Consider the following 92211-nt stretch of genomic DNA (forward strand, 5'->3'; position numbering starts at 1 on the left):
CGCGGTTCGCTCGCGTTAGACGCACCCCATGCGCTTCCCCGGTGAGAACTCCGTGTGCTCGGCGCAGCATTGGTGCTGATGGTGACTATGCATCGCCTGCATTCTGCGAATGTGCGCCCCTGGCCAGGCCGCATCGGTGTTGACGTTGTCGCGTGAGCGATGCGATGCGATGCCACCGCTAGCGTGGCATCGCGCACCGTATCGGCGCTCTAGTGCGCGTGGAAGCGAATGCCTCGATCGATCGCGCATTGATACGCCAGCAATGGCCCGCGTTGCTGCAGGCTCGGCAGGTCGTACATGTAGGTGGTCAGCCGCACGCGGTTGTCCGCGCCAACCTGATAGCGCTGGAACTGCTGGAAAGGCCTGCCATCGCTGCTGGCGGCAATGAACTGCGTATCGGAAAACGCCAGCGTCCCATCGGCGGTCAACCGGTACGCACCGATGCGCACACCGCCGCGGCTCTGGCTGGATGCGGTCCCCGGCTCGGCCGTGCAGCGTGAAAGATCCACCGACACCGCAACCGCGCGCCCCGCTTCCAGCGCATCGATCAAGCTGGCCTGGCTGCTCAACGATTCGGTGGCGAACGCAGGCAGCGCCGCGCTGCATAGCGCGGCGACAACGAGTGAAAAGCCTGGATGTGACGGCATGCGGGTTTCCTCGACAAGTCAGTGGCGGGATATGTGAATTGCAGCATTCGCGAGTTGAAACAGTTGCAACCACTGCAGGCTGCAGTGCACGCGATGGCGCTGCTGCAGCCCGCAGTCGTCACGGTGCAATGCACTCAATCGGCGTGGAAGCGGATGCCTTGATTGATCGTGCATTGATACGCCAGCACCGGCCCGCGTTGCTGCAGTCCCGGCAGGTCGTACATGTAGGTGGTGAAACGCACGCTGCCATCCGGGCGCAGCTGATAACGCATGAACTGCTGGATCGGCTTGCCATCGTTGGCCACGGTGAAATGCGAGCCGGAGAACGCGGCGGTGCCGTCCTCGGTGATGCGGTACGCGTCGATATGGCGGCCGCCACGGGTCTGCGTGACCGGCGTGCCTTGTTCGGGTGTGCAGCGGCCAAGGTCGGTGGTCAGGCTGACGTCGTAACCGGATTCCAGGGCTGCAAGCACTTCAGCGCGGGTATTGAGCGATTCGCTGGCCCAGGCGGGCAGCGTGCAAGCGCACAGCGTGGCGAGCAAGGCAGCGGGAGCAAGACGGGGCATGGCAAACTCCAGGCGGACGAGGGAATGAAGCGGTCTGGACTGTAGTCAGCCCAGGCCGATCAACATGACCTAGTCCTGTCTGCACCGGTGCAGTGCGCAACGCATCACGCTGCATGATTGCGCTGCTTGGCGAAGTCGAGGCGAGATTGCGGGATGCGGGCTATGCCTGCGCGCGCAGAGGCTGCTGATGGGCGATCGAACATGCTTGTTGCTAACGGCAGACGTTGGGAGCATCACGCAAGGAGCTTACTTCTGCACAGCACAGTGAGTAGCTCGCACCAACCAAACTCGGGTTCCCGATGGAAGGCGCGACAAGGTCCCTCTCCCGTCGGCAGAGGAATTGGGATGACGGCAAGAAGCGCAGCTGTTCGCCTCGTCCAGCTGCACGAGGCTGCGCGCGTCCCCTCATCCGGCGCTGACGCGCCACCTTGTCCCGATGGGAGAAGGATTCAGAGCCGCTCTCCCGTCGGGAAAGGAATCAGGGTGAGGGTAATGCCACCTACAAGCGCGCATTTACCTCCCTCGGCAGTGGCTCCGGCTCTGGCTGTAACGCCGGCATCGCGCCCAACAACAAGCGCTCGGCCAATGCACGCGTGGCCACGCGCAACTCCGGCACCGCGGTGATTTCCCAATAGCGCCCACGCAATAACGGACCCACGCAATACAGCCCCTGCACGATCTGCCCCGCGCCATCGCGCACGCGCAGTTGCGCATCGGTGTCCACCCCCAGGCCCAGCGGATCGGCGCGCAACAGGCCGGCTTCGCGCATACCGGCAATCAGTGGGTCGCTGGTACGGTCGATATCGGTGTCCAGACCGGTAGCGCGGATCACCGCATCGAAGCGTTGCGTCTGCGCATCGGCAGCCGCACGCGGACGGATCACCGCCTCCACGCCATCGGGTACCCAGCGCGCACGCAGCAGCCGCGCCGCGACGATCTGCAATTGGCCGGAAGCCTGCAACTGCTGCAAGTGCTCGGCCGCTCCCGGCGCGACGCGATGCCGCGCCACTTCCCAATAGGGGCGAAGATGCCGCAGGAAGCGTGCACGCTGCGCCAGCGCCAGCCGCTGCCACAGCGGCTGCAGATGCGGGCGCAGTGCATCCACCACGCGACGCCAATCGTCCACCACCGCGCTGAGCTGTCGTACACCGCGCAGCAGCCCGCGCAGATCCGCATCCTTGAGCGCGCGCTGCAGATGCGGCGGCAATTCCAGCGGCGCGCCGGGCTGACGCAGATGCGCCTGCGGGGCCAATCCACGGCGCGAAATCGCCAGCATGCGGCCGCGGTGCCCGCGTGCGTGCAGGGTCAACGCCACATCCACCATGGTCAACCCCGTGCCCACGATCAGCACGTCATCGTCCGGCCCCAGCCGCGACAATGCATCGCCCTGCCACGGCCAGCCGATGTACCGCGCATGCACGCTCAGACGCGGGCCGATACCGGCCAGCGCCTGCGGCTGCAGCGCACCGACCGCCAGCACCACGCGGTCGCTATGGAAGGCGTCGCCGTTTGCAAGAAACACACGAAAACCGCGACGCGCGCGCTCCACCGCCACCGCTTCCTGCGACAACCGCATCACCGATGCCTGCGCACCGCTGACGGCCGCGTCCAGCTCGCTGCGGAGATAGTCGCCGTAGGCAAGGCGCGGCAGGAATTCCAGCCGCCCGCTCTCGCCCAGATGCAGGGTATCGGCGAAGGCCCCGGGTGCCTGCGCGTCGATGCCCAGATCCTTGGCACGCACGTTGAGCAGATGTTCCGGTCGCGCCGCGCCATAGGCGATCCCGCTGCCGAAGGTCTCGGTGACGCCGACCAGGGTGATGCGCACCTGCGCGTCGGCCGTCTGCGCCAGTGCACGGACCAGCGCGGTGCCGCAGAAGCCGGCGCCGATGACGGTGATATGGGTTTCCATGTGCAACTCCCCACTGAATGACCCGCACGTTGTGCCCGCAGCGCGGCGTGGTTGTGTAAACAAACTGTTAGCGGCGAGCGGCCGGAAAGGCATGAGCTCATCGCCAGCAGTGATGAGGCTTGTAGCGCAGGCCACGCGTGTTGCAGATGGCAGTGAGATGACAGCGGCCGCCACTGCAATCGGCGCTGCCGATGCGGGCTGCAGACGATGGGTTTGGCCTGCGCTGCGCAGTGCCCGGGGTAGCCGGCGAGGCCGCAGTTTTCTGCGTGGCGGTGCAGCTGCACGGAAGAGTGTCGGGTGCTGTTGCTGTTGCTGTTGCTGTTGCTGTTGCTGTTGCTGTTGCTGTTGCTGTTGCTGGTGGATTTTGGAGTGATCTCGATTCTGTGCTGGCGCTGGTAATGCACCGGCGCCATTCTTGTTGGGTGCTTGGGTCAACAAGAAGCCAAGCACCTTGTGGTGTCGGGCGCATGACCCTCCAACGACGTGGACAGCGCCTTGCAGTCTGCTGAGTGCCTGACCCACTGAAGCCTCGCGTGTCCGAATATCCGATGACAGGCACACGCGTCGACCATGTCGCTACCCAGCTGTTTGATAATTGGGGTTTTACGAACTGAGGAACGCCATGTCTCTTTCTGCACACCGTGCGCAACGCGTGTTGATCGCCGGTGGTAGCCGCGGCATCGGCCTGGCGATCGCCGAGGCGTTCGTGCGCAGCGGCGCCCAGGTGTCGATCTGCGCGCGCAACGCAGATGGCTTGGCGCAGGCGGCTAAGACCTTGGCAGCCCACGGCGCGCCGGTGCATACCCTGCCCTGCGATCTCGCCGACGCTGCACAGATCCAGACGTACGTGCAGACAGCGGCGCAGGCGCTGGGTGGCCTGGACGTGGTGATCAACAACGCATCCGGCTACGGGCACGGCAACGACGACGCCAGCTGGCAGGCGGGGCTGGAGGTCGACCTGATGGCGGCAGTGCGCTGCAATCGCGCCGCACTGCCGTATCTGCGCAGCAGCGATGCAGCGGTGATCCTCAACATCAGCTCGATCAACGCCCAGCGCCCGACACCGCGGGCCATCGCCTATTCCACCGCAAAGGCGGCGCTCAATTACTACACCACCACGCTCGCCGCCGAACTTGCGCGCGAACGCATCCGCGTCAATGCGATCGCACCGGGTTCCATCGAATTCCCCGAAGGCTTATGGGCACGCCGCCGCGATGAAGAGCCGGAACTGTATGCACGCATTCGCGACAGCATCCCATTCGGCGGATTCGGGCAGGTGCAGCACATTGCCGATGCCGCGTTGTTTCTGGCATCGCCACAAGCGTGCTGGATCACCGGGCAGGTGCTGGCGGTTGATGGCGGCCAGGCGTTGGGCGTGTAGGCCGGGCTGCGCCGGCAAAGATGCCGCTGCCCGTACACCCGTAGGAGCGTGCCTGCGCGCGACGAGGCTCTACCGGTAACGCCTCGTCGCGCTCGGGCGCGCTCCTACGAACGGCAGGCACCTGCGCTCCATGCGACGCACAGTGGCAACCTGCAGCTACGGTCGGTGGATCGCAGACAGGCTCTGGGCGTGTAGGCCGGGCTGCGCCGGCGAAGATGCCGCTGCCCGTACACCTGTAGGAGCGTGCCTGCGCGCGACGAGGCTCTACCGGTAACGCCTCGTCGCGCTCGGGCGCGCTCCTACGAACGGCAGGCACCTGCGCTCTATGCGACGCACAGTGGCAACCTGCAGCTACGGACGGTGGATCGCAGTCAGGCGTTGGGCGTGTAGGCCGGGCTGCGCCGGCGAAGGCGCCGCTGCCCGTACACCTGTGGGAGCGCGCTGGCGCGCGATGAGGCTGTCTCGGTAACGCCTCATCGCGCGCCAGCGCGCTCCTACCAAACAGCGGACAACCAACTCTCCATCCGACTGCCTCGCAACGACGCCGCGTCAGCCGACCAACTCCGCCGCCTCGACGCTATGCTCCCCACGCGCCGGCGCCAGCGCGGCGCCCACCATCGCCGCGGCGATGCATTCGGCCGGGTTGATGCGATAGCGGCGTGGCAGCAGCGGGCCAAGCGCGCCCAGCACCAGGCTGCCGATATGCTCGCCGGTGCGGCGTTCTTCGCGCTCGCCGCCGATCAGCCCGGGCCGCACGAAGGTCAGCGAGGGAAAGCCGATAGTGCGCAGATCGCGCTCCAGTTCGCCCTTGACGCGGTTGTAGAAAATCCGCGAGTGCGCATCGGCGCCGGCCGCCGAATTCAACACGAATACCGAGGTGCCTTGCGCGCAGGCAGCACGCGCCAGCGCCAGGGGGTAATCGTGATCGATGCGGTAGAACGCCTCGCGCGAGCCGGCCTGCTTCATGGTGCTGCCCAGCGCGCAGATGGCCGCCTCCATGCGCGGTGCGGTCCAATGCTCCAGGCGCTCGAAGTCGATCACCTGGTTACGCAACTTGGGGTGGATCTGCGTCAGTGGCCGACGCGTCAACGCCACCACGCCCGTGCAGCGCGCATCGGCGAGCAGCAGCTGCAAGACCTGTTTACCGACCAGACCGGTCGCCCCTGCCAACAACACATCCATCAGTGCGCTCCTGCCATCAGCGTGCGCCCTCGGAGACGATGCGCGCACTGCTGGCGATGCGGTCGCGCTCCACCGCGAGCAAGGTCAACGAGTGCGCCGGCGCCTTCCATTCGCTGCCGCCGGCAACCACGCGGCCGCCATGACGTGCGGTATCGACCAGCACGCGCCAGTGTTCGTCGTGCATGGCCGGCAGCGTGAACGACACAGTGGTGGATGCCGCATTGATCAGCATCAGCAAGGTAACGTTGGCGGCAATCTCGCGCAGGCCGGTGGTTGGCGAGCGCCCATCCAGGCGCAGCATCAATGCGCGCGCTTCCGGGTCGTGCCAGCCGGCCTCGTCCATCTCGGTGCCGTTGGGCGCCAGCCAGGTGAGATCCTTCAGGCCCAGTGCTTCGTCGAACTTGCCGTCGAAGAAACGTGCGCGATGCAGCAACGGATAACGCTGACGGATGCGGATCAAGCGACGCACGAACGCGGCCTGGTCGGCCGCCGCTGCCTTGGTCGCTGCGGTCCAGTCGATCCAGGTCAGCTCGTTGTCCTGGCAATACGCGTTATTGTTGCCGTTCTGGCTGTGGCCGAACTCATCGCCGGCCAGCAGCATCGGCGTGCCTTGCGACAGCAACAAGGTGGCGAGCAGGTTGCGCATCTGCTGACGACGCAGCTGCTTGATCGCCGGGTCGTTGGTCTCGCCCTCGACACCGTAATTGGCCGAGATGTTGTGGTCGCTGCCGTCCCTGCCCTCCTCGCCATTGGCCAGGTTGTGCTTGCCCTCGTAACTGACCAGATCGCGCAGGGTGAAACCATCGTGCGCAGTGACGAAGTTGACCGAGGCAGTGGGGCGGCGGCCGCTATGGTTGAACAGGTCGGCCGAGCCGGTCAGGCGCGTGGCCAGCTCGGCCAGCTGCCCGCCATCGCCACGCCAGAACGCGCGCACGTTGTCGCGGAACTTGTCGTTCCATTCCACCCAGCCCGGCGGGAAATTGCCGACCTGGTAGCCGCCCGGGCCGATATCCCAGGGCTCGGAAATCAGCTTGGTCTGGCTCAGCACCGGGTCCTGGCGCACCGCATCGAGAAAGCTGCCCGACGGATCGAAGCCGTAACGCTCGCGCCCGAGGATGGTAGCCAGGTCGAAGCGGAAACCATCGACATGCATTTCCTGCACCCAGTAACGCAACGAATCCATCACCATGCGCAGCGCGCCGACGTTGGTCAGATCGAAGGTGTTCCCGGTGCCGGTGTCGTTGATGTAGAAGCGGCGATCGTCGGCCAGGCGGTAGTAGCTGGCGTTGTCGATGCCCTTGAACGACAGCGTCGGCCCCAGTTCGTTGCCTTCGGCGGTGTGGTTGTAGACTACGTCCAGCAGCACTTCCAGGCCGGCGTGATGCAGCCGCGCCACCATCTGCTTGAACTCGGCCACGGTGCGCGTGGACATGTAGCGGCCCTGCGGCGCAAAGAACCCGAGCGTGTTGTAGCCCCAGTAATTGCGCAGGCCTTTTTCCAGCAGGTACTGGTCGTCGACGAATGCGTGGACGGGCAGCAGTTCCACCGCAGTGACGCCGAGCGAGCTGATATGGTCGATCAGTTCATCGGTCTTCAATGCGGAAAAGGTGCCGCGTTCTTCCGGCGGCACCGCCGGGTGCAGCATGCTCAGCCCACGCACGTGCGCCTCGTAGATCACCGTGCGATTCCACGGCGTCTGCGGTGGGCGGTCCTGGCCCCAGGTGAAGGCCGGATCGATCACTGCGGACTTGGGCATGAACGCAGCACTGTCGCGGCGATCGAAGCTCAGGTCCTTGTCGCGATGACCGATGGTGTAGCCGAACAGGTGCGGCGCCCATTTGAGTTCGCCGACGATCTGCTTGGCATACGGGTCCAGCAGCAGCTTGTTGTGGTTGAAGCGATGCCCGGCCTCGGGCGCGTATGGACCATGCACGCGGTAGCCGTACAACTGGCCGGGTCGCGCATCGGGCAGATAACCGTGCCAGACCTCGTCGGTGTACTCGGGCAGGGCAAGGCGTTCCTGCTCGCGGCCACGCTCGTCGAACAGGCACAATTCCACGCGCGTGGCGTTGCGCGAATACAGCGCAAAATTCACGCCCAGACCATCCCAGGTGGCGCCGAGCGGGTTGGGACGGCCTTCGCGGATGCGCGAGCGCTGAGTGAACTTGCGAGTGGCCATCGGTGACTCCTTAGAACGGTGAACTCAAGACAGTGCGCGGTGTGCGGCTGCGCCGGGCTGTGCACGCCTGCATGGGCGCACGGCACGGCCCATGCAAGGTGGCAGAGACGGTGTTACTGGCGCGCAGTGATCGGCGTGGCCGCGTGCTCGGCGGCCTGCTCGGCCGCGCGTTCTTCGGCATCCACCAGCCGCTCGGCCATGGCCCAGTGGCGGTCCGCATGCCCGTCCGGGCGGCCTTCGGCCTCCCAGATCTCCTGTGCCAACTGGCGAAGCCGCGCTTGCCGTTCCGTGTCATTCATTGCGTACATTTGCCTCGGGTCGTTTATGGGGTCAACAACACTGCCACCGGCGCACGTGCAAAGACCGTGGACATCGCCACGCGGCCGCGCTGCGGCTGCAGCGTGCTGCCGTCGAGCACATTACGGTATGTGGCTTCCGGCAATGCCAACGACGCCTGACCCCAGCTGGCCGGCGGCACCAGCAACGGTAGGTCGCCGTCGCTGTGGATGCCTGCGCCCAGCCGGGTGACGGCCACCACCAACGACTGGCTGCGGTACTGACGACGGAATGCCAGCACCTGCGCATCGCCACCGGCCGCAATGCTCAAGGGTTGGTAATCGCCCTTCGCAAACAGCGCCGGATGTTCGCCGCGCAGCTGCAGCAGCACGGCGGTCAGACGCGCCTTGACTGCGCCATCGCGCCAGCTGCGCAGCAAGGTAGTGAAGTCGCGTGCCTGCTCCAGCCAGCGCTGACGCTGCGCATAATCGACCGGGCGGCGGTTGTCCGGGTCCACCAGCGACAGGTCCCAGCCCTCGGTGCCCTGATACAGGTCGGGCACGCCGGGCACGGTCAGGCGCAAGGTGGTCTGCACCAGCGAATTGCGCGCACCAGCCGCCGCGATATGGTTGCTGGCACGTAGCAGCGCGCGGCGTAGCGGCAACCCGGCGCGGCTGGTCAGCACCTGCTCCACGGTAGCCTGCACGGCCTGTTCGTACTCGGCAGAGCCGTCGGTCCAGCTGGTATGCAACTTGGCTTCGCGCACCGCCTTGAGCAGCCACTGCGCCACGCGCTCGGCATAGGCAGCAAGCGGCTCCGCCTGGTCGGCGCCCAGCCCGATGGGCCAGGCCGCTACCAGCGTCTGCCACAGCATGTGCTGGTCGCCACCGGCCAGCGCCGGCGATTCCAGCGTCTCGGCCAGGGCGTCGAACTGGGTGCTCTGCTCGGCCCACCACTTCGGCTGCTCGGACAGCACCGCCAGCCGCATGCGCAGGTCTTCGCCACGCTTGTGATCGTGGGTGGCAGTGGCCAGCAGCGCGCGCGGGTAGTGCCTGGCGCGTTCTTGATTCTGCGCGTGGAATTCGGCGGCCTCGTTGGCGAAGTGGATCGGGTGGCTGCCGACCTCGTTGCGCGACAACAGCACGCCATGCCGGTAGAACGCGGTGTCTTCCACGGCCTTGGCGTTGAGCGGTGCCGACAGCTGCTCCACCCGACGACGCAGGATGCGGCGCAAGGCGATCTGCGCGCGGTCGGCGCCGGCATCGTCCAGCAACCAGCGCTCGATGGCGTCCACAGCCGCCACGATTGCCTCGGGCATGCCTTCGCGGGCACGCGCGGCAGTGGCGCGCAGGCGCTCCGCCTCGCTGCCGGTGATGCCCTGGGTGCCGGCATAGGTGCGATACACCGGGAACCAGCGCAGCAGCACACACAGGCCGCGTGCCAGCATCTGCGGGCTGAACTCGCGCGTGGGCGGGTCCAGGTGCGCCAATGCCGACAACGCGCCCACCGCGCGATTGAATTCGGTCTGCAGCGGGCCGCGCAGGATTTCGTCGCGGGCCACGCGTTCTTCCTGCGCAAAGTCGTCGCTGCGTCCGCTCACGCGTTGCCAGGCACGCGCCAGCGGCTTGAAACCGGCCGCGTCGTGCAGCACGCCGCCGACCTGGTCCATGAAGTCGTAACCGGTGGTGCCATCGCAGGGCCAGTCCGCCGGCAGGTGCTCGCCGGGGGCCAGGATCTTTTCCAGATACAGGCCCAGCGTGCCGGGCTTGAGCCCACGCGTGCGCCCGGCCGCATCCAGCCGGCTGCGCAGCTTGCGCACATAACCGGTGGGGTCGGTGAGCCCGTCCACATGATCGATGCGCAGGCCGTCCAGATGCCCTTCGGCCACCAACCGCAGCGGCAGCGCATGCACCGCGTCGAACACCGCCGGCAACTCCACCCGCAACGCCACCAGCGAGGTGATGTCGAAGAAGCGGCGGTAATTGAGCATGTCGTTGCCCACGCGCCACCAGTTCAACCGGTACGGTTGGCGTTCGATCAACTTGTGCAGGCGGCCATCGCCACGCTTGGCGCCGTCGTTGTAGTCGCGCAGCCATTGCGCCCGTGCAGATGCTTCCGGGATCTCCAGCGTCTGCGGGCGGATGGGATAGCGTTGGTCGTAATGCGCCAGTGCCGCGCTGCCGTCGTCTTCGATCACCAGGGTGATCAGGCCTTCGGCCAGCGCGGTGGCGTACGGGCGGTCCAGCACGGCCAGCCACAACTTTCCATCGCGGCCAGGCGCGCGCCAGTCGATGTCGAACCAGTCGGCATGCCTGGCGCTGCGGCCGTGGCGCAACACGTCCCACCACCAGGCGTTTTGCGCGTGGGTGGCCATGTGATTGGGCACGATGTCGGCGATCAGGCCCATGCCGTGTTCGCGCGCGGCCTGCGACAGGGCGACGAGCGCGTCTTCGCCGCCGAGCTCGGGATTGACCACGGTCGGGTCGATATTGTCGTAGCCGTGCGTGGAGCCCGGCACCGCGGTACCGATCGGCGACAGGTAGAGATGGCTGATGCCAAGGCCGGCGTAGTACGGCACCTGCGCGAGCGCATCGTGCAGGGTGAAGCCGGCATGCAGCTGCAGGCGGGCGGTGGCGCGAAGCTCGATCATGGCTGTGGTTCCGAAACGGCCGCGACGCGACGCGCCTCGGCAAAGCCCTGCAGCGCCGTGGTCAGGCGCGCATGCGGCAAGGGATCGGGCAGGCGTCGACGCCAGTTGGGATGGACTTCGACGGTGCCCGGCAGATTGGGTTGTTCGTCCAGCGCCAGTGCGTCTTCTACTGGCAGCAGGGCCAGCGGCGAGACGCTGCTGGCAGTGAAGCGCAGCGCACCCAGCAGCGGGTCGTCCGCCGCGCTGAGTCCGGTGTGTTCGACCGCCGCGTCCAGCCGCGCGACGTCCTGGGTGCGGGCCGTGGCATCGTCCTTGGCCTGCGCGGGCTGGATCAGCTCCAGCCTGCGTCGCCAGTCGATATCGCGGCCTTCGCGCCAGCCGGTCAGTGTGGGCAGGTCGTGCGTGGTGGTGGTGGCCACCGCATCCGGCCGCCATAACGCCGGCGACACGAAGGCGCCGTCGTCGTCGCGGGTGAACATCAGCACATCGATGCCCATCACCCCGCGCCGCGAGAGTTCTTCGCGGATGCCCGGCGGCACCACGCCCAGATCCTCGCCAATGACAATGGCGCGGTGACGCCACGATTCCAGCGCCAGCAGATTGAGCAGGTCGTGCAACGGATACGCCAGATAGGCGCCTTCGTTGGAGCTGGCGCCGTCGGGCACCACCCACAGCCGTAGCAGGCCAAGAATGTGATCGATGCGGATCCCGCCGCGATCGCGCAGCACCGCGCGCAGCAGTGCGATGTACGGCGCAAACCCGCTACGCCGCAATGCGGTGGGCGAATACGCACCGATGCCCCAATGCTGACCGTCGGCATTGAAGGCATCCGGTGGCGCGCCCAGCACCAGGCCACGCAGCACGGTGTCTGCAGCCGCTGCGGCTTCGGCGCCATTGGGATCGAAGCCGACCGCCAGATCGGCGATCAACCCGATCTTCATGCCGCGCTCGTGCGCTTCGCGCTGCGCATCGGACCAGCTGCGCGCCGCCAGCCATTGGGTGAACACATGCAGCTGCGGATCGTTGTCGCCGAAATCCTTGGCGGCGAACCGTGCGAAGCCGTCCAGCGCCGCGCCGCCTTCCGTGCGGAAGGCGAGCAGGTCGGCATGGTCCGGCGCCACGCGCGTATGCAGATGGCGCAACAGTTCCCACTTGGCCTGCGCCGAGGCTGGCCAATCGATCAATGCGTTGGTGTGCAGCGTATCGAACCGCTGGCGCAGGCCTGCCACTTCGTCGATGGCCTCCAGCGCCAGCTCGCCCAGCACGCGGACCGGTGCGGCATGCAGGGGATCGAAAAAGCGTCGGTCGCTGGGCGAGTACGGGCTGTAACCGCCGGTGACCGGTCGCGAGGCGTGCACCGGGCTCAACGCCAGCGCATCGGCGCCGGCCAGCGCTGCGTGCCGCAGCCATTCCACAGCGCCGGCAGCATCGCCGATACCGCCGTCATCGAGGCTGCAGGCCGAATACACCTGCAACGCCATGCCCCAGGCACGCGGCGACGGCTGCGCGCAGGCGTCGGCCACGCTGAAGCAGCGTTGCGGCGCAACCGCTACCTGCTGGGTCAGCGCACCGATCTGCAGCGTCCAGTAGCCATAGCGCTGTGGTGCCAGCAACTGCCCCTGCGCATCCGCACTCGCCGGTTCGCTGGCGCCGCTGTCATCGGTCCAGCGGCCACTGGCATTGGCGGCAACGCGCAACGGCAGCGGCTCGCCCACCTGCACGGTGAGCAGCGCTGCCGGTTCGGCTGCCTGCGCCTGGCAGCGCCGCAGGCTGTCTTCGCGTTGTGCGGCAGTGGCCGACGGAAATTGCAGGGCGGTCAGCACTGCCTGCACCGACTGCTCGGACACCTGCCGCGGCTGGTCGCTGGCATCCACCCAATCCACCATCACCCCGGCTGCCGCGGCCAGGGTGTGCAGGGTGTTGGTGCTCATGTGCGGTCCTCGTGCCAGGCGATGAAACCGTCGACCGGCAACTGCTGCGCGGAGGCATCGACGTTTTCGGCAAATGCCACCCGCCCGCGCAGTGGCGGCAGCGGAACGGCCGCGCTGCCGACGTTGAAGGCGATATGCCACAGGCCATCCGGCAGTTCCCAGGTGGCGGTGAGTGCGCCCTCGGCCAGCACGCTGGCGCGTACCGCGCGCGCCTCGGCAAGGCCGGGCACCAGCCACTGCCGACGCACGCCCAGCAGCGCGGTGAACCACGCTGCCCACTGCGCGCCGTCGCCGTGCGCGGCATCGTCAATCGGCGAGCGCGAAGCGGCGAAGGTGGCGTGGCTGTTGGGGTCGGGAATGGTGGCGCGCTGCGCTTCGTCGGCGAATGCGGCGAAATGCGCGAACTCGCGACGCCGCCCTTCGCGCACCGCGTCATCCAGCGGCGGACCGAAGTCGGTGAAGAACAGGAACGGCTGCTTCGCGCCCCATGGCTCGCCCATGAAGAACAGCGGGATCATCGGCGTCAACGCGGTCAACGCCAGCGCTGCGCGCAGGCGTTGCGGCGAGACCAGCACGGTCAGCCGCTCGCCACGCGCGCGGTTGCCGATCTGGTCGTGGTTCTGCGCAAACACCACGAACTTGTGCGGCGGCAGCGCCCCGCTCGGCTCGCCGCGCACATGCCCACGCGGATCAGGCTCGCCCTGATACGCAAAGCCTTCGCCGAGCACGCGCGCTAGGTGCTCGGTGGGCTTGTCGGCGAAGGCGGCGTAATAGCCTTCGGCTTCGCCGGTCAACAGCACATGCAGTGCATTGTGGAAATCGTCGTCCCACTGCGCGGTATAGCCGCGCTGCAGCTGCGAGGCCTGGTTGGCCTCGTTTTCCAGCACCAGATGCACGTGGCGGCCGGCCGGCAGGCTGGCCTGCACGGTCTGCCGCAAGGTATCCAGGAAGGCGTTCGGGGTGATCGCATGCACCGCATCCAGGCGCAGGCCGTCGAAGCCGTATTCGTGCAGCCACATCAACGCATTGTCGAGAAAGTAACGCTGCACCTGCGGCTTGCGGAAATCGATCGCCGCGCCCCAGGGCGTGGGCTTGTCCTCGTTGAAGAACGGGGCCGCATAGCTGTGCAGATAATTGCCGTCCGGGCCGAAGTGGTTGTAGACCACATCCAGCAACACCATCAGGCCGTAGCCGTGCGCGGCATCGATCAATGCCTTCAGTTCGTCCGGGGTGCCATAGGCGTCGGCCGGCGCATACGGCAGCACGCCGTCGTAGCCCCAGTTATGCGCACCGGGAAACGCGCTCAACGGCATCAGTTCGATCGCGGTGATGCCCATTGCCGCCAGCTGCGGCAATTGCGCCTGCACGCCGGCATAGCCGCCGCAGGTGCCCACGTGCAGTTCGTAGATCACCGCCTCGTCCCATGGACGGCCCTGCCACTGCGTGTTGCTCCAGCGATAGCTGTCGGTGGGCTGCACCGCGCTGGGGCCGTGCACGCCATCGGGCTGCCAGCGCGAGGCCGGGTCGGGTACCGGCTCGCCGCCATCCACGCTGTAGCGATAACGCGCGGTGGCCGCGCAGGCCAGGGTGGCGGCGAAGAACCCGTCCTGCCCGGCCTGCAGCGCGCTGCGCGTGCCGTCGTCGAAGACCACCTCCACGCGCGTTGCGTCCGGTGCCCAGAGCGCGAAGCGCACCTGTCCCTCACCCGCTGGCCAGGCGCCCCAGGCCGGGATGATGTCGTTGCGCTGCTTCATTGTTATTTCTCCGCTTGCAGGTAGATCGTGGCCAGCGGCGGCAGGGTCAGGCGCAGACGCTGCGCATGCCCATGCATGCCCGTCGGCTCGGTCGCAAGGCGACCGCTGTTGCCGAGGTTGCTGCCGCCGTAGTGGGCACTGTCGGTGTTGAGGATTTCGCGCCAGCTGCCGGCACGCGGCACGCCAACGCGGTAGTCGTGGTGCGGTTGCGGGGTGAGGTTGCTCACCGCCAGCAAGGGTGCGCCGCCCTCGGGGTCGTGGCGGATGAACGCCAGTACGCTGTTGCGCGCATCATCGGCCACGCTCCAGTCGAAGCCCTCGGCGCGATGCGTGCCGCGGTAGAGCGCCGGCACGCGGCGCAAGGTGGCATTGAGATCGCCAACCAATTGCTGCACGCCGCGATGGGGTGCGCCGTCGAGCAGATGCCAGTCCAGCGACTGATCGTGATTCCAGTCGGCCCACTGGCCGAACTCGGCCCCCATGAACACCAGCTTGTCTCCCGGATGCGCCCACATCAGCGCCAGGTACGCGCGCAGGTTGGCAAAGCGCCGCCAGTCGTCGCCGGGCATCTGCCCAAGCAGGCCGCCGGTGCCATGCACCACCTCGTCGTGCGAGAGCGGCAACACAAAACGCTCGGAGAACGCATACACCAGGCCGAAGGTGAGCTGGCTGTGGTGCTGCGCACGCTCGGCCGGATCGCGCTGCATGTAGCTCAGCGTGTCGTGCATCCAGCCCATGTTCCATTTATGGGTGAAGCCCAGGCCGCCCTCGCTGATCGGCGCGGTCACGCCCGGCCAGGCGGTGGACTCTTCGGCGATGGTCAGCACACCGGGAAAGCGCGTGGCGATCTCGCTATTGAGCTGGCGCAGGAAGGCGACGGCCTCCAGGTTCTCGCGGCCGCCGTGCGCGTTGGGGACCCACTCGCCTTCGGCGCGGCCGTAGTCGCGATACAGCATCGAGGCCACCGCATCCACGCGCAGGCCGTCGAGGTGGTAATGGTCGATCCACTCCAGCGCGCTGCCCTGCAGGAACGCCGTCACTTCGGGCCGGCCGTAGTTGTAGATCAGCGTATTCCAGTCTCGGTGCATGCCTTCGCGGGGGTCGGCATGCTCGTACAGCGCGGCACCGTCGAACTGCGCCAGGCCATGTGCGTCGCTTGGGAAGTGCGCGCTGACCCAGTCCAGGATCACGCCGATGCCGGCGCGGTGGCAGGCATCGACGAATTGCGCAAAGCCATCCGGGCTGCCATGGCGCGCGGTGGGCGCGTACAGGCCCAGCGGCTGGTAGCCCCACGACCCGCCGAACGGATGTTCGGTGATCGGCAGCAACTCGATATGGGTGAAGCCCAGCCGCTGGACGTACGGGATCAGCTCACGGGCCAGGCCGGCCCAGTCCAGCGGCTGGTCGTTCCCGTCGCGACGCCACGAGGCGGCATGAACTTCGTAGATGGACAGCGGCGCCGACGGCGCCTGCACCGAACGCCGCCTGGCCATCCATTCGGCATCGGTCCACGCAAACGCGGCGCCACCGGGCACCACCGAGGCGGTGGCCGGCGGCAGCTCGCTCTGCCGCGCAACCGGGTCGGCCTTGAGCAGCACACGGCCGTCGGCGGCAGTGATGGCGTACTTGTAGCGGGCGCCGGCTTCCACACGCGGCAGGAACAATTCCCAGGTGCCGCCGATGCGTTGCCGCATCGGATGCCGCCGCACGTCCCAGCCATTGAAATCACCGACCACCGCAACGCGCTGCGCATGCGGCGCCCAGACCGCAAAGCGCACGCCCGGCACATCGGCGCAGCGCAGATGCTGCGCGCCCAATGCGCTGCGCAATGCCTGTCCGTCGCCAGCGGCGATCTGCAGCAGCAACGATTCGTCCAGCGTCGGGGTAAACGCGTACGGGTCTTCGATCTCCTGCACCAGGTCCGGCCAGACGATGCGCAGCCGGTACGGCCCATCGACTGCCAGCTCGCCTTCGAACACGCCTTCGAACACGCCATCGACCGCGCCGACCTGCATGCGCGCCAGCAACTTGCCGCGCGGGTCGATCAGGCCCATCGCCTCGGCACCGGGCGCCAGGACCCGAACGCGGCGGCGGCCATCGGCCTGCAGGTGCGGGCCCAGCACCGCGAATGCGTCGGTAGGCGCTGCATCGGCCAGCGCCTGCAAGGCAGGCGCGCTGTCAGAGACTTCTTCCGTGATCACACCTTCGCCTTCCGTTCCCTGCCCTTGCACGCCCAACCGTTCGCTCATGACACCGCCGCAAGCGCAGGTGCGGTTGCGGCGGTGTGCTCATAAAGGGACAGATATTTCTTGCCGGCCACATCCCAGCCGCTGGGGCGCAGCATGGCCGCGCGGCGCATGGCAGACAGCAGGCTGGGCAGGCGGAAGGTACGGAACGCGCGTTCCAGGCAGCGGCGCAAGGCCTCCACACTGGCATGCTGGAACAGGAAGCCGGTGACGCCGTCGTCCACGGTGTCGATCAGCCCGCCGGTGGCATGCGCGATCGGCAGGCAGCCAAAGCGCTGTGCATACATCTGGCTCAGGCCGCATGGCTCGAAGCGCGAGGGCATCAGCAGGAAGTCGGCACCGGCGAACATGCGCCGCGCCAGGCCTTCCTCAAAACCGATGAAGGCACCGACCTGGCCGGGGTACCGACGGGTCAGCTCGGCCACCTGTTGTTCGATCTCCGGCTCGCCGCCGCCAATCACCGCGATCTGGCCACCGGCCGCCACGATCTGCGGGGCAACCTCGCAGATCAGGTCCAGGCCCTTCTGATGCACCAGCCGCGATACCACCGCAAACAGCGGGCCGGTGCTCTCGCGCAGCCCGAAGGCCTTGCGCACCTGCGCGGCGTTGGCCTGACGGCCCTGCCACTGATTCACGCTGAAGTGCGTATCCAGATATTCGTCGGTACGTGGGTCCCAGCTGGCGTCGATGCCGTTGACGATGCCGGTCAGCGCGCCCTTGGCAGCGCGGCCGGCCAGCAGCCGGTCCAGCCCGCAGCCCTGCGCCGGGCCGGTGATCTGCTTGGCATAGCTGACGCTGACCGTGTTGACGTGGTCGGCATTGACGATGCCACCGCGCAGGAACGACATCTGCCCGTAGAACTCCAGTTCGGCCACGCGCTCGGCCGGGATGCCCAGCGCGGACGCCATCGAATACGGCACCAGGCCCTGGTAGGCCAGGTTATGGATGGTGAGCAGGCACGGCGTGGTGCCGCCGGACCAGCGCACATACGCCGCCGCCAGCGCGCACGGCCAGTCGTTGAGATGCAGCAGGCGCGGCTTCCAGCCCAGGCCGGCATGGCCGGCGGCGATCTGCGCGGCGGCATGCGACAGGGTGGCGAAGCGGATCGCATTGTCTTCGAACTCCGAACCGCTGGTGCTCACATACGGCGAGCCATCGCGTTCGAACAGTTCTTTGGACAGCAGGATGTAGATCGGCAGCCCATCCGACTGCACGATGCGGCCGATGTCGCAGGCCGGCAGCGCGGCATGCGCCAGCACACGGCCCACGATCTCCACCTTGCCGGCGCGCTCGAGCACGGCACGGTAGCCGGGGATCAATACACGCACGTCGTAGCGATGGCGCAGCGCGCGCGGCAGGGCTGCCGCGACATCGCCCAGACCGCCCGCCTTGATGAAGTCGGCCATCTCTGAGACCACGAACAAGGCGCCGCGCGTATCGGCCAGCGATACTGGCAGACGCTCATGATGGGGAATGAACCGCCCGCGCGCGTCGCGCGGCCGCCCGCTCTTCTTCAGCGTGGGGATCAATGCGCTGCGATCTAGGCGTGCAGTGCTGGCGTGAAGCGGCATCGTGGCAACCATCTAAACGTCCGTCGTAAAGTGGGTGGAGACGGAAAACGGCGAAGCGAAAACCATCGTCTGCCGATGTGGCCAGACGACCTGCTACGAATGAGGAGCGGGGGCGACGCGCGTACTCCACGTCGTCCTTGGAGATGAATCTACACCCCGTACAAATAAAATATGCGTGAACATGTGCTGACTTTTCTGCGACAGCCACATTCCTTTACGCACAGTTGCGCAGGTCCGCCGGCATAAGCGATGCATTGCAGTGCGATGACATCCCCGCATCGGTGCATGGATGCCTTGATGCACCGAATGCGGGAGAGCGCGGCAGCGTTCGTCGTCATCTGCGTAACTTGTTCATCCGAGCGTTCGGTGGATGCCACGCAGCGTGATGGCGCCAACGGATGCATGCTGTGCGTTGCGCCATACGGTGCGGCACGCTCAAGCGACCCGCATGCGCGCCGATAACCAGCGATAGCGTCGACCTTTCGAGACCTGGCATGGCTGACCAGCCTGAACTTCCAAGCCGCCCGCGTGGCGGGCTGCGCCGTCTGTTGCCCTGGGGCGGCGCGGACACCGCGCGCCCGGTCGCTGCGCTGCCCAGCGTGCGCGGCAGCGCCCAGGCCGCGCCGGGGCTGGCGGCACATCAGTTGGTTCCCGCCAAGACCAAATCGGGCGCGCACGACCCGGCGGCCGCCACCGCGCTGCTCATCCGCCTGTTTTCGCATGCTGCGCATCCAGAAGCGCTGCTGCTGGCGTTCGCCGAAGGCATCGCCAGCCTGCACGGCGAGCTCGGCGACATGGGCGTGCGCCTGGGCGCGGCCTATGCGGCCGGCGACTGGCATGGCTACGGCCGTACGCTGCGCCAGTTGATCGACAAATACATCCGCACCATCGATATCGGCGACTCGCTGGCCGAAGGCCGCACCGAAGCCGAACAGCTGCGCGACCTGCTGCGGCATGCGCTGGGCAATGCCCTGGCCACTCTGTTGCAACGCAGCCCCGAGCTGGCCGAAGAAGCCCAGACCCTGGCCTCGGCCCTGCGCCATTGGCGCCCCGGCCATGAGCTGATCACGCTGGAGCAGCGACTGCGCGAGCTGAGCCATCAGATCGGCCTGCGTGCCGACGATGCCAGCGAACAACAGAACCTGTTGCTCGGCTTGTTCGACCTATTACTGGAGAACGTCGGCGAACTCCTCGACGATCGCAGCTGGCTGCAGGGCCAGATCTCGGTCGTGCGGCAATTGTTGGCCGGGCCGCTGGACGTGGAATCGATCGAGCAGGCGCGCGGTACCCTGCGCGAGGTGATCTACAAGCAGGGCCTGCTCAAGCAGGGCATCGCCGATTCCAAGACCGCCATGCGCGAGATGATGGTGTCCTTCGTCGACCGGCTCGACGGCATGGCCACCAGCACTGGCGAGTACCACGACCGCGTTGCCGGCTATTCGCAGGCGATCGGCGACGCTCGCAGCATTCCCGATCTCAATCGCCTGCTGCAGGACGTGCTGCAGGACACCGCCGGGGTGCAGGCGCAGGCGCTGGCTGCGCGCGACGAGTTGCTTGCAGCACGCCGTCAGGTCGAGGACGCCGAACAACGCATCGCCTCGCTCGAACAGGAACTCAACGCAGTGGCCGGACTGGTGCGCGAAGACCAGCTGACCGGCGCGCTCAACCGGCGCGGCTTCGAAGAACTGTTCCAGCGCGAAGCGGTCCGCACCCAACGCAGCGGCCAGCCGTTGTGCGTGGCGATGCTGGACCTGGACGATTTCCGCCGCCTCAACGAAGCCCACGGCCATGCCGGCGGCGACGCCGCGCTGCGCCATACCGTCGACGTCGCCAAGGCAGTGCTGCGCACGACCGATGCCATCGCCCGTTTCGGCGGCGAGGAATTCGTGTTGCTGCTACCGGACTCGACCATTTTCGAGGCCAGCGCGGCGGTCATCCGCTTGCAGCGCGCCCTGGCGCAGCGCTCCCTGCTGCACGAGGACGTGCGGATCTTCATCAGTTTCAGTGCCGGCGTCGCGCTGCGACGCCCCGACGAAACCCAGGACGAGCTGGTCCGCCGCGCCGATCGCGCCATGTACGACGCCAAGGCTGCGGGGAAGAATCGGGTGATCAGCGCCGAGTAGCCGCAGACCGCGGGCGATTGTCTTGCGTGGCAGCGCGCGGATGGGTTGAGAGCATTCGGGTCTTCGGCCCTGCAGTGCCACGCGTCGCCGCAATCGGACAAAACCCTGCCGATGTGAGCCACCGCCGCGATCGGTTCACCGCAAGCCGCCGCCAAGCCAGGCCATGCAGTGCCATGGTTCGCCGCTAAAGATCAGCCTTGATCGCAGGCGATAGACCGCGCGCGATCGGATCGCTTGATGCAGCCCTCCCTTCAATCGCTGCCGGCTGCACATGCCAGCCAATGGCACGTCTTGCTCCACTGGGCGAATGGGTGGCTCACTGTTTCAGGCTTTGCGCACGCCACCGTCGAAGCCAAACTGGCGTGGCCGGAACGGAATCGGGGGATCGCGATCGCCGCACCTCAAAGCCGACTGCGCCAACCCGGTCTTACGCCCATCATCACCGTAGGGCCAACACACGCACCGCTGGCGCTATCGCCTGCCAGCACTGCAGCGAGCCGTCAGTGCGCGGCCTTGTTCCCGCGCAGCTTCTGGAACAGCATCACCGCGCCCAGCACGACCGCACCGGCAACCACGCCGACCACCATGTTGCCCAGCGCTTCGACCAGCCAGCCCATGCCGCCAGCGGACTTGGCCAGGTCCACCACCACGTGATGCAGCATGGGGATGTTGTGCACCAGGATGCCGCCGCCGACCAGGAACATCGCCAGCGTGCCGGCCACCGACAGGAACTTCATCAACCACGGCGCCGCCACCAGGATGCCGCGGCCCAGCGCGGCCAGCGAGGCGCCTTTCTTGGTCAGGTACAGGCCCAGGTCGTCCAGCTTCACGATGGCCGCCACCAGGCCGTACACGCCGATGGTCATCGCCAGGGCGATCGCCACCAGCACCGCCACCTGCTGCCCGAACGACACGCCCGCCACCACGCCCAGCGACAGCACGATGATCTCGGCCGACAGGATGAAGTCGGTGCGGATCGCGCCCTTGACCTTGTCCTTCTCCAGCGCCACCACGTCCACGCTCTCGTCGGCCAGCGCGCGGGTGCGTTCGGCATGCCGCTGCGCGTCTTCGTCTTCGCTGTGCAGGAATTTGTGCGCCAGCTTCTCCACGCCTTCGAAACACAGGTAGGCGCCGCCGATCATCATCAACGGCATCACCAGCGGAATGTTGTAGCCGCGCCCGTGCAGCCAGGCCTCCAGCGCGCTGATCGCCAGGGCTGCCGGCACCAGGATCACCTTGTTGACCAACGAGCCCTTGGCCACCGCCCAGACCACAGGCAGCTCGCGGTCGGCGGTCACGCCGGTCACCTGCTGCGCGTTGAGCGCCAGATCGTCGCCCAGGACGCCTGCGGTCTTCTTGGCCGCGACCTTGGTCAGGATGGAAACGTCGTCCAGCAAGGTGGCGATGTCGTCGAGCAGGGTGAACAGGCTGGCGCCGGCCATGCGGAGGTCCTTCGTGGTGGTCGTGCGTGGGTGAATGTGAATTCTCGCCGATCCCGCGCCCGGATGGGGTGATGGCGCGCCATTGCGCGGTCGTTGCATGCCGTTGCCGGGCGATTGCCGGTGTTGCCTTCCCCTGGACAGACACGCGCCAACGCAGCACCGGCAGCGTCCGCAACTGCGGCGGCGGGACCTGGGTTCACCGGCTGACGACCCGGCGCTGGCCACACTCGCTGCTCGCATGACGCACCGGAGATGGCCTTGAGTCCGAATGACCCGCACCGCACACCGGCCCCGGCGACGCACGTGGCCGACCATGCCGTGGTGGGCGGCATGAGCCGGCGGACGCAGATCCTGCGCCTGTTGCTGCGGTACCGCGGGTCGGGTGTGTTTGCCGGCATGAACCTGGATCCGGCCGCCATCAACGAGTACGAGGTGCCTGCCGAAGGCACGCCGGACCAGTTCGTCTCCGACCTGGAATCGCTTGGCCCCACCTTCGTCAAACTCGGCCAGATGCTGTCCACGCGCCCGGACATCGTGCCGCCGGAGTTCGCCACCTCGCTGGAGCGCATGCAGGAAAACACCAGCTCGGTCCCGGTGGAGCGCATCCGCCAGATCATCGAGGAAGAACTCGGCGTGTCGGTCAACAAGGCCTTCTCGCACTTCGACCCGGTGCCGCTGGGCTGCGCCTCGCTGGCGCAGGTGCACCGCGCCGCATTGCGCGACGGCACGCCAGTGGCGATCAAGGTGCAAAAGCCCGAGGTCGCCGCGCAAGTGCGCTCGGATCTGGACGTGCTCAAGAGTTTTGCCACCGCCGCCGACCGCCTCACCGGCATCGGCCGCCGCGTGCGCTTTGCCGACTGGCTGGGCGAATTCGGCAAGACCTTGCGCGCCGAACTCAATTACGAAGACGAGGCCGAAACGCTGGTGCGCTTCGGCAAGCATCTCAAACCGTTTCCGTTGTTATGGGTGCCGCAACCGATCTGGGACCTGAGCAGCCGCAAGGTGCTGACCATGCAGCTGGCCGAAGGCGTGCGCGTGGACAAGATCTCCGGCCTGCGCCGCACCGAGCAGCCGATGGACAACCTGGCGGCGGAGCTGGTCAAGGGCTATCTGGATCAGATGTTCGTGCATGGCGAAATCCATGCCGACCCGCATCCGGGCAATCTGCGCGTATTGCAGGACGGACGGCTGGCCATCTTCGACCTGGGCATGGTCGCCCATGTGCCACCGCGCCTGCGCGAACGCCTGCTCAAGCTGTTGTTTGCCGCCGTCGACGGACGTGGCGAAGAAGTCGCCGAAGAGACCATCGCGCTCAGTACGCGGCTGGAGGATTACGACGAAGACCGTTACCAGCGCGAAACCGGGCAGATGATCGCCCGCTACGCGGCGCACGACACCACCTCCGAAGGCCGCGTGGTGCTGGATCTTGTACGTATCGCCACGGCCAATGGCCTGCGCACGCCGCCGGAGCTGAGCCTGCTCGGCAAGACCTTGTTGAACCTGGAAGGCGTGTGCCGCGCACTGTCGCCCCATCTGGACACACGTCGCATCGTTGAGCGCCACCTGCAGCATGTGATGCGGGCGCGACTGAAGAAGTCACTGTCGGCCGCCAACCTGGCCAGCGAAGCGATGGAACTGCAGCATCTGGTGCGGGAAGGGCCGCGCCGGATGTCGGAGATCCTGTCGCTGGCGGCGGAAAACCGCCTGCAGATGCGCGTCACCGGGCTGGAAGAATCGCATCTGATGGAAAGCCTGCAGAAGATCGCCAACCGCGTGGCGGCCGGCATCGTGACTGCGGCACTGATCATGGCCTCGGCACAGATGATGCGCATCGAAACCGGCCTGAAACTATGGGGCTATCCGGCCATTGCGATGGTGCTTTTCCTGCTCGGCGTCTTCCTCGGCCTGGGCATCGTGCTCAGTGCATTGCTGTTCGACCGCCGCGTGCGTGCACGCGAAGAACGCGGGCATCGATAGCGCCACACACAGCCCTCACCCCCGCGTAGGAGCGCACCCGGGCGCGACATGGCTTGCCAAGGCAGCCCCGTCAAGCTGCCAAAGCGAATCGGGCGGTAAGGGGTTATCGCGATGTCGCCTTTATGCGAGAAGCGCGCCAAGTCCGAAATGCAGACACCGCAACTCTGTAGCGAGCGCCACAGCGACCAGATGTTCGACAGCGCGTCCAATCCGCCACGCTGCGACGACGGCTTAACGCGAACAAACATTTCAGTCAGCTTCAGCGCGGCATAGTCCGTCATCCGGGTGTCACATTGGGTGTGGCGCACAGGACATGGCGAGCAAGGCGTCCGGTACGCGCTCGCATCATTCCCCCACGGACGCTGCGCATGCATTGGATGTTGTTGTTTTCGTTGTTGCTCTTGCTGTGGCTGTTGGTCGCCTCGCCGCGACTGGCATGGCTCAAGGCCGGCCTGCTCTCGCTGTTTTTGCTGCTGCTCAGCGCCTGGGGCTTGATCGACCGGCTCAGCGGCGACGGCATCAATGCGGCCACGTTGTACCACCTGCGCGCAGACATGGACGGTGCCGGCGTCAGCGATTTTTCCGGCTATATCGCCGTGTTCATCGGCATGCTGCTGCTCTCGTTAAGCCCGCTCATCCTGGTCAGGGTGCGCCGTTTCCGGCGCCCACGCGGCGGCGGTGTGGTGTTCGGATCGTTTTTGGCGATGCTGTTGGTCAGCATTGCGGTGAGCCCGCTGTATCGCGACGGCAAGCGGCTGTACTACCAGCTGCGTCCGGTCGATTACGCCACCGTCGTGCCGGAATACCAGGTACCGCAGCAACCGCTGCAAAAGCGCAAGAACATCGTCTGGATCTACGGCGAAAGCCTGGAACGCACTTACTTCGACGAGTCGGTCTTTCCGGGCCTGATGCCCAACCTGCGCGCGCTGGCCACCGAGGCGGTGGACGTACGCAACCTCACCTCCACCGAAGGCAGCGGATGGACCATTGCCGGCATGGTCGCCTCGATGTGCGGCGTACCGCTGACCACCGCGCCCGGCGATGAAAACAGCATGGATCGCATGGGCATGTTCCTGCCCGAAGCGCGCTGCCTGGGCGACTACCTCAAGGACCAGGGCTACCGCAACCACTACGTGGGCGGTGCCGATGCCAGCTTTGCCGGCAAGGGCCGCTTCCTGTCCAGCCATGGCTTCGATGTGGTGCACGACGTCAGCTACTTCCGCGACAAGGGCGTGGCGCCGAAACACTTTTCCGCCTGGGGCGTGCACGACGATGTACTGCTGGACGATGCCTGGGACAGCTTCCAGACGCTGTCGCGCGCCGGCCAGCCGTTCATGCTCACGACGCTGACCATGGACACCCACCACCCGGCCGGCCATCTGCCGCTGGCGTGCAAGGGCCAGCACTACGACAGCGCGCTGGGCGACATCGGGCTGCTGCATGCGATCAAGTGCAGCGACCGGCTGATCGGCGAGCTGGTCACCCGCATTCGCAACAGCCGCTACGGCAAGAACACCATCATCGTGATCGCCTCCGATCACCTGGCCATGCCCAACGATCTCAGCGACGTGCTGGCCAAGCAGAAGCGCGAAAACCTGCTGCTGTTCCTCGGCAAGGACATCGCTCCGCAACAGCTGGTCACACGCGCCGGCAGCACGCTGGATTCGGGTGCAACACTTCTGCAACTGCTTGAGCCGGGCATGCGCACGCTGGGCTTCGGCCGCTCGCTGCTGGCCAGCGATGCGCCTCCCAGCGCCAGCGTGGCGGCCAGTCGCGACAGCGGCAAGGACTATCCGCGCTACCTCGCTTTCGCGCGCACGCTATGGACCGGGCAAGGCACGCGCCTGCTGCGCGTCAACGGCAATGGCGATGTGGTGCTGGGCGTGCAGCAGGTGCGTCCGCCGGTACTGCTCGAATACGACGAAGACACCAACCTGAAGACGGTGTATCTGGAAAACACTTCGCGTCAGTTCGACCGCACCCATACCGAAGGCACGCTCGCCTACGTCGACCGCTGCACGGCGTTCGAAGACGGCTCGGCCGATGGCGACTGGTGCGCGCTGGTGGTCGATCGCCAGCAAAGCATGAAGCTCTACCGCGACCAGGACCTGACCCGCGGCATTGCCGTCGATGCGCCCCTGGATGCCACACCGCAGGGCCCGCGCCCGCGCGTGCGCCAGCCGATCATGCTCACCCAGGCATCGCGCAAGACCGCTGCCGGCCGCTACATGCTCGAGCTCTACGCAAAGCGTCGCCCCACCCGCGCGTTCTGGGTGGAAGCGGTGTCATCCGAGCGCAAGGTGGTGCTGGCCCAGCAATGGGTGGTGCCAGATGCCGCCGGACGTATCCGCATGCCGGTGGGTCTGGAGCATGCGGTGGAAGATCTGGAGATCCGCGCCTGGCTGGACTACACCGAAGACGTCAGCGTGGACGATCTGGCCCTGGTGAAACAGACCCAGGTCGCGGATCGCTCCTGAGTCGGGCCGTCGCCCTGGTCCGAGGCCAGGCGATGTGGATGTGGATGTGGATGTGGAAGAGGCAGAAGTAGAAGCAGAAGCAAGGGAAGGCAAGAGCGAGGCTGGAGCTGGAAGCCAAAGCATGGGATCTGCGGCCTGGCTGCAGGGCCCTTGCCCGCTCACCATCGCGGGACACGCCGCAAGTACGTCCCTGTAGGCTCTTACGCGGCATCCATGCCGCGTAAGGTCCCGCGACGGTGAGCGGGCAAGGACCTGTCGAGATGGTCTGTATGCATTTTTTATACAGCAGCCAGCACAGGGTCCTCACCGATTGCGGGACCGTGTGGCATGGATGTCGCCACCTAGCCCCCAGGGATGGGTTCACGGCGTGTCCCGCAAGCGGTGAGGGCACCGCGCCTCGACCAACCAGGCTGTTTGACTATCCGGGAACACCGCTGCGATTCGGAATCTCGGTTGTCTGCACCAGTTGGACGATGCCCACTGCAGCGCCTGCCCGCACGGTGCATGCACGCACCGGCTCAATCTTCCGATGCAGGCGTTCCATCGCCCTGGTCACGCGCCACCGCTGCACCTGCACGGCTGAAGCGGATTTCCTGCGGCGATTGCAGCGCAATTCCCACCGTTTCCATCCGCTGCAACAACGCGAAGAACAGCTCGCTACGCACCCCGTACGAATCGCGCGGGCTGCGCACATAGGCGAACGAATTGAAGTTGACGTGCCCGCCGGCCAGCGAATCGATGAACACCGCGGGCGCCGGCTCGGCCAGCACCTTGGTGTGCTCGGCAAACAGTTCCAGCAGCATGTCGCGCACCTTCGCCACGTCGGTTTCCAGCGGCACCGAGAACTGCAGCTGCACCCGCCCCATCGGGTTGGACAGCGTCATGTTGCGCACGCTCTTGGTGATCAGTTCCGAATTGGGCACGATCAAGGTGGAGCGATCGCCTACCTGGATCTCGGTGGCACGCACGCTGATCTTGCGCACATCGCCTTCCTGGTCGCCAATCCGCACCCAGTCGCCGATCTTCACCGGCCGCTCGGCCAGCAGGATCAACCCCGACACGAAGTTTTGCGTGATCGCCTGCAGACCGAAACCGATACCCACCGACAACGCACTCAACACCAGCGCAAGCCGCTTCAAGTCCAGACCCAGCGCGGTCAGCCCCCACACCACCACCACCAACCAGCCCAGATAGCGCGCCACCGTGCTGATCGAGTTGCGCGCGCCGGCATCGAGCTCGGTCCTGGGCAGATAGGTGTTGAGCAGCCACTGCTGCACCACGTGCACCACTCCCAGGCCCACGACGAATACCAGCAACGCGCGCACGACCGCGGCCGGTGTGATGGTGAGCTCCTTGCCGATTTCGATGCCGTGCGAGACGTTCTCGGCCCAGCCGGTGACCGCCGAGAGATTGGCGCCATACGGCGTGATCAGCGCCGCGATTCCCAGCAGGATCAACACGACACGGAGGACGGCAGACAGCAGCAGACCCAGCTGTACCAGACGTCCGCTGCCCATGCCCGAGGCATGCGCCAACGCACGATTGAAGCGCCCTTCCGGATTGAACACCCAGGTCAGCAGGTCGTCGGCAAACACAACCAGCAAACCGAGCAGGCTGCAGATCAGCGTGATCCAGATGATCTGGCGCGCGATGAACAGCGATAGATTGAGATAGCCGAACAACGCCGCCAGCAGCGACACGATCACCGCCACATGCCCCAGCAGGCGGATCAGCACGATGACCCCGCCGCCACGCGAGACCACCGGTGGCGGCTCGCTGCTATCGTCGCTGGCGGCCCCGGCGCTGGCCGCGCGCGCGCGCAACGACAGGCTCAGTCCGGCCAGTGCCGACAGGATCAGGCCGGCGTACAACAGCGCGGCCACTGCGTCGGTCGCGGTGGCTGCGGCGGCACTGGTACGCGCCACCTCGTTGAGCTTCATCGCCATGCCGCTGAACCAGCTCACCGCGGCGGTGGCCAGGCAATGCACGCGCAGCCGGTCGACGGTGGCGTCGTCCAGCGGGAACAACCGCCAGGTGGGTTGGTGCTTCATCAACAGACTGGCACTGAGCGAGCCGACGAAGGCCGCGATGAAGCTGATGAAGACGAGCGTATCCAGCAACTCGTCCAGATCGGCCGGCACCTGAGCTATGGCACGCAGGCTTTCGGCCAGCACCCAGGCCGCCATGCCCAGACTGAGCGTGCCGACCAGCAGGAACCACAGCGCCAGGCCGGAACGTCGCAACCGCCCGCCCGGCGCACGCGACGCGGCATAACGCCGCCCCAGATGACGCAGAAACATGCGTAACGGGAAGGCCAGCAGCAGCGCGATCGCCACGCCAGTCACCAGGCCGCCAACGCCATTGGCAGCGGTGCCGGCACGCACCGCCTGGACCGCATCGTCGTACAAGCCGCGCAGACGGGTACGATCGTCCGGCCATTGCTGCGCGATCTGCGACCACAGTGCCGGCGACAGCGGTGAGGCAACGCGCGTGGACAGCTGCACACTGAACAGCTGCGCGCGTTTTTGTTCCAGGCGATCTGCAAGTTCGCCTGCTTCGGATGCCAGCAGGTTGGCGCGCTTGAGTTCCGCATCCAGCTTGTTCTTTTCGCTGGTCAGCGCCTTTCGCTGATTTTTCAGATCCGGCGGATCTGTCTTTTGCTCCACGCCCAACCCGTCAAGCCGAACGCTGAGTTGTTTGAGCTGCGGATCCAGCTGACGCGCCAGGTCCTGTGCCTGCCGCTGCGCCACCGTCACCTGGTCGGTCAACGCACGCAGCAGGTCGGTATCGGCCTTTTCCAGCCCGGCCTCGCCCTGATCCAGCACCTTCTGCGCGTCGTCCAGCTGTCTCTGCGCGGTCTCCAGCAGGGAGTCATCGTCCTGGGCGAGCAGCGTGCCTGCACAGGCCAGCCACAGGACGCTGCACAGCAGCACCTGCAATAACACGCTCGAACGGGCGGACGGCACAGAACGAAATCGGGACACAGGCAGGCATCGGACAGGCGCAGGACCGCGCGGTGTCGGCATCTTAAGCCACCGCCCCCGCCCTGCTGCCCGCTGCTATGACGGCGATTCATGCGAACGCAAGCGCAGCATCCGCGAGTGCGGCCACCAGCCAACCAGTGCATGAACATGCGACGCCTTGTCACCTTGCGGCAACACCGGGCTGACGCAGAATCGAGTCACCGCTACGGCAGACGCAGCGGATGACCGCGAAGGAGAACTCCATGCAGATTCAGATCCAGACCGACAAGCACGTGCCGCATGACCCGTCCGTCGTGCAGCATGTCGAGAAGACCTGCACCGCCCAGCTGGCGCATTTCGCCAACGACATCACCCGCGTCGAAGTGCATTTGCGCGACGAGAACGGCCAACGCGGCGGCGCAGCGGATCGAACCTGCAGTATCGAAGCGCATGTCGCCGGCCTGCCGCCGATCGCCGCCACCAACAGCGCCGAAACCACCGCCTCCGCCGTCACCGGCGCCGCCCGCAAGCTGCGCACCGCCATCGAGCACGCACGTGGCAAGCAGCACGCGAGAGCGACCGCGCCGGCACCGGACGGCATCTGATCGCTCAAGGGCAGGGCGTGCGCGCCCTGCCCTTGAGCGAGTCCATCGCCGGAGCGAGTTAGGCGCACCATATTCTGAAACGCATGCCGTGGGAGCAATTGACCACAGGCTGGAGAGCAGTCCGCAAGGGACGCGTCGCAGGGTCACTGGCGCACCAGGTGCAAGCCACAGCGCTCATACACGAGGACATCCGGCCACCCTGGCTCTGCGACGTCAACGTTCGGTTCCAAAGCAGTGCAGCAGCGCTGCCAGCGCAGGACATCGCAGCCTTCGACACCAACGCGGGCGACATGCAACCCCAGCGGCTGGACAGAGCCGCTCAAACACCTGCAGCCCTGGCCCAGAAACGACTTCGGCCCGCTGCAGCGGAATGCCACTGCAGCGGGCCGAACGATGCGATCTGGTGCGCCCGGAGGGATTCGAACCCCCGACCAATGGCTTCGGAAGCCACTACTCTATCCGGCTGAGCTACGAGCGCCTGGCCGCGCATTATGCCAGAACCCGCGCCACCCGCGTGATGCCTTCGGCCGCTGGCATCCGCAGACCCGCTGGCGGGCGGTGCCCAACCTGCCCCGCAGACTCCCCCATGCGCAGCCCGCGCTAACCGGAGCAGCCGACACCGACGCAGCCACCAACCCCCACACGAACGGCTTCGCCGCAGTCCCGAGCACGGACGCCTGTCCGCGCCTATGGACCGACGTTCTTGCAGCCGGCACTTGCTGGCCGCACCCAGATGGCCGCATCCAGGGCGCGCTGCTACCCTTTGCAGCATGAGCAAGCATGGTTTCGAACAGGCACCGGCAGCGCCCGCGCTGACATGGTCCGAGCGGCTGGGGCAATACTGGAAGCTGGTCCGCGGCGATCGTCCGATCGGCAGCCTGCTGCTGCTCTGGCCCACCTGGTGGGCGCTGTGGCTGGCTGCGGGCGGCATGCCGCCGGTATGGACGTTGTTCGTATTCACCGCCGGGGTCTGGCTGACCCGCTCGGCCGGCTGCGTGATCAACGACTACGCCGACCGCTGGCTGGACCCGCACGTGGAGCGCACCAAGTCGCGCCCGCTCGCCACCGGCGCGGTGTCCGGGCGCGAAGCGCTGTGGGTGTTCGTGGTGCTGATGCTGGTGGCGTTCGGGTTGGTGCTCAGCCTCAACTGGCTGACCGTGGCGCTGAGCGTGCCCGGCGTCTTCCTGGCCGCGAGCTACCCCTATTTGAAGCGCCACACCCATCTGCCGCAGGTCTATCTGGGCATGGCGTTCGGCTGGGGCATCCCGATGGGTTTTGCCGCCATACAAGGCAGCGTGCCGTTGCTGGGCTGGCTGTTGTACGCGGCCAATATCCTCTGGGCGACCGCGTACGACACCTGGTACGCCATGGTCGACCGCGACGACGACCTCCGCATGGGCAGCAAGTCCACCGCCATCCTGTTCGGCAGGTTCGATCTGATCGCACAAGGCGTGCTGTATGCATCGATGTTCGCGGCCTTGGTGCTGGTTGGCTTGCGCGCCGGTCTCACTGTCGCTTACTGGGCCGGGCTGGGCATCGCAGCGCTGCTGGTGGCCTACGAATTCCGCATCGCCCGCCACCGCGAACGCGGCCCCTGCTTCCGCGCCTTCCTGCATAACAATTGGGTGGGTCTGGCGATCTTTGTCGGTATCGCGGTGGCGGTGCGTTAGAAAGCGGGATTCGGGATTCGGGATTCGCAAAGGCTGTGCGGCAGGCTTTCCGGGCAGGCGATTTCTTTGCAGAATCGCGCTGATGGACCACGCACCGACCTGTCCAGATAGGGCCCGGAGCGCTGAGGCCCCCTCCGCAGGCGACAAGCCCCTCTCCTGCAGGAGAAGGGTTGGGGTGAAGGTACGGACCGATGCAACAAGACCGCACCCGCCCTATCGAACGCGCACCGCTCCCAGCCGCACCATCACGGCACCCGCGCGCACACCCAGGCATCGACCCGCTGCACCCCCGCGCGCCGCAAGGCCTGCGCTGCCGCGTGCAGCGTGGCGCCGGTGGTCATCACGTCGTCCACCAGCGCCACATGTGCGGGCAGGGCGCCGCGTGCGATGAAGGCGTCGCGCAGATTGCGTTGACGCTCGACGGCATCCAGCTCCGATTGCGGCGCCGTCGCACGCACGCGGCGCAGCAACGGCAGGCACGGCAGCCGCAGCGCGCGGCCCAGCGGTTTGGCCAGCTCAAGCGCCTGGTCGTAACCGCGCTGGCGCAGCCGCTGCCGGTGCAGGCTCACCGGCACCAGGGCCTGCGGCCGCGGCAGGTGTGCGCAGCGCCTGGCCATCAGTTCGCTGAGCAGGCGTCCTGCTGCCAGGTCCTGATGGAACTTGAAGCGGCGCAGCAGCCCGTCCACCGGCCAGCGATACGTAAAGCACGCATGCACGCGCTGCAATGGCGGGGGCTGCTGCAGGCATTGCCCGCACAGCGCCACCCCATCGGAGGCGAACAGCTGGGTGGCACAGCACAGACAGGCGTGGCCGTGCTCCGGCAGTGCGGCCCGGCACGAGGGGCACAGGTCGCAATCGGACATGCCCGCTTCCGCGCAGACCAGGCACAGGCTTGGCAACAGCAGCCGCAACACCCGTTGCGGCCACCTGTAAACCGAGCCTACTTCTTCAAAGTTGACAGCCTCTTCCATGCTCACCAGACTGCCTGGCTTCCAAGCCGCTGACTGTCAGGAAACTCCGATGTCTGTTGTCGTACGCCATGACTGGGATCGCAAAGAGCTGCAGGCGTTGTTCGATCTGCCGTTCCCCGAGTTGCTGCATCACGCGGCCAGCGTGCACCGCGCGCACTTCGATCCGGCCGAAGTGCAGGTCTCCACGCTGCTGTCGGTCAAGACCGGTGGTTGCCCGGAGGACTGCGCTTACTGCCCGCAGGCGCAGCGCTACGACACCGGCGTGACCGCGCAGAAGCTGATGGAGACCGAAGAGGTCGTCGCCAAGGCGCGACAGGCCAAGGCCGCCGGCGCCTCGCGCTTCTGCATGGGCGCGGCCTGGCGCTCGCCCAAGGAACGCGACATCCCCAAGGTGGCTGCGATGATCCGCGAGGTCAAAGCCATGGGCCTGGAGACCTGCGCCACGCTCGGCATGCTCGACGCCGGCCAGGCACGCGCGCTCAAGGACGCCGGGCTGGACTACTACAACCACAATCTGGACACCGCGCCGGATTACTACGATTCCATCATCCATACCCGCCAGTACCAGGATCGGCTGAACACCCTGGAGCACGTGCGCGATGTGGGCCTGAAGACCTGCTGCGGCGGCATCGTGGGCATGGGCGAGACCCGCGAGCACCGCATCGGCCTGCTGCTGGCGCTGGCCACCTTGCCTGCGCATCCGGACTCGGTGCCGATCAACCAGCTGGTGCAGGTTGCCGGCACCCCGCTGCACGGCACCCAGCAACTGGACCCGTTCGAGTTCGTGCGCATGATCGCCGTGGCCCGCATCACCATGCCCAAGTCGATGGTGCGCCTGTCTGCCGGCCGCGAAGCGATGAGCGACGAGCTGCAGGCGCTGTGCTTCCTGGCTGGCGCCAATTCGATCTTCTACGGCGAAAAACTGCTCACCACCGGCAACCCGGACACCGAGCGCGACCAGGCCCTGTTCCAGCGCCTGGGCCTGAGCCCGATGCAGATCACCGTCGACGCCGCCGACCACGACCACCCCGGCACGGTGCATGCGGACATCACCTGCGGCGCGGCGTGCGAACACGCGGCCTGACGACAGCGCATCCCGATCCAGGATGAGCCTGCACGGCGCCTGGCCGTTCTCACTGCAGAAGGGCCAGGCGCAGATCCAAACCGGCGCAGGCTCACCGGCAAGCCAACCCGCCCCACCGGCCGTCGGTGCCGGCTGGGCGATGTGACCGCGGCACGCTACGCTAGCGGCCCTTCTTTCGTTGTCGAACTCCCTCATGGCTCGCCCCGATCTGCACGAACGGATTTCGTCGCTGCGCAAGTTGCGCGTCGCTCAGGAACGGGTGCGGGTGCGGCGCCAGGTCGGCCGCCGCGATGGCGTGCGGCTGGAGATCGACGGCCGCTGGCTGACCGGTTTCTGCTCCAACGACTACCTGGGCCTGTCGCAACAGTTCGAAGTGGTCGCTGCCCTGCAGGACGCCGCCGCGCGCGATGGCGCCGGCGCGACCGCCTCGCATCTGATCTGCGGCCATCACACCGCACACGAAACGCTCGAGCGCGACATCGCCGAGTGGCTGGGCTACCCGGCGGCGCTGCTGTTCGGGAGCGGCTTCATCGCCAATCTCGCCGTGCAGCAGGCCTTGCTCAGCGAAGAGGACGATGTCTGCGTGCAGGACCGGCTCAATCACGCCAGCCTGCTCGACGCCACGCGCCTGGCCGGCTGTCGGCTGCGGCGGTATCCGCACCTGGACGTGGAAGGTGCCATGCGCCAGCTCAAGGGTGCCCCCGAGGGGGCGGCGATGCTGGCCAGCGACGGCGTTTTCAGCATGGATGGCGATGTGGCGCCGCTGCGCGCGCTGAGCCTGGTGGCACGCATGCAGGAAGCGATGTTCTATGTCGACGATGCGCACGGCGTGGGCGTCCTGGGCCCGCAAGGGCGCGGCTGCGTGGCCGACGCCGGCCTGGGCGTTGCCGAAGTGCCGCTGCAATTGGTGACCCTGGGCAAGGCGCTCGGCGGCTACGGCGCGGTCGTGGTCGGCGAAGAGGCGCTGATCCGCCATCTGGCCGAAACCGCGCGCCCGTACATCTACACCACCGCCCTGCCACCGGCGCAGGTCGCCGCCACCCTGGCCGCGGTGCGGCTGGCGCGTCGCGACGATTGGCGGCGTGCGCGCCTGGTCGAACTGATCGGCACCTTCCGCGATGGCGCGCGTCGGCATGGGTTCGAATTGATGGCCTCCGACACGCCGATCCAGCCGCTGCTGTGCGGCGAGGAAGCCACGGTGATGGCGATGTCGGCCGCACTCGAACAGGCCGGTTTCATGGTCGGCGCGATCCGCCCACCCACCGTGCCCGAAGGCAAGGCGCGCCTGCGGGTGACCTTGTCGGCGCTGCACACACCGCAGCAGGTGCAGGCCTTGATCGAGGCAATCGTGCAGGCGCGCGATGTGGTCAGCCGGCAACCGCTGCGCGCTTCCGCTTGACGCGTAGCCGGGCAGTGCGCTCGTGCGCAACGCCGGACCGGCGCGGCCAGCGCCCAGACACTGGATGGCTCACGCAGACGGTTCGATGCGCGCGCATTTGCACGCACGTGTGCCGACTGCATGCAGACGTGCGTTGCCGCCGTTGATCGCACGGCACATCACCGCACCACCCGTCATGCGCGAACAATCACAGGCACCTGCACTGCCGATCAAGCCACTGCGGCCTCGCTTCCACCCGAGTGCAAGCAACCGGAATGTCGGCAGCTCCGCACCGATGCCGCAGCATCCACACCGGCAAACACTGCCCACGCACCCGCTGACATGGCAATGACCGCGCCCGAGACGCCAATCGCCTCACCGGCGCAACGCCGCGTCTGGGAGGCGTTGTCGCTGCTGTATCTGGACAGCGCGTGCGATGGCGAACACGCGCGCATTGCCCGGATCCTGGCGGCCTCGCCGTTTACGTTGCCGCAACTGCGCACGATGCTGCTGCACGAGGTGCACCCGGCGCTGATCGGCAACCTGCGCAGCGTGGCCGGTGTGTGGGAGGGCTTCGATCCCCGATGGCTGGCCGATACGATCGCCACGCAGCGCGCGCGGCGCTGGCGCTGGCCGGATCGTTGGTGCTGGCGCAGGTATGCGCGACAGCAATGGGCGGTGCTGGCGCCTGCGATCGCTGCAGAGCGCGCAGGTTCTGCACGCTGAGCGCGCGCCAATCGGCGACAATCCGTGCATGCATATCGATGTCATCGGCCATGGGCCCGCGCTGGTTCTGCTGCACGGTTGGGCGTTGCACGGCGGCGTGTTCGCACCGCTGGTGGAGCGGCTGTCCTCGCATTATCAATTGCACCTGGTCGACTTGCCCGGGCACGGCTTCAGTCGCGACGACACCACGCCGTTGGCCTTGCCGTATGTGGTGGCCGCGATTGCCGCGGCCACGCCGCCGGCGGTGTGGGTCGGCTGGTCGCTGGGTGGGCTGTTTGCGCTGCATGCCGCCGCCACTCAGCCGCAGGTGCGCGGGCTGGCGATGATCGCGGCAACGCCGCGCTTCGTGCGCGGCGCCGATTGGGCGGATGCGGTCGAGCGCGAGGTGTTCGTGCAGTTCGGCCAAGACCTGGCGCGCGATTACCGCGGCACCCTGGAGCGTTTTCTGGCCTTGGATACCCTGGGCTCGGCGCATGCGCGCGCCGAACTGCGCAGCCTGCGCGAAACGCTCAGCGCACGCGGCGCGCCGGCGGCCGATGCCCTGCAACAGGGCCTGGGCCTGCTCGAACGCACCGACCTGCGCCGCGCGTTGCCGCAGCTGGCGCGTCCCAGTCTATGGATTGGAGGGCAACGCGACCGGCTGGTGCCTGCCGCCGCCATGCATGCTGCGGCCGCGCTCGCGCCACATGCGCGGGCGCTCACCATCGCCGGCGGCGGCCACGCGCCGTTTCTCGGCCACGCCGATCAGGTGGCCGAGGCGCTGCAACGCTTCGTTGCGTCCGTGCCGTGAGCAGATCGCCGATCATGCGACCTCGCTGATCGAGGACGCATCGCATGGATCTTGGAATCGCCGGGCGCTGGGCACTGGTCTGCGCCGCCAGCAAGGGCTTGGGCCTGGGCTGCGCCCGCGCCCTGGCACATGAAGGCGTCAACGTAGTGATCGCTGCGCGTGGTCGCGCCGCCCTGGACCAGGCCGCCGACAGCCTGCGCGCACTGCGCGGCGCCGGAGAGGTGCGCAGTGTCGTGGCCGATATCGCCACGCCGGAAGGACGCGCCGCCGCGCTCGCGACCTGCCCGCAGGTCGACATCCTGATCAATAACGCAGGCGGCCCGCCGCCGGGCGATTTCCGGCAGTGGGAGCGCGAGGACTGGCTGCGCGCGCTGGACGCCAACATGCTGGCGCCGATCGAGCTGATCCGCGCCACCGTCGATGCCATGCGCGTGCGCCGCTTCGGCCGCATCGTCAATATCACCTCCAGCGCGGTAAAGGCGCCGATCGACATCCTCGGCCTGTCCAATGGCGCGCGCGCCGGCCTGACCGGTTTCGTTGCCGGGCTGGCGCGCAGCACGGTGGCCGACAACGTCACCATCAACAACCTGCTGCCCGGCCAGTTCGCCACCGACCGCCTGCGCGGCAACTTCGCTGCCATCGCGCAACAGCAAGGCAGCACTGCCGCGGAGGTCGCCGAGCGCAAGCAGGCAGCCATTCCGGCAGCACGCTTCGGCGAGCCGGACGAATTCGGCGCGGCCTGCGCGTTCCTGTGCAGCGCGCAGGCCGGCTATATCACCGGGCAAAACCTGTTGATCGATGGCGGCAGTTATCCGGGCACGTTCTAGCGCACCTGCCGATCGCACGCATCGATTCCCTCCGCCTCGCCCACCGGCGACAATAGCCTGGCAATGAACAGCACTTTCGACCCCCGCCACGTCCGCCGCGCCTTCGCGCGGGCCGCCACTAGTTATGCCGCCGCCGCCGCGTTGCAGCGCGAGGTGGAAACGCGCCTGCTCGAATCGCTCGACTACCTGGGCGAGCAGGTACCCAAGGTGGTACTGGATGTGGGTGCCGGCCCCGGTCATGCCAGCGGTGCGATCAAGAAGCGCTGGCCCAAGGCCCAGGTGATCGCCCTCGACCAGGCCATGCCGATGCTGCGTCAGGCGCGCAAGGCCGCAGGCTGGTGGAAGCCGTTCGCGCAGGTCTGCGCCGATGCGCGCGCGCTGCCGGTGGCTGACGGCAGCGTGGATGTGATCTTCAGCAATCTGTGCCTGCAGTGGGTGGAAGACCTGCCGGCAGTGTTCGCCGGGTTCCGGCGCGCGCTACGGCCGGGCGGGCTGCTGCTGTGCTCGACCTTCGGCCCGGAAACCCTGATCGAGTTGCGCGACGCCTTCGCCCAGGCCGATACCGCACCGCACGTCAGCCGCTTCCCGCCGATCGCGCAGTTCGGCGATGCGCTGCTGATGTCCGGTTTCCGCGACCCGGTGCTGGACCGCGACCTGTTCACGCTCACCTATAACGACCTGCCGGCCTTGATGCGCGAATTGCGTGCGATGGGCGCCACCAATGCGCTCAGCAACCGCCGCGCCACGCTGACCGGACGCGGCCGCTTTGCCGCTGCCAGCGCTGCCTACGAACCGCTGCGGCGTCCTGACGGCAGCCTGCCCAGCTCCTGGGAAGTGATCTACGCGCACGCCTGGGCGCCGGCACCCGGCGCGCCCATTCGCGAGCAGGGACACGATGTCGCCAGCGTCCCGGTAGCCTCGATCCCGATCCGCCGCCGCATCGACTAGCGGCGGTGCAGATCGCCGGCAGCAACGCAGCCGTTGCCGGCGAGACACACAGTTTTGCGACGACACCAATGCTGACCTGTCAGGCTCGGTCGCGACACCCGGTAGAATTCAGCAGTCAATGGCCGCATGTTCCTGTTGCGGCTTGCCTTTTCGACGCCTGAACCGGCGTGGTTAGCAAAATGCAGCACGCAGCCGTCAGGTGGCTGCAGACGGCGCGCAGGAATCTGCATGTACGCGTGGTACATGCCGGTTCCGAGTACCGGCAGCGCCCCCGCCCGGCTGCTGCACTGACGTTTTGATAGCCGCTCTTAGGTTTGCGGCCCCCGTCCCCCAATCGGCCTTCCCAATGTTGAAGTGGCTCATCATCGCGCTGTTCATCGCATCGGCGCTGTACATCCATTACCGCGGTCGCGTGCGCCACCGGCTCAGCCGGCAGTTGCTCGACCATTCCACCTTCATGGCGCCGATCAACGCGCTGATGTATCTGTGTTCGCGCGTGCCGACCACACCGTTCATCGATCCGGGCAAGGAATTCCCCGAACTGGCCCCGCTACGTGCCAACTGGCCGGTGATCCGCGATGAAGCGGTGGCGCTGCAGCAGATGCAGAAGATCCGCGCCGCCGACGGCTATACCGATATCGGCTTCAACTCGTTTTTCCGCCGCGGCTGGAAGCGCTTCTATCTGAAGTGGTACGGCACCGCGCACCCGTCTGCGGCCGAGCTGTGCCCGCAGACCACCGCGTTGCTGAAGTCCATCCCCACGGTGAAGGCGGCGATGTTTGCCGAACTGCCGCCGGGTAGCGAACTGCGTCCACACCGCGACCCCTTCGCCGGGTCCATGCGCCTGCACCTGGGCCTGGCCACGCCGAACGACGACCGCTGCTTCATCGACGTCGACGGCCAGCGGCATAGCTGGCGCGACGGCGAGTGGACCATGTTCGACGAGACCTATATCCACCACGCGCGCAACGACACCGACCAGGACCGCATCATCCTGTTCTGCGATATCGAACGCCCGATGCGCTGGCGCTGGGCGGCGGCGCTGAATCGCTTCGTCGGCCGCAGCCTGCTTTCTGCCGGCGCCTCGCCCAATCAGGAGGGCGACAAGACCGGTGGCATCAACCGCGTGTTCCGGTATTTCTACGCGGCGCGCCTGAAGGCCAAGGCGCTGAAGGAGCGCAACAACCCGCTGTACCAGGTGCTCAAGTGGAGCATCTTCGTGCTGGTGGTGGTCGGCATCGTGCTGCTGTAACGCCCGACCAAGCGCGTAGGAGCGCACCCGGGCGCGACCAGGCATGCCGGTGACGCCTCATCGCGCGCAAGCGCGCTCCTACGCACGTCTGGCCGTGCATGGCGATTGACTAGCGCAGGCCAATGCACCGTATGCGGTAACACCGGACCACCCGTGTAGGAGCGCACCCGGGCGCGACCAGGCATGCCGATGAGGCCTCATCGCGCGCAAGCGCGCTCCTACGCAGGCCTGGCCGTGCACGGCGATTGACCAGCGCAGGCCAATGCACCGTATGCGGTAACACCGGCCCCTCCGTGTAGGAGCGCACCCGGGCGCGACCAGGCAGCCGGTGAGGCCTCATCGCGCGCAAGCGCGCTCCTACGCTGGTCTGGCCCGTGCCCGTCGATGCACTCAGCGCGACACCTGCGCGATCCATTCCTGCAGGTTGTAGTAGTTGGTGACGCGGGTGATGGCGCCGTCGTGCACATCGAAGAACGCACCGCCCGGCAGCACATAGGTCTGCCCGTTGGCTTCCGGCAGCCCTTCGTCGGTGGTGTGGTAGACCCCGTGCACCACGTACTCGGCACCTACGCGCGTGCCGTCGTCGTTGGCGGTGATCACGATGTCGCGCAGCTGCTCGCGGTAGCTGTCGTTCATGCGTTGCAGAAAGGCCGCGAAGTCCGCGCGGCCGATCTCGCGTGCCCCTTGATTGAGATCGTGCGCCACATCGTCGGCCAGGAACGCCAGCATGGCATCCCAATCGCCGCGGTTGAAGGCATCGTAATAGGCCTGGACCAGGCCGATGGCGCGTTGCCGATTGCTCTCGCTCATGCTCGAACCTGCCGCTGGGAAAGCCGCATCATAGAGCGGGTTTGGCGCGCGCGCTGGGATGCGGTCAGCGTCCGCTCCATCGCTCGCGCCTCCCATCCTCGATGGCCGCGCCGTTGTGCAGCGCACATGACCGAACCGCTGCGGCCAGCGCCCGACCTGTCGGTGCGATATGCCTGAGCACTCCCACCTGCCACCTGCCGGGCAGTGCCAGCTCGATGCCACCGGATGAAACGCGGCAGCGTCAGGCCCCCTGCACCACCAGATCGCGGTGGAAGAAGTAGACCTCCTGCAGCAGGAAGCGCCAGCTGGTGTGGAAGCTGCGAAAGCGCGTACTCGGCGTGGACGAGGCCAGCGCATCCACTCCCAGTTCCTGGCATAGCCGCAGCGCGCGCGCCATGTGCAACGGGTCGCTGACGATGATTGCCCGGTGCATGCCGTGTCGCTCCATCAGCGCCCGCGCCTGCAGCAGGTTCTGGCGGGTGGTGCGTGAGCTGGTCTCGATCACGATCGCTTCCGGCGGCACGCCATGACGCAGCGCGTAGCGCCGTGCCACCTGCGACTCGGCAAAGCGCGCGCCATTGCCGAAGCCGCCAGTGAACAACAGCCGTGGCGCATAACCTTGCCCATACAGATCCAGCGCATGCCGGATCCGTTCTTCGAAGACCGGCGACGGGCGCGCATCGTAGGCGGCCGCGCCCAGCACGATGATCACGTCCGCCGGCGCCGCCTGATCGCGATCGCCCACCCAGACGATCCAACCGGCCACCGCCACCAGCCAGATCAGCGCCAGCATGCATAACCGCCAGCCCCAGCCCCACAGGCCGAGCCCGCGCGCACGCCTGCTCACGCGGCGGCCCACGGCAGCGCGTCCAGATCGACGTTGCCGCCGGACAGGATCAGCCCGACCCTGCGCCCGGCAAACCGCGCCGGCTCGGCCAGCACCGCCGCCAGCGTGATGGCCGAAGACGGCTCCACCACCTGCTTGAGCACCTGCCAGATCAGCCGCATCGCCTGTATCACGGCCGCGTCGTCCACCGTGATCACCTGCGCGTCGCTGGCCTGCAGCAACGCAAAGTTCGGCGCCCCGAGGGTGCCGCGCAGACCGTCGCAGACCGTGTCGGGCACGAAGTCGACCAGGCGTTGCCCGGCCGCCAGCGAGCGCGCGGTGTCGGCCGCTCCGCTGGGCTCGGCCAGCACCAGCGCGCAGCCCGGCGCAGACCGCAGCGCCAACGCCGCACCGGCCGCCAGGCCGCCTCCCCCGACCGGTGCCAGCAGCACATCCAGCCCGCCGCTTTGATGCAGCAACTCCAACGTGGCCGTGCCCTGGCCGGCGATCACGGCCGGATCGGTGTACGGATGCACCAGGGTCGCGCCACTGGTGGCCTGGACCTGGGCACACATCTGCTCGCGTGCCGCGATGGTCGGCGCACACCGCCATAGCGTGGCGCCATGCCGGGAGATATTGGCCAGCTTGGCGGCGACGGCACCTTCGGGCACCACCACATGACAGCCGATCCCACGCGTGCGGGCGGCCAGCGCCAACGCCGCGCCATGGTTACCGGAAGAATGGGTGACTACGCCGCGCGGCGCCAGATCGTCGGGCAGCGACCACACCGCATTGCAGGCGCCACGAAACTTGAATGCACCGCTGCGCTGCAGGTGCTCGGCCTTGAAGAACAGCTGCGCACCGCAGAATGCATCCAGGTGGTGCGAGGTCAGCAACGGTGTCGTCGCGCAGTGCGGCGCGATGCGCGCGGCAGCCTGCAGGACATCTGAATGGGCAAGAGGGACCGTCTCGATCATGCCTGCAAGATTAACGTATCGCTCCACTCTTCACGGCTCGCACGCACACCGCCTGCGCATGCTGGACCGATGAAAAAGCGCCACATTGCGGCACAGTTAAGGACCGATTCAACGCAACGGTTCGAAAGTGGGATCATGGTTGCAGGAGGGCACCATCCATGAAATTCCGTCTGATCTTCGCCGCCGGGCTACTGGCCCTGAGCGGCTGCGCAACCTACGACTACACCGGAGGTGGATCGGGTGGCTATTACCGTGGCGCGCCCGCCGTGCAGTATCGCTATCCACCGGGGTACTCGCCCTACTCCTACGGCGGCCCCTACGGCGCCCCCTATGGTGCCGGTGCGATCGGGCTATACGACTACCCGGTGTATCCGGTGTATCGCGGCGGTGGCTACTACTATCGACCGTACGATCGCCGCCCGCAGTACCGCCCGCAGCGCCCGAACGGCTCGTTCAACCATGGCCCGCGGCCGAGCGGACCGCGGCCGCAGCGCCCGAATTCGCCACCGGCGACTGGCGCGCCGCCCGCACGGCCGCCGGCACGGATCGGTGCACCGCCGCGCGTGATTCGCGAAATCCAGCGCCAGACCGCGCCACGCAACCCCCGCCAGCAAATTCCGTGACAAGCTGACTGCGACGCGCCCCACAAATGCCAACATTGGGGGCTTGCGTTCAGCCAGCACTTGGTTGCAAGCTAGGTGCTCTGTGTGACCTGCCGCGTCATGTTCTGACACAGCCCGCCTCACTGACCGACTTATGTCGATGTCCGACAGGGAAATCTGGATCCCCCCTGTTCCGGCCCTGTCGGATATCGGCGCCTTCAATGCATAAAGCCCCGGCATGCCGGGGCTTTATGTTTTTGTCGCACCAGAGGCGGTGTCGCTTCAGGGCCGTGCGGGTCTTACGCTTCGGCGCGGTCCAGAAATCGTGCCGGCGGTGCCGGGTTGCAGAAAAAAATAAGGGTCGGCAGTCCCCCGACTACCGACCCTTACGCTACCCCGTCGCACGCGCGGCTGGCCCCTGTTCCAATTCCAGCCTTTGCGCCCATGTCGCAATGCCACGACGGGTGCAGTAGGGATATCCGCACGAAACATGCCAACTTGAGGGTCACTATTCAATAATGTGACTCACATCACATATTTCGCGATTTAGTGACCACGCGAGCGCTTCAGCCGATACTTCCGCAGCCGCTTCCTTCTCTTTGCTGATCAGTCCAGACCCATGTCCGACCCTTTCTATCGCTTCGACGTCGTCGTGATCGGCGGCGGCCATGCCGGCACCGAGGCCGCGCTGGCGTCCGCGCGCGCCGGTGCCCGCACCTTGCTGCTGACCCACAACATCGAGACCGTGGGCGCGATGAGCTGCAATCCGGCCATTGGCGGAATCGGCAAGGGGCACCTGGTCAAGGAAATCGATGCGCTGGGAGGCGCCATGGCGCGCGCGGCGGATCTGGCCGGCATCCAGTGGCGCACGCTCAATGCGTCCAAGGGCCCGGCAGTACGCGCCACCCGCTGCCAGGCCGACCGCAACCTCTATCGCAACGCCATCCGTCGCATCGTCGAGACCCATCCCAACCTGACCGTGTTCCAGGCGGCGGTGGACGATCTAATCATCCACCACGGCGCAAGCGAGGCCGACAGCGTGCGCGGGGTCATCACCCAGACCGGGCTGCGCTTTGAGGCACCGGCAGTGGTGCTGACCGCCGGCACCTTCCTGGCCGGCAAGATCCATGTCGGCGAGACCCAGTACGCCGCCGGGCGCATGGGCGACCCGCCGGCCACCACGCTGGCGGCGCGCCTGCGCGAGCGGCCGTTCGCGGTCGACCGGCTCAAGACCGGTACCCCGCCGCGCATCGACGGGCGCACGCTCGACTACAGCGTCATGCAGGAACAGCCGGGCGACGACCCGCTGCCGGTGATGTCGTTCATGGGCCAGGTTGGCGATCACCCGCGCCAGGTCAGCTGCTGGATCACTCACACCACCGAGCAGACCCACGACATTATCCGCGGTGCGCTGCATCGCTCGCCGCTGTATTCGGGGCAGATCGAAGGCATCGGCCCGCGCTACTGCCCGTCGATCGAGGACAAGGTGGTGCGTTTTGCCGACAAGACCAGCCACCAGATCTTTGTCGAACCTGAAGGCCTGGAAGTGACCGAGATCTATCCCAACGGCATTTCCACCTCGCTGCCATTCGATGTGCAGCTGGCGCTGGTGCGCTCGATCCACGGCTTTGCGCAGGCGCATATCACCCGCCCCGGCTACGCGATCGAATACGACTTCTTCGACCCGCGCGGGCTCAAGGCCTCGCTGGAAACCAAGGCGGTGGGCGGGCTGTTCTTCGCCGGGCAGATCAACGGCACCACCGGTTACGAAGAGGCCGCCGCACAAGGCCTGCTGGCCGGCCTCAATGCCGCCCGTCATGTGCAGGGCCTGCCGGCCTGGTCGCCGCGCCGCGACGAAGCCTACCTGGGCGTGCTGGTGGACGATCTGATCACCCACGGCACCACCGAGCCGTATCGCATGTTCACCAGCCGCGCCGAATACCGCCTGCAGCTGCGCGAGGACAATGCCGATGCGCGCCTGACCGGCGTCGGCCGCGCGATGGGGCTGGTCGACGATGCGCGTTGGGCGCGGTATTCGGCCAAGCAGGAAGCGGTGCAGCGCGAAAGCGCGCGCCTGTCGGCGCTGTGGGCGACGCCGGGCAATGCGCTGGGCCGCGAAGTGGCGCAGACGCTAGGCGTGTCGCTCAGCCGCGAAACCAATGTGCTGGACCTGATCAAGCGCCCCGAACTCAACTACGCCACGCTGATGCGCGTGCCGACCCTGGGGCCGGGCGTGGACGATACGCAGGTGGCCGAACAGGTGGAAATCAGCGTCAAGTACGCCGGTTACCTGGATCGCCAGCGCGACGATATCGCGCGCCAGCAACGCCAGGAAACGACGCCGATTCCGGAAGGATTCGACTATGCCGGCGTGCGCGGCCTGTCGATCGAAGTGCAGCAAAAACTCGAACGCGTGCGTCCGCAGCACATCGGCCAGGCGCAACGCATCCCGGGCATGACGCCGGCAGCGATTTCGCTGCTGCTGGTCCATCTGGAGCGCGCGCGCCGCAGCCAGGTGGCGTAGCCGCCATGCGCCCGGACGCCTCTGCGCGCGCTGGCTATCATGGGGCACGTCATCCGCAAGGACAGCTACAACATGGACATCCACCCCATCGCAGAGGACAAGCACGAGGCCGTGCTGTCGGCCCTGCGCGACATCGAACGGCAGCACGACGTGCGCATCCTGCTGGCATGCGAATCGGGAAGCCGCGGCTGGGGATTCTCCTCGCCCGACAGCGATTACGACGCACGGTTTGTCTACGTCCATCGTCGCGATTGGTATCTGACGGTCAACGAGAACACCGGCCCCAACGAGCCGCAGCGCGACGTGATCGAACTGCCGATCTCCGACGATCTGGATGTCAGCGGCTGGGACCTGCGCAAGGCCTTGCGGTTGGTCTCCAAGTCCAATCCGACGCTGCTGGAATGGCTGCATTCGCCGGTGGTCTATCGGCAGGATGCGGTGGCCGTCGCGCAGTTGCGCGCGATCTCGACGCAGTTCTATTCGCCGCTTGGCACCTGGTGGCATTACTTCAACATGGCCAAGAGCAACTACCGCGGCTACCTGCGCGGCGAGCGGATTCGCACCAAAAAGTATCTGTATGTGTTGCGCCCGATCCTGGCCTGCCAATGGATCGAGCGCAGGCAGGACATGCCGCCGATGGCGTTCGAAGTATTGCTGGAAGAATTGTTGCCCACCGGTGAGCTGCGTCACGAGGTGGATCGTTTGCTGGCGCTCAAGCGCGTCTCCACCGAAGTGGAAGATGGGCCTCGGATTGCGCCAATCAGCGATTTTCTGGAGGCAGAACTCGACCGCATGGGCACGTCGCAGCCACACCTGCCTGCCGGCAGCGGGCGTTCGGATGCCCTGGACACCTTGTTTCGGCAAATGCTTTCCAACGAGGCTGCATTGCCCTGATCCATTGCTGCGGGCTGTCGGCCTGGTGAATCGATCGCCAGCCGCTGCAGCGCTGTCGGCGTTGGCGTATCGCGCTGGTCGAGCGGAAGGCAAATAAAGACACGCCACCTCGCCCGCTATCTGCGCGCGCCGCCCTCGAATGCACTGAAACGATGGAATATCCCGATTAGCGAAGCGGCAGGCAAACAGAGGCGCTGTAGGTGGACCAGACGGTCGATGGGAGCACAAGAGATGTTGCTATGATTTGCCAACGACGACACATTCGACTAAATGAACGCATTTGGCACGCTACGGACCGCAACGTTTCGCATCGCCGGCCCTGTTCTGCTTTTACTGCTGGGAAGTCTCTCCACGGCCCATGCCGCTACTGAAGAAGATGGCCGGTATTGGTTGAGTATCTACGCCCAGGGCAAGCTGCCGGTGGAAAACCTTTACTGGAGCATGGATATTCATCCGCGCTGGCGCGAGGAAGGCGAGCAGTTCGATCAATTGATCCTGCGCCCTGCGGTGTTTTACCGGCTCAATCCCAAGGCCAGCGTCTGGATGGGCTATGACACCATCATCAGCCACCCGGCAGGCCAGCCGTCCAACCGCGAGAATCGCTGGTGGGGACAGTTTCAATATCAGTTCGATCCGATCGCCGAGATCAGCATCACCAGCCGTACCCGCCTGGAACAGCGTCACCGCGAAGACTTCAGCGATGAAGGCTACCGCGTGCGGCAAATGATTCGCGCCGTGCGCCCGAGTGGGTTCAACCCGAAGTTGTCGTGGGTGGCGTTCAACGAGCTGTTCGTCAATCTCGATCAGACCACGTGGGGCGCGCGCCGCGGCATCGATCAGAACCGCGTCTTTGTCGGCATCAACTGGAAATTCAACGCCATCTCCAATGTGGACGTCGGTTATCTCAACCAGTTCGTCAATACGCGTGCGGTGGATCGGGAAAACCACGTCTTGATGACGACGTTCCGCTTCAATTTCTAGACGCCGCGGTAGCGCCCCGGCACCGGGTGCCGGATCGCGCGGGCGTTTGTTCGAGTGGATCGCAGTGGCGCGATTGCATCGGCGTCGCGCACCAACGCGGCCTGCACGCCATGAGGCTGAGCGCATCGTCGATATGGGCGACACGCACGATCACACCGGCAGCAACCGCTGTCGCAGCACGTCGGCAAACATGTCCACGGTCGTGTCGGCTGCCTGGATGATGCTGCCCATGTGGATGAAGCCGTGCACCATGCCGGGGAAGGTGTGCACGCTGACCTCGACGCCGGCTGCGCGCAGGCGCTCGGCGTAGCGCAGGCCTTCGTCGTGCAGGATGTCGCGCTCGGCCAGCACGATCAGGGCCGGCGCAACGCCGCTCAGATCCGGCGCCAGCAGCGGCGAGACGCGCCAATCCAGGGTGATGGCCGGGTCCTTGATGAAATGCTGGTTGAAGAACTGTGTGGCCTGCCGGGTAAGCGGCGGGATGTCGGCATTGGTGGTGCGGGACGGATGCTCGCCACTGTCCTGGCGCGTGTCCGTCAGCGGGTACAGCAATAGCTGACAGCGCAGCGCAATGCCGGCATCGCGTGCGGCGATTGCAGCGGCAGCCGCCATCGCACCGCCGATGCTGTCGCCGGCCACCGCCAGGCGCTGCGGGTCTGCCCCAACCTGCTCGGGATGCGCGGCCAGCCACTGCAGCGTGCCGATGACATCCTCCACCCCGGCAGGTGCGGGATGCTCCGGAGCGAGCCGGTAATCGACGGCCAGCACCTGGCAACCGGCGCGTGCGGCCAGCTGCCGGCAGACATCGTCATGCGAATCCAGATCGCCCACCACACCACCGCCACCGTGCACGAACAGCAAGGTGGGCGCGGGGCCATCGCTCAAGCCCTGGGGGCGATAGAGCCGCAACGGTACGCTGCCGGCAGCGGTGTCGGCATGTACGGCACGCAGCTGCGCCATCTCCAGCACCGGGAAGCCGAGTTGGGCCCCCATACCACGCATCATTGCGCGCGCCTCTGCCAGCGGCAGCGTTTCCATCGGCGGCTGGGCGGCCTGCTGAAGCACGGTGAACAAGCGAACGACATCGGGATCGAACATGGCGGTCTCGCTGGTAGTGAACGACTGCCGAGTCTGCCTGATACTTATTTTTAATAACAATTAATCTGAATAATGATTCGGCAAGGTGACGACCGATAACTTGAGCGCGCCGGTGTTGGCTTGATACATAAGCGCTTGGGCCTGCACGCGTGAGATGTCGCGCAGACGCGAGCACGCAGTGGCGCTGCCGATTGCTGCATTGCATCGCGCGCATGCGCAACTGCCCGTCGGGTGCGCAGACCTGCACACGCAGGCAGTGCGGGATGAATCGGCAACTTGCCCTTCGTTGACGGCAACTTCCGAAGGTACCCGGATCCCACGTTGCTGCGTTCGCGCCGTTACGCAAACGACGTCTTCGCGGCTGGACCGATGCAGCGTGCGCCGCGTCAACGCCTCCCGTTGCACTGGCAGCGTGCGGTCATGAAGCACGCAACGATCAATCGTCGTCTTCGGCGGCGGCTTCGCGCCCTTGCTGGCGAATGAGGTTTTCCTGCCGCGCGTCTTCGATCGAGGCGCGGATGGCGCGCACGTCGGCGCGCTTGGTATCGAACTTGAAACGGCCGGTGAGCGCGCTGTCCGGGCGCAACTCGCCCTTTTCGTAGAGCGCCCACATCTCTTCGCCGTAGTGGGTGTCCAGCAGGTCCGGGGCGAAGCGGCCCAGGCAATCACGCAGGTTGTGCACATCGCGCAGCAGCATGTCGCGCGCGGCATTGTTGCCGGCGGCGCTGACCACCTGCGGGAAATCGATCACCACCGGGCCCTCGGGCGAGACCAGCACGTTGTATTCGGACAGATCGCCGTGCACCAGGCCGAGCGAAAGCATCTTGACCACGTCGCCGATCAGGCTGCTGTGGAATGCGCGTGCCTGCTCCGGCTCAAGCTCCACTTCGCCCAGACGCGGTGCGCTATGGCCGGCTTCGTCGGTGACCAGATCCATCAGCAGCACGCCATGAAAATAACCGCGCGGCTTGGGCACGTGCACGCCGGCATCCACCAGCTGGTAGAGCGCGTCGGCTTCGGTGTTCTTCCATGCGGTCTCGGCTTCGCGGCGACCGAACTTGGTGGCCTTGCCCATTGCGCGCGCCTGGCGGCTGCCGCGCACCTTGCGGCCCTCCTGATATTGCACGCGCGCCTGGAAGCTGCGTTGCGCCATGTCCTTGTAGACCTTGGCACACAGGATGTCCTCGCCGGCGCTGACCACGTAGACGGAGGCTTCCTTGCCGCTCTTCAGTGGTCGCAGCACTTCGTCGATGACACCGTCGTCGATCAGCGGCTGCAGGCCCTTGGGGGTTTTCATGGACGAGGGGGACCGATCCGAAACAAGTCAGCGGCGATTATGCGGCAAGCAGGATGAAGTGCTTACATGCGATGCACACAGTGCGACCGGAGGCAGGCATTGGCGCGAGCGCTTACCATGCGGGGACCTGCCTGACGCGCGATCCGATGCCCGAGCCCACCGCCAGCCGCCGCAAACGTCCTGCCGCCGTCGCCGCGCCCGGGAGCGAGCGCGGCCTGCCGTACGAATTGATGCAGCAGATTGCCGCCGCCCAGGGCGACCCGGACTTCATGACCTCGCTGGGGCGCGGCCTGGTGGTGCTGAGCGTGTTCGCCCAGCACCCGCGCGAGGTGACGATGTCGCAGATCAGCCTGGAAACCGGCATCTCCCGCGCAGCGGTGCGGCGGGTGCTGCACACGCTGGCCAAGCTGGGCTATGTCGGCGAGCAGGGCCGTGGCTATGTGCTGTTGCCGCGCGTACTGGGGATTGGCGGCGCGTATGCGGCGTCTTCGGCGATGACCGCGGCCGCGCAGCCGGTGCTGGACGGGCTGCGCGACCAACTGCACGAATCCTGCTCGCTGGGCGTGCTGGATGGCGACGACCTGCTGTACGTGGCGCGCGCGGAGACGGTGCGGATCATGTCGATCGGGCTGCGCCCGGGCACGCGGCTGCCGGCGTATTGCACGTCGATGGGCCGGGTATTGCTGGCCGCCCTGCCCGCCGACACCTTGCAGGCCTATCTGGAGCGCACCACGTTGCGCCCGCGTACCGACCGCACGGTGACCCAGGCGTCGGCGCTGCTGGAGATCCTGGCGCGTGCGCGCCGCGAAGGCATGTGCCTGACCGACCAGGAGCTGGAAATCGGCCTGCGCTCGATCGCGGTGCCGGTGCGCAACCTGCGTGGCGAGGTGATTGCCGCGCTCAACATCGGCGCGCAGGCCGGGCGCGTCAGCCTGCAGACCATGCAGACACAACTGCTGGACCCGTTGAAGCTGGCGGCGCAGCGCCTGGGAGCGTTGCTGAGCTGACGCGGGCGGCGCGTCCTAGGTGATGGAGCAGCGCGATTCTGGGTGAAGGCCAAGATCCTGCCGCAGCGCATGGCGATGCCGCACACCAACGCGAGCTACCTTACGCGCAGCTGCAGCGCATTGTTTGGCATGCAGCCAGCAGCGTTGGTCGCGTACGCCGGCAGCCTCCTGCGACACCCGCATCGCCCCGCCTGCGGGCTCAACGCGGCCGACGCAGGAAGCCCACCACCGTCTCCACCCAGGCGGCGTGTGTGTCCTCGACATGCGCCACATGATCGGCGCGCGGCAATGTGACCCAACTGCGATCTTCGCTACCCAGGCGTGCGAACAGGTGCGCGTTGTCCGCCTGCGTGGCGATCGGATCGTCGACACCCCGCAGCAGCAGCACCGGCAGCGTCGTGACCCGTTCGGGCTGGAACGCGAACTGCTCCATCGCGCGCCAGTCCGTGCGCACCGGGTCGGCGGCCACCGCCTGCGCCTGGTAAGCGTCGCGCACGCGCGTGGGTGCGGCGTTGGCAGTGATGAAATCCTCGCCGGCGGCCGCGCTGGTGGTGCGTGCGCGCAACGGCTGGGCCGGGGTTGGCGCGTCGGTGGGCGGCGCATCGACATCGTCGGGGAAGCCATACAGCACCAGTGCGGACAGCGCCTGCGGCTGTTGCTGGCCCACCAGCAGCGCCACCCGCGCACCGTTGGAATAGCCGATCAAGGCCGGTGGCGGCAGATCTGGATGTTGCCGGGCGACCCAGGCCAGCACCTGCTCGACGTCGCGCACTGCGCGGGCGGGCGTATTCCACCCGCTGGGATCGCGCGCACTGCCGCCGTAGCCGCGCAGGTCCACCGCGTAGGCGGCAAGCCCGGCCCGTGCGAAGGCGGCCAGTACCGAGCGCGTGTCGCCCGCTTCGCCGGGCACCTGCAGGTCGAAGTTGGGCAGCGAACTCCAGGTGCGGCCATGCACCAGCAGCACCGTGCCACGCGGCTTGGCCGGCGCGCGCGACCACACCGCCAGGGTCTGGCCATCGTCGGCGCGTACCTGCGCCAGCCGGGTGCCCGGCCCGGGCTGCGGTTGCGCACCGGCGGTCAGTGAGAGCAACACCAGCAGGAGCAGGCAGGCGGGTCGGAATGTCATGCGGCATCTCGTCATGGGCGCGGCGGACTGGGCAGGCTGCGTGGCTGGGCAGGCAGACGCGAAAGCGACATGAGCGACCGCATCAGGGCTCGGCAGCCTGTTCTTCCAGAATCGGTTTGGCCAGCGCAAAGGCGTGGTTGGCCGCCGGGACGCCGCAATAGATCGCCGCTTGCAGCAGCACTTCCTTGATCTGCTCGGGGGTGATGCCGTTGTTGCGGGCGGCGCGCACATGCAGCTTGAATTCTTCGTCGTGGCCCAGCGCGACCATCATCGACAAGGTGATCAACGAGCGGGTATGCGCAGGCAGGCCGTCGCGGGTCCAGATGGTGCCCCAGGCATACCGGGTGATCAGGTCCTGGAACTCGGTGGTGAACTCGGTGCGCGCGGCCAGCGAGCGCTCGACATGCGCCTCGCCCAGCACCCGGCGGCGTTCGCGCAGGCCGGCTTGATAGCGTTCGTCTTCGTGCATGGGATGTCCTTGTAATGCGGAAAAGATCAGTCGGCTTGCAGGAAGCCCAGTACCGCGTCATTGAACGCGGCCGGCGATTCCAGATTGCAGATATGGCGGCCCGGCACCTGGGCGTAATGCCCATCGGGCGCCGCGTAGGCGATCTCGCGCAGGTTCGGCGGCGGGCACACCGGGTCGTCGTCGCCGGCCAGGGCCAGCAGCGGCAGGTTCAGCCCATCCAGCGCACCGCGGAAATCCGCCTCGGCCACCGCCTGGCAGCAGGCGATGTACCCGGCCGGCGAGGTGGAGACGAAGGCGGCGGCGATCATGTCCAGGCGCTGCGCGTGGCTGATGGCAAATGCCGGTGTAAACCAGCGCTGCAATGTGGCATCGATCAGCATCGGCAGGCCTTCGCTCCGCACCTGCTCGATGCGGGTTTCCCAGGTGGCGGTGCTGCCGATCTTTTGCGCGGTGGCACAGACCACCAGCCGGCGCAGCCGCTGCGCGGCATGCAGCCCGAGCCACTGCCCGGTCAGCCCGCCGATCGACAACCCGCAGAAATTGCTGCGCTCGATCTGCAAGGCATCCCATAACCCCAGCACGTCCTGTCCCAGATCGGCCACGCTGTACGGGCCGGGCGGCGAGTCCGAATAGCCATGGCCGCGGCGGTCGTAGCGCAGGATGCGGTAATGCGGGGCGAAGGCCTCGATCTGCACGTCCCACATATGCAGGTCGGTGCCGAGCGAATTGCAGAAGGTCAGCCAGGGCCGCCCGTCGGTGCCGTCCACACGGTAATGCAGGCGATGCGTGGGCAATTGCAGATAGGCCATCGAAGCACCGTCAACGGGGAGAAGAGGCCAGTACGCGATCGATCCAGACCGAGGACATGCCGCGCCAGCTGTCGCTATCGAACACCGCCTGCAGTTGCGCGTGCGTGAGTACCGCGCTCGCCTGGGCGTCCTCGGCCAGCACCTCACGCAGATGCCGCTGCTGCGCCTGCGCACGCGCCACCGCCTGTTCGACCAGCGCGTGCGCCTGCGGCTTGCCAAGCTGCGGGGCCAGTGCGAACACCGCCGCCTCGGCGTAGAGCACGCCGCCATGGCTATCCAGGTGGTGGCGCATCCGCGCGCGGTCCAGTTCCAGCTCGGCCAGGCAGGCCTGCATCTGCGCCAGGCTGCCGGCGGTCAGGCAGACGATCTGCGGCAAGGTGTCCCATTCGGCATGCCATTGCCCGGCGGCGCGCTCGTGCGGCTGGGCCATCGTGCTGAACAAGGTGGCGATCAGCCCGGGCACGCGGGTGGCCGCGGCCACTGCCGCCACGCTGGCCACCGGATTGCGCTTGTGCGGCATCGCCGACGAGCCGCCCTTGCCGACTGCCGCAGGCTCGAACGCCTCACCGACCTCCGATTGCATCAGCAGCACCACATCGCCGCCGATCTTGCCCAGCGTACCGGCGAGCAGGCCGAACGCGCAGCCGACCTCGACGATGCGGTCGCGCGCGGTGTGCCAGGGCAACGCAGGCAGCGGCAGCGCCAAGCTGGTGGCCAGCGCCTGGGCCACGTCCAGACCGCGCTCCTGCAAGGACGCCAAGGTGCCGGCCGCGCCGCCGAACTGCAACGCCAGCGCGTCGTGCCGCAACCCGTGCAGGCGCCGATGCGCACGTTGCAAGGCGTCCAGCCAGCCGGCCACCTTGAGCCCGAAGGTCACCGGCACGGCTTGCTGCAGCAAGGTGCGCCCGGGCAGACCGGTGTCGCGCTCGCGTGCGGCCAACGCGGCCAAGGTGTCGCACAGTTGCTGCAGGCGCGGCAGCAGCAGATCGAGCGCGGCGCGCAGTTGCAACACGCTGCCGGTATCGATGACGTCCTGGCTGGTGGCGCCCCAATGCACCCAGCGCGCGGCTGCGGCATCGTGCACGGCGACGCGCGCGGTCAGCGCCTTGACCAGTGCAATGGCGGGGTTGCCAGCGAGCGCGGTGGCCTGCGCCAGGGCGGCCATGTCGTAGTGCTGCACCTCGCAGGCCGCTGCAATCGCTACGGCAGCCTCGGCAGGAATGACACCGCACTGCGCCTGCGCGCGGGCAAGCGCGGATTCGAAGTGCAACATGGCCTGCACACGCGCCGCATCGTCAAACACTGCGTCGCACGCAGGCTCGCCAAACAAGGATCCCAACAGCAAAGACGTCGCACTCATGCATCGCATCTCTTGGCGTACCGGCAGCATGGCACCGAAGCACGGGGGTGCCAACTAGACGTTAGGGCAATGCGCGCGGCGCAATGCGGCCTGACAGGGCGATGGCTGGCGAAGGTGACAGCATGCACGCCGGGTTGCATCCGCGCCCTGGGCACCGCGGTGCGCGCTCGCAGCCTGTCATCGCGTGCCGTACGCAGCGTACCGGCGCGACCAGCTGCCGGTCGGACTCCTCGCGCAGGGACACCGGCGGCTGCGTGCAGCGCTGCAGACGATCTGCAAATCAATACCGGAAGAACACGGTTTCCCTCTCGCCTTGCATGTGGATATCCCAGCTATAGGCGTTATTGCCCGCCGGCTGGGCCAGCAGGGTGGTGCGGCGCTCGGCCGGCACCAGCGCCAGTATCGGGTCGCTGTCCAGTTGCGGGTCATCGGCGAAGTACAACCGCGTCGATGCGCCGCGCAACAGCCCGCGCATGAACACCAGCACGCTCAGGTGTGCTGCCTGCGGACTGCCCTGCGGCCCGGCGACGACACCCGGCTTGACCGTGCTGAAGCAAAAGCGCCCCTGCGCATCGGTGGGCACCCGGCCCCAGCCATCGAAGCTGGCGTCGTGCGCCTGGTGGCGGGCATCGGCGGCATGCGCGTAGATGCCGGCGGCATCGGCCTGCCACAGCTCCAGCACCGCGTCGGCCACCGGCACGCCGGCACCATCGAAGACGCAGCCGCTGATCTGCACGTGCGTGCCGGCCGCCTGCGCCGGTGCGAGCCGGTCGCGATACAGCGGTTCCAGGCCAAGCCGGTAATACGGGCCGACGGTTTGCGAAGGGGTTGCGTGCAGGCTCATCGATTCACTCCCAGACCGTTTGCTTGCGACCACGCAGCACGATGTCGAAGCGATAGGCCAGCGCATATTCGCTGATGGCGTTTTCCCAGTCGAAGCTGGACACCATGCGCTCGCGCGCCAGGGCATCGTCGACGCAGTTGTAGATCGGGTCGTGCGCCAGCAGCGGGTCGCCGGGGAAATACATCTGGGTGATCAACCGTTGCCCGATGCCATCGCCATGCAACGAAAAATGGATGTGCGCCGGCCGCCAGGCGTTGTAGTGATTGCGCCACGGATACGCACCCGGCTTGATGGTCTTGAAGACGTAGCGGCCATGCGCATCGGTGAGCACCTGGCCGGTGCCGCGGAAGTTGGGGTCCAGCGGTGCGTCGTGACGATCGCCGGCGTGCTGGTAACGGCCGGCGGCATTGCATTGCCACACTTCCACCACGCTGTTGCGCACGGGCCTGCCGTTTTCGTCGAGCACGCGGCCGGAGACGATGATGCGCTCGCCCAGTGGCTCGCCACCGAACCCTGCGGTGAGATCGGCTGCATGCTCGCCCAGGGTGAGCCGATCCAGGCGCGGGCCGGTGACTTCCGACAGCGTGACCGGGATGTCGATCGGCGCGCGCGTAGGGCCGCGCAAGGTGGTGGAGGCGTACGCCGGATGCAGATAGGCCGGCTGTGTGCCGGGCCGGGTACGGCGGTAGCCGAGCAGCGGGTCTGCAAGTGACCGATCAACGGGGGCATCGCGCATCGTGAAATCTCCCTGCGCCGCACTGCGGCATGGTCAAGCAATGTAGGTGTGCGATAGCGGCGCAGTGGTTGCAGCGGGCAGGCTCACAGACGTTCGATCGCCAGTGCCACGCCCTGCCCCACGCCGACGCACATGCTGGCCAGCCCGAGCCGGCCGTTGTTGGCTTCCAGTTGCCGCAACAAGGTGAGCGCCAGCCGCGCACCGCTCATGCCCAGCGGATGGCCCAGCGCAATGGCGCCGCCGTTGGCGTTGACGTGCGCTGCATCGTCGGGCAAGCCGAATGCGCGCAGGCACGCCAACGCCTGCGCGGCGAAGGCTTCGTTGAGTTCGATCGCATCGAACTGTTCGATGCGCAGGTTCAGACGCGCCAACAGACGCTGCGTGGCCGGCACCGGGCCCATGCCCATGTAAGCCGGCTCGACACCTGCCGACGCGAACCCCAGCACCCGTGCGCGGGGCGTCAGCCGATGCGTCTGCACGGCCTGCGCTGACGCCAGCAACAACGCGGCAGCTCCGTCGTTGATACCGGACGCATTGCCGGCAGTCACGCTGCCGGGTTGGCGGAACACCGGCTTGAGTTTGGCCAGCATCTCGGCGGTGGTGTTCGGGCGCGGGGCTTCGTCGTATTCGACGGTGACGGCATCGCCGCCCTTGCGTGCAGCCACCGGCACCGAGGTGATTTCCGCATCGAAGAACCCGGCAGCCTGGGCGGCGGCGACGCGCTGCTGGCTGCGCAGTGCGAAGGCGTCCTGATCCTCGCGCGCGATGGCATGGCGCTGCGCGACGTTTTCGGCGGTTTCGCCCATCAACTCGGTGCCATAGGCCGCCTGCAGGCGCGGGTTGATGAAGCGCCAGCCCATGGTGGTGTCTTCCAGCTGCTGGGTTCGCGCGAAGGCGCCCTCGGCCTTGCCCATCACCCAGGGCGCGCGCGACATCGATTCGACACCGCCGGCAAGCGCCAACCCCAGCTCGCCGGCGCGGATGCCGCGTGCCACCGTGCCGATCGCATCCAGCCCCGACCCGCACAGACGGTTGAGGGTGCTGCCCGGCACCGAACTCGGCAGCCCGGCCAGCAACACGCTCATGCGCGCGACATTACGGTTGTCTTCGCCGGCCTGGTTGGCACAGCCCAGATACACGTCGTCGATGCCGGCCGGGTCCAGCTGCGGATGACGGGCCAGCAACGCGGCGATCGGCACTGCGCCCAGGTCGTCGGCACGCACGCTGGACAGCGCGCCGCCATAGCGGCCGATCGGCGTGCGGATGCCATCGATCAGATAGACCTCGCTCATGCCTCGGCTCCGGCGGCCTGCTTGCCATGCGCTGCATCGGTGCGTGCCTGCAGCGCGCGCAGCGCCTGCAATTCCGCAGTGCTGGGTGGGGTGGTCTGCGCAAGATCGGCGGCGAAGCGGATCGGCCAGCCGGTCGCCGCGCTCACCTGTTCGCGACTGATACCCGGGTGCAGCGAGGTGACGGTGAGTTCGCGGGTGAGCGCATCGGGCTCCATCACGCACAGATCGGTGACCACCACGGTAGGACCGGCGCCAGGCAGGCCGGCACGCTGCCGCGCATCGCCACCGTCCAGATGCCCGACCGTGGTGACGAAGTCCAGCACCGGCACGAAGCTGCGTCGGGACTGCCGCATGATGATGAACACCTGCTTGGCGCTGGCCGCGATTTCCGGCGCGCCACCGGCACCGGGCAAGCGCGTCTTCGGCGCTGCGTAGTCGCCGATCACGGTGGTATTGAGGTTGGCGTGGCGATCGATCTGCGCCGCCCCCAGGAAGCCGACATCCACCCGACCGCCCTGCAGCCAGTAACGGAAGATCTCCGGCGTGGAGACCACGGTGTCGGCGGTTTCGGCCAGCTCGCCGTCGCCGATCGATAACGGCAGCACGTCCGGGCGCGCGCCGATCGGTCCGGATTCGTAGATCAGGGTGACATCCGGCGCATGCGTGAGCCGGGCAAGGTTGGCGGCCGTGGATGGCAGGCCGATGCCGACGAAACACACCGCGTCATCGGGCAGGCGGCGCGCGGCGGCCACGGTCATCATTTCGTTGGTGCTGTACTCGCTCATGCGGCCACCTGCAGCAGAGATTGCGCATAGACGCGCTGGAACGCTGCGAAATCGTCGGTGTCGAGAATATGCGTCTGGATCCACGCCTGGAACCGCGCACGGTCGCGCGCGATCGCGTCCCAGCCCAGATAGAAGCGGTTGTCGCGGGCGTAGTAGCCATGCGCGTACGACGGCGCGGCACCGCCAGGCACGTGGCACACCGCATCGACCACCCAGCGCGGCAGGATGCAGGCATTGGGTGGTGCGTCGAGCGAGTCTACGATGTGTTCCACCGTCACGATCACCTTGCGCGCGGCCAGTGCCGCCTCCTTCTGCACGCCAAGAATGCCCCACAGCAACACGTTGCCGCGGCGGTCGGCCTGCTGCGCGTGGATCACGGTGACATCGGGATTCACCGCCGGCGTGGTGGCCAGCGTCTGGCCGGTGTAGGGGCATTGCAGGAACTTGATGCTGTCGTTGACGCGCGGCAGGTCCGAGCCGACATATCCGCGCAACACCGCAAACGGTAGCCCGGAGGCGCCGGCGACATAGGCGTTGGCCATGTCGGCGTGGCTGTGTTCGCGGATCTGCAGCGGCTGCGGCCAGGCATGTTCGACCGCATCGCGCAGCCGGTGCAGCGAGCCGACCCCCGGATTGCCGCCCCACGAAAACCGCAACGCCGACGCGCAACCGGCACCGATCAGCTGGTCGTAGATCAGGTCCGGAGTCATGCGCACCAGGCGCAGATTGCGTTTGCGCTGGCGGATCACCTCATGGCCGGCCGCATGCGGGATCAGATGGGTGAAGCCTTCCATCGCCACGCAATCGCCATCGGCAATCAGGTGGGACACCGCATCTGACAGAGCGACGATTTCGGCCATGGGCAAGACACCGCTGCGAATGTGCAGCCACGGTAGGGCCGGCCCAATAGCCCGGTCAATACGATTATCGGCGATTGAATTCGATAATCGCACAATTTCCGTTGCGCAGTCATGCTCCGGCATTGTCTCCGGTGTATACATAACTTCGCCTGCAAGCAGACGCCAGCGCTGGCATGCGCGTCAACTGGTTGCAGGCCGGCGCAGTGCGTCGATGCGTCCCCCAGGTTGTATACAAAACCCCAGGAGTCACGGTCATGTCCCAGTCCAAGCCGCTGTTTCCCCTCAACGCGTGGTATGCCGTCGCCTGGGACCACGAAATCAAGCACGCCCTGACCCCGCGCAAGGTCTGCAACCTCGAAGTGGTGGTCTACCGCACCACCGCCGGTGCGGTGGTCGCGCTGGAAGACGCCTGCTGGCACCGGCTGGTGCCGCTGTCGATGGGCAAGCTGCGCGGCGATGACGTGGTCTGCGGGTATCACGGCCTGGTCTACAACACCCAGGGCCGCTGCGTGCACATGCCCTCGCAGGAAACCATCAATCCCTCGGCCTGCGTGCGCAGTTTTCCGGTGGCCGAGAAGCACCGCTACGTGTGGATCTGGCCGGGCGACCCGGCCAAGGCCGATACCGCGTTGATCCCCGACCTGCATTGGGCGCACGACCCGGCCTGGGCCGGCGATGGCCGCACCATCTACGCCAAGTGCGACTACCGGCTGGTGCTGGACAACCTGATGGACCTGACCCACGAGACCTTCGTGCATGGCTCGAGCATCGGCCAGGACGAGATCGCCGAGGCGCCCTTCGATGTGGTGCATGGCGACCGCTCGGTGGTGGTGTCGCGCTGGATGCGCAATATCGACGCGCCGCCGTTCTGGGCCAGCCAGATCGCGCGACATCTGGATTACCACGGCAAGGTCGACCGCTGGCAGATCATCCGCTTCGAAGCGCCCGGCACCATCGCCATCGATGTCGGTGTGGCCATCGCCGGCACCGGCGCACCGGAGGGCGACCGCAGCCAGGGCGTCAACGGCTACGTACTCAACACGATTACGCCGGAGACCGATACCACCTGCCATTATTTCTGGGCGTTCATGCGCAACTACGCGTTGCACGACCAATCCCTGACCACGCTCACCCGCGCCGGCGTCACCGGTGTGTTCGGCGAGGACGAGGCGGTACTGGAGGCGCAACAGCGCGCCATCGACGCGCATCCGGATCACACCTTCTACAACCTCAACGTCGATGCCGGCGGCATGTGGGCGCGGCGGGTGATCGACCGCCTGATCGCGCACGAACAGCGCGCGCAGGATCTGTCGCTGCGCATGGTGGGCTGAGCGCAGCGCACAGGAGACCACCATGCCACCGACCACACCGTTCCACAGCAGCGCGGCACAGACCACGCGCGCGCTGCTCTCGCTGCGCGAACTGATCCTCGACGGCACCCTGCCCGCCGGTGCGCGACTGTCCGAAGTGGCGGTGGTGCAGCGGCTGGGCATGTCGCGCACGCCGGTACGCGCCGCATTGCAGCGCCTGTGCGAAGAAGGACTGGCCAGTGCGCTGCCGGGCGGCGGCTACGCGGTGCAGGCCTTCAGCGAGCACGACGTATACGACGCCATCGAACTGCGCGGCACGCTCGAAGGCCTGGCCGCCCGCATGGCCGCCGAGCGCGGGGCCACCGCCGCGCAGTTGGCGCAGGCGCACCAGCTGCTGGAGACGCTCGATGCCATCGTCGGCGCGCCGCAGGATGCCATCGACTTCGCCGCCTATGTCCAGGCCAACGCGCTGTTCCATGCCCTGCTGGTGGCGATGGCCGGCAGCGACGTGCTCGGCCGCGAGCTCACCCGCGTGCTGCAGCTGCCATTCGCTTCGCCCAACAGCCTGGTCATGGCCCAGACCAGCGCTGCCGACGCGCAGGTGATCCTGACCGTCGCGCAGGACCAGCATCGCGAAGTGATTGCCGCCATCGCACAGCGTCAGGGCAGCCGCGCCGAAGCGCTGGTGCGCGAGCACGCCCGTCTGGCCCACCGCAATCTGCGCCACCTCCTGCAAACCCCCACGGCGATCGCCAAGGTGCGCGGTGGCGCCCTGCTTGGCCGCGCCCACGCATCCACCGCCGGTCTTGAACGGCACGCTCTTGTGCCTGGAGTTCCTCATGCGTAAAGACACCCAATGGCATCGCGCCCATGTCGTCAGCATCGCCGATGCCTGCGCAGGCGTGCGCGAAATCGTGCTCGACCCAGGCACTGCAGCGCGTGCCTTCGAGGTGGGCAGCCACCTGGATTTTCGCCTGCAGTTGAACGGCCGCAGCGATGTGCGCTCTTACTCGCTGGTGGGAGAGCCGCGTGCGGATGGCTACTACCAGATCGCAGTACGGCAGATGCCGGACAGCCGTGGCGGCTCGCTGCATATGTGGACGCTGCAGCCGGGCGACGTGGTGGAAATGTCGCCTCCGAGCAACAACTTTGCGCTGGACGAGAGCGGCGAGGAAATCCTGTTGATCGCCGGTGGTATCGGCATCACGCCGATCCTGGGCATGGCACAGCGGCTGGCGCAGCGGCACCAGGCATTCCGCCTGCTGTATGTCGGGCGCTCGCGCAGCGCGATGGCCTACGTCGACCAGTTGGAGGCGCTGCTCGGCGCGCGCCTGCAGCTGCATTGCGACGACACCGACGGCCCGCCCGATCTTGCCGCCGAACTGGCACGGCTCTCGCCCAACGCCGAGGTCTATGTGTGCGGGCCGCTGGGCATGCTGGAGGCGGTACGCCAGCACTGGCATGCCGCCGGGCGTCCGCGCGCGCGGCTGCATTTCGAAACCTTCGGCAATAGCGGGCGGATGCCGGCGCAGGCGTTCGTGGTCAAGCTGCCTGCGCTCGGCCTGGAAGTACCGGTGGCCGAAAACGAATCGATGCTCGATGCGCTGGCCGACGCCGGGGTCGAATTGATCGCCGAATGCCGTCGTGGCGAGTGCGGCTTGTGCGCGGTGGAGGTGCTCGACAGCGCCGCCGACATCGATCATCGCGATGTCTTTTTCAGCGACGAACAACGCCGCGAGAATCGCAAGCTGTGCGCCTGCGTGTCGCGTGCGGTGGGCGGCAGCATCAGCATCGACACCGGCTACCGCGGCGAGCTGGGCTGAGCGCTGCCGTCATGCGCACCGCGCCGGCCGTTGCGCTGGCGCGGTGCTGCTGAGCGCAACATGCGCTCTGCGGCGGCGTGAATCGCCCCGCACGCCGGACGGACACTCGCCAGAGACTGCCGTGCTTGCATCCTCACGCGCATGCGCGATCATCTGCGCATGGAGTCAACTCACTACAGGACTGTCCCGGCGCCGGCATTGAACCCGCGCCAGGAACAATTGGTGGCGCTGGTGCGGCAGCAGGGCTTTGCCGATGTCGAAGGCCTGGCCACGCGCTTTGAGGTCACCCCGCAAACCATTCGGCGCGATCTGACCTTGCTGTGCGATGCCGGCGTGCTGCGCCGCTATCACGGCGGCGTCAGCATGCCTTCGAGCGTGGAAAACCTGGCCTACACCGCGCGCAAGGCGCTGCAGGCACGCGAGAAACAGCACATCGCCACACACGTCGCGCGCTTCATTCCCGACGATGCCTCGCTGTTCATCAATCTCGGCACCACCAACGAGGAGGTCGCGCGCGCGTTGCTGCAGCATCGCGGCCTGCGCGTGATCACCAACAACCTCAACGTGGCGGTGATGCTGAGCGCCAACCCCAGTTTCGAGGTGATCGTGGCCGGCGGCGTGGTGCGCGGGCGCGATCAGGGCGTGACCGGCGAGGCCACCGTGGAACTGATCCGCCAGTTCAAGGTGGACTTCGGGGTGATCGGCATTTCCGGCATCGACCTGGACGGCACCCTGCTGGATTTCGACTACCAGGAAGTGCGCGTGGCCCAGGCCATCATCGAGCACTCGCGGCAGGTGGTGCTGGCCGCCGACTACAGCAAGTTCGGCCGCAACGCCATGGTGCGGCTGGGGGCGATCGCCCAGGTGCACGACTGGTTCACCGACCGACCGCCGCCGCAGGAACTGGCCAAGGTGCTGGCCGAGGCCGGCACCCGGGTGCACCTGGCAGATGCCGACAGCGGCAACTGAGATTGTTCGTTTAAGTGCGTTTGTGACCCGCGGACTTCGGCTCAACGCCAATTTTCGATTTGCTCAATGAATTGATTTCCACCAATCTATTGCCTTTATCGTTTAACTCACCTTGATTTACAGGCAATCCATTTCTTCACGCCCCGAAAAGGTTTGATGTTCGAATATGTTCGAACATGACAACTTAGGTTCGCTCGTAGCGCACCTGGACGGAGGCACCGATGGGCGAGACGTACGATCTTCTGGTGGTAGGCGGCGGCATCAACGGGGTCGGCATCGCCCGCGATGCGGCCGGACGTGGCCTGTCGGTGTGCCTGTGCGAGCAGGACGATCTGGCTGCGCATACCAGCAGCGCCAGTACCAAGCTGATCCATGGCGGCCTGCGCTATCTGGAGCAGTACGAGTTCGCGCTGGTCGGCAAGGCGCTGGCCGAGCGCGAAGTGCTGCTGCGGCTGGCCCCGCACATCATCTGGCCATTGCGCTTTCTGTTGCCGCATCAGCCGCATCTGCGTCCGGCGTGGATGATCCGCGCCGGCCTGTTTCTGTACGACCATCTGGGTGGCAGCAAGCGCAGCCTGCCGCGCTCGCGGCGCCTGTCGCTGCGCACTCACCCGGTCGGGCAGCCGTTGCAGGAATCGCTGCGCACCGGCTTCGTGTACTCCGACGCCTGGGTGCAGGACGCACGGTTGGTGGTGCTCAATGCGATGGACGCGGCAAAGCGCGGCGCCCAGATCCACACCCGAACGCGCTGCGTGGGTGCCTGGCGCGATGCCGGGTTCTGGTACGCCGAGCTCGAGGACCGCGATGGTCGTCGCCGCACCGTGCAGGCGCACGCACTGGCCAATGCCGCCGGGCCGTGGGCGGTGTCGTTCCTGGACAAGGTGGCCGCGGTGCCGCATCAGCACGCGCTACGCCTGGTCAAGGGCAGCCACATCGTGGTGCCCAAGCTGTTCGATCACGATCACGCCTACATCTTCCAGCAACCGGACCGGCGCATCGTGTTCGCCATTCCGTACGAGCACGACTTCACCTTGATCGGCACCACCGACGTCGACTACGAGGCCGACCCCGCCGCTCCCCGGATCGATGCGGCCGAGATCCAGTACCTGTGCGATGCGGTGAACCTGTATTTCCAGCAACAGATCAGCCCTGCCGATGTGGTGTGGAACTACAGTGGCGTGCGCCCGCTGCTGGACGATGCCGAAGACAATGCCGCCGAGGTGACGCGCGACTATCAACTGGAAGTCATCACCGACGGCGCGCCGTTGCTCAATGTGTTCGGCGGCAAGTTGACTACCTACCGCAAGCTCGCCGAAGAGGCCGTCGACCGGCTCACGCATGCGCTGGGCGCACGCAAGCCGGCATGGACCGCGCGCGGCGATGCGCTGCCGGGTGGTGAACAGCGCGATATCGCCAGCCTGCTTGAGCGCGTGCGCAACGCGCGCCCCTGGCTGCCTGCCGCCACCGCGCAGCGGCTGGTGCGCAATTACGGCACCTGCGCGGAACCGCTGCTGGGCGATGCGCAGGATGTGGCCGGCCTGGGCGAGCACTTCGGTGCAGACCTGTACCAGGCCGAGGTGGACTACCTGCGTCACCACGAATGGGCGCAGACCGCCGACGATATCCTGTGGCGTCGCAGCAAACTCGGGCTGCGGATCGATGCGGAGGGACGTCAGCGGCTGGAAGCGTACCTGCAGACGCAGGCGCTCCAATCCGCCGAGCTCGCGACCGTTTGAACACACCGCGTTGCCGGCGAGGACGGGTCGTCCGGCAACGTATCCTGGCGCACTGCCTGCATCACCCCGTGGAGGGCACCCCCGATGAGCACGACCCACTCCCCCTGCGCGCCGACGCGCGTGTTGCAATCGCCTGCGCGTTGCGATGATCCTCTCGCGAGCATGCGCGCATGAACCGCCAACTCGTAGGTGAGTTGATTTCCGAAGCGGTCGCGATGTTCATCATCATCGCGCTGGGCGACTCGGTCGCGGCGATGTACATCCTCTATGACCCCAGTCCCTATCAGAACGCCTATTGGGGCGTGTGTATCGCCTGGGGCCTGGCAGTGACGCTGGCGATCTATGTCACCGGCTCGGTGTCGGGCACGCATGCCAATCCGGCGGTGACGCTGGCGCTGGCGCTGTTCCGCGATTTCTCGTGGAAAAAGGTGGTGCCGTACTGGATCGCCCAGGTCATCGGCGCCTTCCTGGGCGCGGCCATCGTCTATCAGTTGTACGGGCCGGTGATCGACCATTTCAACCAGGTGCAGCAGCTGACGCGCGAAGCCGGCGGCGCGGCCGGTGTGTTCTTCACCGCACCTGGCCTGGCGGTCACGCCGATGCATGCGCTGGTCGACCAGATCATCATCACCGCGTTCCTGATCTTCGGCATCTTCGCCATCACCGAACAATTCAACGAAGCCGCGCCGACCGCCAACTCCGGCGCGCTGATGATCGGTCTGCTGGTGGCGACGCTGGGCGCGTCGATGGGTTATCTGGAAGCCTGGGCGATGAATCCGGCGCGCGATTTCGGCCCGCGCCTGTTCGCCTACTTCGCCGGCTGGGGCGAGGCAGCACTACCGGCCAAGGACAACTACTGGTGGATCCCGATCGTCGGACCGTTGATCGGCGGCCCGATCGGCGCGCTCGCCTACCAGTGGCTGATCCTGCCCTTCCTGCCGGCACGCGTGCGCCATCTGCAGGCCGGCAAGCCACCGCTCGATCCGCGCTGATCGCACTGCTGCACGACTGACAGCACGGCGCCGCTGCCGGACAGGCCCTGGATGTATCGGCCTTTCGAGCAGCGGCGTGCATTGCCCACTTTCTCGCCGCGCGCCAGCGCCGGCATTGTTCGAGGAATCTCCGATGGAAAAGCAATACGTCCTTGCGATCGATCAAGGCACCACCAGCTCGCGCGCGATGCTGTTCGATCGCAACGGCAAGGTGGCCGGCGTGGCGCAGCGCGAGTTCGGCCAGATCTTTCCGCAGCCGGGCTGGGTGGAACACAACCCGCGCGAGATCATGACCAGCGTCTACACCACGATCACCGAGCTGCTCAACAATGCGCAGATCGATGCGCGCTCGATCGCCGGCATCGGCATCACCAACCAGCGCGAGACCGCGGTGGTGTGGGACAAGGCCACCGGCCAGCCGATCTACAACGCCATCGTGTGGCAATCGCGGCAGACCAAGGACATCTGTACGCAACTCAAGGACGCCGGGCACGAGCAGATGGTGCGCGACAAGACCGGCCTGCTGATCGATGCGTATTTTTCCGGCACCAAGGTCAAATGGATCCTCGATCACGTCGACGGCGCACGCGAGCGCGCGCGCAACGGCGAACTGGCCTTCGGCACCATCGACAGCTGGCTGATCTGGAATCTCACCGGCGGCAAGGTGCACGTCACCGACTACACCAATGCCTCGCGCACCTTGATGTACAACATCCACACGCTGGAATGGGATGCCGAGCTGCTGGCCATGCTCGACGTGCCGAAGGAGATGCTGCCGGAGGTACGCTCGTCCAGCGAAATCTACGGCATGACCCAGACCCAGTATTTCTACGGCGAGCAGGTGCCGATCGCGGGCATCGCCGGCGACCAGCAGGCGGCGTTGTTCGGCCAGGCCTGCTTCGAACCGGGCATGGCCAAGAACACCTACGGCACCGGTTGCTTTGCGCTGATGAATACCGGCGACAAGGCGGTCGCGTCCAAGGCCGGCTTGTTGACCACGATTGCCTGGGGCATCGACGGCAAGGTCGAATATGCGCTGGAAGGCTCGATCTTCGTCGCAGGGTCGGTGGTGCAATGGCTGCGCGACGGCCTGCGCATGCTCGGCAAGGCCAGCGACTCACAGGCCTATGCCGAACGCGCCGGCGACAACGACGGGGTCTATCTGGTGCCGGCCTTCGTCGGCCTGGGTGCGCCGTACTGGCGCAGCGATATCCGCGGCGCGGTGTTCGGGCTGACCCGCGGCACCACCAAGGAACATTTCGTGCGCGCGGCGGTGGAATCGATGGCGTACCAGACCCGCGACGTGTTGACCGCGATGCAGGCCGATTCGGGTATCGAACTGAAGGAACTGCGCGCCGACGGCGGCGCAATCGCCAACGATTTCATGGCGCAGTTCCAGAGCGACATGCTCAACGTGCCGGTGCTGCGCCCGGAAGTGGCCGAAACCACTGCGCTCGGCGCGGCCTATCTGGCCGGCTTGGCAACCGGGTTCTGGAGCAGCCGCGAAGAGATCGCCAAGCAGTGGGCGGTGGATCGCCGCTTCGAGCCGACCATGGCCGAGGACAAGCGCGAACAACTGTATGCCGGCTGGCAGCAGGCGGTGGAAGCGACGATGGGCTTCCGGATCAGCTGAGCGCTTCCATCGAAACGACTGCGCCCACCATCGGGTGGGCGCAACGCTGGGGGAGCTAGTCGCATGGGACACGCATTGCAGGGCTGCAGGCTGCAGCCCTGCAATGCCGCAGCGATTACTGGCCGCCGGTATTTGCGCGACCGGCGATGGTGTCCGGGTCCCAATGTTCCTTGATCAGACCCTTTTCGATGCGGAACATATCGAACCACGTGGTGGTATAGGTCTTGCCGGGGTTACGCGGGTCCGGCAGCGTGCGCACCGACACCAGCGTGACCAGATCGCCATCGGCGGTGATGGCGACCAACGGCAACTGCACGCGCGGCTGCACCGGGGTCGGCTTCACGAAGGCAGTCAGGAATGCAATGAACGCATCGCGCCCATTGGCGACATTCGGGTTGTGCTGGATGTAGTTCTTGTCCATGTACATCGGTGCGTACTGCACCTGCCCGGCTTCGAACACGATGCGCCAGAAGTCGTAGACCAGCCGCTTGTTGGCGGTTTCGTACCAATTGGAACCGAGCAGCAACTTCTGGTGATTGGTGTTTTCAGTGACGGCGGTCTGCGCGAACGCCGCCATCGGTGCGACCAGCATGATCAGCAACAAGGCGCGGGAAACAATCTTTTTCATGGGGATCTCCTAGGAGGAAACGGGCCATGCGCTCACGGGGGAGTTGGCGCACGGCGCGATTGGGGCAATGACGCGTCCATGCACAGACAGCAACCGCCACGCGTCCACGCCACCCTACCGAGCACATCCGCTGTCGCGCTAGCCTACGCGAAGTGCACCAGGGCACTTCGCAACTGCCTGGTAATAAAAAAATCACCTTTAAACAGGCTGTCTCAGCGCACGGCCACCTCGGCCAGCGGCAGTCCCGCATAGTTTTCAGCGATGGTCGCGCGGCCGGCCTCGCTGCCGAGCAGATACTCCAGCTCGGCCTGGCGGATGCGCGCAGTGAAGGCATCTTCGTCGTCGAAGGTATGCAGCAGCGTAGTCATCCACCACGAAAATCGCTCGGCCTTCCACACCCGCTGCAGCGCCAGGGACGAGTACTGCCGCAACACATCGGCATCGCCGGAGGCCTTCCAGCGTGCGAACAGCTGCGAAAGCAGGCCGACATCGGCCAACGCCAGGTTCAGCCCCTTGGCGCCGGTGGGCGGCACAATATGCGCCGCATCGCCGGCCAGAAACAGGCGACCGTACTGCATCGGCTCGGCGACGAAGCTGCGCAGCGGCGCGATGCTCTTTTCGATCGATGGGCCGGTGACCAATTGTTCGGCCAACGCATCCGGCAAGCGTGCGCGCAACGCATCCCAGAACGCCGCATCGCTCCAGGCCTCCACACGGGCGTCTGCGGGTACCTGCACGTAATAGCGCGTACGCGTGGGCGAGCGCATCGAGCACAAGGCAAAGCCACGCCTGTGACGCGCATAGATCAGCTCATCGTGCACAGGCGGCGTATCGGCCAGCACACCCAGCCAGCCGAACGGATAGACGCGTTCGAACAGGCGCATCCGCTCGGCCGGGATGCTGGCGCGGCTGACCCCATGAAAGCCGTCGCAGCCGACGATGTAGTCGCAGGCAACGCGCATGCGGCCACCGTCATGCGTGAATTCCACGCTGGGTGCGGCGCTTTCCAGCGCGTGCAGGGTGACCTCGCCTGCGCCGTAGTAGGTCGGCGCGCCACTGCGCTGGCGCGCCTGCATCAGATCGGCCGTGACCTCGGTCTGGCCGTAGACCGTGACCCCACGGCCGCAACCGCGCAGCAGATCGATGCGCTCACGCTGGCCATCGAGCGACAGTTCGAAGCCATGATGCGGCAGGCCCTCACGCTGCAGGCGTTCGCCCACACCGGCACGTTGCAGCAACTCCACACTGCCCTGCTCCAACACCCCGGCGCGGATGCGCCCCAACACGTGTTGCGGTGTCTGCCGCTCGACGATGAGCGTGTCGATGCCGGCACGCAGCAACAGTTCGCCCAGCAGCAGGCCCGATGGCCCGGCGCCGATGATTGCAATTTGCGTCCGCATGGGGCGCTCCTGCCTTCAATGATCAGGCCTGCAGTGTCGGTAGCCAAACGCGACCATTGAAGGGATGATTGCGCGCAGTGCTTGGACTTTTCGACGATGCCTACACGCACACGCAATGCTGCTGCGATCGCTGCGGTTCCCGCCTTCGGCCTGTACGGCGAGCGGCACGCCGACGCGCCGGAATTACTGCATTGGGAATCGATTGCCGCGCGCAGCCGGCTGCACGACTGGCACATCACCCCGCACCGGCATGAAGATCTGGCGCAGCTGCTGTATGTGCAGCGCGGGCCGGCGACGCTGCAACTGGATGGACGCACCCAGCGTCTGCGTGGCGCCAACCTCGTGTGGCTGCCGCCGCTGTGCGTGCACGGGTTTGCGTTCGACCCGCGGGTACGCGGGCACATCATCACCTTGTGCATGCCTCTGGTACGCAGCGCGTTGAGTGCTGCGCCGCTGCTGCAATCCGGCCTGTCGATGCCGGCCATATTTCCGGTCAAATCATCGCAACGCCTGCTCGACGTATTGTTCGGCAGCATCGCCGACGACCATGCGCATCAGCGCGTCGGGCACGAGGCCGCACTGCAGGCCGCAGCGACGCAGCTGGTGATCTGGACAGCGCGCGCCGCACTGCAAGGCCTGCAAGACGCGGCCGTGGCCAACGCGCAAGCCGATCCGGCGCTGCGTCATCTGCGCGCGTATCAAACCCTGATCGACCGGCACTATCGCGCGCATTGGCCGATTTCCCGCTACGCCGACCAGCTGGGGCTGACGCCGGGACATCTCAATGCGGTGTGCCGGCGGCTTGCCGATGCCTCGGCCCTGGAACTGCTACAGCGCCGCATCATGCTCGAAGCACGGCGCAACCTGCGCTATACCAGTTTGAGCGTTCAGCAGATTGCCGCAGCACTTGGATTTTTCGATGCTGCGTATTTCAGCCGTTACTTCGCGCGGCATGCAGGCTGCTCGCCGACGCATTTCCGCACCGGCGAGTGAGTGGATCCAGCGCTGCTGGAACGCCGGAACAACGCGCCAAGCCACGGCGACGATCTGGACGCGGACACTGCGACGCGATCCCGCCATGCCTGCAGCCGGTGCCAGGGCCAATCCATCGACCTAGGCACCTGCCATCAGAACGGGTACTGCGGCACCTCGCTCTTGATCGTCAACCATTGCCAGTGCGTGTACTGCTCCCAATCGGCAGGACCACCGACGCTGGTGCCGTTGCCGGATGCGCCGGTGCCGCCGAACGGGTTGATCACTTCATCGGCCACGGTCTGGTCGTTGATGTGCAGCAAGCCGGTATGCAGGCGCTCGCCGAGCGCCAGCGCCCGCGACACCGAGGTCGACATGATGCCGGCAGCCAACCCATATTCGCCGTGGTTGGCCATTTGCGCGGCCTCTTCATCGGTGTCGAACACGGTGATGTTGATCACCGGCCCGAACACTTCCTCATCGAACACACGCATGCCCGGACGCACGTTGGACAACACGGTCGCTGCGTAGAACAACCCTTCGTTGGTTGCCCCGGCTTCCACCACCGCGCCGGCGGCGACGCTGTCGGTGACGATGTCGATCACGCGTTGCAGCTGGCGCTGATCGATGATCGGCCCCAATGCCACGGTGCCGCTGACCGGGTCGCCCACCGGCAGATGCCGTGCTTTTTCCGCAAGACGCTTGGTCAGCGCGTCGGCCACGCTGCGCTGTACCAGCACCCGTCCGGTGGCCATGCAGATCTGTCCCTGGTGCATGTACGCGCCGAAGGCAATCGCCGACGCGGCGCGGTCCAGGTCCGCATCGTCGAGCACGATCACCGCATTGTTGCCGCCCAGCTCCAGTGACACTTTTTTCAGGTGTCGCCCGGCAATTTCGCCGATGCGGCGGCCGGCCGCAGTCGAGCCGGTGAAAGCGATCATGGGTACATCAGGCGCTTCCACCAGCGCCTGGCCAATTTGCGCATCGCCGTGCAGCACGTGCAGCAACCCCTTGGGCAGGCCGGCTTCTTCCAGCACCTGCGCAATGATCACGCCACCGGTGTAGGGCGTGCGCGGATCCGGCTTGAGGATCACCGCATTGCCCATCGCCAATGCCGGCGCCACCGAACGCAGCGACAGGATCAACGGAAAGTTGAACGGCGATATCACCGCCACCACGCCCAGCGGCAGATGGCGGGCCAGGCTGAGCTGGCCGGCGCCGGTCGGCAGCACCTGCCCCATCGCCTGCAACGGCAGGCCGGCAGCCTGCTGGTAGAACACCACCGCTTCATCGACCTCACGCTGCGCCTTGGGCAGGATGCCGCCGGTTTCGCGTGCGATCAGCAATGCGGCTTCGGCACTGCGTGCCTGCATCGCCTGCGCGGCGCGGTGAAAGACCGCCGCGCGTTCGCGCGGCGCGGTGGCGGCCCAGGCGCGCTGCGCCTGTTTGGCCTGTGCAATGGCGGCGGCAACATCGGCCAGATCGGCCTTGCTCACCTCGTGCAACAACCCGCCGGTGGCCGGCTCATGGATCGGCAACGCGCCGCCGTGGCCCGGCACCCAGTCGCCATTGAAGATGCAGCCGTGCCACGCGGGTGTCGCATTCGCAGCAACCGCTGCGCTGGGAAGAGCATTCATGGTCTAGCCTCCTGCTGAAAATTGTGGGGAACTACAGCGTGGTCGATGCCAGGCCGCCGTCGACCGGCAGGGTGATGCCGTTGATCCAGCGCGCCGCATCCGATGCAAGAAACACGATTGCCTCGGCCACTTCGTCGGCATACGCAGGGCGCGTCATGCGCTTGGCGTCTTCCTTGACGCGCTCCTCGCCCAGCATGGCGGCGAAATCGCCGAGGATCGGGGTAAAGACCGGCCCGGGTGAGACGTTGTTGACGCGCACGCCGCGCTCGGCAAACCACGGCCGCGATTTCAGCAAGGTCCACACGATCAAGGCTTCCTTGAAGTATTGATAGCAGGTGTCGTGCGCCACCGGATGCGCGGCCAGCCAGGCCGTGCCGGCGTCGAAACTCTCGGCGGCGGCCAGTTGCTTGTGCAGGTCCAGCCGCTGCGGCCAGTCGGCGCCCAGGATCGAGGCGACATTGATGATGCCGCCGCCGGAAGCGATGCGCGGCAACAGCGCCTGGCTCAGATGACGCAGCCCCAGGTAATTGACGCGTGCCACCACATCCAGCGGTGCGGTACCCGGCACGCCGGCCACATTGGCCAACGCATCGATCTGCTCCGGCAGCGCGCGCACCAGCGCATCGATGGAGGCCGGATCGCCCAGGTCGGCCTGGTGGAAGCCATGCAGGGTCATCTGCACCGGCGTGCGATCCACACCGATCACCGTGGCGCCGTGGAACCGCGCAAGCCGTGCGACCTCTGCGCCGATACCCGACGCCACACCGGTTACCACGATCGTCTTGTTCTGCAAATTCATTGCCACCCTCCGTAGGAGCCAGCTGCGCCGGCACTAGAACACATGGACGTACTGCAGGTTGACGTTGTTGCCGGAAGCCGCGTTCCTGACCTCCACCGGCAGATAAAGATTGGCGAACAGTATGTTGTTGGCATCGAATCGCCATACGCCACCCGGGCCTGCGTAGAACACGCGCTGCCGGCTGTCGGGCACGCGCTGGCCATTGGTGCGGTTATCGCGAAATTGGGTGAGGTAATAGGCGTTGATGCCCAGTCGCACGTCCGGCACCACTTCCCAGGAGGTGGCGAAATTGATCCAGCCGGCATCGCCGGCCTGGCCGTTGCGGAAGTCGAACCCGTCGGGCAGGTTTGGCCGGCGCTCGCTGCGAAAGTTGTAGACGTAGTTCAGGCGTGCGCTGATTTCCCAGTTGGGTGTGGGCAGCACCGTGAACGCATAATTGGGGATCAGCGACCAATAGCCCGCGCCCTGGTTGAGATCGCGATCGCGGTCGAACTTGCCGATCGGTGCCACCGCGTCGAACTCGAACCGCTGCGAAAAGACCGGCCGCCCATCGCGCATCACCGGCAACATCTGCAGATACGGGCCGAAGGTCAGATCGCCCACCCCGGCGCCGTTGTCGCGCAAGGTGGCGATGCTGTTGCGACCGAACGAGGCATCCAGGTTGATCACTGGCAGCAGCGTGTTGATCCCCACCGCGCCACCGAACAATTGATAGGGCGTGACGTAAGCGACCTGGGTCAACAGCAGCGTCGAGTCGATGCGTGGGTTGTCGAACACCGGTACATCGTCGCCACGCGCGTCCTTCACCGAATCCAACGAGGTCTGTCGCAGGTAGGTGACCACCGCCCAGCCGGGTGTGGTGCGGGTGAAGCCATCCAGAAAACTCGTCCCGCCGGTGTTGAGGCCGTTGGTCAACGCCATGCTCTGTGGCACGCCCTGCGCAAGCGCCGCCGCGTTCGCAAGCAGCCCCACGATGCCGAGCGCCGCACGCACCCGCCACCCTGCCCCCCGTACAGCTACGCCACGCACCACCGATGATCGAATCACTGCGCACATCTCCAGCGTTGGAAGGAAACAGCGGGGCGTGCCACCTGGCACGCGATCAGGCAGGGGCGATCCCCGCGCTGCGTACGGCACGTGCCATCAAGACATTGCTGAGATCACGCTGCGCGGCAGAGCGCCGCCACAGGGGGCTTACGGCGTATCGAGCCGATCCAGGCGATCGAGCGCGCGCAGCAGCGGCGCCTCGCTGGTGCCGAGCACCGCACTGAGCTGCTGTTCCATGCGCAGCACCTCGGCTTCGGCATCGGTCAGCAGGGTGACGCCGGCCGGGGTCAACGACAGATGCTGCATGCGCCGGTCCTGACGCCCGCGCACCTGCCGCAGCAGACGGCGCTTGACCAGCCGCGCCACCACGATGGCCAAGTTCGGTGGCGAGACATGCAGCACGTCGCCGATCTGGCGCTGGTTGATGCCCGGGTTGCCATCCACCAGCATCAACAAGGAAAAATCGACCGGCTTCAGATCGAAGGCGGCAACGCATTCCTGAAACATCCGCCGCACCAGCAGCTCGGTGCGGGTGATGCGGTAGCCCAGCAGTCGCAGCAGACGCGCCTGGTCCACTGCGGTGATGGCATCGGGCAACGGTGCGGCAGTGGCAGTAGCGGGCATGACGGTTCTCGCGACAAAGGCGGCGGGCGGAGCGGTACGCGCCATGCGCCCGATCCGCAACGCCGATCCCCGGCGTGCAACGCATTGTAGACGCGGCCAGGCCTGGCGATGTGGATACGCAGGCTGTCGACACACGCCGGGACCAGGCGCGTGCGCATGTCGACACCGCGCCGTCGTTGCACGCCCGCGCCCGACAGCGATACAGCGCTGCGGTGTGCGGGGGGCGGCGGTGATCCAGGCACGAGGTGGACATGAGATCCGGTCGGCAAGTGATTGCGTTTCGTAATAGTTATAGATCATAACTACATTGCCAAGCTGCAGCGCAGCATGGTCGCGTTCGCTAGCGGGCGGGTGCCGGTCGGGTGTGGGGGCAAGTGCAGGGCGCAGCCAAGCCAGCTGCGGTGGCTGCCGTGGGGTAGGTGCCGCAGCGTTGTGTCGAGGTCATGGCTGCCCGCGCTGCCCATGCAGCGCACGGCAAGGCCGCCCTGCGCGGCGCGCTTACGGCAGCCAGAGTTTCTCGAGATCGCGGAAGCCCCAGTCGGTCGGGCTTTCCATCTGCGCGATACGGTCCTGGCAATCGGGCCGCGACAGGTCGATGTCCTGCACCAGCACGTGACTGCGCAGCTTGGCCGAATAGAACACGCGCACCTTGGGCTTGAGCAGCGCGTCCGGGGTCTGTTCGATCACCACGGCCAGCTTCTGCGATTCCAGCCGCACCAGCGAGCCGACCGGATAGATGCCCAGCCGGCGCACGAACGCCTGAAAGATCGCCGGGTCGAAGTGCCCCTTCCAGGAGGCCATCTGCTTGAGCGATTCGGCCGGGTCCCAGCCGCGTTTGTAGGGGCGGTCGGAACTGATGGCGTCGTACACATCGCACACCGCGCCCATCCGCGACATCAGCGAGATCTCTTGCCCGACCAGGCGGTTGGGGTACCCGCTGCCGTCCATCTTTTCGTGATGATGCAGCGCGATTTCCAGCACCACCGCATTCTGCACGCCGCCGGCCACCAGCAGGCGATGCCCATCCAGCGGATGCTGGCGCATCACCTCCATTTCTTCATTGGTGAGCCGGCCGGGCTTGTTGAGAATCTCCAGCGGCGTCACCGCCTTGCCCATGTCGTGCAGCAGGCCGCCCATCGCCGCTTCCACCACCTGCGCCTCGGGCAGGCCGAGTTGCCGCGCCAGTCCGCTCATCAGCCCGGCCACGGCCATCGAATGCAGGTAGGTGTAGTCATCGGCGGTCTTGAGCCGCGCCACGCTGATCAAGGCCTGCGGATGACGCAGCACCGAATCGTTGATGGCTTCCACCAACGGCATGGCGGCCTCGGTGTCGACAGTGCGCCCCAATCGCACGTCGCGAAACATCTCCTCCACCGTGTCGCGGCCGTCTTCGAAAATACGCCGCGCCCGCACCACTTCGGCTTCGATACCGACCTGCGCGGTGACGCTGTTGGTGCGCGCACTGCGCGCGGTGGGAGCCGGCTCCGGTGGTTCCGGTTCCGGCCCCGGCGTGGAGGGCGGCAGCGATGGCGCACCGTCCGCCTGCTGCTCGCCGACCGCCGCGCCCGTGTCCACATCCAGGCCGCGGGCGGTGTCGATCACCAGCTGCTCGATCCGGCTGCCATGGATCTTGTCCACGTCGTCGGAATCGACCAGGAACGATGTCTTCCAGAACGGATGGTGCACCCACGCACCCAGCAGCTTGTAGACATACATGCCGGGACGGAGTTGGTCGGAGTCGATGGTTCTGAGCATGCCGGCGCTGGTCTGCACGATGTCCACGGAAGAGTCCGCCAAGGGCTTGGCGGTCTCCGGAGTTATCGGCACCGGTGGCGATTTCTTTGGTCTGCGGGCGCAACCGTAGCTGCCTCCCCGGCCGGCATCGGGCACCGCCAGCCAAGCCGTTCAGTGCTCCGGCAGGCGCATCGCCACGACCGCAGCAGCGGCGAACAACAGTGGTACGCCGCAGGCCAGATACAACATGGCCGGCGACCAACCGGCATCCAGCAGCACCCCGGCGCACAGCGGCGAGACGATGGCGCCAAGGCGCCCGATCCCGATCGACCAGCCCATGCCCGTGGAGCGCACGGCTGCGGTAAAGACCACCGGCGCCACCGCATACAGCCCACCCATGGCCGCCGTCAGGGCTGCGCCGGTCAGCAATGCGATGGCAAATGCCCAGCTCAGCACGGTGCTGCTCAAACCGAATGCGGCCATCCCGACCGCCACCAGCACCAGTGCGCCGGCCGTGAGCCGCGACAGGCGCCCACGCAGGGCAAGCCAACTGAACAGCGTGCCGCCGACAATGCCGCCCAGATTCAACAGCACCCCGCCGGTGACGCCCTGCGCAGCCGACAGGCCGGCGGTGACCAGCAGCTTGGGGGTCCAGCTGAGCACAAAATAGAACCCGAACATCAGCAGGAAAAACGCCAGCGCGATCAGCAGCGATTGCCGCCGCAGCGCCCCCACGAACAAGGCCGCATACCCCTGCGCCTGTCCGCCCGCTTGCGCCGGTGGCAACGGCAACTGCGGCTGCGGCGGCATCCCCATGCGGGCCAGCACCGCATTGAAGCGCGCATGCGCATGGGGAGGCCGTCGGGCGATCAGGAATTCCAGCGATTCGGGCAAGAAGGCGAGCACCAGCGGCACGCAGAGCAGCGAACCGAGCGCACCGAGCCAGAACACCGATGGCCAGGACCAGTGTTGCAACAGCAGCGCTGCGATCGCTCCGCCGATCGTCGCCCCGACCGGGTAGCCGGTGGCCTGCAACACCGTCGCCGTGCTGCGCCAGCGTGAGGTGGAATATTCGGCCGCGGTCACCGCCACGCAGGCCAGCATCCCGCCGATCCCGACCCCGGTGAACGCCCGCAGCGCGCCCAGCTGCCACGCATTGCCTGCCGATGCGGATGCGCCCATGCCGACGGTCAGGATGGCCAGACACACCAGGATCAGCGCACGGCGACCGATGCGGTCTGCCAACGGCGCCAGCAACAGCGACCCCACTGCCATGCCGACCAGCCCGGCACTGAACAGCGCCCCCAGCAGCTTGCCCGACAACTGCCAGTCGGCCGACACATGCGGGGCGGTGAACGCCATCGCCATCACGTCGAAACCGTCGAGCATCGTCAGCAGCACGCACACTGCCACGGCCCTCCATTGGAACGGCGTCATGCGCTCCAGGACGAAGTGTACGGACGTTGAGGTGCTTTGCAGCATTGGCGTGGCCTGTGAGCGTGCTGATCTGGTGCAGCGTTGGCGCTCGTGCATTCCCGCTGCGGCAGGGGACGCCGCGCAGGCGCAAGCGTGAAGACCTGTGCGTGCGCGGCAGACACGAGCGATACGCCGCAATGGCATGCACGCTAGGCCGATTGCCGGTACCGTTCAAGACCGATTACCGCAGTGTTGTGCGCTTATCGGATGCAGGCCCAATGGCCTTCGCTTGCGCAGCGCTGCGTTCGGACGAGGTGTCTGCGTTGTCTGATGCGCCTCCAGACATGGCGCGCACTTGGCGATCAGATCGGGCGGCTGCATCGCTCGTAGCTGCGTCGTTACTTTCCGGCTGTTTCGAAATCGTCCTCAACGCGCGTGCGATGCGTGCCCGGGGCGTCGCGCCAACTCGCGCAAGGCGCCATCCCGGCAGCCAGCATCGCGGCAACGCTCTATGCGGCTCCGGACGGCTGAGGAAACGTGGCTGACAGTCGCCGGGCGGGTGTGGACTGAGCGCTCAGAAGCGGGATACGAGTGGTGCATGCCGATTCCGGATAGCGGGCGCGCCCGCCCGTTGGTCGCGCAGCAGTACTGCTGGCCGCTCCCGGTCGCGCATGCATCGTGGGCAGCTGCGGAGCCGCCTCTTTCGTCTGATCGTCTGATCGCCGGATCTGCGGCATGCGCATGCAACAGCATTGCGTGTGACTTCAAATCGCGTCACTCACCCGCTGCGATAACCACAGCATCACCCAGCACGCATCGATACGCACCGCCCTCTGCACCCACGACGCACATCTGCGTCATCTGCATCCAAGGCGCAGCACCGCCGCTGCCACAGCGACACGCACCGCACAGGTATCATCCACCGGTGTCCGCAGTTGGCGGCACGCTGACTTGCCGGAGAGTGCCGTGCCCCCGATTCGCCCGTTCCTGGACCACATCCCACAGCTGGGCGCGCGCGTCTACGTCGACCCGGCCTGCACCATCATCGGCAAGGTCAGCCTGGGCGACGATGTATCGGTATGGCCGGGCACGGTGATCCGTGGCGACGTCAATCATGTGCAGATCGGCGCGCGCACCAATGTGCAGGACGGCACCATCATCCACGTCAGCCACCACAGCCCGTTCAACAAGGCCGGCTATCCGACCGTGATCGGCGCCGATGTCACCGTGGGCCACGGCACCATCCTGCATGCCTGCACCATCGAAGACCTGTGCCTGATCGGCATGGGCGCCTGCGTGCTGGATGGGGCCACCATCAAACGCTACGGATTTGTCGGTGCCGGTGCGGTGGTGGGCCCGGGCAAGGTGGTTGGCGAGGCGGAATTATGGCTCGGCAATCCGGCCCGGCTGGCGCGTACGCTCAGCGACAAGGAAATCGAAAGCCTGCATTACTCCGCACAGCATTACGTGCGGCTCAAGGATCAGTATCTGGGCGGCACCGGCGGCGCCTGATCGTGGCGTGGGCAGGCGCCGTCAAGGCTGGGTCGCTTGCTCCAACGCAGCGAGCACGCGCAAGGCCTGCTCGCGCGAGTTACCGCACATTTCCATGGACGGCCGCAGGCTGCCGCAGACCGCAGGGCGCTGCGGCGACCCGAACAACCGGCAGCCCAACTGCGCGTCCAGCTGCACGCACGCCACCCCGGCCGGCTTGCCGTTGGGCATGCCGGGAATTGGCGAGCTGATCGAGGGCGCGATGCAGCAGGCGGCACAGCCGGCGCGGCACGACATGGCAGCGGTCATGTGCGCAGTTTAGAGCGGCCAGTAGCGCGTAGCGAGCGACCGTCCGGTGGATCTGGCCGAGGCACGCGAGGGCCGCAGTCCGCGTGATCGACAACGTCGCCGCGGGGCGGGCGCACCCGCCTGACGGTGAGCACAGTCGTTGCGGTGGCTGCTCCCGCACCGGCATGCCGGTGCGCAGCCTGGAAAGCGAGGGTGTCGCTGCGCATCGATGAACCGCTCGGCTGGCCGCATGCCTGCGTGGCCGCGCGCGCGCATCGCGTCCGTGCCCGCCTGGCGCTACGCTCCTGCCTGGCAGCTGCGTGCTACCGTGACCGATCACCAGAACCCGCCGTGACGGTTGCAGCAGCAACAGTCGCGACGCGCTCTAATTGCCAGCCACCGCTCGCTGATCAGTCGTCGACATCGCCATGCCCGAATACCGTTCCAAGACCTCCACCCACGGCCGCAACATGGCTGGCGCGCGCGCACTCTGGCGCGCCACCGGCATGCGCGATGGCGACTTCCACAAACCCATCATCGCCATCGCCAATTCCTTCACCCAGTTCGTGCCCGGGCATGTGCACCTGAAGGATCTCGGCCAGCTGGTCGCGCGCGAGATCGAACGCGTCGGCGGCGTGGCCAAGGAGTTCGACACCATCGCCGTGGACGACGGCATCGCGATGGGTCACGACGGCATGCTGTATTCGCTGCCCAGCCGCGAGATCATCGCCGACTCGGTCGAGTACATGGTCAATGCGCATTGCGCCGACGCGCTGGTATGCATTTCAAATTGCGACAAGATCACCCCGGGCATGTTGATGGCCGCGCTGCGGCTCAATATCCCCACCGTGTTCGTCTCCGGCGGGCCGATGGAAGCCGGCAAGACCAAGTTGGCCGAGCATAAACTCGACCTGATTGACGCGATGGTGATCGCCGCTGACGACAGCGCCTCCGACGAAAAGGTGGCCGAGTTCGAACGCAGTGCCTGCCCCACCTGCGGCTCGTGCTCGGGCATGTTCACCGCCAACTCGATGAACTGCCTGACCGAAGCGCTGGGCCTGTCGCTGCCGGGCAACGGCACCGTGGTGGCAACGCACGCCGACCGCGAACAGCTGTTCCTGCGCGCCGGACGCGTGGCGGTGGAGCTGTGCCATCGCTGGTATGGCGGCGAAGACCCTACCGCCCTGCCACGCGGCATCGCCACCTTCGAAGCCTTCGAAAACGCGATGACCCTGGACATCGCGATGGGTGGCTCGACCAACACCATCCTGCATCTGCTTGCAGCGGCGCAGGAAGGCGAGGTGCCGTTCGGCATGCGCGACATCGACCGCCTGTCCAAGCGCGTGCCGCAGCTGTGCAAGGTCGCCCCGAACACGCCGAAGTACCACATCGAAGACGTGCACCGCGCCGGCGGCATCATGGCCATCCTCGGCGAGCTGGCGCGTGGTGGGCTGCTGCATACCAACGCGGCAACCGTGCACGCACGCACACTGGCCGACGCCATCGCGCAGTGGGACGTCACCCAGACCGACACTGAAACCGTGCACACGTTCTACAAGGCCGGCCCGGCCGGCATCCCCACGCAGATCGCCTTCAGCCAAGCCACACGTTGGGACACCTTGGACACCGACCGCAGCGAAGGCTGCATCCGCGATGTCGCGCACGCGTTCTCGCAGGAAGGCGGCCTGGCCGTGCTGTACGGCAATATCGCCCGCGACGGTTGCGTGGTGAAGACCGCGGGCGTGGACGAATCCATCCACGTCTTCGAAGGCAATGTGCGTGTCTTTGAGAGCCAGGATTCGGCGGTCAAGGGCATCCTTGCCGACGAAGTGAAAGCCGGCGACATCGTGGTCATCCGCTACGAAGGCCCCAAGGGCGGCCCCGGCATGCAGGAAATGCTCTACCCCACCAGCTATCTCAAGTCCAAGGGCCTGGGCAAGCAATGCGCCCTGCTCACCGACGGCCGCTTCTCCGGCGGCACCTCGGGCCTGTCGATCGGCCACGCCTCGCCGGAAGCCGCCGCAGGCGGCGCGATCGGCCTGGTGCGCGACGGCGACAAGATCCTGATCGATATCCCTCACCGCTCGATCAACCTGCTGGTGTCCGACGAAGAGCTTGCCAGTCGTCGCACCGAGCAGGACGCCAAGGGCTGGAAGCCGGTGGAGGTGCGCCCGCGCAAGGTCACCACGGCGTTGAAGGCGTATGCGTTGCTGGCGACCAGTGCGGATAAGGGTGCGGTGCGCGATAAGGCGATGCTGGACGGCTGAAGCATTGCCATGAAGACCGGAGATTTTTAGCGGTGTTCATCGTCTCCGGGCATCGGACTGTAGGAGGCACTTCAGTCCCGACGCTGGCCGCAAATACCACAGCGGGTTGGTTTTTCTTGCCCGCAGCGTCAACCACCGCCGAGGCCCAGCCCATCCAGCGGGCTGTGCACCGCCGATGCACCGCGCCCGAGCACATGCGTGTAGATCTGCGTGGTTGCTACATCCTTGTGGCCCAACAGCTCCTGCACGGTACGGATATCGTGGCCAGCCTCCAGCGGGTGCGTGGCGAACGAATGCCGCAAGGTGTGGCAGGTCGCCGGCTTGTCGATCCCCGCACGGCGCCGTGCCGCCTGCACCGCACGCTGCAGGATCTCCTCCGACACGTGATGCCGACCAACTCGGCCACTGCGCGGATCCACCGATCGACGCGCGGCGGGGAACAGATGCTGCCAGCCGGGCTCGACATCGGCATTGGGATACTTGCGCGCCAGCGCATGCGGCAGGAACACCCGTCCTGCTCCCTCGGCGAGATCAGCGGCGTGCAGCAGCAGCGCCCGCTCGTGCTGCTGCATTAATGTCCCTCGCAGGCTGTGCGGCAGCGGCACCCGCCGATCCTTGCCGCCTTTGCCGTCGCGCACCACGATCTCGCAACGCACCATGTCCACATCCTTGATCCGCAACCGCAGGCACTCCAGCAACCGCATTCCGCTGCCGTACAGCAGCCCCGCCATCAGCCGACACGACCCCTCCAGCATCGTCAGCAAGCGCGCCACCTCCTCGGTCGAGAGCACCACCGGAATACGCCGCGGCCGCTTGGCGCGCACCAGATTTTCCATCCAGGGCAACTCCACGCCCAGGACCTCGCGATACAGGAACAGCAGTGCTGCCAGCGCCTGATTCTGCGTGCCGGCCGACACCTGGCCCCGCGTCGCCAGTTCGGTGAGAAACGCCTCGACCTCTGCCTGCCCCATCTGTACTGGATGCCGTTTGCCGTTGGCCAGAATGAAGCGTCGGATCCAGCCCACATACGCCTGCTCGGTACGCAGGCTGTAGTGGCGAAGCCGCAGCCGACCACGGACCTGATCCAACAGCTTGGGGGTCAGACGCCTAGTTACGCCTGCATCGTCACGGGTGTAACTCATACGCCTGCTCAAACGTCGGATAACGCAACCAGCATCGACGTAAAGACGGCCGGTTGCCATCCGGCAAGTCATTGTTACGGAATAGGAATTCCCCCTTCCCAGACCTCCGGCCTTAGTCGATACTTGGCGCAACACCGCTTTTAGGCGGTCCAATATTAGTTAGCGCTCAAAGCAATGTCCCTGGCACTCATAAACAAACTGTTGGGGCGCCCTGCGGCAAACGCCAGCACTGCCGCATCTGACGACTACAAAGAACGCATCAAGGCGTTCGAGAGCGTCCTTAGTGACTGCCTCAATGTCTCTCGCAACTGCGCCGGCATCCCAGCACCAACGGGTGCCCACTTCTATGCCAGCGTTCTGTTCACAACGCTGTGCGCTCGCGGCGTCAGTTTAGCGATCTTGGCTCCAGGCACGTCATGGTCAAAGAAGGTCACTGACCACTGGGACTACGACTCACTAGCTGTACTTGTCAGATCCCTGCTCGAGGTAAGGCTCGCGTTCTTCTACTTGTGCATCGAGCAATCCACTCAAGATGAGTGGGAGTGTCGCTGGAACATCTTCAATCTCCATGACTGCACGGCAAGGATTCACATGTTTGAGGAGATGGATCCAACCTCAACCGACATTCCGGGGTTTCAGACGCAGGCCGCTGAGCTTAGAGAACGACTCAATAGCAATGCATTCTTCTTGGCTCTCCGTGCGTCAGACCAGCGCAAACTCCTTCATGGCAAGAGTGCATATCTCGCGCCGCTGGAGACAATTGCTGCCGCAGCTGGCGTGGAAGTTCAGCAGTTTCGTTGGCTATACAAGTTCCTTTCCAGCCATGTACATGGCCTTCCCTTGTCGTTCTACCGCACCGGCCAGTTCGACGAGCGTGGCCGCGGGGTGCATTGCGAGGTTGAGGATAACTACAGTTGCTTGTGCGTTTCCTTCGCTCTTACGCTACTGGTGTCCGCGCGAGACGAAATGGAGGCACTGTTTGTTCCCCACGTTGAGCGCTAACAATTCATTCAAGCCGAAGCCGCTTCGCGGCTCGGCTTAATTCAGGCGTTAGGCCTCGGTGGAAAGCTCAATGCTTACCTACGCAGACGGATCACCAATCCAGGTCGGAGACTCGGTTCTGCTGGAGCACGGCCAGACACCGGGGACCGTTGAGCTTGTCGTCCTCACGCCCGCCGAGATGGAGGCTATTGGCGTTGAGGAGCCCGGCGTCATGCTCTTGTCGCCGCCATTTGGCCGCGTCTACCTGCCAAAATGGTCCTTGCAAAATGAGCCTCTGCAGTTTGTTTCTCATGGGCCGTCGGCCTAACAATTCATTCAAGCCGAAGCCGCTTCGCGGCTCGGCTTAATTCAGGCGTTAGGCCCGTGACCAGCTCCTTCCATTGCTCAACATGCGGCATCGTCATTGCTAGCGATCTAGCGCCGCTGCCCATAGGCGTTTCCCTCAACCAGAAGGACGGCGAGGATCTATTCTCCCCCGGCTACTTTGTGGTCTCGGACGGGGAGTTTGAGCCCGAGTGCCCTGGTGACTTTCTGGTCAATTTCAGAGATCTTCAGCACACTCAGCATCACCAGGATGGCTCCAGGCTCAATGGCTGCTGCGGCCTCGATGGTTTAGATGGTTTCAACTTGCTGTGCTCCAACGGCCATGAGATCGGCACAGAGCGCAGTGATTGCTGGCTCCCTCATCATGCCGTCTTGGCTTGCGGAGAGATCAGGCGAGCCTAACAATTCATTCAAGCCGAACCCGCTTCGCGGGTCGGCTTAATTCAGGCGTTAGGCCTAGCTGGAGAGGTTATGGCATCCAAAGTCCTTCTTACCGTCCTTGCGGTCGCCTGCCTTTTCCTCAGTTACCGTGTGCTTCGTCTTGAGACTGAGGTGCATCAGCTCCAACGCAACGCGGCAATTGCGGTGCTCTCTGCCGAGATCGCGAACAAGAAGATCGGCGCTATTGCACCGTACTTCCGAGAAGACAAGGACGCCTTCGCCAGCGCCTGGATTGATGATTCAAACATGCCAGGCGCAGTCTTTCCCGATTCTGTGCTAGTCCCACTCAAGAATGAGCTTGCTCGCAAACGGTCGGACCCGTCATCGCAACAACTCAAGGCTGAGACCTTCCGATAGGCTAGGCCTAACAATTCATTCAAGCCGAACCTGCTTCGCGGGTCGGCTTAATTCAGGCGTTAGGCGGTGGTGGAGCAAATGCGTTGGTGGTTGCCGCTTCGGTAAGGTCGCTGGCGTGCATGCGCTCGGCTCCGGGTATCAGTCATCACCGTTGTAGACTTCGGTAAGTTCGGTGCTTCGCGCTCGTACGTTTTTGCCGCGCTGTGCTCGTTGTACTTGGCTTCGGTGGCATCACGCACCGCTGCATCGCTGGGCAAGCTCCATCTCGCAAGCTGTGGCACACTTGGTCCAGGCGGCAGTGCTGGGGAGCATGGTTGCACCATCCAACCTTCGCGGCCACTCACTGCCTAACAACTCATTCAAGCCGAAGTTGCTTCGCAACTCGGCTTAATTCAGGCGTTAGAGCCCTTTGGAAACTTGGCAGCCCGTTACAGTCGTTGAGCTTGAGGCGCTGGTGGCAGATCAGTTCCCTAGCTGCTCGCCTACCCAGCAAGCTGCATTCGCCCCATATCGCGTGCCGTTTTATTCAGTCCCTTTCCAGCGCAGCCGTGCCTTGGGCCAGGTCCTTGTCGTTGCGGAGTTGCCATCTGGCCTGCTCTACTACGAGGATGTTGAGGAGGGATTTGAGGTTGGGGTGCTAGATGCTGACGGCATCCTGCAGGACCATGGCTGCAACCAGTTGGAGTTGACTCATGCGCTGTCGCGGGCAGGGCTCTAACAATTCATTCAAGCCGAACCCGCTTCGCGGGTCGGCTTAATTCGGGCGTTAGGCCGCACAGGTACACTCTCGCTCTCGCACAGGAATCACTGCATGGCAGGGCCCGCTCGCGCTGGACTCTTCATTTACGCAAAAAACCTCGCCAACTTGGCCGGCTTCTACGAGAAGCTTCTTGGGCTGGCTCGCGTCCGCTCCACCGATGAGCTCGTAATCCTGAGCTCTCCGGAGCTCCAGATCATCGTTCATGCCATGCCTGCCCTCGTCGCGCGCGAGACAAGTATCACTTCGCCGCCGGCCATTCGGGACAACGCTGCCTCTAAGTTCTTCTACACCGTCCCCAGCCTGCCGGATGCGCAGGCCGTAGCAAACTCGCTTGGTGGCCAGGTGCTTCCCGAGCAATGGCGCGGGCTGGGCTTCATCGTCCGCAACGCCGTGGATCCAGAGGGCAACATTTTCCAGTTGCGCGAAGGTGCGCCCTAACAATTCGTCCAAGCCGACGCCGCTTGGCGCCGCGGCTTAACTCAGGTGTTAGGCGGCACTGAACCTATGCGCACATTCGTAATTTTCCTCACTATCGCGGTCTGCGCTTTCGTTATTCCGCTCGGCTTCCGATTCTCTCCAAACAAGCTCTATCTACTGCTCTCCCTGTGCGCGTCGCTCGCCGTCTGGCTTCCTTTTCACCGGTACCTAGTCGGCCATTGGAGCGTACATCCGAGGGTAACGCGCGCCGCCAAGATCAACGCTTCCAATGTAGTCGTGCAGGCCACAATCATGTCGGCAGCAGTTTTCTTCCTTTCGTGTTTCGTTTTCGGCATCTTCTTCACCATGGCGGTAGGCAACACAACTCTTCAGGTCGGCCGAGTCATATCATCGTGGCCGTCAAAACGCTGCACCAACCTGAAAGTCAAGACGGAAACCGCTGGCTACGTGAGTCTTTGTACTAGATCTCCACTCGGCGTAGGCTCAGCCATCGCGGTCCGTGTTCGTACGTCCGCTCTGGGGCATTACGTCGAGTAGCGTCCTAACAATTCGTCCAAGCCGACGCCGCTTCGCGGCGCGGCTTAACTCAGGCGTTAGGCGCCACAACAAACATGGCCGATCTTTGGGGTTCAATTGCAGGAAGTGAGTGGCACAACACGCCGTGTGTTGTCGGCCGTCCGGCTACGGAGGCCGACGTCGCTGCTGGCTCCGCAGTCTTCTGCGTACCGGGTGATTCCGCCGCCGCCCCAATGGCCCTGCCTTGCTGTGCAATCCAGTCACTTGAAGATGGCTCCGAGCAACCTGTGGTCACTGTCCAAGCAGAGCTTGCGCCTCACGGCACCATCTTGCGAGTGCGACCGCTGTCCGGCGGTAACGGCATTTGCAGGGCTACGGAGGTCAGGTTGCTTCCTGCCGGGTTTGTGCCGTAGGTTGGCGCCTAACAATTCATTCAAGCCGAACCCGCTTGGCGGGTCGGCTTAATTCAGGCGCTAGGCGTGCCATGAGTCATTCGGACCACCCGAGCATATCAATCGCTGCGAACGTCAAGCGGAGATCCCACCGGAACGAGGCAATTTCCTTTCTGGTAGTGCACGCACTGATGTGCGAAGACGGCGGCTTCGTCTATCTACTTATCAGATATATAGACTTTGACTCGGAGCAAATCGATGGTGACCACCTACATTTTTCCCTAGACGAGGCGCTTGTAAATGCAGAGCACGAATTTGGTGTGCAAAGTAGCGATTGGTTCGCGCTCACTGCCTTGCAAGCTGAACGAGTTTATCGAAGCATCGGTAGCTAGCACGCCTGACAGTTCGTTCAAGCCGAACCCGCTTCATTGCTTCATTGCTTTGTTCGAATGTATCGGAGGCATCGCATCGTCCGATCAGGGCCGGCTCGTTGCGGGTCGGCTTAACTCAAGCGCTAGGCAGCAGACCAGGCAATGCCGCATTTCAAAGTCACGCTCTCCGGCCGGGGAATCGACTTACTATTTGATGGCACGCCAGTCGTTGGGTTCTTCACCACCAGACTTGTTCGCGCTGCAGACCTTTTGGCGGCGGAGAGGCAGGCCAAGAATGATGTTCTGTCGGAGTGGCAGCCTGGCAGCAACTATGCCGCCACCAATCGTGGCTCCGTACTGGCTCTTACAGTTGAGGAGTCTTTCCCAGTCGGCTTTCTGGCCAGCACGTTCGGGCGTAAGCCCTCTGGCTATACCTTCTATAGCCATGAGGACTAGACTGCTAGCTAACAATTCATTCAAGCTGAACCCGCTTCGCGGGTCGGCTTAATTCAAGCGTTAGCACGCTTAGGAGCCGCTATGGGTAGTCGCAAGTCTCCTTCCGCAGCTTCCGTCGCCGATTACATCGCAGGCCTTGCTTCGCCGCTGCGGGAGGACGTCGAAACTTTGCGCTTCGCGATCCTGGCGTCAGTCGACGGCATCGGGGAAGAGATTAAGTGGAATGCCCCGAGCTTCTATACCGGCGAGCACTTCGCGACCATGCGCCTGAACGGCAAGGTTCCGCTTCAGCTCATCCTGCACCTCGGCGTCAAGAAGACCTCTATCGCACGCAACTCGATTGAGGATCCCGAAAGTCTGTTGCAATGGCTGGGGCCGGACCGCGCTTGCATCAGTTTCCCGGGACCCGGCTCGGTTGCAACGCGGGTTGCCCAGGTGCAGCACATCGTCCGCCAGTGGGCGCAACATGTGCCGGCCTAGATCGCGGACTACCAATTGGTCCAAGCCGACACCGCTTCGCGGCGCGGCTTAACTCAGGCGTTAGGCCGCGCACGCATGAAACAACCACTTCTCCACCGTGTGCTAGAAGGCGACGAAGAGGCCATCGCTCTGTTCGGCGGCGCGGAGAACTGTGCCGTTATTGACTGGCGAGATGGGCCTGCCGAGATTGTTGCTGCCATCGCTGCCTTCCTCCCGGATGGATACCTCACCATAGGGTCCGTAACCACTTCAAGTTGCGAGCTGCTTGTGCGAGACAAGTCGCCAGTTACTGCTCCACTTTCATCAAAAGCGATACAAGAAAATCTTCTGTTCAGCATCAATCACGCGATACAACCCGAGTACGAGGCGCGGCAATTTCCTCCGCTTGATGGAGACAGCTACTCGATCTTCGTTGCGTCGAGGTCCGTCTGGTCCGACATCGAGCGGGGTAACCCAGAGGCCACAGAGGAACTCTTTCTCAGTACGCGTCGCCTCGCAGCGTACTGGGGTAAGAGCTACTTCGCCCGCATGCTCAGCAAGCGGTGAGGGCGTGGCCTGATAATTCATTCAAGCTGACGCCGCTTCGCGGCGCGGCCTAAGTAAGGCGTTAGGCTGTACGATGCATCATCGAGTACTTAAAGACTGTGCCATTCTGATCGGATACAGCCCCGAAGGGCAGTGTGTCTACTCGGCTCAAATGCCGTTGAGTGACTACTGGGACGGTGAGCATGTCTGGGATTCCGACACTGGCGTTCAAGACTTGCGCTTGGAGCGAGTTCGTGGCTACTTGTTCGACGAGACTGGATTCAGGAATTTGAGAGCATCTTTGATCTTGACACCGGCATCTATAGATCCGGCTGGCTAAAGCACTCTGACGGGACGTATCAAGAGGATGCGGCCTAACAATTCATTCAATCCGAAGCCGTTTCCCGGATCGGCTTAACCCAGGTGTTAGGCTGGAGAAGAACATGCGTCGCATCCTGCTAACCGTTCTTGCTCTTCTACCAGCTATTGCCCTGGCAGGGTTTCCATTTGAAGCCACGCTAGAAGAGATTGCAACGAGTGCGGACCACGTGCTGGTCGGCCGCGTGACGGGAGTAGACATGATTAGCGGCTCCGGTAGGCAAGTCCGTGACCCGGAGGCGCGAACTGGCCCCGGACTCAATAATCAGATCAGGCTGCGCATCGCTGTCACGAGATTATTGCCACAAATGCCTCGAAGGTCCCGCCGGTACTCTACGTGCCACTGGCTTCCCACCTCCATTACAGCCTTGGCCAAATCCAGGCTGCCCATGCCCAAGAGTCCGAGCAACGACTGATCCTTCTGAAGGGACAAGATTTTCAAGGCATCAAACCGGGGGTCTTTATGCGACCGCTCCAGGACAGGGAAGAGGTGCTTCGCCTACGCGATTCCCGGGCACCTCAGCTCCCACCTAACAATTCGTCCAAGCCGACGCCGCTTCGCGGCGCGGCTTAACTCAGGCGTTAGGTGGTGGTGGAGCAAATGCGTTGGTGGTTGCTGCTTCGGTAAGTTCGCTGGCGTGCATGCGGTCGGCTCCGGGCAGCAGCCATCACCGTTATGGGCGGGGCGAATTCGGTGCTTCGCCCTTGTCCGTCATTCCCGCGCTGCGCTCATTGCACTTGGCTTCGGTGGCATCACGGGCCGCTGCAGCACTGGGCAAGCTGTATCCCACAACCTGTGGCACACTTGGTCCGGGCGACAGTGCTGGGGAGCATGGTTGCACCATCTAGCCTTCGCGACCACTCACTGCCTAACAACTCATTCAAACCTAAGTTGCTTCGCAACTCGGCTAACTCAGGCGTTAGGCCTCGTCAAGTCTCACGGGAAATTCGGATGAAGATCCAACATGCTGTAGCAGCTGGGCTAGTCGTCACCATCATGTCCGGATGCGCGACGGTGACATACGGAGACAAGGGCGCCGAAGCTACGTTGCGTGAACTGCAGCCTGTTCCCGGGAGAGTTAGCCTGTACGTATGTCGAGAGAAAGCCGCGTTTGTCGGAGCAGGCAACCGCACAACTGCAATCGTTGACAATAAGCCGATCGGAACCTTGAAGCCAAACAACTTCGCACATGTCTTTGTAGAACCTGGCCCTCATAGCGTCTACATCGAGCACAACCCTGGCGGGAAAAGTGGCGTGCTAAATCTGGACACCCGCGCCGATGAAGTCCCAATCTTCTGGGTAGGAATGACGGGCCACGGCTGGGGCGTACTCACCGTGGATCAGTTCAAGAGCAGGAGCGAAGCGGAGTCTTGTGTCAGGCAAGCCCAATACGCCATTCCGACAAAGTAGCCTTGCGCCGCGATTCCTAACAATTCACTCAAGCCGACGCCGCTTCGCGGCGCGGCTTAATTCAGGCGTTACGCCGCAAAGAGGACTCACTTGCAAGCTCTCAAATTCTTCGCTCTATCGTGTTTGGTGGTGATCGTGTTTGATGGGGTCGCATCTGTCGCGTCTCTAGCACTTGGCTTTCCTTATACTTACGCAGCGTTCGGATCCGCTGTTTTCTACATCGCATTTGCATTCTTCGCTGCTCGTAAGTTTGGGTTCTTGGCTGCAGTTTTATTCGGTTTCGCAATGGGCATCACTGATGCAACGCTTGGCTGGGCCGTTTCTTGGGCCATTGGTCCAGGCCGCCTTGCCGCAGGCACTCTTACCCTGTCGGCCTGGCTCTACACTGCAACGTTCGTCGTAGTCTTGGGCGCAATTTACGGGCTTGTTGGCGGCGGCATCGGTGCGCTCACGGGGCGGCGGCGTGCGGCCTAACAATTCATTCAGGCCGAACCCGCTTTGCGGGTCGGCTTGATTCAGGCGTTAGGCCAAGATTAGACATCCTCGTGAGACTTCTATCCATGCTCAACCGCGCCCGTCTGCTGTGCACACTGTTACTCGCTAGTGGGGCGTCCTTGGCCAAGCCCAGCACTGAGCTTCCTGGGGCACTGCGCTTGGCGGAAGCCTATGTCTCAGAACATAAGATTCCAAATACGGAGCGTTACCTTGCTAGCATCTCCTGGCATGAGTAACCCGGCCATCCAGGGAAGAGTTGCTGGTCGGTCATGTGGCTACCAGACGAGCCAGCGTTTGATGCTCAATTGGTCGTGTGGGTTTGCAAAAATGGCAGGATCAGCCACCAATCTGGCGGCTGAGGCTAACAATTCATTCAATTCAATGCTGCTTCGTGCTGCGACTTTATTCGGGCGCTAGCACTCAGGAGACAGAATGTCGCGCTTTAAGAAAAGCAGCTTGATGGTTTTCGTAATACTCCTGTTCGTAATCATTAGCGGATACATTTCGGCCAAGGCCGCTCAGCCGCATATCGAGCAGCAAATGCGCGCCTATGTTTTCACGCATAGGATTTCCGGCTTCGATCTCCATGGGCCTATTCCAATCGGTGAGGTAACAGTGTACTCGGAGGTCCATTTTCCGTTTCTGGTAGTTGCATCTTATGCTGTTCCACGGGACCTGCACGTCAGCTACTTTCGGACGCGCTACTTGGCTCATCCATGGGGCTTCTACAAACTATCAGAAGACGAGATCCATCTTGTTTAGCTGAACTAGTGACAATTCATTCAATTCAAACGCGCTTCCCAGGTTCGCTCAGTTCAGGTGCTAGCTATCATGAAAGGCATCATCGCCATTGTTCTGGCGTTATCACCCGCCGTCGCTCAAGCTGCTTCATCTAGCAGCTCCTGCCGTGCATGGACTCAGGAGATCATCGCCGAAAAGGCGGACGCTTGCGCAGACTTGTGTCCGCAAGCCAAGACGTTTGACCACTATGACTACCGCCAAGGGATCACGGCTGCTTTCCAGACAAAACGGGGACTGGCTGAGCTACCCCCGATTTCTCGGACAGGTTAATTAGGGAACAACAACCATCTTTTCGAACTCGGCCGGCGAGCGGTAGCCCAGCGCACTGTGCAAC

The 92211-nt window shown here is 65.6% G+C and carries 77 protein-coding genes, 1 tRNA gene and 1 other RNA gene; 38 read left to right on the forward strand and 41 right to left on the reverse strand.

Features of this window, described 5'->3' with window-relative positions; genetic code table 11:
• Positions 1-209: 209 nt before the first annotated feature.
• The 3 genes from FHY18_RS13185 to FHY18_RS13195 all read right to left on the reverse strand — a co-directional run bounded on the left by FHY18_RS13185 (position 210) and on the right by FHY18_RS13195 (position 3122).
• On the reverse strand, positions 210-647 hold the full coding sequence (locus FHY18_RS13185; protein ID WP_259155860.1) for a VirK family protein: 438 nt from the start codon (positions 645-647) through the stop codon (positions 210-212).
• Positions 648-781: 134 nt separating this feature from the next.
• Positions 782-1213: a VirK family protein gene (locus FHY18_RS13190; RefSeq protein WP_167708303.1), complete on the reverse strand. Its 432-nt coding sequence runs from the start codon at positions 1211-1213 to the stop codon at positions 782-784.
• Positions 1214-1712: 499 nt separating this feature from the next.
• Entirely contained in the window at positions 1713-3122 is a 1410-nt protein-coding gene (locus FHY18_RS13195; RefSeq protein WP_259155863.1) for an FAD/NAD(P)-binding protein, read from the reverse strand.
• Positions 3123-3744: 622 nt separating this feature from the next.
• On the opposite strand from FHY18_RS13195, the gene FHY18_RS13200 reads away from it, so the two are divergent.
• Positions 3745-4503, forward strand: a complete 759-nt coding sequence (locus tag FHY18_RS13200) for an SDR family NAD(P)-dependent oxidoreductase (RefSeq protein WP_259155868.1) — start codon at positions 3745-3747, stop codon at positions 4501-4503.
• Positions 4504-5052: 549 nt separating this feature from the next.
• Here FHY18_RS13200 and FHY18_RS13205 read toward each other — a convergent pair.
• The 8 genes from FHY18_RS13205 to glgA all read right to left on the reverse strand — a co-directional run bounded on the left by FHY18_RS13205 (position 5053) and on the right by glgA (position 18304).
• On the reverse strand, positions 5053-5685 hold the full coding sequence (locus FHY18_RS13205; protein WP_259155869.1) for an NAD-dependent epimerase/dehydratase family protein: 633 nt from the start codon (positions 5683-5685) through the stop codon (positions 5053-5055).
• Positions 5686-5701: 16 nt separating this feature from the next.
• A complete protein-coding gene (gene glgX, locus FHY18_RS13210; protein WP_259155870.1) occupies positions 5702-7864 on the reverse strand; it encodes a glycogen debranching protein GlgX in 2163 nt (720 codons plus the stop codon).
• A 113-nt stretch (positions 7865-7977) separates the two neighbouring features.
• A complete protein-coding gene (locus tag FHY18_RS13215) occupies positions 7978-8163 on the reverse strand; it encodes a DUF2934 domain-containing protein (RefSeq protein WP_039424237.1) in 186 nt (61 codons plus the stop codon).
• A gap of 23 nt (positions 8164-8186) precedes the next feature.
• The gene (gene treY / locus FHY18_RS13220; RefSeq protein WP_259155873.1) at positions 8187-10790 is read right to left on the reverse strand and encodes a malto-oligosyltrehalose synthase; all 2604 of its coding nucleotides are present in this window, start codon (positions 10788-10790) and stop codon (positions 8187-8189) included.
• A complete protein-coding gene (locus FHY18_RS13225; RefSeq protein WP_259155874.1) occupies positions 10787-12721 on the reverse strand; it encodes a 4-alpha-glucanotransferase in 1935 nt (644 codons plus the stop codon). The genes treY and FHY18_RS13225 overlap by 4 nt, the downstream gene beginning before the upstream one ends.
• A complete protein-coding gene (gene treZ / locus FHY18_RS13230; RefSeq protein WP_259155875.1) occupies positions 12718-14475 on the reverse strand; it encodes a malto-oligosyltrehalose trehalohydrolase in 1758 nt (585 codons plus the stop codon). The genes FHY18_RS13225 and treZ overlap by 4 nt, the downstream gene beginning before the upstream one ends.
• 2 nt (positions 14476-14477) lie before the next feature.
• Positions 14478-16724 carry a 1,4-alpha-glucan branching enzyme gene (locus FHY18_RS13235; protein ID WP_259155876.1) on the reverse strand — a complete coding sequence of 749 codons (2247 nt, stop codon included), beginning with the start codon at positions 16722-16724 and terminating at the stop codon, positions 14478-14480.
• Positions 16721-18304, reverse strand: a complete 1584-nt coding sequence (glgA, locus tag FHY18_RS13240; protein ID WP_259155877.1) for a glycogen synthase GlgA — start codon at positions 18302-18304, stop codon at positions 16721-16723. Before glgA ends, FHY18_RS13235 begins: the two co-directional genes overlap by 4 nt.
• Before the next feature lie 482 nt (positions 18305-18786).
• Between glgA and FHY18_RS13245 the strand changes: the two genes are divergently transcribed.
• On the forward strand, positions 18787-20415 hold the full coding sequence (locus tag FHY18_RS13245) for a GGDEF domain-containing protein (protein WP_259155878.1): 1629 nt from the start codon (positions 18787-18789) through the stop codon (positions 20413-20415).
• Between the two features lie 500 nt (positions 20416-20915).
• On the opposite strand, the gene FHY18_RS13250 is transcribed toward FHY18_RS13245, so the two are convergent.
• Positions 20916-21857 carry a DUF808 domain-containing protein gene (locus FHY18_RS13250; protein WP_259155880.1) on the reverse strand — a complete coding sequence of 314 codons (942 nt, stop codon included), beginning with the start codon at positions 21855-21857 and terminating at the stop codon, positions 20916-20918.
• A 252-nt stretch (positions 21858-22109) separates the two neighbouring features.
• Between FHY18_RS13250 and FHY18_RS13255 the strand changes: the two genes are divergently transcribed.
• Complete coding sequence (locus FHY18_RS13255; protein ID WP_259155881.1) at positions 22110-23834, forward strand: AarF/UbiB family protein; 1725 nt, start codon at positions 22110-22112, stop codon at positions 23832-23834.
• Positions 23835-24202: 368 nt separating this feature from the next.
• Positions 24203-26311: a phosphoglycerol transferase I gene (locus FHY18_RS13260; protein ID WP_259155882.1), complete on the forward strand. Its 2109-nt coding sequence runs from the start codon at positions 24203-24205 to the stop codon at positions 26309-26311.
• A 518-nt stretch (positions 26312-26829) separates the two neighbouring features.
• On the opposite strand, the gene FHY18_RS13265 is transcribed toward FHY18_RS13260, so the two are convergent.
• On the reverse strand, positions 26830-29337 hold the full coding sequence (locus FHY18_RS13265) for a DUF3772 domain-containing protein (protein ID WP_259155883.1): 2508 nt from the start codon (positions 29335-29337) through the stop codon (positions 26830-26832).
• Positions 29338-29537: 200 nt separating this feature from the next.
• On the opposite strand from FHY18_RS13265, the gene FHY18_RS13270 reads away from it, so the two are divergent.
• On the forward strand, positions 29538-29879 hold the full coding sequence (locus FHY18_RS13270; RefSeq protein ID WP_259155887.1) for an HPF/RaiA family ribosome-associated protein: 342 nt from the start codon (positions 29538-29540) through the stop codon (positions 29877-29879).
• 401 nt (positions 29880-30280) lie between these two features.
• Here FHY18_RS13270 and FHY18_RS13275 read toward each other — a convergent pair.
• Positions 30281-30357, reverse strand: a tRNA-Arg gene (locus tag FHY18_RS13275).
• 292 nt (positions 30358-30649) lie between these two features.
• On the opposite strand from FHY18_RS13275, the gene ubiA reads away from it, so the two are divergent.
• Positions 30650-31549, forward strand: coding sequence for a 4-hydroxybenzoate octaprenyltransferase (ubiA, locus tag FHY18_RS13280; RefSeq protein WP_259155888.1), 900 nt, complete (start codon positions 30650-30652; stop codon positions 31547-31549).
• A 245-nt stretch (positions 31550-31794) separates the two neighbouring features.
• Here the strand turns inward: ubiA and FHY18_RS13285 are convergent, their stop codons facing one another.
• Positions 31795-32520: a ComF family protein gene (locus tag FHY18_RS13285; protein WP_259155889.1), complete on the reverse strand. Its 726-nt coding sequence runs from the start codon at positions 32518-32520 to the stop codon at positions 31795-31797.
• A gap of 49 nt (positions 32521-32569) precedes the next feature.
• On the opposite strand from FHY18_RS13285, the gene bioB reads away from it, so the two are divergent.
• From bioB to bioC, 6 genes are all read left to right on the forward strand, one after another.
• Positions 32570-33604: a biotin synthase BioB gene (gene bioB / locus FHY18_RS13290; protein ID WP_259155891.1), complete on the forward strand. Its 1035-nt coding sequence runs from the start codon at positions 32570-32572 to the stop codon at positions 33602-33604.
• A gap of 193 nt (positions 33605-33797) precedes the next feature.
• Positions 33798-35003 (forward strand): 8-amino-7-oxononanoate synthase, encoded by a 1206-nt coding sequence (bioF, locus tag FHY18_RS13295; RefSeq protein WP_259155892.1) that lies wholly within the window; start codon positions 33798-33800, stop codon positions 35001-35003.
• 321 nt (positions 35004-35324) lie between these two features.
• A complete protein-coding gene (locus tag FHY18_RS13300; protein ID WP_259155893.1) occupies positions 35325-35708 on the forward strand; it encodes a hypothetical protein in 384 nt (127 codons plus the stop codon).
• 28 nt (positions 35709-35736) lie between these two features.
• The gene (bioH, locus tag FHY18_RS13305) at positions 35737-36498 is read left to right on the forward strand and encodes a pimeloyl-ACP methyl ester esterase BioH (protein WP_259155895.1); all 762 of its coding nucleotides are present in this window, start codon (positions 35737-35739) and stop codon (positions 36496-36498) included.
• Positions 36499-36542: 44 nt separating this feature from the next.
• A complete protein-coding gene (locus tag FHY18_RS13310; protein WP_259155897.1) occupies positions 36543-37325 on the forward strand; it encodes an SDR family oxidoreductase in 783 nt (260 codons plus the stop codon).
• Positions 37326-37388: 63 nt separating this feature from the next.
• Positions 37389-38273, forward strand: a complete 885-nt coding sequence (gene bioC / locus FHY18_RS13315; protein WP_259155898.1) for a malonyl-ACP O-methyltransferase BioC — start codon at positions 37389-37391, stop codon at positions 38271-38273.
• Between the two features lie 169 nt (positions 38274-38442).
• Here the strand turns inward: bioC and FHY18_RS13320 are convergent.
• Positions 38443-38518: non-coding RNA, sX9 sRNA (locus FHY18_RS13320), on the reverse strand.
• Between the two features lie 101 nt (positions 38519-38619).
• Here FHY18_RS13320 and lpxO point away from each other — a divergent pair.
• Positions 38620-39525 carry a lipid A hydroxylase LpxO gene (lpxO, locus tag FHY18_RS13325; RefSeq protein WP_259155899.1) on the forward strand — a complete coding sequence of 302 codons (906 nt, stop codon included), beginning with the start codon at positions 38620-38622 and terminating at the stop codon, positions 39523-39525.
• Positions 39526-39915: 390 nt separating this feature from the next.
• On the opposite strand, the gene FHY18_RS13330 is transcribed toward lpxO, so the two are convergent.
• The 3 genes from FHY18_RS13330 to FHY18_RS13340 all read right to left on the reverse strand — a co-directional run bounded on the left by FHY18_RS13330 (position 39916) and on the right by FHY18_RS13340 (position 42138).
• On the reverse strand, positions 39916-40335 hold the full coding sequence (locus FHY18_RS13330; protein WP_259155900.1) for a nuclear transport factor 2 family protein: 420 nt from the start codon (positions 40333-40335) through the stop codon (positions 39916-39918).
• A gap of 241 nt (positions 40336-40576) precedes the next feature.
• Positions 40577-41194 (reverse strand): YdcF family protein, encoded by a 618-nt coding sequence (locus FHY18_RS13335; protein WP_259155901.1) that lies wholly within the window; start codon positions 41192-41194, stop codon positions 40577-40579.
• A complete protein-coding gene (locus FHY18_RS13340; RefSeq protein WP_259155902.1) occupies positions 41179-42138 on the reverse strand; it encodes a pyridoxal-phosphate dependent enzyme in 960 nt (319 codons plus the stop codon). The genes FHY18_RS13335 and FHY18_RS13340 overlap by 16 nt, the downstream gene beginning before the upstream one ends.
• Before the next feature lie 158 nt (positions 42139-42296).
• Between FHY18_RS13340 and FHY18_RS13345 the strand changes: the two genes are divergently transcribed.
• The 4 genes from FHY18_RS13345 to FHY18_RS13360 all read left to right on the forward strand — a co-directional run bounded on the left by FHY18_RS13345 (position 42297) and on the right by FHY18_RS13360 (position 47139).
• Positions 42297-42761: a hypothetical protein gene (locus tag FHY18_RS13345; RefSeq protein WP_259155903.1), complete on the forward strand. Its 465-nt coding sequence runs from the start codon at positions 42297-42299 to the stop codon at positions 42759-42761.
• Between the two features lie 598 nt (positions 42762-43359).
• Positions 43360-45264, forward strand: a complete 1905-nt coding sequence (gene mnmG, locus FHY18_RS13350; RefSeq protein WP_259155904.1) for a tRNA uridine-5-carboxymethylaminomethyl(34) synthesis enzyme MnmG — start codon at positions 43360-43362, stop codon at positions 45262-45264.
• A gap of 39 nt (positions 45265-45303) precedes the next feature.
• Positions 45304-46158: a nucleotidyltransferase domain-containing protein gene (locus FHY18_RS13355; protein WP_259155905.1), complete on the forward strand. Its 855-nt coding sequence runs from the start codon at positions 45304-45306 to the stop codon at positions 46156-46158.
• A 270-nt stretch (positions 46159-46428) separates the two neighbouring features.
• The gene (locus FHY18_RS13360; protein WP_259155906.1) at positions 46429-47139 is read left to right on the forward strand and encodes a DUF2490 domain-containing protein; all 711 of its coding nucleotides are present in this window, start codon (positions 46429-46431) and stop codon (positions 47137-47139) included.
• Between the two features lie 150 nt (positions 47140-47289).
• Here FHY18_RS13360 and FHY18_RS13365 read toward each other — a convergent pair whose 3' ends face one another.
• Both FHY18_RS13365 and FHY18_RS13370 read right to left on the reverse strand, forming a co-directional pair.
• A complete protein-coding gene (locus tag FHY18_RS13365; RefSeq protein WP_259155907.1) occupies positions 47290-48237 on the reverse strand; it encodes an alpha/beta hydrolase in 948 nt (315 codons plus the stop codon).
• Positions 48238-48673: 436 nt separating this feature from the next.
• Complete coding sequence (locus tag FHY18_RS13370) at positions 48674-49534, reverse strand: PA4780 family RIO1-like protein kinase (RefSeq protein ID WP_046964796.1); 861 nt, start codon at positions 49532-49534, stop codon at positions 48674-48676.
• A 146-nt stretch (positions 49535-49680) separates the two neighbouring features.
• Between FHY18_RS13370 and FHY18_RS13375 the strand changes: the two genes are divergently transcribed.
• The gene (locus FHY18_RS13375) at positions 49681-50541 is read left to right on the forward strand and encodes an IclR family transcriptional regulator C-terminal domain-containing protein (RefSeq protein ID WP_259155908.1); all 861 of its coding nucleotides are present in this window, start codon (positions 49681-49683) and stop codon (positions 50539-50541) included.
• Between the two features lie 199 nt (positions 50542-50740).
• Here the strand turns inward: FHY18_RS13375 and FHY18_RS13380 are convergent, their stop codons facing one another.
• The 9 genes from FHY18_RS13380 to FHY18_RS13420 all read right to left on the reverse strand — a co-directional run bounded on the left by FHY18_RS13380 (position 50741) and on the right by FHY18_RS13420 (position 58822).
• The gene (locus FHY18_RS13380; protein ID WP_259155910.1) at positions 50741-51667 is read right to left on the reverse strand and encodes a lysophospholipase; all 927 of its coding nucleotides are present in this window, start codon (positions 51665-51667) and stop codon (positions 50741-50743) included.
• Between the two features lie 82 nt (positions 51668-51749).
• Positions 51750-52136 carry a 4-carboxymuconolactone decarboxylase gene (gene pcaC / locus FHY18_RS13385; RefSeq protein ID WP_259155912.1) on the reverse strand — a complete coding sequence of 129 codons (387 nt, stop codon included), beginning with the start codon at positions 52134-52136 and terminating at the stop codon, positions 51750-51752.
• Positions 52137-52162: 26 nt separating this feature from the next.
• Positions 52163-52945 carry a 3-oxoadipate enol-lactonase gene (pcaD, locus tag FHY18_RS13390; protein ID WP_259155914.1) on the reverse strand — a complete coding sequence of 261 codons (783 nt, stop codon included), beginning with the start codon at positions 52943-52945 and terminating at the stop codon, positions 52163-52165.
• Positions 52946-52955: 10 nt separating this feature from the next.
• A complete protein-coding gene (locus FHY18_RS13395) occupies positions 52956-54305 on the reverse strand; it encodes a 3-carboxy-cis,cis-muconate cycloisomerase (RefSeq protein ID WP_259155915.1) in 1350 nt (449 codons plus the stop codon).
• Positions 54306-54585: 280 nt separating this feature from the next.
• Entirely contained in the window at positions 54586-55149 is a 564-nt protein-coding gene (gene pcaG / locus FHY18_RS13400; protein WP_259155916.1) for a protocatechuate 3,4-dioxygenase subunit alpha, read from the reverse strand.
• A gap of 4 nt (positions 55150-55153) precedes the next feature.
• Positions 55154-55885: a protocatechuate 3,4-dioxygenase subunit beta gene (pcaH, locus tag FHY18_RS13405; protein ID WP_259155917.1), complete on the reverse strand. Its 732-nt coding sequence runs from the start codon at positions 55883-55885 to the stop codon at positions 55154-55156.
• An 83-nt stretch (positions 55886-55968) separates the two neighbouring features.
• Positions 55969-57177 (reverse strand): 3-oxoadipyl-CoA thiolase, encoded by a 1209-nt coding sequence (pcaF, locus tag FHY18_RS13410; protein ID WP_259155918.1) that lies wholly within the window; start codon positions 57175-57177, stop codon positions 55969-55971.
• Positions 57174-57962, reverse strand: coding sequence for a CoA-transferase subunit beta (locus FHY18_RS13415; RefSeq protein WP_259155919.1), 789 nt, complete (start codon positions 57960-57962; stop codon positions 57174-57176). The genes pcaF and FHY18_RS13415 overlap by 4 nt, the downstream gene beginning before the upstream one ends.
• Positions 57959-58822 (reverse strand): CoA-transferase, encoded by an 864-nt coding sequence (locus tag FHY18_RS13420; RefSeq protein WP_259155920.1) that lies wholly within the window; start codon positions 58820-58822, stop codon positions 57959-57961. The genes FHY18_RS13415 and FHY18_RS13420 overlap by 4 nt, the downstream gene beginning before the upstream one ends.
• A gap of 254 nt (positions 58823-59076) precedes the next feature.
• On the opposite strand from FHY18_RS13420, the gene FHY18_RS13425 reads away from it, so the two are divergent.
• From FHY18_RS13425 to glpK, 7 genes are all read left to right on the forward strand, one after another.
• A complete protein-coding gene (locus FHY18_RS13425; protein WP_259155921.1) occupies positions 59077-60153 on the forward strand; it encodes an aromatic ring-hydroxylating dioxygenase subunit alpha in 1077 nt (358 codons plus the stop codon).
• Positions 60154-60175: 22 nt separating this feature from the next.
• Entirely contained in the window at positions 60176-60979 is an 804-nt protein-coding gene (locus tag FHY18_RS13430) for a GntR family transcriptional regulator (RefSeq protein ID WP_259155922.1), read from the forward strand.
• The gene (locus tag FHY18_RS13435) at positions 60972-61955 is read left to right on the forward strand and encodes a PDR/VanB family oxidoreductase (RefSeq protein ID WP_259155923.1); all 984 of its coding nucleotides are present in this window, start codon (positions 60972-60974) and stop codon (positions 61953-61955) included. Before FHY18_RS13430 ends, FHY18_RS13435 begins: the two co-directional genes overlap by 8 nt.
• A 141-nt stretch (positions 61956-62096) precedes the next feature.
• A complete protein-coding gene (locus FHY18_RS13440; protein ID WP_259155924.1) occupies positions 62097-62924 on the forward strand; it encodes a DeoR family transcriptional regulator in 828 nt (275 codons plus the stop codon).
• Positions 62925-63145: 221 nt separating this feature from the next.
• A complete protein-coding gene (gene glpD / locus FHY18_RS13445; protein ID WP_259155925.1) occupies positions 63146-64660 on the forward strand; it encodes a glycerol-3-phosphate dehydrogenase in 1515 nt (504 codons plus the stop codon).
• A gap of 170 nt (positions 64661-64830) precedes the next feature.
• Complete coding sequence (locus tag FHY18_RS13450; protein ID WP_259155926.1) at positions 64831-65652, forward strand: MIP/aquaporin family protein; 822 nt, start codon at positions 64831-64833, stop codon at positions 65650-65652.
• Between the two features lie 133 nt (positions 65653-65785).
• Positions 65786-67285 carry a glycerol kinase GlpK gene (gene glpK, locus FHY18_RS13455; protein WP_259155928.1) on the forward strand — a complete coding sequence of 500 codons (1500 nt, stop codon included), beginning with the start codon at positions 65786-65788 and terminating at the stop codon, positions 67283-67285.
• A gap of 115 nt (positions 67286-67400) precedes the next feature.
• On the opposite strand, the gene FHY18_RS13460 is transcribed toward glpK, so the two are convergent.
• The gene (locus tag FHY18_RS13460) at positions 67401-67913 is read right to left on the reverse strand and encodes a nuclear transport factor 2 family protein (protein WP_184409551.1); all 513 of its coding nucleotides are present in this window, start codon (positions 67911-67913) and stop codon (positions 67401-67403) included.
• Positions 67914-68125: 212 nt separating this feature from the next.
• Positions 68126-69313 carry a 4-hydroxybenzoate 3-monooxygenase gene (gene pobA / locus FHY18_RS13465; protein WP_259155929.1) on the reverse strand — a complete coding sequence of 396 codons (1188 nt, stop codon included), beginning with the start codon at positions 69311-69313 and terminating at the stop codon, positions 68126-68128.
• Positions 69314-69409: 96 nt separating this feature from the next.
• On the opposite strand from pobA, the gene FHY18_RS13470 reads away from it, so the two are divergent.
• Complete coding sequence (locus tag FHY18_RS13470; protein ID WP_259155931.1) at positions 69410-70306, forward strand: helix-turn-helix domain-containing protein; 897 nt, start codon at positions 69410-69412, stop codon at positions 70304-70306.
• 134 nt (positions 70307-70440) lie between these two features.
• Here the strand turns inward: FHY18_RS13470 and FHY18_RS13475 are convergent, their stop codons facing one another.
• The 6 genes from FHY18_RS13475 to FHY18_RS13500 all read right to left on the reverse strand — a co-directional run bounded on the left by FHY18_RS13475 (position 70441) and on the right by FHY18_RS13500 (position 77608).
• Positions 70441-71922 carry a benzaldehyde dehydrogenase gene (locus FHY18_RS13475; protein WP_259155932.1) on the reverse strand — a complete coding sequence of 494 codons (1482 nt, stop codon included), beginning with the start codon at positions 71920-71922 and terminating at the stop codon, positions 70441-70443.
• 31 nt (positions 71923-71953) lie between these two features.
• On the reverse strand, positions 71954-72721 hold the full coding sequence (locus tag FHY18_RS13480; protein ID WP_259155935.1) for a coniferyl-alcohol dehydrogenase: 768 nt from the start codon (positions 72719-72721) through the stop codon (positions 71954-71956).
• Between the two features lie 33 nt (positions 72722-72754).
• A complete protein-coding gene (locus tag FHY18_RS13485; RefSeq protein WP_259155936.1) occupies positions 72755-73777 on the reverse strand; it encodes a transporter in 1023 nt (340 codons plus the stop codon).
• Positions 73778-73915: 138 nt separating this feature from the next.
• Entirely contained in the window at positions 73916-74446 is a 531-nt protein-coding gene (locus tag FHY18_RS13490; protein ID WP_181113038.1) for a MarR family transcriptional regulator, read from the reverse strand.
• Between the two features lie 444 nt (positions 74447-74890).
• Entirely contained in the window at positions 74891-76147 is a 1257-nt protein-coding gene (locus FHY18_RS13495; RefSeq protein WP_259155985.1) for an HD-GYP domain-containing protein, read from the reverse strand.
• Between the two features lie 150 nt (positions 76148-76297).
• Positions 76298-77608 carry an MFS transporter gene (locus FHY18_RS13500; protein WP_259155937.1) on the reverse strand — a complete coding sequence of 437 codons (1311 nt, stop codon included), beginning with the start codon at positions 77606-77608 and terminating at the stop codon, positions 76298-76300.
• A gap of 900 nt (positions 77609-78508) precedes the next feature.
• On the opposite strand from FHY18_RS13500, the gene FHY18_RS13505 reads away from it, so the two are divergent.
• Positions 78509-79054 carry a gamma carbonic anhydrase family protein gene (locus tag FHY18_RS13505; protein WP_259155938.1) on the forward strand — a complete coding sequence of 182 codons (546 nt, stop codon included), beginning with the start codon at positions 78509-78511 and terminating at the stop codon, positions 79052-79054.
• A gap of 21 nt (positions 79055-79075) precedes the next feature.
• Here the strand turns inward: FHY18_RS13505 and FHY18_RS13510 are convergent, their stop codons facing one another.
• Positions 79076-79342: a YkgJ family cysteine cluster protein gene (locus FHY18_RS13510; RefSeq protein ID WP_259155939.1), complete on the reverse strand. Its 267-nt coding sequence runs from the start codon at positions 79340-79342 to the stop codon at positions 79076-79078.
• Between the two features lie 407 nt (positions 79343-79749).
• Between FHY18_RS13510 and ilvD the strand changes: the two genes are divergently transcribed.
• Positions 79750-81588: a dihydroxy-acid dehydratase gene (ilvD, locus tag FHY18_RS13515; protein ID WP_259155940.1), complete on the forward strand. Its 1839-nt coding sequence runs from the start codon at positions 79750-79752 to the stop codon at positions 81586-81588.
• 128 nt (positions 81589-81716) lie between these two features.
• On the opposite strand, the gene FHY18_RS13520 is transcribed toward ilvD, so the two are convergent.
• Complete coding sequence (locus FHY18_RS13520; protein WP_259155986.1) at positions 81717-82730, reverse strand: integron integrase; 1014 nt, start codon at positions 82728-82730, stop codon at positions 81717-81719.
• A 174-nt stretch (positions 82731-82904) separates the two neighbouring features.
• Here FHY18_RS13520 and FHY18_RS13525 point away from each other — a divergent pair, with 174 nt between their 5' ends.
• The 9 genes from FHY18_RS13525 to FHY18_RS13565 all read left to right on the forward strand — a co-directional run bounded on the left by FHY18_RS13525 (position 82905) and on the right by FHY18_RS13565 (position 91055).
• Positions 82905-83732, forward strand: a complete 828-nt coding sequence (locus FHY18_RS13525) for a DUF5677 domain-containing protein (RefSeq protein ID WP_259155941.1) — start codon at positions 82905-82907, stop codon at positions 83730-83732.
• A gap of 363 nt (positions 83733-84095) precedes the next feature.
• A complete protein-coding gene (locus FHY18_RS13530; RefSeq protein ID WP_259155942.1) occupies positions 84096-84458 on the forward strand; it encodes a hypothetical protein in 363 nt (120 codons plus the stop codon).
• A gap of 69 nt (positions 84459-84527) precedes the next feature.
• Entirely contained in the window at positions 84528-84854 is a 327-nt protein-coding gene (locus FHY18_RS13535; RefSeq protein WP_259155943.1) for a hypothetical protein, read from the forward strand.
• An 811-nt stretch (positions 84855-85665) separates the two neighbouring features.
• Positions 85666-86052 carry a glyoxalase/bleomycin resistance/dioxygenase family protein gene (locus FHY18_RS13540; protein WP_259155944.1) on the forward strand — a complete coding sequence of 129 codons (387 nt, stop codon included), beginning with the start codon at positions 85666-85668 and terminating at the stop codon, positions 86050-86052.
• Positions 86053-87493: 1441 nt separating this feature from the next.
• Positions 87494-87787 carry a hypothetical protein gene (locus tag FHY18_RS13545; protein ID WP_259155945.1) on the forward strand — a complete coding sequence of 98 codons (294 nt, stop codon included), beginning with the start codon at positions 87494-87496 and terminating at the stop codon, positions 87785-87787.
• Between the two features lie 81 nt (positions 87788-87868).
• Entirely contained in the window at positions 87869-88267 is a 399-nt protein-coding gene (locus FHY18_RS13550; protein ID WP_259155946.1) for a DUF1801 domain-containing protein, read from the forward strand.
• 75 nt (positions 88268-88342) lie between these two features.
• Positions 88343-88813 carry a hypothetical protein gene (locus tag FHY18_RS13555; protein ID WP_259155947.1) on the forward strand — a complete coding sequence of 157 codons (471 nt, stop codon included), beginning with the start codon at positions 88343-88345 and terminating at the stop codon, positions 88811-88813.
• A 1309-nt stretch (positions 88814-90122) separates the two neighbouring features.
• Positions 90123-90581 carry a hypothetical protein gene (locus FHY18_RS13560; RefSeq protein ID WP_259155948.1) on the forward strand — a complete coding sequence of 153 codons (459 nt, stop codon included), beginning with the start codon at positions 90123-90125 and terminating at the stop codon, positions 90579-90581.
• A 90-nt stretch (positions 90582-90671) separates the two neighbouring features.
• The gene (locus FHY18_RS13565; RefSeq protein WP_259155949.1) at positions 90672-91055 is read left to right on the forward strand and encodes a hypothetical protein; all 384 of its coding nucleotides are present in this window, start codon (positions 90672-90674) and stop codon (positions 91053-91055) included.
• A 441-nt stretch (positions 91056-91496) separates the two neighbouring features.
• Here the strand turns inward: FHY18_RS13565 and FHY18_RS13570 are convergent, their stop codons facing one another.
• Positions 91497-91664, reverse strand: coding sequence for a hypothetical protein (locus tag FHY18_RS13570; RefSeq protein WP_259155950.1), 168 nt, complete (start codon positions 91662-91664; stop codon positions 91497-91499).
• Between the two features lie 243 nt (positions 91665-91907).
• On the opposite strand from FHY18_RS13570, the gene FHY18_RS13575 reads away from it, so the two are divergent.
• On the forward strand, positions 91908-92147 hold the full coding sequence (locus FHY18_RS13575) for a hypothetical protein (protein ID WP_259155951.1): 240 nt from the start codon (positions 91908-91910) through the stop codon (positions 92145-92147).
• Positions 92148-92211 lie beyond the last annotated feature (64 nt).

It is taken from the genome of Xanthomonas sp. 3793 (assembly GCF_024806835.1).
GTDB classification, from domain to species: Bacteria; Pseudomonadota; Gammaproteobacteria; order Xanthomonadales; family Xanthomonadaceae; genus Xanthomonas; species Xanthomonas arboricola_F.

What these genes read in the sequence shown, in the direction of transcription:
- FHY18_RS13185 (WP_259155860.1), bottom strand. Translation starts at nt 647, where the DNA reads ATGCCGTCACATCCAGGCTTTTCACTCGTTGTCGCCGCGCTATGCAGC.
- FHY18_RS13190 (WP_167708303.1), bottom strand. Translation starts at nt 1,213, where the DNA reads ATGCCCCGTCTTGCTCCCGCTGCCTTGCTCGCCACGCTGTGCGCTTGC.
- FHY18_RS13195 (WP_259155863.1), bottom strand. Translation starts at nt 3,122, where the DNA reads ATGGAAACCCATATCACCGTCATCGGCGCCGGCTTCTGCGGCACCGCG.
- FHY18_RS13200 (WP_259155868.1), top strand. Translation starts at nt 3,745, where the DNA reads ATGTCTCTTTCTGCACACCGTGCGCAACGCGTGTTGATCGCCGGTGGT.
- FHY18_RS13205 (WP_259155869.1), bottom strand. Translation starts at nt 5,685, where the DNA reads ATGGATGTGTTGTTGGCAGGGGCGACCGGTCTGGTCGGTAAACAGGTC.
- glgX (WP_259155870.1), bottom strand. Translation starts at nt 7,864, where the DNA reads ATGGCCACTCGCAAGTTCACTCAGCGCTCGCGCATCCGCGAAGGCCGT.
- FHY18_RS13215 (WP_039424237.1), bottom strand. Translation starts at nt 8,163, where the DNA reads ATGAATGACACGGAACGGCAAGCGCGGCTTCGCCAGTTGGCACAGGAG.
- treY (WP_259155873.1), bottom strand. Translation starts at nt 10,790, where the DNA reads ATGATCGAGCTTCGCGCCACCGCCCGCCTGCAGCTGCATGCCGGCTTC.
- FHY18_RS13225 (WP_259155874.1), bottom strand. Translation starts at nt 12,721, where the DNA reads ATGAGCACCAACACCCTGCACACCCTGGCCGCGGCAGCCGGGGTGATG.
- treZ (WP_259155875.1), bottom strand. Translation starts at nt 14,475, where the DNA reads ATGAAGCAGCGCAACGACATCATCCCGGCCTGGGGCGCCTGGCCAGCG.
- FHY18_RS13235 (WP_259155876.1), bottom strand. Translation starts at nt 16,724, where the DNA reads ATGAGCGAACGGTTGGGCGTGCAAGGGCAGGGAACGGAAGGCGAAGGT.
- glgA (WP_259155877.1), bottom strand. Translation starts at nt 18,304, where the DNA reads ATGGTTGCCACGATGCCGCTTCACGCCAGCACTGCACGCCTAGATCGC.
- FHY18_RS13245 (WP_259155878.1), top strand. Translation starts at nt 18,787, where the DNA reads ATGGCTGACCAGCCTGAACTTCCAAGCCGCCCGCGTGGCGGGCTGCGC.
- FHY18_RS13250 (WP_259155880.1), bottom strand. Translation starts at nt 21,857, where the DNA reads ATGGCCGGCGCCAGCCTGTTCACCCTGCTCGACGACATCGCCACCTTG.
- FHY18_RS13255 (WP_259155881.1), top strand. Translation starts at nt 22,110, where the DNA reads ATGGCCTTGAGTCCGAATGACCCGCACCGCACACCGGCCCCGGCGACG.
- FHY18_RS13260 (WP_259155882.1), top strand. Translation starts at nt 24,203, where the DNA reads ATGCATTGGATGTTGTTGTTTTCGTTGTTGCTCTTGCTGTGGCTGTTG.
- FHY18_RS13265 (WP_259155883.1), bottom strand. Translation starts at nt 29,337, where the DNA reads ATGCCGACACCGCGCGGTCCTGCGCCTGTCCGATGCCTGCCTGTGTCC.
- FHY18_RS13270 (WP_259155887.1), top strand. Translation starts at nt 29,538, where the DNA reads ATGCAGATTCAGATCCAGACCGACAAGCACGTGCCGCATGACCCGTCC.
- ubiA (WP_259155888.1), top strand. Translation starts at nt 30,650, where the DNA reads ATGAGCAAGCATGGTTTCGAACAGGCACCGGCAGCGCCCGCGCTGACA.
- FHY18_RS13285 (WP_259155889.1), bottom strand. Translation starts at nt 32,520, where the DNA reads ATGGAAGAGGCTGTCAACTTTGAAGAAGTAGGCTCGGTTTACAGGTGG.
- bioB (WP_259155891.1), top strand. Translation starts at nt 32,570, where the DNA reads ATGTCTGTTGTCGTACGCCATGACTGGGATCGCAAAGAGCTGCAGGCG.
- bioF (WP_259155892.1), top strand. Translation starts at nt 33,798, where the DNA reads ATGGCTCGCCCCGATCTGCACGAACGGATTTCGTCGCTGCGCAAGTTG.
- FHY18_RS13300 (WP_259155893.1), top strand. Translation starts at nt 35,325, where the DNA reads ATGGCAATGACCGCGCCCGAGACGCCAATCGCCTCACCGGCGCAACGC.
- bioH (WP_259155895.1), top strand. Translation starts at nt 35,737, where the DNA reads ATGCATATCGATGTCATCGGCCATGGGCCCGCGCTGGTTCTGCTGCAC.
- FHY18_RS13310 (WP_259155897.1), top strand. Translation starts at nt 36,543, where the DNA reads ATGGATCTTGGAATCGCCGGGCGCTGGGCACTGGTCTGCGCCGCCAGC.
- bioC (WP_259155898.1), top strand. Translation starts at nt 37,389, where the DNA reads ATGAACAGCACTTTCGACCCCCGCCACGTCCGCCGCGCCTTCGCGCGG.
- lpxO (WP_259155899.1), top strand. Translation starts at nt 38,620, where the DNA reads ATGTTGAAGTGGCTCATCATCGCGCTGTTCATCGCATCGGCGCTGTAC.
- FHY18_RS13330 (WP_259155900.1), bottom strand. Translation starts at nt 40,335, where the DNA reads ATGAGCGAGAGCAATCGGCAACGCGCCATCGGCCTGGTCCAGGCCTAT.
- FHY18_RS13340 (WP_259155902.1), bottom strand. Translation starts at nt 42,138, where the DNA reads ATGATCGAGACGGTCCCTCTTGCCCATTCAGATGTCCTGCAGGCTGCC.
- FHY18_RS13345 (WP_259155903.1), top strand. Translation starts at nt 42,297, where the DNA reads ATGAAATTCCGTCTGATCTTCGCCGCCGGGCTACTGGCCCTGAGCGGC.
- mnmG (WP_259155904.1), top strand. Translation starts at nt 43,360, where the DNA reads ATGTCCGACCCTTTCTATCGCTTCGACGTCGTCGTGATCGGCGGCGGC.
- FHY18_RS13355 (WP_259155905.1), top strand. Translation starts at nt 45,304, where the DNA reads ATGGGGCACGTCATCCGCAAGGACAGCTACAACATGGACATCCACCCC.
- FHY18_RS13360 (WP_259155906.1), top strand. Translation starts at nt 46,429, where the DNA reads ATGAACGCATTTGGCACGCTACGGACCGCAACGTTTCGCATCGCCGGC.
- FHY18_RS13365 (WP_259155907.1), bottom strand. Translation starts at nt 48,237, where the DNA reads ATGTTCGATCCCGATGTCGTTCGCTTGTTCACCGTGCTTCAGCAGGCC.
- FHY18_RS13370 (WP_046964796.1), bottom strand. Translation starts at nt 49,534, where the DNA reads ATGAAAACCCCCAAGGGCCTGCAGCCGCTGATCGACGACGGTGTCATC.
- FHY18_RS13375 (WP_259155908.1), top strand. Translation starts at nt 49,681, where the DNA reads ATGCCCGAGCCCACCGCCAGCCGCCGCAAACGTCCTGCCGCCGTCGCC.
- FHY18_RS13380 (WP_259155910.1), bottom strand. Translation starts at nt 51,667, where the DNA reads ATGACATTCCGACCCGCCTGCCTGCTCCTGCTGGTGTTGCTCTCACTG.
- pcaC (WP_259155912.1), bottom strand. Translation starts at nt 52,136, where the DNA reads ATGCACGAAGACGAACGCTATCAAGCCGGCCTGCGCGAACGCCGCCGG.
- pcaD (WP_259155914.1), bottom strand. Translation starts at nt 52,945, where the DNA reads ATGGCCTATCTGCAATTGCCCACGCATCGCCTGCATTACCGTGTGGAC.
- FHY18_RS13395 (WP_259155915.1), bottom strand. Translation starts at nt 54,305, where the DNA reads ATGAGTGCGACGTCTTTGCTGTTGGGATCCTTGTTTGGCGAGCCTGCG.
- pcaG (WP_259155916.1), bottom strand. Translation starts at nt 55,149, where the DNA reads ATGAGCCTGCACGCAACCCCTTCGCAAACCGTCGGCCCGTATTACCGG.
- pcaH (WP_259155917.1), bottom strand. Translation starts at nt 55,885, where the DNA reads ATGCGCGATGCCCCCGTTGATCGGTCACTTGCAGACCCGCTGCTCGGC.
- pcaF (WP_259155918.1), bottom strand. Translation starts at nt 57,177, where the DNA reads ATGAGCGAGGTCTATCTGATCGATGGCATCCGCACGCCGATCGGCCGC.
- FHY18_RS13415 (WP_259155919.1), bottom strand. Translation starts at nt 57,962, where the DNA reads ATGAGCGAGTACAGCACCAACGAAATGATGACCGTGGCCGCCGCGCGC.
- FHY18_RS13420 (WP_259155920.1), bottom strand. Translation starts at nt 58,822, where the DNA reads ATGGCCGAAATCGTCGCTCTGTCAGATGCGGTGTCCCACCTGATTGCC.
- FHY18_RS13425 (WP_259155921.1), top strand. Translation starts at nt 59,077, where the DNA reads ATGTCCCAGTCCAAGCCGCTGTTTCCCCTCAACGCGTGGTATGCCGTC.
- FHY18_RS13430 (WP_259155922.1), top strand. Translation starts at nt 60,176, where the DNA reads ATGCCACCGACCACACCGTTCCACAGCAGCGCGGCACAGACCACGCGC.
- FHY18_RS13435 (WP_259155923.1), top strand. Translation starts at nt 60,972, where the DNA reads ATGCGTAAAGACACCCAATGGCATCGCGCCCATGTCGTCAGCATCGCC.
- FHY18_RS13440 (WP_259155924.1), top strand. Translation starts at nt 62,097, where the DNA reads ATGCGCGATCATCTGCGCATGGAGTCAACTCACTACAGGACTGTCCCG.
- glpD (WP_259155925.1), top strand. Translation starts at nt 63,146, where the DNA reads ATGGGCGAGACGTACGATCTTCTGGTGGTAGGCGGCGGCATCAACGGG.
- FHY18_RS13450 (WP_259155926.1), top strand. Translation starts at nt 64,831, where the DNA reads ATGAACCGCCAACTCGTAGGTGAGTTGATTTCCGAAGCGGTCGCGATG.
- glpK (WP_259155928.1), top strand. Translation starts at nt 65,786, where the DNA reads ATGGAAAAGCAATACGTCCTTGCGATCGATCAAGGCACCACCAGCTCG.
- FHY18_RS13460 (WP_184409551.1), bottom strand. Translation starts at nt 67,913, where the DNA reads ATGAAAAAGATTGTTTCCCGCGCCTTGTTGCTGATCATGCTGGTCGCA.
- pobA (WP_259155929.1), bottom strand. Translation starts at nt 69,313, where the DNA reads ATGCGGACGCAAATTGCAATCATCGGCGCCGGGCCATCGGGCCTGCTG.
- FHY18_RS13470 (WP_259155931.1), top strand. Translation starts at nt 69,410, where the DNA reads ATGCCTACACGCACACGCAATGCTGCTGCGATCGCTGCGGTTCCCGCC.
- FHY18_RS13475 (WP_259155932.1), bottom strand. Translation starts at nt 71,922, where the DNA reads ATGAATGCTCTTCCCAGCGCAGCGGTTGCTGCGAATGCGACACCCGCG.
- FHY18_RS13480 (WP_259155935.1), bottom strand. Translation starts at nt 72,721, where the DNA reads ATGAATTTGCAGAACAAGACGATCGTGGTAACCGGTGTGGCGTCGGGT.
- FHY18_RS13485 (WP_259155936.1), bottom strand. Translation starts at nt 73,777, where the DNA reads ATGTGCGCAGTGATTCGATCATCGGTGGTGCGTGGCGTAGCTGTACGG.
- FHY18_RS13495 (WP_259155985.1), bottom strand. Translation starts at nt 76,147, where the DNA reads ATGCTCAGAACCATCGACTCCGACCAACTCCGTCCCGGCATGTATGTC.
- FHY18_RS13500 (WP_259155937.1), bottom strand. Translation starts at nt 77,608, where the DNA reads ATGCTGCAAAGCACCTCAACGTCCGTACACTTCGTCCTGGAGCGCATG.
- FHY18_RS13510 (WP_259155939.1), bottom strand. Translation starts at nt 79,342, where the DNA reads ATGACCGCTGCCATGTCGTGCCGCGCCGGCTGTGCCGCCTGCTGCATC.
- ilvD (WP_259155940.1), top strand. Translation starts at nt 79,750, where the DNA reads ATGCCCGAATACCGTTCCAAGACCTCCACCCACGGCCGCAACATGGCT.
- FHY18_RS13520 (WP_259155986.1), bottom strand. Translation starts at nt 82,730, where the DNA reads ATGAGTTACACCCGTGACGATGCAGGCGTAACTAGGCGTCTGACCCCC.
- FHY18_RS13525 (WP_259155941.1), top strand. Translation starts at nt 82,905, where the DNA reads ATGTCCCTGGCACTCATAAACAAACTGTTGGGGCGCCCTGCGGCAAAC.
- FHY18_RS13535 (WP_259155943.1), top strand. Translation starts at nt 84,528, where the DNA reads ATGGCATCCAAAGTCCTTCTTACCGTCCTTGCGGTCGCCTGCCTTTTC.
- FHY18_RS13540 (WP_259155944.1), top strand. Translation starts at nt 85,666, where the DNA reads ATGGCAGGGCCCGCTCGCGCTGGACTCTTCATTTACGCAAAAAACCTC.
- FHY18_RS13545 (WP_259155945.1), top strand. Translation starts at nt 87,494, where the DNA reads ATGCCGCATTTCAAAGTCACGCTCTCCGGCCGGGGAATCGACTTACTA.
- FHY18_RS13550 (WP_259155946.1), top strand. Translation starts at nt 87,869, where the DNA reads ATGGGTAGTCGCAAGTCTCCTTCCGCAGCTTCCGTCGCCGATTACATC.
- FHY18_RS13555 (WP_259155947.1), top strand. Translation starts at nt 88,343, where the DNA reads ATGAAACAACCACTTCTCCACCGTGTGCTAGAAGGCGACGAAGAGGCC.
- FHY18_RS13560 (WP_259155948.1), top strand. Translation starts at nt 90,123, where the DNA reads ATGAAGATCCAACATGCTGTAGCAGCTGGGCTAGTCGTCACCATCATG.
- FHY18_RS13570 (WP_259155950.1), bottom strand. Translation starts at nt 91,664, where the DNA reads ATGGAGATCGAAGCCGGAAATCCTATGCGTGAAAACATAGGCGCGCAT.
- FHY18_RS13575 (WP_259155951.1), top strand. Translation starts at nt 91,908, where the DNA reads ATGAAAGGCATCATCGCCATTGTTCTGGCGTTATCACCCGCCGTCGCT.